We start from the raw sequence: 109,451 nt of genomic DNA, 5'->3' as shown, positions 1-109,451 counted from the left end.
TCGCGGTGGTGGCGCCCGAGACGGTCGGCCGGTCGCTGACCATGATCGTCGAGGTGTCGCTGGAGCGCGAGCACCCGCACATCATCGACGCCTTCAAGCGCTCGATGCGGGCGACGCCCGAGGTGATGCAGTGCTACTACGTCACCGGCGACGCCGATTTCATCATCATCCTGACCGCCCGCGACATGAAGAGCTACGAGCGCTTCACCCAGCGGTTCTTCTTCGACAACCCGCAGGTCCGGAAGTTCCGTACCTTCGTGGTGATGGACCGCACCAAGGTCGGGCTGGGGGTGCCGATGGACGACCGCGACGACTGAACCTGTTCAGGGCCGGCCGCACAGCCGCGACAGCAGCCCCGACCGCAGGACCAGCCGGTCGAGCGAGACCGGCCCACCGCCCCAGGCGACCAGCGCCAGCGCCATCGCCGCCCACGGCAGGTGGAAGTTGGCCCAGCCGTCCGGAATGGTGATCTGGATGATCGCCGTCATCGCCAGCAGCCCCAGGGCCGCGAACCGGGTGCCGAGGCCGAGGACCAGCAGGATCGGCAGCACGATCTCCGCGACTCCCGACAGGAACGCCATCAGCGTCGGCGCCGGATAGGAGACGAGCGCCCCGAACAGGTGCAGCTTGAACTCCTCCTCGAACAGGAACACCGCGCTGTCGGAGAGCTGCAGGAAGCCGTCCCACTTGGTCAGCCCCGAGCGGTAGAACGGCACCGCCAGCGCCAGCCGCAACGCAACCTGCGCGACCGGCGGCGCAACCGTCTCGACCTGGCTGCGCAGGCGGCACGCCCGCGCCATCAGCGACGGGGCGGCAGCCCCGGTATCGGTGGTCTCGGTCATCCTCTTGCCTCTTCCATGTCGCCGATCGCGCCCGCGTCGGCCAGCATCACCAGGGCCGTTCCGGCCTCGAATCCCTCGTCCTCGTCGAGCGCCGCGGCCCCGGCCTCGCCGACGCTCGCGCCAGCCAGCAGGGCGGCCGCGAACGCGCCGGCGGCCGGATCCAGCGCCCGGACCCTGACCTCGCCGGCCGGCCGCGTCACCAGCGCCGTCTCCGGCTGCCACGGGCCGCCGAACGCCGGCTCCGGGTCGTCGCCCTGGTGGACCGCCCAGACCGACCGGATCGGATACCGGCTCGCCACCACCCGGGTCGCCGGATGCGCCGTCACCCGGGCCGCCAGCAACGCCTCGCCGGACCAGCCGGCGACCCGCCGCGCCAGCACCGCCGCCGCCAACGCCGGTCCCTCGGCCGCGTGCCAGGCGGCGGTGCGCGCCGCCTCGAGCGCCGCCACGTCGGCCAGGTAGGGCACCGACGCCGCCGGGGCGAAGCCGGCGATGAAATCCGCGAACCCGGCGCCGTACTCGAACATCATCGGCGAGGACGGTCGGTTCCAGGCCACGAAGACCTGCGCCATCGCCCGGAAGAATTCCTCGCCGACCAGCCGCCCGGTCACCGGGAATCCGGCGGCCAGGGCATCGACCAGCCCGACGGTCACGTTGTTGCGGTACACCGCCAGCCGCCGGCCGAGATCCGCGCCCGGGCGCGCCGTCAGGCCGGCCGGAACCGGACGGCCCGGGTCGACGACCGCCGCCGCGAAGCCCGCCAGCGCCTCAGCCACGATCGGCTCCCGCCCGCCGCGGCCCGCCGACGAACCCGGCCAGGACCGCGTCGGCCGCCTGCGCCTCGGCATGCAGGACCGGCCAGTCCGGAACCGCATTGTCCCACTCGATGAGGGTCGGCACCGGACCGGCCAGGGCCAGCGCGTGGCGGAACAGCGGCCAGACATCGGGCCGCACCGGGCTGCCGTGCGCGTCGATCAGCAGCCGGCCTCCATCGGCCTCGACCTCCTCGTCGTAGCCGGCGAGGTGGATCTCCCCGATGTGCGCGACCGGGAAGGCGTCGAGATAGCCGACCGGGTCGTAGCCGAGGTTGGTGGCCGAGACCCGGACGTTGTTGACGTCGAGCAGCAGGCCGCAGCCGGTCCGCTCGGCCAGCCGGCCGAGGAACTCGGTCTCCGGGATCGTGCTCTCGGCGAACGCCAGGTAGCTCGACGGGTTCTCGACCAGGATCGCCCGGCCGAGCGCGTCCTGGACCTCGTCGACATGCGCCGCCACCCGGTCCAGGGTGGCTTCCGTCAGCGGCACCGGCAGCAGGTCGTTCAGGAACGCCCCGTCATGGCTCGACCACGCCAGGTGCTCGGACACCAGGCCGGGGCGGTAGCGGTCGACCACCGTCCGCAGCCGGGCGAGGTGGGCGCGGTCGAGCGGTCCGGGCCCGCCGATCGACATCCCGACCCCGTGCACCGACAGCGGATAGCGGTCGCGGACCCCCTCCAGCAGCCGGTGCGGCGGGCCGCCGGCCCCCATGTAGTTCTCGGCGTGGACCTCGAAGAAGCCGACATCCGGTCGGCCGCCGAGAACGGCCGCCGCATGCTGCGGCTTCAGGCCGACACCGGCCCGGGCCGGGACAGGGTCCGGCCCGAACCGGTCCGCGATGTCGGCTGCCGCCATCGCCTCAGCCCTTGGGGACGTCCCGTTCCAGCGCGGTCAGCGAGCCCTTGCGGCCGCCCGGCAGCTCCATGCCCTCGCAGGTGCCCTTCGGGACCAGCTTCCAGGCGTTGCCCTGGTAGTCGACCTTGGAGGTGCCGGCGCAGGTGGTGCCCGGCCCGGCGGCGCAGTCGTTCTGGCCGGCGAGCGAGACGCCGTAGCACTTCTCCTTGCCGGCGGCGAGGGCCGGGGCCTGGACCGCGGCGGCGGTCAGTGCGGTCACCAGCGAGCCCAGCAGAACGGCGTTCACGTCACGACGCTTCATCGGTTCCTCCTGTTGGCGTGTCGTTCGACTTCCAAAGATAGCCGGCGACAGGAAGGTTACCGCTCACAGCACCGTCAGCCCGATCACGGGCGTGTCACATCGTCGTGTGTCGCAGCGCGCATGGTCGCATTGGGGCGCGGCCGGCGGGCGCCGAACCCCTCACCCGCCGAGGAACAGCCGCCCGACCTCCGGGTTCTGCAGCAGCTCTTCGCCCCGGCCGGCGAGCGCGGTCTCGCCGGACACCAGCACGTAGCCGATGTCGGCGAACTCCAGCCCCTTCTTGGCGTTCTGCTCGACCATGACGATGGTCTTGCCCTCGCCGCGCTGCAGGTCGTCGAGGATCTCGAACACCATGTCGATGAAACGCGGCTCCAGCCCGATCGACGGCTCGTCGACCAGCAGCACCTCCGGGTCCATGACCAGCGCCCGGCTGATCTCCAGCAGCCGCCGCTCGCCGCCCGACAGCACGCCGGCCGGCTTGTTGCGGCGTTCGGCGAGCCGGTCGTACTTGGCGAACACCTTCTCGGCGGCCTCCCTGGCCTGGTCGACGCTGTCCTTGAGGAACCCGCCCATCAGCAGGTTCTCCTCGACCGTCATGCCCGGGAACACCGACTTGTCCTGCAGGATGTAGGCGACCCCGGCGGCCTTCAGCTTCTGCTGCGGGCTGAGCCGGGTCACGTCGCGGCCGCCGACGGTGACGGTGCCGGAGAAGATGTTGGTGAAGCCGAAGATCGAGTGCAGCACCGTCGACTTGCCGGCGCCGTTCGGGCCGATCAGGCACAGCGACTGGCCCTTGCCGACCCGCAGGTCGAAGTCGTGCAGGATCTCCATCTTGCCGTACCCGGCCCGCAGCGCCTCGATCGACAGGAAGGTCTCGCCCTCGACCATCGCCTGTAGGGCCTCGGCCGTCGGCCTGTCCTGGGCGATGGCCTGGGCCTGCCGGACCACGTCCTCGACCGAGATGACGGTCGAGACGTCGCCGCCGCCGTAGCCCCGGACACCGCGGTCGGCGGCCCCGGTTTGGGTCTGCTCGCTCATCAGTGCGCCCCCAGATAGGCGTCGATCACGCGCTGGTCGTTCTGGATCTCGTCCGGCGACCCGGTCGCCAGCAGCTGGCCGTGCGCCAGGCAGGAGATCTGCTCGGCCAGGTTCATGATCACCCGCATGTTGTGCTCGATGACGAACAAGGTGACCCCGAGCTCCTGGTTGGCCCGTTTCAGCCGGTCGATCAGCCCGTTGATCAGGGTCGGGTTGATGCCGGCGGTCGGCTCGTCGAGCAGCAGCACCTTGGGCTGGTTCATCAACGCCATCGCGAACTCCAGCAGCTTCTGCTGGCCGAAGCTGAGGTCGCCCGAGATCAGCCGTCGCTTGGCGTACAGGCCGACGAACTCCAGCAGCCGCTCGGCCCGGTCGATGATCTCGCCGCGGTCGCGCAGGGCGAACATGCTGCCCAGGCTCTCCTCGCGGTGGCTGACCGAGATCTGCATGTTGTCCAGGCAGTTCATCTTCGAATAGATGCGGGTCTGCTGGAACGTGCGCAGCATGCCGAGCCGGGCGATCTGCGGGACCCGCAGCCGGGATATCTCCCGCCCCTCGAACTTGATCGACCCGGTGTCGATCGGGTGATAGCCGACGATCGAGTTGAACAGCGTGGTCTTGCCCGACCCGTTCGGGCCGATCAGCCCGGTGATCTTGCCGGCCGGCACGTCGATCGAGATGTCGGTGTTGGCATGGACGCCACCATACGCCTTGGAGACGCCGCGGACCTCGATGATGTTGGTCATTCCGCAGCCTCCCGCGCGCCGGCCGGCGTCGCGTCGTCGCCACCCTCGTCGACCTTGAGGCCGAAGGCCGCCGGCCACCTGTCCTGCGCCCATCCCAGGATGCCCTGCTGGAAGTACACGATGTTGACGACGATGATCGCGCCGAGCGCCACCCACTGCCAGTCCAGCAGGTAGGTCCAGGTCAGCTCCTTCACGACGTGGAACAGGATCGCCCCCAGCACCGGTCCCCAGAGCGTTCCCTTGCCGCCCAGCAGCGCCATGGCGACCATGAAGATTCCGAAAGTGGTGGTCGGGAACGCCACCTCCAGCGGCTCGATGAAGCCGATCATGTTGCCGAACACGGCACCGGCGATCCCCATGAAGAACGCCGCGATCGCCCAGGCGATCAGCTTGTAGCGCAGGGTGTGCAGCCCCATCGCCTCGGCCTTGTCCTCGTCGTCGCGGATGGCGTTGAGGGCGAGCCCGAACTGCGTCGAGTACAGCCAGCGCAGGAACAGGTGGGCGACGATCGCCAGCACGAAGAACATGGCGTAGAACGCCAGGCTGGAGGCGCCGGCCTCGCCCGGGAACACCGGCATCGAGATGCCGCCGCCGCCGCCCACGTAGTTCCAGCCGCTGATCAGCTCGGCCATCGCCACCGCGACGCCGAGCGTGCCGATCGCGAAGTACGGCCCGCGCAGGCCGAACACGCACAACCCGACCAGCACCGAGACGATCGCCGCGATCACGCCCGCCAGCCCGAGGCCGAGCGCCAGGCCGGTGAAGTACTGGGCGTCGGTGAACTCGACCTTGATCGCCCCGAACGCCGCCGTGTACTCGCCGACATCGTAGAACAGCGCGATCTGGACGACCGCCGAAGCGTACATGCCGATCCCGAAGAACGCGATGTTGCCGAGCGAGTTGTAGCCGGTCTGGCCGCCCATGACGTCCCAGGTCGAGGCCATCAGGACCATCAGCCACATGATGGCGATCTGGTTGGTGTAGCCGGGGAACAGCAGCGGCCCGACGATGCCGAAGGCGATCAGCCCGGCGTAGATGACTCCGTCCGTCCGGGCGCTCGTCATCGAACCACCTGCCGCACGCGGTAGAGCTGGATCTGCCGGTAGATCAGCACGATCAGCAGCATCGAGACGACCGCCGCGACCGCGAACTCGGCGCCGAGCAGGAACGCCGACATGTTCTCGGCGACCCCGAGCCCGAAGCCGGCCAGGATCACGCCCGGCAGGTTGCCGAGCCCGGCTGCGGTCACGATCACGAACGCCCGGATCGAGTAGACGATCCCGAAATACGGCTGGATCACCCAGATCAGCGACACCAGCACCCCGGCGGCCCCGCAGATCGCGGCGTTCAGCGCATAGGTGAAGGCGTAGACCTGATCGGTGTTGACGCCCAGCACCCGGGCCGCCCGCGGGTCCTGGGCGGTCGCCCGGATCGCCCGGCCCATCCGGCTGTGCCGCATGAACAGCACGATCCCGAGCGCCAGCGCCCCGGCGAGGCCGAGGCTGATCAGCCGGACCCACTGGATCGCGATCAGGCCGTCGGCCATGAAGAACGTGCCGAAGCCGGCCTCGGCGGTCCGCACCTCCGGCCCGAAGATCAGGTTGAGGACCTGGGCGATCAGCAGCGCCAGCCCGAAGGTCGCCAGCAGCGAGGTGAACATGTCGCGGTCGACCACACGGCGGATGACCGCCAGGTAGACCACCCACCCGAACATGAACATCAGGACGAACGCGATCGGCAGCGCCAGGATCGGGTTGATCCCGGACTGCGCCATCAGGTAGGCGATGTAGCCGCCGACGATCACGTAGTCGCCCTGGCACAGGTTCTTCACGTTCATCACGCCCCAGACCAGGGCGAGCCCGTAGGCCACCAGCGCGAAGATCGCGCCGATGAAGACGCCCTGGATCAGCAGATCGGCGGCGAGGGCAGGCGCCGCGATCAGTATCTGGAGGTTGTCGAGCATCGACCTTCCGTTCTCGGCAGGGAATCAGAGGGGCGGCGACGCCGGCGCGCCGTCCAGCGGCCGGCGCCCCCCGTTCCAATGCGCGGCGACGGGAGGACCGCAGGTCCCCCCGCCTTCGCGCTCACGATCTCGGGCACCCGCCGATCAGTAGCTCGGCTTGCGCGGATACCGCACCTCGGAGGACGCCCACTTGGTCGGGGCGACCACCTTGAGCTCGCCGTCCTGGATCTGCCGCAGCACCATCGGCTTGGCGATGTTGTTGCCGGCCTCCGAGAACTTGATGTTGCCGTAGAAGGTCGACATGTCGGTCGCCGCCAGGGCGTCGCGCAGCTTCTCGGTATCGAACGAGTTGGCCCGCTCGAACGCGTCCTTCCAGACCATCACGGCGGCGGTCGCCTGGGCCGCCTGGTACGGCACGTTCTTGTAGCCGTCGTAGGTCTTCTTGAAGAGCGCGTCGTAGTCGGCCGCGGTCCCGAACAGGTCGTCCTTGTAGCTCAGCGTCTCGGACCACTGGGTCGGGCACAGGATGCCCTCGGTGGCGCCGGCGCCGAACTGCGAGATGATCTTCGCCGCCTCGCAGTGGGTCATGGCCACCATCGGCGTCTCGATCCGCAGCTCGGCGATCTGCCGGGCGGCGGTCGCGGCCCCCTTGGAGTGGCCGGACACCACCAGCAGGTCGGGCTTCAGCGCCTTGGTCTTGGTCAGGGTCGCGGTCATGTCGGACAGGTCGCGCGGCAGCTTGTCGTCGATGACGATCTTCATGCCGTACTTCTTGGCGTCGTCGACCACGCCGGCCCGCACGTCGAGCGAGAACGGATCGTTCTCGAACGCCATGGCGATCTTGACGTCGGACGGGTCCTTGCCGTTGCCCTTGGCGATCTCGGCGGCCAGGGCGATCGAGCTGGCGAGGTACTGTTCGGACGTCGACAGCACCGCGAACATGTAGCGGTAGCCCTGGGTGAACAGCGAGCGCGACGCGCCCTCGGCCTCGACCATCGGGATCTTGTACTTCTCGGTGACCGGCGCGATCGCCTTGGTCAGGCCCGAGCTGTACGGGCCGAGCATGTACTTGACGCCGTCCTGGTTGATCAGCCGCTCGGCGAGCTGGGCGCCGCGCGCCGGGGTCGACTCGTCGTCGTAGTAGACGACCTTCAGCTTGTAGGTCTTGCCGTCGACCTTCACGCCGCCGTTCTCGTTGATCATCTTCACGGCCAGCTCGTAGCCGTTCTGGGCGTGGATGCCGTTGGTCGAGTACTTGCCGGTCAGCGAGATCGCCGACCCGAGGATGATGGTGTCGCCGTCGACCTTGGCGCTGGCCGCACTCGCGAAACCGAGAGCCGCGAGGCCGGCGACCGCCGACGTCAGGACACGCGCGTCCTTGCGCGAAAAGAACATGAGAGCCTCCCTTCCCTTTGTTCCCTGTATCCGCCCGCACCGATCACCGGCAGGGCGGACGACGCCGCGTTTGCTGCGGTCTTGTCGGACAAGACGGTAGGTAATCCATCCGCCGAAGGGAAGGGATTTTTCCGATCTCCCCGTGTTGCAGCGCAATACTCGCGAGCTCGTGAGAGTCGCCGCATCGTCGCCGCAGTGTTGCGAATCAATCGAGGTCGAATCCTTTGGAGGTCAGGAACCGCGCGAGCTGCTTTCGCTGCGGCACGGCATACTGACGAGCCTTGTCTTCCGACCAGCCGTAGAACTCGGCGACTCCATATTCCTTGGTCATGCGCTGCTTTTCCGGCGGAGTGCTGAAGCGGGCGTCGCGCCGGCGGTCGTAGGCCTCGACCTCGGCCAGCAGGTCGCCGTCGTCGTAGCGGTCGGTGTGCACCGTCACCGACGGCGGCAGGCGCAGGCTGATCCAGCCCTCGGCGCGCGGCCAGCCGAGCCCCATGCCGGCCAGCGGGAACACGTGGTCCGGCAGGCCGAGCAGGTCCGCGACCTCCTCGATGCGGTCGCGGATCACGCTGATCGGGCAGCAGCCGAGGCCGACCGCCTCGGCCGCGCGGATGAAGGTCGCGAGCACGATGCCGGCGTCGACCGCGCAGTTCAGGAACGCGTCGAGATGGCCGTTCGGGTATGGCTTGCCGCGGGCCTGCGCGACCCGCCGGATGCGCCGGCTGTCGCCGCAGAACACCAGCAGCGACGGTGCCCCCGGTACCCAGTCCTGGCTGGCCACCAGCTCGTTCAGCCGGGCCCGGACCGCCGGATCCTTCACCACCACCACCGAGCACTGCTGCAGGTCGGATTTGGCCGGGGCGGAGAACGCCGCCGCCAGCACCACCCGCAGCAGCTCGTCCGGCACCGGGTCCGGTTTGTAGCGGCGGTGGCTGCGGTGCCGCAGGATCGCCGCCAGCTCGCCCGCCGCCGGCATGTCCCGGCCGTCCTCGGTGGGCAGGCCGAAGCGGTCCTCGATCAGGTCGGCAATCGTCTTTTCGGTCATCGGCTCCTCCGTTGTCGCCGACAATCCTGTCCGAAGCCCCCGGCCGATACCAGCCGCCGTTGCCGGCCGCTCAGACCTCTCCCGCCGCCTCGATGTCCTTGAGGTGCTGGCGGAACCCGTAGCCCGGCTCGCGCCCGCGCCGCTCCAGGTAGTCGCCGAAGCGGACCAGCCGGCGATAGGGCCGGCCGTCGCGCATCGCCCGGAGCTGGCGCGCCTCGGTCTCGCGATAGGCCGTGGCGGCCGTCACGATCTCGGACAGCCGGTCGACCGGCAGGAAGATCACGCCGTTGGCGTCGGCCACGACGACGTCCTCCCCCGAGACCGCGTGACCGCCGACGCCGGCCCGCACGAACATGTCGGCCGGCCGGCTGTGCAGGCGCTGCGGCCCGGTCGGCAGGGCGCCGAGGCTGAACACCGGGAAGCCGATCTCCATGAGTTCCGCGGCGTCGCGGTGCAGTCCCCAGATCACCATCCCGGCGATCCCGGCGTCGCGGACCTCCAGCGCCACGATGTCGCCGATGCACGCCTCGTCGGTCCGGCCGCCGTTGTCGACCACCATGACCTCCCCCGGGGCGGCGTGCTCGAGCGCCTCGAAATAGACGTCGATGCTGCCGACATGGCGCACCGGGCGCACCCGTCCGGCACACCGCATCGCCGCCGTCAGCGGCCGCAACGCCGACGGTCCGCACCGGACGGGTACGCCGCTGCGCAGGCAGCCATCGGCCAGATGCGGGGTGGTGAGGTCGTCCAGTTGCCGAATGAGGGTCTCTTCCAAGGTCGTTTCCTCCGGGCGGGGGCCAGCGGCCGGCGCAGCGGCGGCGGGATCGCCCCCGTCGCGGCCGGTGCAGGGTCACGCTAGCGCCCGAACATATTTTCGAATAACGAATATGTTTGAACTGATGATCCTGGAATTCGGAACGATGGCCACGAACTTCGACATGGATGCGCTGCGCACGATGGTCGCCGGCACCGAGCTCGGCAGCTTCGCCCGCGCGGCGGTCCAGCTCGGCCGGTCGCAGTCGGCCGTCAGCATGCAGATCCGGAAGCTGGAGGAGCAGGCCGGCCGGCCGCTGTTCGCCCGCAGCGGCCGGCACCTGGTCCCGACCGAGGCCGGCGACGCGCTGCTGGCCTATGCCCGCCGGATCATCGCCCTGAACGACGAGGCGGCGGTCTCGATCGGCGCGACCGCCGCCGCCGCAAGCGTCCGGATGGGGCTGCCGCAGGACTTGTTCGAGGACGTCATGCCGGATGCCCTCGACCGGTTCGCACGGGTCCGGCCCGGGGTGCACGTGGAGGTGCGGGCCGGCCGCAACCAAGTCCTGGAGGCCGAGGTCCGGGCCGGCCGGATCGATGTCGCGATGGCGTTCTTCCCGGCAGGCTCGGACGGGCACGGGACGCTGATCGCGTCCCTGCCGATGGTGTGGCTGGCGCCGCAGGCGGCTCAGGACGTCGCGGCGGCGACTCCGCTGCCGCTGATCCTGTTCGACCATCCGTGCCTGTTCCGCCAGGGCGCGCTCAAGGCGCTGGACCGGGCCGGGCACCGGTGGCGGCTGGCGTTGACGACCCCGAGCCTGCCCGGGGTGTGGGCAGCGCTGCGGCTGCGGCACGGCGTGACCGTCCGGACCCGCCATCGGGTGCCGCCGGACATCGTCGAGGTCGATCCCTCGGCCGGCCTGCCCGACCTGCCGAGGATCGAGCTGCGCCTGCTGACGGCCGACCGCATCCACCCGGCGGCGGCCGACCTGCGGGAGATCGTCGAGGCCTGCGCCCGCCGCCGGCTGGCATAGCCCCGGCCGGTTCAGCGCCCGCGGAACCGGCCGGGATGCCGGCTATTCCGCGGCCTGCAGCTTGTCGGCGGTGCGGGTGTCGAAGTCGCCGGCGTCGTGGCGTTCGTGCAGCTGGTCCTCCAGCGGGCCCGAGAACCGGTTGACCTTGCGGCCGCGCTGCACCGCCGGCCGGGCCAGGATCTCCTCGGCCCAGCGCACGACGTTCGCGTAGGACTTCACGTCCAGGAACTCGGCGGCGTTGTACAGCGCCCCCAGCACCAGGTTGCCGTACCACGGCCACACCGCCATGTCGGCGACCGTGTACTCGTCGCCGGCGAGATACCGGCTCTCCGCCAGCCGCCGGTCGAGCACGTCGAGCTGGCGCTTGGTCTCCATGGTGAAGCGGTCGATCGGGTACTGCATCTTCGACGGCGCGTAGGCGTAGAAGTGGCCGAAGCCGCCGCCGAGATAGGGCGCGGAGCCCATCTGCCAGAACAGCCAGGACAGGCATTCGGCCCGCTCGGCCGGCGCGGTCGGCAGGAACGCGCCGAACTTCTCGGCCAGGTACACCAGGATCGCACCGGACTCGAAGACCCGGATCGGCTTGGCGCCCGACCGGTCCACCAGGGCCGGGATCTTCGAGTTCGGGTTGACCGCGACGAAGCCGCTGCCGAACTGCTCGCCCTCGCCGATCTTGATCGGCCACGCGTCGTACTCGGCGCCGGCGTGCCCGAGGGCCAGCAGCTCCTCGAGCATGATCGTGACCTTCTGGCCGTTCGGCGTGCCGAGCGAGTACAGCTGCATCGGGTGCCTGCCGACCGGCAGGTCCTTGTCGTGGGTCGGCCCGGCGATCGGGCGGTTGATGTTGGCGAAACGGCCGCCGCTCGGGGCCTTCCATTCCCAGACCTTCGGCGGCGTGTACTCGGTATCGGTCGTCATCGGAGCCTTCCTGTTCCTGTTCGCACACCGGCGAACGACGCCGGTTGAACCCGGCTAATCGAGGTTGTGGGGATGCCCGCGTTTTCAACGCTGCGATTGGCGCCCGGATCGGGACGGTCGCGTTCCGAATCGGCACCGCCGGCCGGGCGCGGCGGCCCGGCCGGCCAGATCCGCGACCGCGGCCTCAGAGTTCCTCGACCATGCCCAGACGACGCTCCAGCGGCACCTGGCCCTTCTCGGTCAGCCAGAAGTACAGCAGCGCCATCTCCGGGAAGTTCTCGAAGTGGATCGAGTTCTGCCGCGCCATGTCGAACTTCTCGGCGGCCTCGGCCGGGCGGCCGGCCTTGCGCAGCATGCGGGCCCAGTAGACGTACACTTCGGACGACTTCGGATTCAGAGCGACCGCGTTCCGGAAACTCTCCCCGGCCGCGCGGTAGTCGCCCATCTCGGTCTCGGCCACGCCCTTGATGGTATAGCCGCTCGCCCGCAGGACCGGGTCCGTGGTGACCGGCCACATCTTCGGGTGGATGACCTTCTCCGCCAGCCTGATGGCCTCCTGGTAGTGATCCTCGTGCACCTCCAGGAACGCCAGGTTCAGAAACCCGACCGGCTGGTTGGGATCGGAAGCGATCGCCCGGCTGAAGTCCTGCCGCGCCAGGATTTGGTTCTGCTCCAACAGCGCGACGATGCCGCGCAGATTCTCCAGCAACGCCCGGTGCTTGTGAACGATCGCCCCCGGTTGCGCGGCGATGGCCTCGTCGATCAGCTTGCGCGCCGGCGCCAGGTCCTCGCCCGCCTCGGCCCGTTCGTTGACCCTGTAGAGCAGCGCCAGATAGGGCTCGAGCTTGAGCACCGCCTCGAACGCGGCGTCCTTGATGAGCTCGTCGACGTCCTCGTCGGCGGTTCGGCCCTCGACCGTCACGTAGAAATAGCCGGTCTGCGGATCGTAGCCGGTCAGCACCAGCTTCAGGTCGGCCTCTTCGCCGACGACGTGCTCGGACACGCCGCCATTCGACGACTGCACCACCTGGACCCGCTGCTTCTGGTCCTCGGCGATGATGCTGGCGACCATCTTCGGCGGTATGAAGCCCATCAGTCCCTGCAGCGCGACCAGCGCGCTCTCCAGTCCGGCCGCCTTGGCCAGCGCCGCGGACACCGGCACGGTCTTGCTGGACTGGATCTTCGGTGCGGCCACCAGGGACGGCGTGGAGGTGATCTTCTTGGCCTCCGCAACGAAGATGCCATCGACCACTTCCGGCTCGTAGCCCTCCTCCTTGACGCCCTCGGAGACCGTCGTCTCCAGGTACATGGTGTTGGCGTTGATGTAAGTGTCGGCCGCCACCAGCCCGAGGGTCCCAAGGGCCGTGTAGAACGCCGTGTAGAGCGCCGCCAGCGTCGCCGGATCCATTGCCCGTTCCCTTCCTTCGCGGCCCAAATCCTTGCGACCCATTGTATTCGCCAAGACGGCCGGCGAAAACGGGCTTGCGTGCCCCCGGCTGTATGCGGCAGTTCACCGCCGCCTCCCGTTGCACGCTCCCGCCGCCCGGGTCCATACTCCGGCCAACAATCAGAACCGAAAGGGAGGCCGTGATGTCGACCGCCTACGCCGAACTGGCCGCCGCCATGCAGCTGTATTTCGACGGCTTCTACGAGGGCGACGTCGGGACCCTGAAGCGGGTGTTCCACCCGTGCTGCCACCTGATCTCCGGCACCGGCGGCACGCTGGCCGACGAGGACATGGAGGCGGTCTATGCGCGCATCGCGGCGCGCACCAACCCGGCCCGGACCGGCCAGGCGCGCTACGACCGGATCTTGTCGATCCACCTGTCCGGCCCGGAGACCGCGCTGGTGACCTGCCGGATCGGGATCGAGCCGAAGCTGTTCACCGACTACCTGAACTTCGTGAAGCTGGACGGCCGCTGGCAGATCGTCTCCAAGGTATACAGCTGGGTCCTGATCGAGGACGCCGCGGGCGCCCTGCCCGCCGCAACCGCCCAGGCCGCCGAGTAGCGCCCCTCCATGACCGCCGCCCGGGACGAACGGGAGCGGCTGTCGGTCGAGGTCTGGCGCGGGCGCGACGAGGGCCGGTTCGAGACCTTCGCGGTGCCGCACCGCGCCAACCAGACCGTGCTCGACGTCGTGACCTGGATCCAGCGCCACGCCGCGCCGGCGCTGGCCTATCGCTTCGCCTGCCGGGTCGGGGTGTGCGGATCGTGCGCGATGACCGTCAACGGCCGGCCGCGCTGGACCTGCCGCACCCATGTCTCGAAGGTCGCCGGCGCCGACCGCCGGCTGCGGATCGAGCCGCTGCGCAACCTGCCCCGGATCAAGGACCTGGCGGTCGACCTGACGCCGTTCTTCGAGAAGTGGCAGCGCGCCCAGGGCCGGTTCACGCCGACCCGCAACCGGGCCGATCCGCTCGCCCCGGTCAGCCCGGAGAGCCCGGCCCGCAAGGCCGCCGACGCCGGCATCGAGTGCATCAACTGCGCGGTCTGCCATGCCGCCTGCGACGTGGTCGGCTGGGACCCGGACTACCTCGGCCCGGCCGCCCTGAACCGGGCCTGGACCCTGGTCAACGACGAGCGCGACGGCGACCGCCGCGGCGTGCTGCAGGCGGCTGCTGCCGGCGGCGGGTGCCACTCCTGCCACACCCACGGCAGCTGCGTCGAGCACTGCCCGGTCGGCCTGAACCCGACCGCCGGGATCGCCGGCCTCAAGCGCCGGTCGCTGCTCGACCTGGTCGGAAGCGGACTGCCTTGAGCCCGGCCCGGCTGTACCTGCTGCAGCGGGCGACCGCGCTGATCCTCGCACCCCTGGTGCTGGTGCATCTCGGGCTGATCCTGATCGCGGTCGAGGGCGGGCTGACCGCCGCCGAGATCCTCGGCCGGACCCGCGGCAGCGTCGGCTGGGCGGCGTTCTACGGGCTGTTCGTGCTGGCCGCCGCGATCCACGCGCCGATCGGGCTGCGCAACGTGATCCACGAGCACACTTCCTGGCGCGGCCGGTCTCTGGGGTTCGCCACGATCGCGCTCGGGCTGCTGCTGGCCGGACTCGGCGCCCGCGCGGTGATCGCCGTGGTGGCGGTGCCGTGATCCGGCCGTCGCGCAACCACCCCGGCTTCTGGGCGTTCGTGGCGCACCGGGTCTCGGGCGTGGCGCTGGCGCTGTTCCTGCCGCTGCACTTCCTGGCCCTCGGCCTGGCGCTGGAGTCCGATGCCGCCCTCGACCGGTTCCTCAGCGCGGCCGACAACCCGGTCTTCAAGATCGCCGAATGGGGGCTGGTGGTGCTGCTGACCGTGCATCTGTGCGCCGGCCTCAGGGTGATGGCGCTGGAGTTCCTGCCGTGGCGCGACAGCCGCAAGGGGCTGATCGGTCTGGGTGCCGTCACCGCCGTGGCGGTCGGCGCGATCTTCCTCCTGCGAGTGGGCTGAGCCGATGGAGCAATTGGACACCGACATCCTGATCCTCGGTGCCGGCGGCGCCGGGCTGTTCGCGGCGCTGCACGCCCTGCAGGCGAACCCCGAGCTCGACGTCACGGTCGCGGTCAAGGGGCTGATGGGCAAGTGCGGCTGCACCCGCATGGTGCAGGGCGGCTACAACGTCGCGCTCGACCCGCGCGACAGCCTCGAGCGGCACTTCATGGACACCATCGTCGGCGGCAAGTGGCTGCCGCGCCAGGACCTGGCGTGGCGGCTGGTCGAGGGCGCGGTCGAGCGGGTGCGCGAACTGGAGAACGAGCTCGGCTGCTTCTTCGACCGCAACCCGGACGGCTCGCTGCACCAGAAGGCGTTCGCCGGCCAGTCCTTCGACCGCACCGTCCACAAGGGCGACCTGACCGGCATCGAGATCATCAACCGGCTGATGGAGCAGGTCTGGGCCCGCAACGTGCGGCGGCTGGAGGAGCACCGGGCGATCGCCCTGGTGCCGGCGGCCGACGGCTCCGGCCTCGCCGGCGCGCTGCTGATCGACATGCGGACCGGCGGCTACCGGCTGGTGCGGGCCAGGGCGACCCTGCTGGCGACCGGCGGCGGCCCGACCATGTACCTGTACCACACGCCGTCCGGCGACAAGGCGTGCGACGGCATGGCGATGGCGCTGCGCCTCGGGCTGCCGCTGCGCGACATGGAGATGGTGCAGTTCCACCCGACCGGGCTGCTGGCCGGCACCGACACGAGGATGACCGGCACCGTGCTCGAGGAGGGGCTGCGCGGCGCCGGCGGCTGGCTGCTGAACGGCGACGGCAGGCGCTTCATGACCGACTACGACCGGGCCGGCGAGCGCGCCACCCGCGACGTCGTCAGCCGCGCCATCTACGCCGAGATGCGGGCCGGGCGCACCACGCCGATGGGCGGGGCGTGGATCGAGATGAGGCACCTCGGGCCGGAGAGCGTGGCCAAGCGCTTCAAGGGCATGGTCGAACGCTGCCGCGACTGCGGCTTCGACCTGGCCGGCGGCCGGGTCGAGGTGGTGCCGACCGCCCACTACATGATGGGCGGCGTCGAGTTCGAAATCGACACCTCGACCGCCATCCCCGGGCTGTTCGCCGCCGGCGAGGATTGCGGCGGGGTGCACGGCGCCAACCGGCTGGGCGGCAACGGGGTCGCCAACTCCACGGTGTTCGGCGGCATCGCCGGCGAGACCATGGCGGCGTTCGTCGGCCGCGACGCCCCGCGGCGCAACACCCCCTTGCGCGATCCCGACAGGGCCGCCGTCGACGCCGCCGTCGCCCGCGCCGAGGCGCCGTTCGCCCTGGTCGCCGGCGACCTCGGCGCCCTGCGCGAGCGGCTGTGGAAGCTGATGTGGGACGAGGTCGGGATCCTGCGCACCGACGCCGGCCTGCGCCGCGGCCTCGCCGGCCTCGCCGAGCTGCGCGCCGAGCTGCACCGCACCGGCCTGGCCGACGGCGACCGCGCCTTCAACCTGACCTGGCACGACTGGCTGAACCTGGAGAGCCAGATCGCGATCTCCGAGGTGATCGCCACCGCCGCCCTGGCCCGCCGGGACAGCCGCGGCGCCCACTTCCGCGAGGACTTCCCGGAGACCGGCGACCTGGAGACCACCGCCTACACAAGGGTGACCCTGGGCGGCGACGGCGCGCCGGCGCTGGCGATGGTGCCGGTCGAGTTCTCGGTGGTGAAGCCGGGCGAGAGCCTGATCGACGGCGACGTCGGCGCCCCGCCGGCGAGTGCCGCGGAGTAGCGGGTCGTCGCGCCTCCCGTGGTCACGGATCCAGATGCCGCAGGTCGGACGGCGTCGGGTATTCCGGGTGCACGGCCTGGCGGACCCCGTAGTGCGCCGGAACCGGCGGCTCCCACAGCGCCATGATGTGCTCCGCCTCCTCGGCCGGGCTCGCGAGGTCGGCGATCTCCGGGCAGTCCACCCCGACGCGATCCTCCGGCGCGCAGCGCTGCAGGACCATCGCCATCCAGCGTTCCCGCAGGCGCACCCACGCCTCGCTGTACGTGCCCTCCCGGCGGATCGCCGCAGCGGGGCGGTACTCGACGTAGATCGTGCGGCGCGGCCCGGGCGTGCGCTTCGGTGCCGAGCTGTGCAGGATCATCATGTCCTGGACCAGGATGTCGCCGGCCTTCGCCGGGGCCTCGACCACGCCCGGCGGGTTCCAGCCATGCGCCTCTTCCAGGGCGTTGATGTCGAGCAGTTCGTGCTGGGTTCCGGGGACATAGCGCAGGCAGCCGTCGCCGGCATCGGAATCGTCCAGGTAGATCCCGACGTTGAGGTAGGGGTGGGTCCGGGGGTGCACCGCGCCCTGGTGCCAGATGATGTGCGGGTAGGGGTAAGGGTGCTTGTAGACGATGTCGACGACCAGCGGCACCGTGCCGGGGCCGGAGCACTGCCGGGCGATCGCCATCAGCGCCGGGCAGGCGAGCAGCTCCAGCACCATCTCCGGCTCGCGCTCCAGGATGTCGTCGATGCGGTAGGCCCGGGCGTCGCCGCGTATGTCGATGACCGCCGCCTTGGCAGGCTGCCCGCCGGCCCTGTACTCGGCCACCACTTCGGCCTCGAACCGGTCCGCCAGGGCCTGCCAGCGGGCCAGCAGCTCCGGCGAGAGCGCATCGGCCAGACGGAAGTAGCCGGCATCGTTCAGCTGGTCGATCTGGGCCTGCGCGATCTCCACCACACCCTCCCCTGGCACACCCGGTCATCTCTGGAACCATGCCGGGCACTGACGGTCAAGGCCCCGGAGCGACCGGTCCCGCCGGCCCCGCCCGCATCGCCGGCGCACCCGGCCAGACCGCGCGGTTTTCCGCGACGTTACGCCCTCTGGCTGCAGGCCGGTGCGACGGGCACACTGCGCAGTCGACCGGGCGGGTGAGGCATGAAGTTCCATTCCGAGCGCGAGGCGCTGACCCTCGAACTGCACGACCGGCCGTTCCGGCCGATGACGGCGCCGCTGCGGGTCTCGCAGCTGGCGATCGCCACCGGCGAGCGCGGCGGCGAGCGCGATCACGCCCAGTTCGCCGCACTGTGCCGGCGCTACGGCAAGGCCGAGCCGGCCGCCGGCGCCAAGCACTTCACCGTCGACCTCGGCCCGTTCACCGTGAAGTGGGAGCGCCACACCGAGTTCTCGACCTACACCCTGCTGCGCGAGGAGCCGGTCGACCAGCCGTTCGACGAGACCGTGTTCGACCTGGTGCCGTCGGACTGGAAGGACGGGCTGTACGGCGAGGTCATGGTGGCCCTGCACCTGACCGTCACCGTCGACGCCGAGGAACCGGTGGATGGCAACCGGCTGTCGCGCTGGTTCGCCGGCAACCCGGTGTTCGGCTCGGCGCTGGCCGCCGGCTCGGCCCAGCTGTACGGCGACCTGCGGACCCACGACGACGGCTTCGAGCGGCTGCTGCTGCGCACGTCCGGGCCGGAACCGGTGCTGCTCGGCCAGCTGGTGCAGCGCATCCTGGAGCTGTTCACCTATGCCCGCTTCGCCATGCTGTCGCTACCGATCGCCCGGGCCGCCAGCCCGCGGCTGGAAGGCATCGAGCGCGGGCTGGCCGAGGTCGCCGAGACCCTGGCGGCGGCCGGCCGGCTGGAGAGCGACGAGGCGCTGCTGGAACGGCTGTCGGGGCTGTCGGCCGAGCTCGAGGACGTGGTCGCCGCCTCGAACTACCGCTACGGCGCCAGCACCGCCTATGCCGAGATCGTCGAGAACCGGCTGCGCGACCTGCAGCCGGTGGCGGCCGAGGGCTACATCAACCTGGTCGGCTACCTGATGCGGCGGCTGACGCCGGCGATGCGGACCTGCCTCTCGGTCGCCGCCCGCCAGGAGGCGCTGTCGCGCCGCGCCAACCGGCTGTCCAGCCTGCTGCGCACCGGCATCGAGGTCCGCCTGGAGGCGCAGAACCGCGACCTGCTGGAATCCATGAACCGCCGCTCGGCCCAGGCGCTGGCCCTGCAGCGCACGGTCGAGGGGCTGTCGGTGGTGGCGGTCAGCTACTACGCGATCGGGCTGGTGAAGATCGTGCTCGAGGGGCTATCGAAGGCCGGCAGGCTGGGCGACCTCAGCCCGACCGTCGGCGCGGCGCTGGCGCTGCCGCTGGTGGTCGCGGCGATCTGGCTCGGCCTGCGCCGCCTGACGCACCGGGTGCTGGAGAAGCCGCGGCCGGACGGCGGCGACTGAGCGCAGCAGCCTGGAACCGGGCCTGGGTCCCGGATCGTCCCGCGAGCGGGCCGTCCGGGATGAGGGTGTTTGCGAGGTCCCCCCTTCCTCCCCTCATCCCGGCCGCAGCGGCGCAGCCGCGGAGAGCCGGGACCCACACCAGCCGGCCGCAACCCGAAACCCACCTTCCTCAAGGCGCCTCCCACCGGCCGCTCTTCTCCGACCGGAACAGGGCGTCGAGGATCCGCATGTTGAGGATCGAGTCCTCGATGCCCCAGGGCAGCGTCTCCTCGCCACGGATCGCCCGGCCGAACGCCTCGGCCTGCAGGGTGTACTGGTCGCAGGGCGGAATCGTCTCGGCGACCGCGCCGGAGCCGTCGACCGCGCTGCCGTCGTCGAGCAGGAGCCGGGTCGCCTCGCCCTGCGGCGCGTTGACCGGCACGACGATCTCCAGCCGGGCGTCGGTGCCGAGCACCTGGAACCGCTGGAACCGCGCCGCCTGGGTCGACACCGCGAAGGTCAGGTGCCGGCCGCCGCCGAAATCCATGATCGCGCTGCTGAGCCGGTCGGTCCCGAACACCGGGTCGCGATCGATCAGCGCGATCACCCGGACCGGATCGGCCTCCAGCAGGGTACGAGCACCGACCATCGCGTAGCAGCCGATGTCCATCAGCGCGCCGCCGCCGGTTTCCAGCCGGTTGCGGATGTTGTCCGGGTCGGGGTTGTTGTAGGCGAACAGCATCTGCAGCGCCCGCACCTCGCCGAGCCGACCGGAGCGCACGATCTCGCGGGCCCGGATCCACTGCGGGTGGAAGCGCACCATGAACGCCTCCATGACCAGCCGGTCCGGCGGGCAGGCGCGCAGGGCCCGGGCGTCCTCGGCGTCCATCGCCATCGGCTTCTCGCACAGCACGTGCTTGCCGGCCCGGGCCGCCCGCAGGGTCCAGGCGACGTGCAGGTTGTTAGGCAGCGGGTTGTAGACCGCCTCGATCTCGGGATCGGCCAGCAGCTCCTCGTAGGAGCCGTAGGCCTTCGGGATGCCGAGCCGGGCGGCCGCCGCCTCCGCCTTCCCGAGCTCGCGCGAGGCGATCGCCGCCACCTCGACGTTCGACCCCTTCAGCATCCCGGGGATCACGCGCTCCAGGCCGATCTTCGCGGCCCCCAGGATTCCCCACTTCACCGGCGCCATGCTCGAACTCCCGTGTGCTGTCAAAGAAATGCGGGCGCCACGGCACCACGGCCATGGAACGCCCGCAAGGCAGGGCAGGTCCGCCCGGGTCGGCGGGCCCGTCAGGGATCGGTCAGTCGGTCACGTCCTCCGGTCGTCGTTCCCCAGGGGCGTCACTTCTTCAGGCAGGTGTCGGCGGTCTCGGCGGTGCAGGTGTCGAGCCCGGTGTAGACGGTCGGCGCAACCGTCTTGCCGCCGACCAGGTCGTTCATGACGAACATCGCCCGGTAGCCCATCTCGAACGGCCGCTGGCCGACCTGGACGTGGCTGCGGCCCTCCTTCAGCGCCTGGATCTGCGGCGGCAGGGTGTCGGCGACCATCATCGCCAGCTTGCCGCTCTTGATCCGGTCGAGATACTGGTCGGTGAGCTGGGCATAGGCCTGCGGCGCGAACTGCGGCCAGCCGCCCTCGGCGATGAAGGCGTCGAGGTCCGGGTTGGCGGTCAGGACGTCGGCCATCATCTGCACGCCGAGCGCGGCATCGTCGTTGGTGTACAGCGGGCAGCCGGCGATCTCGGTCCAGCCGCCTTCGCCGTTCAGCCGCTCGATGCCCTTCTTGCCGGACAGCGTGTCGCGCGAGCCCTGGGCCCGCTGGTTGATGTTGTCGGCCGCCGGCCCGCCCATGATCAGGCACAGCGTGCCGCCGCCGGGCTTGGCCTTCTTGAGCTGCTCGGCCAGCGCCACGCCCAGCTCGTAGTTGTCGGTGCCGACATAGGACGTCCGGACGTCGGCGTCCTTGGCCAGCACGTCGGCGTCGATCGTGATCACCGGGATCCCGGGCTTGCGCCGCTTCAGCAGGTTGGCGACCGCCGGTGCGTTCGACGGCGAGATCGCGATCGCGTCGACCCCCTTGGAGAGCAGGTCGTCGATGATCCGCAGCTGGTCCGCCTCGGTATGGCTGGACGGGCCGATGTACAGGCACTCGGCCCCGTCGATCTCCTTCGCGGCCTTCTGACAGCCGTCGCGGACCAGGTCGAAGAACGGGTTGTCCATCGCCTTGACCACGACCGCGTAGGTCTTTTCGGCCGCCCTCGCCGTCCCGCTCCCGAGCGGCAGCAGGACGCCGGCCGCCAGGGCAGCGCCAAGCGCCACAGCGCCAACGGATTTCCGCATGGCTTCCTCCCAGATAGGCTTTTTGATCATATGACCCTATCATGCTATGCATAGGATGCCGAATCTTATGATTGTATACATATAATTACTCGGCTCTCATATGGTGAATTCGACCGCGGGAGGAACCTCGCCATGTCGGTTCTGGAGCTGCAGGGCATCTCCAAGAGCTTCGGCGCCATCCGGGCCCTGTCGGAGGTGTCGCTGACGGTGCGGCCGGGCGAGGTGATCGGCCTGATGGGCGACAACGGCGCCGGCAAGTCGACCCTGGTGAAGATCATCGGCGGCAACTTCGCGCCGTCTGCCGGCAGCATCCGGATCGCCGACCGCACCGTGCAGTTCGCGCGGCCGGTCGAGGCGCGCGAGGCCGGCATCGAGGTCGTCTATCAGGACCTCGCGCTATGCGACAACCTGACGGCCGCCGCCAACGTGTTCCTTGGCCGCGAGCCGACCCGCGGGGTCGGGCCGTTCCGGGTGCTGGACTACGGCGCCATGTACCGGCGGGCCGCCGAGCTGTTCGCCGAGCTGAAGTCGGAAACCCGGCCGCGCGACCTGGTGCGCTCGATGTCGGGCGGCCAGCGCCAGGCGGTCGCGATCGCCCGCGCCCGGCTGTCGGACTCCCGGCTGGTGCTGATGGACGAGCCGACGGCGGCGATCAGCGTGCGCCAGGTGGCCGAGGTGCTGGACCTGATCCGCCGGCTGCGCGACCGCGGGGTGGCGGTGATCCTGGTCAGCCACCGCATGCCCGACGTGTTCGGGGTCGCCGACCGCGTGGTGGTGCTGCGGCGCGGCCGGCTGGTCGCCGACCGGCCGGCCGGCGACAGCTCGCCGGAGGAGGTCACCGGCCTGATCACCGGTGCCATCGAAGCGGTATGAAGCGGTATAGCGGAGGCGAAGCATGGCGGCGAACACCGCGAACGCGTCCCTGGACGACGCCATCAACCGGACCGGCGACGGCTTCCTCGGCCGGCTGCTCGGGCGCCACGTGTTCTGGGTGACGGTGGCGGCGATCCTCGCCTGCCTGATCATGAGCGTCGCCACCGACACCTTCGCGACCGAGCGCAACCTGTTCAACGTCACCCGCAACTTCGCGTTCGTCGGGATCGTGGCGCTCGGCATGACCGCGGTGATCATCACCGGCGGCATCGACCTGTCGGTCGGCTCGGTGATGGGGGTCTGCGGCATCCTGATCGGCGTGGTGATGAGTGCGGGGTACTCCTTCACGGTCGGCGCCGCGGCGGCGCTCGCCGGGGCCGGCGCGGTCGGGCTGATCAACGGCTGGCTGATCGCCTATGCCGGCATGCCGCCCTTCGTGGTCACGCTGGGCATGCTCAGCATCGCCCGCAGCCTCGCCATGGTGTTCTCGAACAACAAGATGATCTACGACTTCGGCCCCGACACCGACCTGCTGCTGGCGCTCGGCGGCGGCACCACCTTCGGGGTCGCCAACCCGGTGGTCGTCCTGGTGGTGCTGGCCCTGGCGTTCGGCTTCGTGCTGCGCTGGACGCGCTGGGGCACCTGGATCTACGCGATCGGCGGCAACGAGCAGGCCGCCAACCTGACCGGCGTGCCGGTGCGGGCACTCAAGCTGTCGGTCTACGTGCTGTGCTCGCTGACCGCCGGCATCGCCGCCATCCTGATGGTCGGCTGGCTCGGGGCGGTCACCACCGGGCTCGGTCAGACCGACGAGCTCAGGGTGATCGCCGCCAGCGTGATCGGCGGCGCCAACCTGATGGGCGGGGCCGGCACGGCGCTGGGTGCGGTGGTCGGCGCCGCGCTGATCGAGGTGATCCGCAACTCCCTGCTGCTGCTCGGCGTCGACGCGTTCTGGCAGGGCACCTTCGTCGGCGGCTTCATCATCCTGGCGGTCGCGTTCGAGCGGTTCCGCCGGCGCTGACCACGCCGGAACGGTTGCGCGACGCGCGCCGGGCCATGTTAGCTGTGAGGCGCGCAACCGTTCAGAGCCCGTCGATGACTGCCCCCTCGACTGCCGCCTTCGACTTCGAGCCCCGGGCCCGCGCCCTGATCGCGGACTACCCGGACCGCCTGCCGCTGCGGGCCGCGGCGTTCATCGTCACCCTGTACGGCGACGTGGTGGTGCCGCGCGGCGGCACGCTGTGGATCGGCAACGTCATCGAGGCCTGCGCCGAGGTCGGGATCAGCGAGACCCTGGTGCGCACCGCAGTGTCGCGGCTGGTGGCGGCCGGCCGGCTGTCCGGGTCGAAGGCCGGGCGCCGCAGCTTCTACAGCCTCACACCTGCCGCCCGCGACGAGTTCGAGCGCGCCGCCGAGATCCTGTACGCCGCTCCCGACGAGCCGACAGTCGATCACAAGGCGGCCGACGACTGGACCGTGGTGATGGCGGCCGGCGCCGACGGCCGGCCGGCGGTCGAGGCCCTGGCCAGGCAGGGCTTCGGGCTGGCCGCGCCGGGGGTGGCGCTCCGCCCGGGCGGCGCGGCGCCGGCGACGGCGGACGTCGCGCCGGGGCTGCTGGTCTTCCAGGCCCGGCTGACCGGCACCACATCGCAAGGGACGTTGAAGGATCTGGCCGCCGCCGCCTGGGACCTGCCGGCGCTGGCCGCCGAGTACGACGGGTTCGTGGCCCTGTTCAGCCCGATCGCGGCGGCGTTGGACGACGCCGGGCGCGGCCGGCTGAATGGCGCGCTGGCCCTGGCGGTCCGGCTGCTGCTGGTACACGCGTTCCGTCGGACCGCCCTGCGCGACCCACGGCTGCCGGCGACGGCGCTGCCCGCGGACTGGAGCGGCCGGACCGCCCGCCGGCTGTTCGGAGCCGTCTACCGGGCGCTGTCGCCGGATGCCGACGACCATGTCGCTCGGCGGTTCGTGGACGGCGACGGTCCGGTCGCGGTGGATGCCGAACGGCTGCGTCGACGGCTCCGGAACCTGTCCGAGACCGGCGACCGGCCGATCGGGCGGATGGCGTCGTAGGGACCGGTCGGGAGACGCCGGGCCGCGACCCGATCTGTCACGGAATTTTCGATTTTGACGATTGAGTTGTGACGCATTGGATTCTATAGTTCGACCAATCGGTCGGTGAATGCCGACCCGCAGGGGAGGATGCGATGTACGCCCAGATGGTGAAGACCGAGGCGGACCGGCCGCGGACCCTCGAGGAGATGGATCCGCAGGAGCGCGCCTTTCAGGAACGGATCGACGCCGGCATCAAGATCGAGCCCAAGGACTGGATGCCCGAGGGCTATCGCAAGACGCTGATCCGGCAGATCTCGCAGCACGCCCATTCCGAGATCGTCGGCCAGCTTCCCGAGGGCAACTGGATCACCCGGGCCCCGACCCTGGAACGCAAGGCGATCCTGCTGGCCAAGGTGCAGGACGAGGCCGGCCACGGCCTATACCTGTACTGCGCCGCCGAGACCCTGGGGGTCAGCCGCGACCAGCTGACCGAGCAGCTGCTCAGCGGCAAGGCCAAGTACTCGTCGATCTTCAACTACCCGACCCTGACCTGGGCCGACATCGGCGCCATCGGCTGGCTGGTCGACGGCGCTGCGATCATGAACCAGGTACCGCTGCAGCGCTGCTCGTTCGGGCCGTACAGCCGGGCGATGATCCGGGTGTGCAAGGAGGAGAGCTTCCACCAGCGCCAGGGCTACGACATCATGATGAAGCTCTGCCAGGGCACGCCCGAGCAGAAGGCGATGGCCCAGGACGCCCTGAACCGCTGGTGGTGGCCGTCGCTGATGATGTTCGGCCCGTCGGACGCCGAGTCCGTGCACTCCGCGCAGTCCATGGCCTGGAAGATCAAGCTGAACTCCAACGACGAGCTGCGCCAGAAGTTCGTCGACCAGACCGTGCCGCAGGCCGAATACCTCGGCCTGACCGTCCCCGACCCGGACCTGAAGTGGAACGAGGACAAGGGCGGCTACGACTACGGCGAGATCGACTGGGCCGAGTTCTTCGAGGTCATCAAGGGCAACGGCCCGTGCAACCGCGAGCGCATGGCCGCCCGGGTCAAGGCGCACGAGGACGGCGCCTGGTTCCGCGAGGGCCTGATGGCGCACGCCGAGAAGCAGGCTGAGCGCCGGCGCAACGCCGCCGCCTGAGGAGACGATCATGAGCAGCGAGTGGCCCCTCTGGGAGGTCTTCGTCCGCGGCCAGCACGGCCTGTCGCACCGCCACGTCGGCAGCCTGCACGCCCCGGACGCCGAGATGGCGATCAACAACGCCCGCGACGTCTACACCCGCCGCAACGAGGGGGTGAGCATCTGGGTGGTCAAGGCCGGCGACATCACCGCCAGTTCCCCGGGCGACAAGGGCCCGCTGTTCGAGCCGTCGAACAGCAAGGTCTACCGGCACCCGACCTTCTTCGACATCCCCGAGGAAGTGGGGCCGATGTGATGGCGCGCGCGGCAACCGACGACACGGCTCTGTTCGAGTATGCGCTGCGGCTCGGCGACAACTGCCTGATCCTCGGCCACCGGGTGTCGGAGTGGTGCGGCCACTCGCCGGTCCTGGAGGAGGACATCGCGCTGGCGAACGTGGCGCTCGACCTGATCGGCCAGACCCAGCTCTGGCTGGGCCTCGCCGGCGAGATCGAGGGCCAGTGGCGCGAGGGTGGGGGCCGCAGCGCCGACGACCTCGCCTTCCTGCGCGACGCCGGGGCGTTCCGCAACCTGCTGCTGGTCGAGCAGCCGAACGGCGACTTCGGCAAGACCCTGGCCCGGCAGTTCCTGTTCGACGCCTGGCACAACGCCATGCTGGGCGCCCTGCAGGGATCGGCCGACAAGCGGGCGGCGGAGATCGCCGAGAAGGCCGCCAAGGAGGTCGCCTACCACCTCAACCGCAGCCGCGACCTGGTGGTCCGGCTCGGCGACGGCACCGCCGAGAGCCATTCCCGCATGCAGCGGGCGCTCGACGATCTGTGGTTCTACACCGGCGAGCTGTTCCTGGCCGACGAGGTCGACGCCGCGATGCTGGCGGCCGGCATCGGCCCCGACCTCGACGACATCCGCGCACAGTGGGACGCCGAGATCGACCGGACCCTGAAGCAGGCGACCCTGCGCCGGCCCGATTCCGGCCACGTCCAGAAGGGCGGCAAGCGCGGCGTGCACAGCGAGCACCTGGGCTACGTGCTGGCCGAGATGCAGTTCCTGCAGCGCGCCTATCCGGGCGCCCGCTGGTAGGAGCCGGCAGATGCGTCCCGCGACCGATCAGATCCGGGCCTGGCTGGACGAGGTGCCGGACCCGGAGATCCCGGTGATCTCGCTGGTCGACCTCGGCATCATCCGCGACCTCGCCTGGGAGGACGACACCCTGGTGGTGACGGTGACGCCGACCTATTCCGGCTGCCCGGCGACCGCGGTGATCAACCTGGAGATCGAGACCGCGCTGCGGGCCCACGGCATCGAGCGGATCGAGCTGCGGCGCCGGCTGTCGCCGGCCTGGACCACCGACTGGATCAGCGACAAGGGCCGCCGGAAGCTGCAGGGCTACGGCATCGCCCCGCCGGTCGCCGGCACCGCCGGCTGCAACCTGGCCGGCGACGCGGCGCCGACGGTCGTCTGCCCGCACTGCGGCTCGACCGCCACCCGGGTGGTCAGCCAGTTCGGCTCGACCCCGTGCAAGGCGGCGTTCCGCTGCGACGACTGCCTGGAGCCGTTCGACTACTTCAAGTGCCACTGAGGGGTGAGGGATGGAAAAGAGCCCGTCGCCTCGTGGGTTCCGGCTCCCTCCCGCCACCGGCGGTCCGGTCCGGAATGACGAAGGAAAAGGTGGGACAGTCTCCTCCTGTCGTCATTCCGGACGACCGCGCGCCGGCGCGGACGAGCCGGAACCCACCAGCCGCCTCGCGGTATCCGTCAGCTAAGCGAGTGAAACCGACATGGCGCAGTTCTATCCGTTGAGCGTGGCCGACATCCGGCACGACACCCGCGACTCGGTCGTGGTGACCTTCGAGCCGCGGCCCGAGGACCGCGACCGCTTCGCCTATGTCCAGGGCCAGTACCTGACCTTCCGGCAGCGCTTCGACGGCGAGGAGCTGCGCCGCTCCTACTCGATCTGCGCCGGCCGCGGCGAGCGCACCTTGCGGGTCGGCATCCGCCGCATCGACGGCGGCTGCTTCTCGACCTGGGCCAACGAGGAGCTGAAGGTCGGCGACGTGCTCGAGGCAATGCCGCCGATGGGCAACTTCCACGCCCCGATCGAGGCTGCGAGCGGCCGCAGCTACCTCGGCTTCGCCGGCGGCAGCGGCATCACCCCGCTGCTCGGCATCGTCAAGACGGTGCTGGCCGAGGAGCCGAAGTCGAGCTTCACGCTGGTCTACGGCAACCGCTCGATCAACACGATCATGTTCCGCGAGGAGCTGGAGGACCTGAAGAACCAGCACCTCGGGCGCCTCAGCATCCTGCACGTGCTGGAGAGCGAGGACCCCGACGGCGGGCTGTTCAGCGGCCGGCTCGACCGCGACAAGTGCCGGGCCCTGTTCGGCCGCTGGATCGACGTCGCCCATGCCGACCTCGCCTTCATCTGCGGGCCCGAGCCGATGATGCTGGCGGTCGCCGAGACCCTGAAGGAGCACGGCCTGCGCGACGACCAGGTCAAGTTCGAGCTGTTCGCCAGCGGCCAGCCCGGCCGCGCCCGCCAGCCGGCCGGCGCGTCCAGGGCGGAGAGCGGCGAGGCGACCTGCACCGCGACCATCATCCTGGACGGGGCGGCGCAGACCGTGACCGTCGCGAAGGCCGGCCAGACCATCCTGGAGGCCGCCCAGGCGGCGAAGATCGACGTGCCCTACGCCTGCACCGCCGGGGTTTGCTCGACCTGCCGGGCCCTGGTGGTCGAGGGCGAAGTCGAGATGCAGGCGAACTACGCGCTCGAGGACTACGAGGTGCGGCGCGGCTACGTGCTGACTTGCCAGAGCCACCCGGTCAGCGACAAGGTCGTGATCGACTACGATCGGTAGAACGCCGCCCCGGAAGCGGCAGCCAGGGGGAACGTCGGGAATGAGCGACGAGATCGAACTGACCGACTACCTGAGCCGCGGCGGCAAGCTGTCGTCGCCGGCCAACGTGCCGCCGCGCTATCGCGGCGAGCTGATGCGCCTGATGGCGACCTTCGTCGATTCCGAGATGGCCGGTGCCGCCGGCTTCGCCGGCATCATCAACGACGGTCCGGGCATCAAGGAGCGGATCGCCGCCAGCCGCATCGTGTTCGAGAAGCTGGCCAACGCCGACCGGGTGCTGCGGATCATGGGCGAGTTCGGCGCCGACACCGCCCGCTACGCCGGCCACCACCCGTGGAGCGCGCGCCTGCCGCGGGATTCCGACATCGGCGCCAGCCGGCGGCAGGGCGACATGCGGCTCAGCGTGTTCCACTACCCGATCGAGGGCTGGACCGACGCGGTGGTGATGAACGTGCTGATGGGCCGGGCCACGGTGATCCAGCTCGACGAGTTCGCCGGCGGCTCCTACCAGCCGCTGGCCGAGGCGTTCCGGGCGATCCTGCCGACCGAGATCCGACACGCCGAGCTCGGCCTGGAGGGCCTGCGCATGCTGGCGCTCGACCCCGAGGAGCGCGCCCGGGCCCGCGCCAGCGCCGCCTACTGGCACCCGCGGGTGGCCGCCAGCTTCGGGTCCGCCGCCTCGCCGCGGTTCGACACCCTGAAGCGCTTCGGCCTGCGCCGCACACCGAACGAGACCCTGGCCGAGAACTGGCGCACCGAGGTGGCCGAGCTGTTCGACGAACTCGGCATCGGTCCCGCGGAAGGAGTTCCCGAATGAGCGGCGTATACGCCTTCGACGGCGTGATCCCGGTGATCCACCCGACCGCCTTCGTGCACCCGGCGGCGGTGCTGATCGGCGACGTGGTCGTCGGGCCGAACTGCTATGTCGGGCCGCTGGCCTGCCTGCGCGGCGACTTCGGGCGGATCGTCATGGAGACCGGCTCGAACCTGCAGGAGACCTGCGTCGTCCACTCGTTCCCGGACGTCGAGGTGGTGATCGAGCAGGAGGGCCACATCGGCCACGGCGCCGTGCTGCACGGCTGCCGGATCGGCCGCAACGCCCTGGTCGGGATGAACGCGGTGGTGATGGACGAGGCCGTGGTCGGCGAGAACAGCATCGTCGCCGCCATGGCGTTCGTGAAGGCCAAGGACCGGATCCCGCCGAACAGCCTGGCGGTCGGCAGCCCGGCCCGGGTGGTCCGCGAGCTGAGCGAGCAGGAGATCCAGTGGAAGCGCCAGGGCACCGGCGTCTACCGCAAGCTCGCCGCCGAGGCCGCCGGCAAGCTGGTGAAGTGCGAGCCGCTGGCGGCCGAGGAGCCCGACCGCAAGCGCGTCACCGCGCCGCGCTACGACCCGCTGTTCCTGGAGCGCCTGAAGTTCGGCGACGACTGACGGCCGAGCGGCGGGTGGGTTCCGGATGCGTCCCGCCTGCGGCGATTTCCCGAATTCGCGAATTCAATTCGGTGTCAATTCAATTCGGGGGAATTCGGTGACAGTGCACTTATCTCGGCGGGCGACGAGACAAGTGCGTGCAATTGAGTGCACTGTCACCGGAATTATTCCAGAGATCCGCGCCCGGCCCGGCTCCTGGACCCACGCAGCGTCGGGCGCCCTACTTCACCGCCCGCACGCCCTCGACGATCAGGGTGGTCGCGAGGTCGGCGTATTCCTCGCGGGTCAGGCCGCCCTCGGGGCGGAACCACATGAACACCCAGTTCAGCATGCCGAACAGCGACATGGTCACCGGCTTCAGCAGCGGCCGGCCGGCGTCGAGGTCCGGGTTGAGCTCCCGCAGCACCGCGCTGAACCGCCCGACGATGCTGCGCTCCAGGGCCTTCAGCTCCTCGGCCTTGTCGGCCGGCAGGGTCTTCATGCCGTCGATCTGGACCTTGTGATGGTGGTCGGCGTCCCGGTAGCTCTCCAGCACCTGGCCGATCAGCAGCCGCAGCCGCCGCTCCGGCGGCAGGGCCGGGTCGTCGACCGCGGCGATGGCGGCGTCGAGCTCCTCCAGGTGGCTGCGGATGATGTCCACCAGCAGCTCTTCCTTGCTGTCGTAGTAGTGGTACAGCAGGGCCTTGGAGACGCCGCAATGGGTCGCGACCTGCGCCATCGAGGCGCGGTCGACCCCGTGCTCGGCGAACACCGAGGCCGAGCGGTCGAGGATCGCCTGGCGCTTGTCGTCGTAGTCGGCCGCGCGGGTCCGCGCCATCAGCCATCCTCCTGCCGGCGGTGAAAGCGTCTTCTATGCGGCGGGAGCGGTGCCGCGCAACGGTCGACGCTCATCCCTTCGGCCGCTTGTCGACCACCCGGCGGGCCTTGCCTGCCGAGCGCTCGACCCCGCCCGGGTCGTTCACCACCACCGCCGCGCTGATGCCGATCACGCTCTTGATGTGATGCGCCAGCTCGCGCGCCGAGGCGTCGCGGGCCGCCGCATCCGCGCTGCCCTCGACCGCCTCGACCAGCACCGCCATGCGGTCCATCCGGCCGTCGCGGGTCAGCTCGATCTGGAAGTGCGGCGCCAGGCCCCGGCACTTCATGAGCTGTTCCTCGATCTGGGTCGGGAACACGTTGACGCCGCGGATGATCATCATGTCGTCGGAGCGCCCGGTGATCTTCTCGATCCGCCGCATCGAGCGCGCCGTGCCCGGCAGCAGCCGGGTCAGGTCGCGGGTGCGGTAGCGGATGATCGGCAGCGCCTCCTTGGTCAGCGTGGTGAACACCAGCTCGCCCTTCTCGCCGTCCGGCAGCACCGCGCCGGTCTCCGGGTCGATGATCTCCGGGTAGAAGTGGTCCTCCCAGATGTGCAGGCCGTCCTTGGTCTCGACGCATTCGTTGGCCACACCCGGCCCCATCACCTCGGACAGGCCGTAGATGTCGACCGCATGCATGTCGAAGGCCTGCTCGATCTCCTGGCGCATGGCGTTGGTCCACGGCTCGGCGCCGAAGATGCCGACCGCCAGCGAGGTCTCGCGCGGGTCCATGCCGAGGCGCCGGAACTCGTCCAGGATCGACAGCATGTAGGACGGCGTCACCATGATGATGCGCGGCCTGAAGTCGGTGATCAGGGTCACCTGCCGCTCGGTCATGCCGCCGGACACCGGCACCACCGTGCAGCCCAGCTTCTCGGCCCCGTAATGGGCGCCGAGGCCGCCGGTGAACAGCCCGTAACCGTAGGCGATGTGGGCGATGTCGCCGGCCCGGCCGCCGGAGGCGCGGATCGAACGGGCCATCAGGGACGCCCAGTTGTCGATGTCGGCGGCAGTGTAGCCGACCACCGTCGGCTTGCCGGTGGTGCCGGACGAGGCATGCACGCGCGCCACCTTCTCGCGCGGCACCGCGAACATGCCGAACGGATAGGTGTCGCGCAGGTCCTGCTTGCCGGTGAACGGGAACCTGGCGAGGTCGGCGAGGCTGTTCAGGTCATCGGGGTGCACGCCGGCCTGGTCGAAGCGCTGCCGGTAGAACGGCGAGTTCTCGTAGGCGTGGCCGAGCGACCACTTCATGCGCTGCAGCTGCAGGGCGGCGATCTCGTCGCGCGACGCGGTCTCGATCGGCTCCAGATCCCCGGGCTTCGGCGACAGGTCTTCCATGGCGTTCTCTCCCGAACGGCACCTTCCGGCGCCTTGTTCCTTACTCCGCGGGCACCAGGGTCCCGCCGATGGTCCGCGAGTGGCCGCGGAACTCGGCGATCGCCTCGCCCTTCTGGTTGGTGACGACGATGTCGTAGATGCCGCTGCGGCCATAGCGCTGCACCTCGCGGGCGGTCGCGGTCAGCCGGTCGCCCTCGAACGCCGGAGCGATGAAGGTGACCGAGCAGTGCTGCGCCACCGAGCGGGTGTTGTAGCTGTTGCAGGCGAACGCGAAGGCCGAGTCCGCCAGGGTGAAGATGAAGCCGCCGTGGCAGGTCCTGTGCCCGTTGGTCTTGCTGGCGTCGACCGTCATCGCCAGCACCGCGGTGCCGGGGCCGATCGACTCGATCGCCATGCCGAGGCGCTGCGACGCCTGGTCGTCGTCCCACATGGCGCGGGCACAGGCTTCGGCGAGATCCTGCGGCGAGAGGGCGGTGGGCGAATCCATCAGCGGCGTCCGGTGAAGTTGGCGGGGCGTTTCTCGGTGAAGGCGGCGACGCCCTCGGCGTAGTCCGGGGTCAGCCCGGCCTCGCGCTGCAGGTCGCGCTCCAGGTCGAGCTGGTCGTCCAGGCTGTTGGTCGACGCCGCCTGGATCGCCCGCTTGGTCAAACCGAGGCCGACGGTCGGCCCGGCGGCCAGCGAGGCGGCGAGCTTGCCGGCCTCCTCCATCAGGTGCTGGTCGTCGACCGCGTGCCAGATCAGCCCCCAGCCGGCGGCGGTCTCGGCGTCGAGCGGCCGGCCGGTCAGCGCCAGCCCCTTGGCCCGGGCCTCGCCGACCAGCCGGGTCAGCGCCCAGGTGGCGCCGGAATCCGGCACCAGGCCGATCTTGCAGAACGCCTGGATGAACTTGGCCGAGCGGCCGGCCAGCACCAGGTCGCAGGCCAGCGCGACGCTGGCGCCGGCACCGGCCGCCACGCCGTTGACCGCGCAGACGATCGGCTTGTCGATGCTGCGGATCAGCCGGATCAGCGGGTTGTACAGCCGCTCGATGGTCTCGCCGAGATCCGGCTCGCCGTCGGCCTTGTGGGGATCGACCTCAGCCAGGTCCTGGCCGGCGCAGAACGCGCGGCCGGCGCCGGTCAGCAGGATCGCCCGCACGTTCTCGTCCCACTTCGCCTCGTCGAGGGCCGCGTGCAGCGCGCGGTGCATCGCCTCGTTGAAGGCGTTGAGCTTGTCGGGTCGGTTCAGGGTCAGCCGGGCGATCCCGTCCGCCACCTCGACCAGCACCGTGTCGTTCGGCGCCATGCTTCGTCCTCCCTGGCTGCCTGCCGTTGCATCGTCGCGCAATTCTGCGTCAGCGGCCGGCAATTCTGAATTGGCATCTTGCATTGACCGGCCGGTCAGTCAATTGTAATTGTCGACCAACGAGAACCGGCGCGCGACGACGACGCGCATCTGCGGGAGGACCCATGGCCGATCTGTTCGAGACCCATCGCGCGCTGCTGACCCGGGCGGTCGAAGCCACGGCCGAGCGCGGCTTCTGGTCCGCCTACCCGGAGACGCCGAGCGGCAGGATCTACGGCGAGACCGCCAAGCAGGACGGCGAGGCGGCGTTCAACGCCCGCCTCGGCAAGCCGTTCGCCCTGCCCGGCCACCCGGCCGACCGGGGCACGGTCGGTGCGGAGACCTCGCCCTACGGCCCGGCACTCGACATCGCCTATCCGGCCGCTTCCGTCGACGCGCTGATCGCCGCCTCGGCCGCCGCCGGCAAGGGATGGGCGGCCGCGACCGTCGAGCAGCGGGTCGGCGTCTGCCTGGAGATCCTGGCGCGGCTTAACCGGCGCAGCTTCGAGATCGGCAACGCGGTGATGCACACCACCGGCCAGGCCTTCGTGATGGCGTTCCAGGCCGGCGGCCCGCACGCCCAGGACCGGGCGCTCGAGGCGGTCGCCTACGCCTGGGCCGAGATGACCCGCACCCCGGCGACGGTCGAGTGGAGCAAGCCGCAGGGCAAGGGCGACCCGCTGGTGCTGGAGAAGCGCTACCGGATCGTGCCGCGCGGCATCGCGCTCACCATCGGCTGCGCGACCTTCCCGACCTGGAACGGCTATCCCGGCATGTTCGCCAGCCTGGCGACCGGCAACACGGTGATCGTGAAGCCGCACCCGACGGCGATCCTGCCGCTGGCGATCACCGTCGAGATCGGTCGCGAGGTGCTGGCCGAGCAGGGCTTCGACCCGAACGTGCTGCTGCTGGCGGCCGACGCCCCCGGTGCCGAGAACACCAAGGAGCTGGCGACCCGGCCGGAGGTCGCGATCGTCGACTTCACCGGCTCCAACGCGTTCGCCGGCTGGCTGCGCGCCAACCTGAAGGACGCCGCGCTGTACACCGAGGAGGCCGGGGTCAACTCGATCGTGGTCGCCTCGACCGACGACTTCGCCGGCATGTGCGCCAACATCGCGTTCTCGCTGTCGCTGTACAGCGGGCAGATGTGCACCGCCCCGCAGGACGTGTTCGTGCCGCGCGGCGGGATCGAGACCGACCAGGGCCACAAGTCGTTCGACGAGGTCGCCCAGGGCATCGCGGCGGCGGTCGACAAGCTGCTGGCCGACCCGGCGCGGGCCATCGGCGTGTGCGGCGCGATCGCCAGCCCGGCGACCGTCGCGCGCGTCGAGGCGGCGGCCGGGCTCGGCCGGGTGGTGCGGCCGTCGCTGCCGATCCCCGGCTTCGACGAGGCCCGCACCGCGACCCCGCTGATCCTGGCGGTCGACGCGTCCGAGACCGACACCCACCTGGAGGAGCGGTTCGGCCCGATCGCCTTCGTGGTGGCGACCGACGACGTCGCCGACGCGATCGCCCGGGCTGCTGGCGCCGCCAGGGCCAGGGGCGCGATCACTGCGGCCGCCTACGCCACCGACGACACTACGCTGGACGCCGCCGCCGACGCCTTCGCGGCCGCCGGCGTGAACCTGTCCTGCAACCTGACCGGCGGCATCTTCGTCAACCAGAGTGCCGCCTTCAGCGACTACCACGTGACCGGCGCCAACCCGGCCGGCAACGCCTGCCTGACCGACGCCGCGTTCGTCGCCAACCGCTTCCGGGTGGCGACGGTGCGGCGCCCGAAGGCCGCCTGAGCGCCGCGAGGCGCGTGCCTGCGAACACCAACAACAACACGAACACGCAACGCCCCTAGGGAGGAGCACCCATGAAGAAGTCCATCCTGCTGTCCTGGACGGCCGCGGCGGCACTCGCTGTCGGCCTGGCCGGTCCCGCCGACGCCGAGATCAAGATCGGCTCGACCCTCGCGGTCACCGGCGGCGCCTCGTTCCTCGGCGATCCCGAGGCCAGGACCCTGAAGATGCTGGTCGACGAGGTGAACGCCGCCGGCGGCGTCAACGGCGAGAAGCTGGAGCTGGTCCAGTACGACGACGGCGGCGACCCGAACAAGGCCCGCACCTTCGCCACCCGCCTGGTCGAGGACGACGAGGTCGTCGCGGTGATCGGCGGCTCCACCACCGGCGCCACCATGGCGATGATCCCGGTGTTCGAGGAAGCCAAGATCCCGTTCATCTCGCTGGCCGGCGCCGTGGTCATCATCGACCCGGTCAAGAAGTGGGTGTTCAAGACCCCGCACACCGACCGGATGGCCTGCGGCAAGATCTTCGAGGACATCCGAAAGCGCGGCCTGTCGAAGGTCGGCCTGATCTCCGGCTCCGGCGGCTTCGGCAAGTCGATGCGCCAGCAGTGCCTGGACGTGGCAGGCTCGGCGGGCGTCGAGATCGTCGCCGACGAGACCTACGGGCCGGACGACGCCGACATGACCCCGCAGCTCACCAAGATCAAGAACGCGGCGGGCGTGCAGGCGATCCTGAACGCCGACTTCGGCCAGGGCCCGGCGATCGTCACCCGCAACGTGCGCCAGCTCGGCATCGCGCTGCCGCTGTACCAGTCGCACGGCGTCGCCTCGAAGAGCTTCATCGAGCTCGCCGGCGAGGCTGCCGAGGGCGTGCGGCTGCCGGCCTCGGCGCTGCTGGTCGCCGACAAGCTGCCGGACAGCGACCCGCAGAAGGCGGTCGTCGTCGGCTACAAGGCGGCCTACGAGAAGGCGACCGGCGAGCCGGTCTCGACCTTCGGCGGCCACGCCTACGACGCCTTCCAGATGCTGGTCGCGGCCATGAAGAAGGCCGGTTCGTCCGAGCCGGCCGCCGTACGCGACGCCATCGAGCAGACCAGGGGCTTCATGGGCACCGCCGGCGTCGTCAACATGTCGGCGACCGACCACCTCGGCCTCGACCTGACGGCGTTCCGCATGCTGGAGATCCGCAAGGGCGACTGGACCCTGGTGGAGTAAGCCGCCGCGACACGGCGGGGTGCGGCTCTGCACCCCGCCGTCGACGCGACCCGGACCGGCCGATGCGGAGGCGGGCACGCCGATGTCGGAACTGCTGCAGTTCACTTTCTCGGGGCTGACGGTCGGGGCGGTCTACGCCCTGGTCGCGCTCGGATTCACCATCATCTACAACGCCTCCGGCGTCGTGAACTTCGCCCAGGGCGAGTTCGTGATGCTGGGCGGCATGATCACGGTGTTCGCGCACGCCGCCGGCGCGCCACTGCCGGCCGCCGCCGCGCTCGCGGTGGTCGCCACCGCCGCAATCGGCATCCTGCTGAACAAGCTGGCGATCGAGCGGGCGCGCGGTGCCTCGGTGGTGACCCTGATCATCATCACCATCGGCGCCTCGATCTTCCTGCGCGGTGCCGCCCAGCTCGGCTTCGACAAGCAGCTCCACCGGTTCCCGAGCTTCAGCGGCGACGACCCGATCGCGATCGCCGGCGCCACCATCCTGCCGCAGAGCCTGTGGATGCTGTTCGGTGCCGCGGTGGTGTTCGCCGCCCTGTACCTGTTCTTCACCCGCTCGCTGACCGGCAAGGCGGTGCTGGCGACCGCCAACAACAAGCTGGCGGCCCAGCTCGTCGGCATCGACACCGACTTCGTGATGGCGCTCAGCTTCGGGCTGTCGGCGGCGATCGGGGCGCTCGCCGGGGTGCTGGCGACGCCGATCACCCTGACCAGCTACGACGCCGGCACCGCGCTCGCCCTCAAGGGCTTCGCCGCCGCCATGCTGGGCGGCATGGGCAACCCGTTCGGCGCCCTGGTCGGCGGCCTGCTGGTCGGGCTGATCGAGGCGACGACCGCCGGCTACCTCAGCTCCGACTACAAGGACGCTGCCGCCTTCGTTGTGATCCTGGCGGTGCTGTTCGCGATGCCGCAGGGCCTGTTCGGCAAGTCCGCCCAGGAGCGGGTCTGACCATGCGCCCGCTCTTCGCCAAGCCGATCTCCGCCAAGCAGGCAACCCTGCTCGTCCTGCTGCTGCTGATCGCGGTCGCACCGGCGTTCTTCCCCAGCAACTTCTACTACCGGGTCGGCACCCTGATCTTCATCAACGGCCTCGCCGTCACCGGGCTGGTGGTGCTGATCGGCTATGCCGGCCAGATCAGCCTCGGCCATGCCGGGTTCGCCGGACTCGGCGCCTACGCCTGCGCGCTCGGGCCGGTGCATCTCGGCCTGCCGCCGGCGCTCAGCCTGGTGCTGGGGGCGGTGCTGTCGGGCCTGCTGGCCTGGCTGGTCGGCCGGCCGATCCTGCGCCTGAAGGGCCATTACCTGGCGATCGCCACCCTCGGCTTCGGGGTGCTGGTGTCGATGGTGCTGGCCAACGAGGCCTGGCTGACCGGCGGGCCGGACGGCATGGCGGTCGCCGACCTCGGCCTGCGCGGCCTGCTCAAGAGCGCCGGGATCAAGGTCGGCAACGCCGAGCTCTGGTACTGGCTGGCCGGCCTGATCCTGCTGGCCGGCGCCTGGCTGGCCCTGAACCTGAAGGACAGCCCGAGCGGCCGGGCCCTGCGGTCGCTGCACGACTCCGAGGTCGCGGCCCGCACGGTCGGCGTCGACGTCGCCCGATACAAGCTGTCGGCGTTCGTGATCTCGGCGGTCTACGCCTCGGTGTCGGGCTCGCTGCTGGCGCTGACCAACCGGTTCGTGACCCCGGACATCGCCAACTTCCTGCACTCCATCGAGCTGGTGACGATGACCGTGCTGGGGGGGGCCGGCACGGTGATCGGGGCCGCCACCGGCGCGCTGCTGCTGACCGCGCTGCCGCAGGTGCTGACCGCGCTGCAGGAGTACGAGCACATCGTGTTCGGCCTGATCATGATGCTGGTGATGATCTTCCTGCCCGACGGCCTGCTGCCGAGCCTGCACCGCCTGCTGCGCCGGAGGGTGTCATGACTCTGTTGTCGGTCGAGGGCCTGGGCATCGACTTCGGCGGCGTCACCGCCGTCGACGGCGTCGGCTTCACCGCCGAGCCCGGCCGCATCGTCTCGGTGATCGGCCCGAACGGCGCCGGCAAGACCACGCTGTTCAACATGATCTCCGGGGTCTACCTGCCGCACCGCGGCAGGGTCCGGCTGGACGGCGAGGACGTCACCGGGCTGGCCCCGAACCGGCTGGCCGAGCGCGGGCTGTCGCGGACCTTCCAGAACCTGCAGGTGTTCCTGCGGATGAGCGTGCTGGACAACGTCATGGCCGGACGCCACCTGGCCGAGCGGGGCTCGACCCTGGCCGACCTGCTGGGCCTGCCGTCGACCCGCCGGCGCAGCCGCGAGACCGAGCGGGCGGCCCGCGCCCTGCTGGAGCGCGTCGGGCTGGAACGCGCCGCCGAGCGCGAGGCCTCTGCCCTATCCTACGGCGCGCTCAAGCGGCTGGAGATCGCCCGGGCGCTGGCGGCGCGGCCGCGGCTGCTGCTGCTCGACGAGCCGGCGGCCGGCTGCAACCCGGTCGAGACCGAGGAGATCGACGCCCTGATCGCGGCGATCGCCGCCGAGGGCGTGGCGGTGCTGCTGGTCGAGCACGACATGAAGCTGGTGATGAAGATCTCGCATCACGTGGTAGTGCTGGACCACGGCGAGAAGATCGCCGAGGGCGCGCCGGAGGCCGTAGCCCGCGATCCGAAGGTGGTCGAGGCCTATCTCGGCGCCCATGCCGGCCGGGAGGGCAGCCATGCTCTCGGTTGAGGGACTGCGCAGCCGCTACGGCCGCATCGAGGTGCTGCACGGCGTCGACCTCGAGGTGAAGGCCGGCGAGATCGTTACCGTGATCGGCGCCAACGGAGCCGGCAAGACCACTCTGCTGCGCTGCCTGTCGGGGGTGCAGCCGGTGGCCGCCGGCCGCATCGTGTTCCGCGGCGACGACGTCACCCGCACCGCCGGCCACCGCCGGCTCGGCGCCGGCCTGGCGCAGGTGCCGGAAGGCCGGCAGATCTTCACCAACCTGACGGTCGAGGAGAACCTGCGGCTCGGCGCCTACCTGTTCAGCGACGACCGGGTCGACTCCGATATGGCCGAGGCGTTCGCGATGTTCCCGGTGCTGCGCGAGAAGCGCAACCAGCGGGCCGGCGGGCTGTCGGGCGGCCAGCAGCAGATGCTGGCGATGGCGCGGGCGCTGATGGGCCGGCCGAACTGCCTGCTGCTGGACGAGCCGAGCATGGGGCTGGCGCCGATCCTGGTCGACCAGATCCTCGACGTGGTGCGCAACCTGAAGAGCCTGGACGTGACCGTGCTGCTGGTCGAGCAGAACGCCTATGCCGCCTTGGCGATCGCCGACCGCGGCTACGTCATGGAGACCGGCCGCGTCACCATGTCCGGCCCGGCCGCCGAGCTGATCGCCGACGCGCGGATCCGCGAGGCGTATCTGGGGGTGTAGCGCGCCCGTCGCATCGTGGGTCCCGGATCTCGCTGCGCTCGTCCGGGATGAGGGAACAACAAGACCCTCATCCCGGACGTCGCGTCAGCGGCGATCCGGGACCCACGCGGTTCCCAACCCCGGCCCGACCCGCTACGCTCCCCCCCGAGGAAACGCACCAGAGGGCAGGCCGCCATGCCCCATCCCCCGAAGATCGCCGCCGACGCGCTCGAGGACGCCGCCCGCACCGTGATGGCCAAGGCCGGAATCGAGATCCCGGACGACTATCTCGGCGGCATCAGGGAGATGGCGGACACCGAGCGCGGCGACCTGTCGGCCTTCGTGCTGCAGGCCATGCTGGAGAACTGGGAGGCCGCCAAGGCCGACCAGCGGCCGATGTGCGCCGACACCGGGGTGCCGCGCTGGTACGTGAAGTACGGCAACGAGGCCCGGGTCGAGGGCGGCCCGGTCGAGGTCGAGCGCCGACTGCGCCGCGCCACCGCCCGCGCCACCCACGACGTGCCCCTGCGCCCCAACCGGGTGCATCCGCTGAGCCGCCGCGACAACGACAACAACGTCGGCATCAACGCCCCGGAGATCGAGTACAGCTTCGAGCCGGACGCCGACTGGGTCGACATCACCACCGTCCACAAGGGCGGACTGTTCGGCACCGACTATCGCATGCTGTTCCCGGCCGACGGGATCGACGGCATCAAGCGCTTCTATCTCGATACCCTGGTGGCGTTCGGGAAGCGCGGCCTGGCCTGCCAGCCGGCGATCGTCGGCATCGGCCTCGGCGGCTCGAAGGACACCTGCATGGTGCTCGGCAAGCAGGCGGCCTGCCTGCGCACGGTCGGCGACCGCAACCCGGAGCCGGAGATCGCGGCGCTGGAGCTGGAGCTGAAGGAGCTCGGCAACTCGATCGGCATGGGGGCCATGGGCTTCGTCGGCTCGTCGATGGTCGTCGATTGCCACATCGAGGTCGGCTACACCCACACCGGCGGCATGCCGATGAGCGTGCACTGCTTCTGCCTGTCGTCGCGCCGCGCGACCGCAAGGCTGCACCCGGACGGGCGGGTCGAGTACCGCACCGACCCGCAATGGTTCACCCCCTACATGCGACGGGACACGGTCGAATGGCAGACAGCCGCGGAAAGCTTCGAGAAGTCCGCCTGACCACCCCGGTCAGCGACGCGGCCCTGCGCGGCCTGCAGCTCGGCGACGTGGTCTATCTCGACGGGCTGATCTACACCGGCCGCGAGAGCGTCTACAAACGCGTGCTGCAGGACGGCATGGCCCCGCCGGTCGACCTCAAGGCCCTGACCAACGTGAACTTCCACTGCTCGCCGGCGGCGGCCCGCAACGACGACGGGACCTTCAACGTCGGCGCCGTCACCGCCACCGCCAGCTTCCGGTTCTCCAAGTGGCTGCCGAAGTGGTTCGAGGTGTCGGGTGCGAAGGTGATCGTCGGCAAGGGCGGGATGAGCGAGCAGGACTACCGCGATGTCTTCGTGCCGGCCGGCGCGGTGTACCTGACCACCGTCGGCTACGGCACCGGCGCGCTGCTCGGGCGCGGCATCAGGCGCGTGCTCGACGCCCACTGGATCGACGACCTCGGCATCGCCCAGGCCATGTGGGTGCTGGAAGTCGAGAAGTTCGGCCCGCTGCTGGTCGAGAGCGACCTGGACGGCAACTCGCTGTTCGAGCGCCAGAACCGGATCGTCAACCAGGGCCTGGCGCGGGTCTACGAGGGGCTGAAGGCGCCCAGCCTGGCGCGCTACGGCGAGACCGACGACCGGCGCGACGAACTGATCGGGTAGAACGGCCCCTGGCCGGCGAACGGAGGATCTGATGCGGATGGTTCCCCTGATGCTGCTCGCCCTGGCGGCCTATGCGGTCGTCGCGGTGAGCGGCGAGACCCTGCTGTCGGCGGCGGTCGTCGCCGTCGCCCTGCCCTCGGGCTCGGTGTGGACCTTCGACGTCGCCGACCTGATCCTGGCGTTCGGGCTGGTGCTGCTGTTCGTCGAGATCCTGAAGGCGACCCGGACCAGCGTGGCGGCGGCACTGGACCACGGGCTCAGCATGCTGATCTGCGTGGCGGCGCTGCTCGGCTTCCTGCTGGTTCCCGCCCTCGGCACCAGCGACTTCTTCCTGCTGTTCCTGATGACCCTGATCGACGTGGTCGCCGGCTTCACGGTGTCGCTGATGGGCGCCCGCCGCGACATCGGCTACGGCGGCGGCTTCGGCGACAGCGTGAACCGCGACTGAGCGTCCGCGGCGGCGATCCCGGCCGCCCCCTCTCCCTGAAGACCTGACCTTCGCGACACCCGGATCGGCGAGTCCGCCCCGGCGTGTCGGCGCGCGCCCTTGACGAATTAGGACGTTTGTCCTACATGCTTGCTCACATCTAGGACAAACGTCCTATTCATGGTATACCCACCGCCGGAGACATTCATGACCGCCGATCTGTTCGACACGTTCCAGATGGGGGACCTGACCCTCGCCAACCGCATGGTCATGGCGCCGATGACCCGCAACCGCGCCGACGGCGACGGCGTGGTGCCGCCGCTGATGGTCCGCTACTACGCCCAGCGCGCCAGCGCCGGGCTGATCGTCACCGAGTCGGCGCCGGTGTCGCCCGGCGCCGTCGGCTACCCGTTCACCCCCGGCGCCTTCAGCGACGCCCAGGCGGCCGGCTGGCTGCGCCTGACCAATGCCGTACACTCCGCCGGCGGCCGGGTGTTCATCCAGCTCCAGCACTGCGGACGGATCTCGCACCCGAGCCTGCAGCCGGGCGGCGCCACCCCGGTGGCGCCCTCGGCGATCCGGCCCGACGGCCAGGCGGTGACCTATGCCGGCACGCAGGACTTCGTGACCCCGCGGGCACTGGAGACCGGCGAGATCCCGGCGATCGTCGAGGAGTTCCGGCACGCCGCCGAGATCGCCCGGCGAGCCGGCTTCGACGGGGTCGAGGTGCACGGCGCCAACGGCTACCTGATCGACCAGTTCCTGCGCGACGGCAGCAACCGGCGTACCGACGCCTACGGCGGCAGCCCGGCCAATCGGATGCGGCTGCTGAACGAGATCCTCGACGCGGTCGCCACGGTATGGCCGGCCGGGCGCATCGGCCTGCGCCTGACCCCGGAAAACGGGTTCAACTCGATGGCCGATTCCGACCCGCAGGCCCATTTCGGCTACTTCTTCGAGCGGCTCGGCGGGCGCGGCCTCGCCTACCTCCACGTGCTGGAAGGCGACATGACGACCAAGGCCAGCGCAGTCGACTACCGGGCACTGCGGGCCATGTTCGACGGCCCGTATATCGCCAACAACGGCTACGACCTGGCGCGTGCCCGGACCGCGATCGCAAGCGGCGCCGCCGACCTGGTGGCGTTCGGCATCCCGTTCCTGGCCAACCCGGACCTGGTGCGGCGCTACCGCGAGGACCTGCCGCTGAACCTGGCCGACCCGACCACCTTCTACGCCGGCAGCGAAACCGGCTACACCGACTACCCCGTCTACCACGGCGCGCACGGATAGCCGCGCCGCCGTCACCCCGCGTCCAGGAGAGCGATCCATGGCCGAGAAGTCGACCCGCGAGACCATCGTCGAAGCCGCCGACCGGCTGTTCTACGAGCACGGCTTCGAGCACACCTCGTTCGCCGACATCGCGACCGTGGTCGGAATCTCGCGCGGCAACTTCTACTACCACTTCAAGACCAAGGACGAGATCCTGGACGCGGTGATCGCGGCCCGCATGGCCAGGACCCGGATGATGTTGGACGGCTGGGAGGCCGGGGGCGACACCCCGGTCGCCCGGATCCGCAGCTTCATCGACATCCTGATCGTCAACCGGGCCGCCATCGAGCGCTACGGCTGCCCGGTCGGCACGCTGTCCACCGAGTTGGCCAAGCTCCGCCACGGCTCGCAGGCCGAGGCCGGCCGGCTGTTCGGCCTGTTCCGGAGCTGGCTGCGCCGGCAATTCGAGCAGCTCGGCCGCGGCGACGACGCCGACGACCTGGCGATGCACCTGCTGGCCCTGAGCCAGGGCGTCGCCACCCTGTCCAACGCCTTCCGCGACGAGGCGTTCGTTCGCCGGGAGGTCGAGCGGATGTACGCCTGGCTCGACCGCGAGACCCGGGGTGCCGCGGCCCGCCGACATTGATCCCCCCGAGAGCGAGGAAACCGATGTTCATCGTGATGCTGAGATTCGCCGAGAACCGGGCCGAGGCGGGCCGCCACATGGACGGCCACAAGGCCTGGATCGCCCGCGGTTTCGCGGACGGCGTGTTCCTGGTGGTCGGCAGCCTGGTCCCCGGCCTCGGCGGCGCCGTGGTCGCCCACGCCACCACCCGGGCCGACCTGCAGGCGCGCGTCGCGGCCGACCCGTTCGTGGCCGAGAACGTGGTCACGGCGGAGATCCTGGAGATCGAACCGGCGCGGGCCGACGAGCGCCTGGCCTTCCTGCTGAACGCGCCGGCCGCGGCGTGAGGGGCTTGCATCGATGAGCACCGTCTTCACCGGCCCCGACGGCCGGCCGCGCTGCCGCTGGTGCGGGGCGGCCCCGGAGTTCCTGGACTATCACGACCGCGAATGGGGCTTCCCGGTCGCCGACGACACCAGGCTGTTCGAGAAGCTGTGCCTGGAGGGCTTCCAGTCGGGACTGAGCTGGCGGACCATCCTGGCCAAGCGCGAAAACTTCCGGGCCGCCTTCCACGGCTTCGACTTCGACCGGGTCGCCGAGTTCGGCGAGACCGACGTCGAGCGGCTGCTGCAGGACCCGGGGATCGTGCGCCACCGCGGCAAGATCGAGGCGGTGATCAACAATGCCGCCCGGGCCCGCGAGATGGCGGCGCGCGAGGGTTCGCTGGCGGCGTTCTTCTGGCGCTACGAGCCGGCCCCGGCCGACCTCGCCGCCCCGCAGACCGCCTCGACCTCGGCAACGTCGGAGCGGCTGTCGAAGGACCTGAAGAAGCTGGGCTGGCGGTTCGTCGGCCCGACCACGGTGTACGCCTTCATGCAGGCCATGGGGCTGGTCAACGACCACGTCGGCGACTGCACGGTCCGCGCCGAGGTCGAGGCGGCGCGCCGGGCGTTCGTCCGGCCGGGGCGCTGACGGCGCGGATCAGGCAGCCAGCCCCGGTCGTCCCGGGTGCAGCGCCGCCACCACGTCGGCCGGCAGCGCCGGTACCCGGCCCAGCACCAGGTCGGCGGCCAGCCGCGACAGCGCCGGCGAGGTCTGGACCCCGTAGCCGCCCTGTCCGGCCAGCCAGAAGAAGCCGTCGGCATCGGGGGCGAACCCGACCACCGGGGTACGGTCGGCCACGAAGCTGCGCAGCCCGGCCCAGCTGCGCTCGACCCGGGTGACCTCGACCGTGGTCATGCGCTCGAACCGGTCGAGGCCTTCGGCCAGCACCATGTCGTCGGGCCAGGCGTCATGCGGCTCCACCGGATCCTCGTCGGCCGGCGACACCATCAGCTTGCCGGCCTCGGGCTTGGCGTACCAGCTCTCGGAAGCCGACACGAACAGCGGCCAGCGGTCGACCGCGTGACCCGGCGGCGCCGGCAGGATCGCCGCCGACCGGCGCATCGGCACCAGTCCGACCGGCGTCGCGCCGGCCAGGCCGGCGACCGTGTCGGCCCAGGCGCCGGCGGCGTTGACCAGCACCGGCGCCTCGAATGCCCCGGCCGCCGTCGCGACCCGCCAGACGCCATCCGCCCGCTCGATCCGCCCGGCCCCGGCGCCGGTCACGATCCGGCCGCCGTGGCGGCGCAGCAGGCGGGCGAAGCCCTGCAGCAGCCGGTCGACGTCGATGTCGCGGGCATCGCGCTCGATGGCGGCACCATGGATCAGCTCGCGGCGCAGCACCGGCACCAGGGCCACCGCCTCGTCCGGTGTCAGCCGCTCGACGCCGGTACCCTCGGCCAGGTGCCGTTCCAGGTCCGGCAGCTCCGCCTCGGTCGCCACCACCATCTCGCCGCGCGGCGACAGCACCGTGTCGTCCAGGAAGTCCGGCGCCTCCAGTTCCGGCCCGCTGACGGCGTTCAGGGACCTCAGGGTGGCGTTGCCGTAGTTGGCAATGAAGATCGCCGCCGAGCGCCCGGTGGCGTGGACGCCGATCGCGCCCTCGTGCTCCAGCACGGTCACCCGGGCGTCGGGCGCGATCCGGGCGGCCGCCGAGACGCCGGCGATGCCGCCGCCGATCACCAGGACGTCGGCCGTGCCGGTCACGTCGTCCCCGCGGCGCGTTCCACGGGCAGGGCGGTGCAGTCCTCGGGCCGCACGGCGACGGTGACGGTCGCCCCCTCGGGGAACGGCCGGCCGTCGATCATCTGGATCGCCTGGAGCCGGCTGTCGCCGATGCGCAGGAAGTAGCGCGCCAGCTGGCCCTGGTAGTCGACGGCCTCAACCGTGGCCGGAGCCCCGACCGTGCCCGCCGGCACCGCGTCGCCGGCGCTCAACGCCAGCTTCTCGGCCCGCACCACCAGGCGGGCGGCCGTGGCGTCGCCGAGCCACAGCGCCCGCTCGCGCGGCACCGCCAGCCGGCCGAACGCCGCGGTGTCGAGCTCGACCGACCCGGCGTCCGCCCCGGTCACCCGGGCGTCGAACAGGTTGGCCGCCCCCAGGAACCGCGCCACGAACTCGTTGGCCGGGGTGTTGTAGACCTCCTCCGGCACGCCCTCCTGCTGCACCTCGCCGGCGCTCATCACCACGATGCGGTCGGACATGGCGAGCGCCTCCGACTGGTCGTGGGTGACGAAGATCGAGGTCACGCCGATGCGGTGCTGGATCGCCTTCAGCTCGACCCGCATCTCCTCGCGCAGGTTGGCGTCCAGCGCCGACAGCGGCTCGTCCAGCAGCAGCACGTCCGGCTCGATGACGATCGCGCGGGCCAGCGCGATGCGCTGCTGCTGGCCGCCCGAGAGCTGGCTCGGGTAGCGGTCCTCGACGCCGGGCAGGCGGACGATCTCCAGCGCCTGGCGCACCTTGTCGCTCGCCTCGGCCTTCGGCACCCCGCGGTATTTCAGGCCGAACGCGATGTTCTGCGCGATGGTCTTGTGCGGGAACAGCGCGTAGTTCTGGAACACCAGCCCCAGGTTGCGCTTGTGGATCGGCACGTCGTTGACCCGGCGGCCGCCGACCAGGATGTCGCCGCCGGTCGGCGTCTCCAGCCCGGCCACCATGCGCAGGATCGTGGTCTTGCCGCAGCCCGACGGGCCCAGCAGCGTGGTGAACGAGCCTTCCTCGAACACCACGTCGGCCTTGCGGACCGCGGTGATCGGCCCGAACGACTTGCTCACACCCTTGAGTTCGACGCGTGCCACGGCAGCCCCGCCCGTTGTGGTTGTCCGGAGGTGCCGGGGCCGGCACTCGGCCGGCCCCGGCGACGCGCCGCCGTCAGGCGCCCTTCTTGATGCGGTTCCAGGCCTTGCGCTGCTGCTTCTCGACCGGGTTCCACTTGTCGGGGTCGCGGAACACCAGCCCGGCCAGCTTGCCGGTCGGATCGTAGGCCGGCAGCTTCTCGATGACCGGCGTCATCGCGACCTTCTGCGGGTCGAGGGACGGCGGGTACTTCTGGCCCTCGGCCACCGCGATCGCGGTCTGCGGGTCGAGCATGAAGTTCAGCAGCTCCTCGGCCTCGGCCATCGGCGAGCCCTTGAGCACGAACATGCTCTCCATCCAGGCGAGCCCGTTCTTCGGGTCGAGATAGCCGATCGGATGGCCCTGGGCCTGCAGGGCGGCGACCCGGCCGGACCACGCCTCGGTGACCCAGATCTCGCCCTTGGCCAGCAGGTCCATCAGCTCGGCGCCCGAGCTCCAGTACTTCAGCACCAGGGAGCGGTGCTCGCGCACCTTGTCCCAGACCGCGTCCCAGTCCTCGATGTCGTTCGGGTCCTGGCCGGACTGCAGGGCGCCGTACCAGGCCCGATTGGCCCAGTCGCCGCCCCAGCCGCCGATCTTGCCCTTCAGCTCCTTGGCCAGCAGCAGGTCGGCGCCGAGCTTCTCGGCCTGCTCCCTGGAGACGTGCTCGGTGTTGTAGGCGATGCCGGTGGTGCCGTAGTCGTAGGGCACGGCCGACAGGCTGTCCGGCGTGATCGCCCGGAACGGCGCCATGATCGAGTCCATGACGTTGTCGACGTTCGGGATGTTGGCCAGGTTGAGCTCGGTGCCGTAGCCGGCGTCGACCCAGCGCTTGTACCAGCTCACCCCCGAGGAATGCAGGATGTTGTGGCCGTCGGTGCTGCCGGCGGCCCGGACCTTGGTCAGCACCTCGGCCTCGCCGCCGAATGTGGCGTCGATCACGGTGTTGCCGGTCTTCTTCTCGTAGGGATCGAAGGCGTGCTTGCGCAGCGCCTCGCTGACCACGCCGCCCCAGCCCTCGAAGTGCAGCTCGGTACCGGCGGCGAGCGCCCGGCGCGACAGCCCGGTCATGACCCCGCCGGACACCCCGGCCGCCATCCCGGCGAAACCGAGCAGGCGGAAGAAGGTCCGGCGGTCGACGTCGCCGTTGCCGAGCCGCTCGCGCAGAACCTCGTAGCGTTTCGTGCTGTCGATCTTCATCTGTCGTCTCCCTGTTCTTGACGATTGGTTGGTTGTTGTCGGTCGGCACCGATGGAGCGGATGGGTCCCTGCTCGCCGCTTCGCGCCGGCCGGGATGAGGCAAGCGAACGGGAAGGCAGTACCCTCACACCCTCATCCCGGCCGCAGCGGCAACGCCGCGAAGAGCCGGGACCCACGGTGCGACGGGCGCCGGTTCGCGCCGCGCTCATTGCCGCCGCCGCGCGAAGTAGCGGGCCAGGGCGCCGGCGGCGAGCGGCACGCCGACGGTGACCACGATCATCACGAATCCGAGCGCGTTGATCTCCGGGCTCACCGAGTTGCGCAGCATGCCGAAGATCTGGGTCGGCACGGTCTCGGTGCCGGCCGGGCGCCAGAAGATGGTGGCGGTGATGTTGTCGAACGAGATCGTGAAGGCGAACAGCGCGCCCGCGAACACCGCCGGCATCAGCAGCGGCAGGGTGATCTGCCAGAAGGTCTCGAGCGGCGAGGCGCCGAGGCTGCGGGCCGCCTCCTCGTAGTCGCGCCGGATCCCGACCAGCCGGGCCTGCACCACCAGCACCACGAACGGCAGCGCGATCATGGTGTGGCCAAGCAGCAGCAGCAGGAACGACCGCGGCATCGACAGCCAGCGCAGGAAGATCAGCAGCCCGACCGCCAGCACCGTCTCCGGCACCAGCACCGGCGAGATCAGCAGCGCGGTGATCCAGTCCTTGCCCCGGAACCGGTAGCGGACCAGCGCCAGCGACGCCAGGATGCCCAGCGTGGTGGCGCAGGCCGCGGTCAGCAGACCGAGCGAGAACGAGGTCTCGAAGGCCCGCATGATCGCTTCGTTCTCGAACAGCCGGCGGAACCAGCGCAGGCTGAATCCCTCGATCGGGAAGCCGCTGAACTGCGAGCTGTTGAAGGCCAGCAGCAGGACCACCGCCACCGGTGCGAACATGAACACGTAGACCGCGACCGCATACGCCCTGATCCAACCCCATGCCCGCATCGCGCCGCCCCTACCCGAACGCCTTGGACAGCTGGTTCAGGCGCATGAACCGGCTGTACACCACGACCACCACGCCGAGCAGGACCAGCAGGGCGAAGGACAGGGTGGCGCCCATCGGCCAGTTCAGCTCCGACAGCACCGCGTCGTAGATCAGGTTGCCGAACAGGAAGTCGTCGGGGCCGCCGAGGATCAGCGGCGTCACGTAGCTGCCGGCGGTCAGCACGAACACCAGCAGGCAGCCGGCGGCGAGCCCGGGCAGCGACAGCGGCAGCGTGACCTCGAGGAACGCCTGCCAGGGGGTGCAGCCGAGGGTCCGGGCGGCCGGCTCCAGGTTGCGGTCGATCCCTTCCAGGCTGACGTACACGTTCAGGATCATGTACGGCAGGAACACGTGGATGAAGCCGACGATCACCGCGAACTCGTTGAACATCATGGGCAGCGGCTCGTCGATCACCCCCAGCCACAGCAGCAGGCCGTTGATCGCCCCCTGGTTGCCCATGATGTGGATCCAGGACAGCGTCCGGATGATGAAGCTGACCCAGAACGGCAGGATCAGCAGCAGCAGCAGCAGCCATTTGTGCCGGAACCGGGTGTTGGCGATGAAGTAGGCCGGGACGTAGCCCAGCACCGCCGCCAGGACGGTGACGATCGCCGACAGCCGGAAGGTCTTCCAGATCGCATCGTGATAGTAGCCGTCGGTCAGCAGTTCCCGCCAGTTGCCGAACTGGAAGGCCGGCGCGTCCAGGCCGAGGTCGATGTTCTCGTAGAACGAATAGACCAGGATGAACGACATCGGCACGACCACCAGCAGGGCGATCGCCAGCAGCGCCGGAGACAGCAGATACCAGGGCCGGGGGTCGATTTCACGCGCCTGCGCCATCGGGTTTCCGCAACTCCGCCTTTCGGGCGGCCCGCGCCTCGGACCGACGGCGGAGTATCGCAACGGCCAAATCTATAGTACAAATTGATATTCACTATCCGGAGCATTGATGGAGATTATGCAGCCCCCGCGTGCCGACCTGTCCGAGAAGTTCGTCGGCGAGCTCGACTGGAACCTGCTGCGGACCTTCGTGATCATCGTCCAGGAGGGCGGGATCACCGCCGCCGCGCACCGCCTGCTGCTGCGCCAGCCGACCGTCAGCCAGGCCCTGCAGCGCCTGGAAGGCCGGCTCGGCGCCCGGCTGATCGAGCGCGGCCGCGGGGTGTTCCGGGTGACCGCCGCCGGCCGCGAGCTGTACCGGGAATGCGTCGGGATCTACGGCAGCATCGCCCGGCTGGCCGATGTCGCGACGGCGGCGTCTCAGACGATCACCGGCAACGTGCACATCTCGCTGGCCAGCCACGTGATCACGCCGCTGCTCGACGACACCATCGCCGCGTTCCACGCCGCGCACCCGGGCGCCACCTACCGGATCAAGATCGAGACCAGCGCCGACGTCGCCCGCAGCGTGCAGGAAGGCACCGCCAGCCTGGGGATCTGCCTGGTGAACAAGCGGCTGCCGCAGCTCGACTACCAGATGATCTACCGCGAGTTCTTCGGCTTCTTCTGCGGCCCGGCGCATCCGCTGTTCGGCCGCAAGGGCCTGCGGCTGGACGATCTGCGCGGCCTGGCCGCGGTGTCGTTCGACACCGACTATGTCGGCGACGCGCTCAGGCCGGTCGCGCTGCTGCGCCGGCAGTACGAGCTCGGCCAGCCGGTGGTCGGCCAGTCGCCGCACCTCGAGGAGGTCCGGCGCATGGTATTGTGCGGCCTCGGCATCGGGCCGCTGCCGATCCACGTGATGGAACGCGACGTCAGAGACGGCCTGCTGTGGCGGCTGCCGCCGTACCGCGACCCGCCGGCGATCGACATCTACCTGGTGACCAACCCGAAGCGCGGGCGGAACCGGGCCGAAGCCGGCTTCATCGCGGCGCTGCGCCGGCGCATCGCCGACACCCCGGTCGCGCAGCGCACCTACAGCGGAACCGTTGACCCGCGGAACCCGACAAATCCCGCATAGGGTGAATCGACCGCCCGCTTCCGCTATGCCGACCGAAAGCCGCGGCCGGCTCAGCGGGGGAAGGGCGGCGAACCGATCCGTCGCCCCTCAGTCGCGGAAGTCCGGCAGGCCCGCCCCGATGTCGATGTAGGTGCGGCGCATCACGTTCATGACCTGCAGCTGGTCGACCTCCGGTCCCACGATCTCGCGCTCGCGGGCCGGGCTCGAGCAGAAGTAGACCAGGTTGGCGACGTCGCCGTCGCCGCGCATCGGGAACGCGATCGACTCGCGGGTCATGATCCGGCCGGCCCGGGTGACCGACCTCAGCTGCACCAGCATGCCGGCCGGCTGCTCGCAGATCACGTGGATCGCCCGCGATGCCTTCGGCCGCCGCGGCTCGTCGACGAAGTCCAGGTAGTTGCGGCCGGTGATCTCCTGGCCGTAGTCCTGGATCACCGCCGAGCCGACCAGCCGCAGCCGCAGCATCTCGGGCGAGACCAGCTCGTGAATCACCATGTTCGGCAGCAGGCGCGGGATCGCTTCCGGCCGGAACCGGTCGCGGTGCGGAATCAGCGCCGTCTTGGGCAGCGACCCCCAATACGCCGCGAACGCCCGCGAGCGTTCCTCGCTGGTCTCGATGCCGTCGAGCAGGTCTGCCACTTGCCGTGACCCCGTCCCCGGTTGATGTTGCACGTCCCGCCGGCAATCTAGCACGTCCGGACGGTGTGCAGGGGCGATCGTGTCGACGCCCGGCGACCGGTGCGCTAAGACTGCGCCGTCAATCGCCGCGGGAGGCGGCCCTGTCCACCACCGGATATCTCGACGACAGCCGCCGCGGAACCGGCATCCTGCTGATGGTGGCGGCGTTCCTGCTGTTCACCTTCCTCGACACCTCGGCCAAGCTGCTGGCGCAGGAGATGAACAGCCTGCAGATCGTGTGGGCACGGTTCGTCGGCCACGCGGTGCTGGTCGCCGCCGTGCTGCTGCCGCGCAAGGGCACCCGGGTGCTGGCGTCCTCGAACCTGAAGCTGCAGATCGTCCGCTCGATCTTCCTGTTCATGTCGACCATCCTGAACTTCTTCGCGCTGCGCTGGCTGCAGCTCGCCACCACCTCGTCGATCATGTTCACGGTGCCGCTGCTGGTCGCCGCCCTGTCGGTGCCGCTGCTGGGCGAGCGGGTCGGCTGGCGGCGCTGGACGGCGATCGCCGTCGGCTTCGTCGGGGTGCTGATCATCGTGCGGCCGGGCGGCGCCACCCTGCACTGGGCGATCGGCCTGTCGCTGTGCAACGCGGTGGCGGTGGCGCTGTACCAGATCACCACGCGCAAGCTGGCGGCGCGCGACCATTCCGACACCACCTCGCTGTACTCGCCGCTGTTCGGCACGGTCGTGCTGGTGCCGCTGCTGCCGTTCATCTGGGAGCCGCCGTCGGGGCCGCTGGCCTGGGCGCTGCTGTGCATGCTCGGGGTGTTCGGCGGGGTCGGCCACTGGCTGCTGATCATCGCCCACCGGTTCGCCCCGGCCTCGCTGCTCGCACCCTTCAGCTATACCGGCATCCTGTGGATGACGACCGCCGGCTTCCTGGTGTTCGGCCACCTGCCGGACGAATGGACCGTTGTCGGCGCCGCCGTGGTGGTGGCCAGCGGCCTGTACGTGTTCCACCGCGAGCAGGTGCGCAAGAGCACCTCCTGATCCCTGCCTGCTAGCGCCGTGCGGCGATCCAGCGCTCGTCCTCGCGCCCGGCCTTGGAGCCGGCGATCTCCGGCGGGTCGTTCGGCTTGGACGAGAAGTTCTCGGTCGCCCCGTCGGCCAGCTTCATCCCGGCCGCCTTGATGGCGTCGTCCTCGACCACGGCGATCGGCGAGTAGAACGGGTGGTGATGGGCGAGATACGGATCGTTGCCGCGGGCGTTGTAGCAGCAGATCAGGGTCCAGCGCCGATTGTCGCTCTCGTTGCGGTCGGACCGGTGCAGGGTGTTGCAGTGGAAGAACACCCCGTCGCCCGGCTCCATCTCGCAGTACACCCGCTCCAGCCGCTCGAGCGCCTTCCCGACCCGCACCGGATCGGCCCCGACCTGGCTGCCCTCCAGCATCTTGTGGTCGATCCGGCCCATGCGGTTGGAGCCGCGCAGCACCTGCAGGCAGCCGTTGTCGCGGTCGGTGCGGTCGAGCGCGATCTGCACGCTGGCCATGTCCGGGAACAGGCAGCCGTTGTTGTACCAGTAGCCGTAGTCCTGGTGCCATTCCCAGGCCCCGCCGACCCGCGGTTCCTTGGCCGTCAGCTTGGAGTGGTAGTGGTAGACCTCGTCGCCCAGCAGGTCGGCCATGGCGTCGACGATCCGGCGCGACCTCGCCGCCAGGCCGTAGACGCTGTCGCCGGGGTGGTTCCAGCTCACCATCTTCGTGGCCTTGCCGCCGGAATCGAAGCGGTCGTACAGGTTGCGCCTGACCTCGGGGTCGGTCTCCATGGCGGCCCGCAGCAGGGCGGTCTCCTCGGCGTCGAACAGGCTGCGGGCGATGAAGTAGCCGTCGCGGTGGAAGGCGGCGCGCGCCGCGTCGTCGAGGGCGAAGGCCATGGCGTCTCTCCCGGGGATCCTGTCGGTCGGTAACAACGCTAGGCCCGGCGGGACCTCCCGTCAAAGCGGGTTGTGGCCCGCCGGCACCGCCCATACCCTGCCGGTTCCCTTATCCCGCGGACGAGACGACCATGGCCATCGCGACCACGCTGTTCGACCTGACCGGACGCACCATCCTGATCACCGGCGCCTCGCGCGGGATCGGCTTCGCGATGGCCAAGGCCTGCGCCGAACACGGCGCGCGCGTCGTGCTGAACGGCCGCAACCCGGACACCCTGGCCGCCAAGGTCGACGAACTGGCGGCCGCCGGCCACGACGCCGAGGGCGAGGCGTTCGACGTCACCGACGAGGCGGCGGCGACCGCCGCGCTCGACCGCGTCGTCGCCCGCCACGGCGCGATCTGGGGGCTGATCGCCAATGCCGGCGTGCAGCACCGGGTGCCGGTGCTGGAGTTCCCGACCGAGGATTTCCGCCGGGTGGTCGAGACCAACCTGACCGCCTGCTTCGTGCTCGGGCGCGAGGCGGCGAAGCGGATGGTGCAGACCGGCGGCGGCTCGATCGTCAACACCGTGTCGATGCTGGGCCCGATCGCGCGGCCGACGGTGCCGGCCTACATCGCCGCCAAGGAGGGCCTGCGCGCCCTGACCCGCGCCATGGCGGTCGAGCTCGGCGGCCGCGGCGTCCGGGTCAACGCGGTCGCCCCCGGCTACGTCGCCACCGAGATGAACACCGCGCTGATCGAGAACGAGCAGTTCAACAGCTGGGTGGTCGGCCGCACCCCGATGGGCCGTTGGGCCCAGCCGGAGGAGCTCGGCGGCGCCGCGGTCTACCTGATGAGCCCGGCCGGCGCCTTCGTCAGCGGCCACGTGCTCAGCGTCGACGGCGCCATGAGCGTGGCGGTGTAGCTACCGCAGCACCGTGTACGCCACCGAGGCCAGCAGCAGGCCGGCGAGCGACCAGTTCAGCGCCCTTCCGGTGCGCGGGTTGCGCAGCACCGACGAGAACGCGGCGCCGATGCCGAGCCAGGCGGTGTTCACGGTGACGTTCACGCCGATCAGCACGGCGATCTTCAACGCGGTGTCCAGCACCGGGTCGCCGGGCACGATGCTGCCGCTGGCGTACACCGCGCCGATCGCGGCGTAGGCCTTGGGGTTGACCAGCGACAGCAGGTAGCCGCCGGCGGTCGTCGGCTCCCTCCCCGGCTCGGCCGCGGTGCGGACCACCGGGGCGGTGGCGATCTTCCAGGCCAGGTACAGCAGGTAGGCGAGGCCGATGCCGGTCAGGACGGGCACGGCGGCCGGCAATGCCAGCACCATGCCGGTGATGCCGGCCGCCACCATCAGCAGCACCGTCGAGTTGCCGAGCAGGATGCCGGCGAGATAGCGCAGGCCGGGCCGGAAGCCGAAGCTGGAGCCGGTGGCCGCCAGGCTGACGATCGCCGGGCCGGGGCTGCCCATCAGCGGCAGCGCCACCGTCAGCAGGGCGATGGTGTTCTCGAGCATCCGGGAGTTCCGACGGAAGTCACGCGGGCGGGAGGCGGCATGATAGGGCGGTTGCGGCCGCCCGGCCCAAGCTTTTGTCAGGCCTGCCCTTCGATCAGCCCCATCAGCTTGTCGAGCTGAGCCGCCCAGGTGAACCGCGCCATGTGCGCGGCGCCGGCCGCCCCGATCGCCCGCGCCGCCTCGCGGTCCTGCCACACCCGCTCCAGCGCCTCGACGATCTCGTCCACGTCGGATTCGCCCCAGCCCTCGGTGCCGAGCCCGGGCTCGTCGGCCGCCACCGGGCGCTGGCTGCGCAGCGGGATGCAGGCGCCGTCGGCGATGATGTCGAGATGCCCGGTGTTGGCCGACAGGATGGTGGGCACGCCGCAGGCCATCGCCTCCATCGCCACCAGGTTGGTGCCGCCCTCGGCCCGGTTCGGGAACAGCGCCACGTCGGCCTCGCGCATCAGCAGCGGCAGCCGGTCGTGGGTGAAGAACCCGAACATCGTGATGTCGTTCAGGGCGACGCCGAGCTCGCGCATCCAGGACAGCCAGTCGATGCCCTTCTCCGGCGACACCGGCGGCGGACCGGCGACGTGCGGCGAGTGCCGGAACTGCGCGATGCCGCGCGACTGCTTCCAGACATTGCCCCAGACCGTGACCAGCAGGGCCTCAGGGTGCCGCGAGCGGAACGCGCGAACCGCCGCCAGCACGATGTCCTGGCCCTTGCGGTACTCCAGCTTGCCGCCGCTGAAGATCACGAAGCGGTCCCGGAAGTCGCCGCGCCGGGGCGCCGGGTGGAACACCGACGGGTCGATGCCCTGGATGCAGGAGACCGGGTTCGCGGCACCGAGCCCGGCCAGCATGTCGCGGCACCAGTCCGAGCCTGCGACCACCAGCGGGAAGGACGCGAAGCGCCGCCGGGCGGCCTCGCTGCAGGCGGTGTTCTCGATGAAGGTCAGCGCGACCTCCCGGTCGGCGGCGACGGCGACCCGGTTCGGCGCGAACGCCGGCTCGGCGTTGTTGCCGAGCGCGTGCGCCACCACCAGGCCGTTGCCGGGCCGGTACAGGTCGAACCATTGCCGGTCGCCGGCGACCGCCTTGGCCGAGGAGCGCACCATGTAGTCGAGCCGCGCGAACTGCAGCTCGTCGGTGCGGAAATCGGCCGCGCCCTGCAGCAGCACGGTCCGCGGCCCGCCGCGCCGGAACAGGTGGAGCGCCAGCTCCATCCCGTAGGTGCCCCAGCCGTAATTGCTGCCGATCTGCCAGTTCAGCCCGAGAGCCTTCATGGACGCGTCCCGCCCGTCATGGCCCGCCGCCGTGCCGGGGGGCGCTTCGGGGGCTGAAGATAGCCAGCAGGCGGCGCCGGGCAAGAGGCGACGTGGGGGAGTGGCGGGTCCCGGCTCTCCGGGGCTACACCCCTGCGGCCGGGATGAGGGCGGGAAGGCAGACCATACCCCGCCCCTCATCCCGGACGGCGCGCAGCGACGATCCGGGACCCACAAAGCGACGGGCGTTCCCGAAGGGGGTCAGATCACCTCGTGGAACAGCGCCTTGGCGGCGTCCAGGGTGAGCTCGACCGGGTTGCCGCCGGCGGTCGGGTCGACGATCGCCATGGCGGCCAGCTCGTCGATCCGGTCGGTGCCGACCCCGAGGTCGCGCAGCTTCTCCGGGATGCCCATCTCGGCCCGCAGCCTCAGTGCCAGGTCGTAGAACGCGTCGAAGCTGCTGCCGACCCCGAGATAGGCCGCCGCCGCCGCCAGCCGGTCCTCGACCGCTTCCCGGTTGAAGCGCAGCACCGCCGGCATCACCACCGCGTTGGTGGTGCCGTGGTGGGTGTTGTAGACCGCGCCGACCGGGTGCGAGAGCGCGTGGATGCCGCCGAGCCCCTTCTGGAAGGCGACCGCGCCCATGGCGGCGGCACTCATCATGTGGGCGCGCGCCTCGATGTCGGAGCCGTCGGCATAGGCCCGCGGCAGGTATTCCTTGACCAGCCGCATGCCCTCGAGCGCGATGCCCTGGCTCATCGGGTGGTAGAACGGGCTGCAGTACGCCTCCAGGCAGTGCGCGAAGGCGTCGAGCCCGGTGCCGGCGGTGATCGGCTTCGGCATGCCGACCGTCAGCTCGGGATCGCAGATCACCACCGACGGCAGGATCTTCGGGTGGAAGATCACCTTCTTCACGTGGCTCTGCGAGTTGGTCACGACGCCGGCGCGGCCGACCTCGGAGCCGGTGCCGGCGGTGGTCGGCACCGCGATGTTCGGCGCGATCGCGCTTGCGTCGGCCCGGGTCCACCAGTCGCCGATGTCCTCGAAGTCCCACACCGGCCGGGTCTGGCCGGCCTGGAACGCCACCAGCTTGCCGAGGTCGAGGCCGGAGCCGCCGCCGAACGCGATCACCCCGTCATGGCCGCCGGCCCTGAAGGCGTCGACGCCGGCCGCGAGGTTGACGTCGGTCGGGTTCGGGTCGACTTGCGAGAACATCGCCCGGCCCAGGCCCGCGGCCTCCAGGATGTCCAGGGTCGCCGCCGTGATCGGCAGGGCGGCGAGGCCGCGGTCGGTCACCAGCAGCGGTCGCTCGATGCCGGCGGCGGCGCAGGCCTGCGGCAGTTCCTTGATCCGGCCGGCGCCGAAGCGGATCGCGGTCGGGTAGCTCCAGTTCGCGGTCGGGGACGACATGCCGGTCACGCCTTCTTCAGATGGTAGGACTTGGGACGGGTGAGATTCTGGAAGCCGATGATCGACAGCGCGCCGCCGCGGCCGGTGTCCTTGCAGCCGGTCCAGCACAGGCCGGGGTCCAGGTAGTCGGCGCGGTTCATGAACACGGTGCCGGTCTCGATGCGGGCGCCGATCGCCGCGGCGCGCCCGGCGTCGCGGGTCCACAGCGAGGCGGTCAGGCCGAACTCGCTGTCGTTCATCAGCCGGACCGCCTCGTCGTCGCCCGACACCTTCATGATGCCGACCACCGGGGCGAAGGTCTCGTCGCGCATGACGGCCATGTCGTGGGTCACGTCGACCAGGATCTGCGGCATCAGGTAGGTGCCGCCGTCGTCCTGCGGGAACAGCTTCGGGTCGATCAGCGGCCGGGCGCCAGCGGCGACCGCCTCGGCGACCTGGGCGCGGGCCTCCTTCGCGAACCGCACATTGGCCATCGGGCCGAGCGTGGTTTCGGGATCGAGCGGGTCGCCGAGCCTGTAGCCGCTGACCATCGCCACCGCCTTCTCGACGAACGCGTCGTACAGGCTGTCGACCACGTAGATCCGCTCGATGCCGCAGCAGCACTGGCCGGAGTTGAACATGGCGCCGTCGATCAGGGTGTCGGCGGCGGCGTCCAGGTCGGCGTCGTCCATCACATAGCCTGGGTCCTTGCCGCCGAGTTCCAGCCCGAGCCCGGTGAAGGTGCCGGCCGCCGCCTTCTCGATGGCCCGGCCGCCGCCGACCGAGCCGGTGAAGTTGACGAAGTCGAACGCCCGGCCGGCGATCAGCGCCTCGGTGGTGGCGTGGTCCAGGAACAGGTTGACGAACAGCCCCTTGGGCAGCCCCGCCTCCTCGAACGCCCGCACCATGCGCTCGCCGACCAGCAGGGTCTGCGAGGCGTGCTTGAGCGCCACCGCGTTACCGGCGATCAGCGCCGGGGCGACGGTGTTGATCGCGGTCATGTACGGATAGTTCCAGGGCGCCACCACGAACACCACGCCGTGCGGCTCGCGCAGGATGCGGCGCTCGAAGCGATCGGAGTCCTCGACCACGACCGGTGCCAGCGCCGTCTCCGCGATGTCGGCCATGTAGGAGGCGCGCTCGTTCACGCCCCGGAACTCGCCGCCGTAGCGCACCGGCCGACCCATCATGCGGGCCAGCTCCGGCACCACCTCGTCGTTCATCTCGCCGAGCCGGGCGACGCCGGCGCGGACCAGGGCGATGCGCTCGGCCAGCGGCCGGGCGGCCCATTCCGCCTGCAGGCGGCGGGCCCCGTCGACGGCGGCGCGGGCGGCCTCCAGGGACATCGCCGGACGCTCGGCGAACACCGAGCCGTCGATCGGCGAGATGCAGCGGATCATCGTGCTCATCGTTTCCTCGCTTTGCGGGTCAGGCCCGCTCGAAGCCGCGCGCCACTTCCCAGTCGGTGACCTTGCGGTCGTATTCCGACTGCTCCCAGCTGGCGGCGTGCAGGTAGTGGTCGACGACGTCGTCGCCGAACGCCCGGCGCATGGTCTCCGAGCCGTCGAGCGCAGCGATCGCCTCGCGCAGGGTGGTCGGCACCTCCGGCACGCCGGTGCCGCCATAGGCGTCGCCGACGAAGGCCGGCTCCAGGGCGCGCTCGTTCTCGATGCCGTCGATGCCGGCGGCCAGCAGGGCCGCCATCGCCAGGTACGGGTTCAGGTCGGCGCCGCCGACCCGGCACTCGACGCGGACCGCCTTGGTGCCGGCGCCGCACACCCGGAAACCGGCGGTCCGGTTGTCCAGCGACCACACCGCCTTGGTCGGCGCGAAGGTGCCCTTCACGAAGCGCTTGTAGGAGTTGACGTAGGGCGCCAGGAACAGGGTGACGTCGCGGGCGTTGTGCAGCAGCCCGGCCATGTAGTGCCGCATGGTGTCGGACATGCCGTTCTCGGCGTCCGGGTCGTGGAACAGCGGCCTGCCGTCCAGGCTCCACAGCGACTGGTGGATGTGCGAGGAGTTGCCGGCGGCGTCCGTGTTCCACTTCGCCATGAAGCTGATCGACCGGCCCTTGGCCCAGGCGATCTCCTTGCAGGCGTTCTTGGTGATGGCGTGGCGGTCGGCCATGGTCAGGGCGTCGGCGTAGCGCACGTTGATCTCGCACTGGCCGGCATCGGCCTCGCCCTTGGAGTTCTCGACCGGAACGTCGGCACCCTGCAGCCCGTTGCGGATCGCCCGGATCACGTCCTCCTCCTTGGTGGTCTGGAAGATGTGATAGTCGGCGTTGTAGTTGCTGAGGGTCGCGAGATTGCGGTACCCGGCGGCGTGCGCGGCGTCGTAGCTGTCGCGGAACAGGAAGAACTCCAGCTCCGTGGCCATCATCGCCTTCATGCCCATGGCCTCGAGCCGGGCGATCTGCTTCTTCAGGATGGCGCGCGGGCCGTGCGGCACCTCGGCGTGGCCGTGGTGGTCGAGCACGTCGCACAGCACCAGGGCGGTGCCCTCCAGCCACGGCACCCGGCGCAGGGTCGAGAGGTCGGGCCGCATGGTGTAGTCGCCGTAGCCGGCCTCCCAGCTGGTCGACTTGTAGCCCTCGACCGTGGTCATCTCCAGGTCGGTCGCCAGCAGGTAGTTGCAGGAGTGCACCTCCTTCCAGGCGCTCTCGACGAAGTACTCGCCCTGCATGCGCTTGCCCATCAGCCGGCCCTGCATGTCGACCTGGGCGACGATCACCGTGTCGATCGTGCCGTCGGCCACGGCCTGCTTGAGTTCGTCGAGGGTCAGTCTGCCAGCCATGTCGTCCGTCGCGATGAGGGTTGATCGGGCGCTGCTGTATCACGTCCGCCGGGAAGCGCCAGTCCCGGCGAGTGGTGGGCGTATGCGTCGAGGCGGCCGGTGGGTCCCGGCTCTCCGCGGCGTCGCCGCTACGGCCGGGATGAGGGGGGTGGAGAAGCGCCTCCCCCGCCCCTCATCCCGGAGCGGCCCGCCGGCAGGCGGGACGCATCCGGGACCCACACCCTTGCCGTCAGCTGTACCGGTACGGGCGACCGGCCTTCTGCATGTCGGCGTTGTACTTCTTGAAGATGTCCACGACCTTCTTCTTGGTCTCGGACTCGGCGGCGATCTCGTCCCAGAACTTGACGGCCGCCTTCTCGACCTGGTCCCACTCGGCGTCGGGGATGGTGGTCAGCTTCATCTTGGTGCCGTTGACCCGCAGCGACGCCTCGCCGCCCCAGTACCACCACTGGCGGTAGTAGTGGCTGCTGTCCATGGTCAGCTTCAGCAGCTCCTTGAGGTCGTCGGGCAGCTCGTTCCAGCGGTCCATGTTGGCGAAGAACGAGCCGGCCCAGGCGCCGGAGATGTTGTTGGTCAGGAAGTAGTCGGTCACGTCGGCCCAGCCGACGGTGTAGTCCTCGGTGATGCCCGACCAGGCGATGCCGTCGAGCTCGCCGGTCTGGACCGCGACCTCGATGTCCTCCCACGGCAGGGTGACCGGCACCACGCCGAACTGCGCCATGAACCGGCCGGCGGTCGGGAAGGTGAACACCCGCTTGCCCTTCAGGTCCTCGAGGCTGTTGATCGGCTCCTTGGTGGCGAAGTGGCAGGGGTCCCAGGCCCCGGCCGACAGATGCTTGACGCCGACCTTGGAGTACTCGGCGTCCCAGATCTCGTTCAGGCCGTACTGGTTGAACAGCACCGGCACGTCCAGGCTGTAGCGGCTGGCGAACGGGAAGTAGCCGCCGAACACCGTCACCTCGGTCGGCGACGCCATGGAGTCGTCGTCGGACTGCACCGCGTCGATGGTGCCGCGCTGCATGGCGCGGAACAGCTCGGCGGTCGGGACCAGCTGATCGGCGAAGTACAGCTCGATCTGCATGCGGTCGCCGGCGATCTTGTTGAAGCTGTCGATCGCCGGCTTGACCACGTGCTCGGCCAGCGCCGGGCCGGCATAGGTCTGCATGCGCCACTTGATGGTCTTCTGGGCGTGCACGGCCGGGGCGGCCAGGGCGGCGGCGCCGCCGACCAGGCCGGTCGTCAGGATCTTGCGTCGTGTCGTCATGTTGAAGTCCCCTGTTCGTTCCGGGTTTCCGGCCCCTTGGCCGGGGCTCTCTGCGGTTATTTCGAGTAGACGGCGTGCGGCAGCCACAGCGCGATCTGCGGGAACGCCATGACCAGCGCCAGCGCGATCACCATCACCGCCACGAACGGCACGATCGAGCGGTAGATGTCGTGGATGCTGATGCTCGGCGGCGCCATCGCCCGCATCAGGAACAGGTTGTAGCCGAACGGCGGCGTCATGTAGGCGATCTGGGTGGTGATCGTGTACAGCACCCCGTACCAGATCAGGTCGAAGCCGAGCGCCTGCACCAGCGGTACGTAGAGCGGGGCGACGATCACCAGCATCGCGGTGTCGTCCAGGAACGTGCCCATGACGATGAAGCTGAGCTGCATCAGGATCAGGATCATCCAGGGCGACAGGCCGAGCTGCTCGGTGAACAGGTCCTCGATCGCCCGCACCGCGCCGAGCCCGTCGAACACCGCCCCGAAGCCGAGCGCCGCCAGGATGATCCACATGAACATGCAGGAGATCGCCAGGGTCTGGCGCACCGAGGTCTCGAACACCTCGCGGGTCATCCGGCGCTTCAGCACCGCCGCCAGGAACGCCGTCATGGCGCCGATCGCCGAACTCTCGACCAGCGAGGTCCAGCCGTTGACGAACGGCACCATCATGGCCGCGAAGATGCCGAGCGGCAGCAGGCCGGCGCGCAGCAGGCTCAGCTTCTCGGACAACGGGATGTCGCGTTCCTCGGCCGGCAGCACCGGCCCCAGGCGCGGCTGGAAGTGACAGCGGATCGCGATGTAGAGCACGAACAGCCCGGCCATCATCAGCCCCGGCACCACGCCGGCGAGCCAGAGCTGGCCGACCGGCTGGCGGGCGATCATGGCGTACAGCACCAGCACCACGGACGGCGGCACCAGGATGCCAAGGCTCGACCCGGCCTGGATGACGCCGGTGACCATGGTCTTGTCGTAGCCGCGGCGCAGCAGCTCGGGCAGGGCGATGGTGGCGCCGATCGCCATGCCGGCGACCGACAGGCCGTTCATGGCCGAGATCAGCACCATCAGGCCGATGGTCCCGATCGCCAGGCCGCCGCGCACCGGCCCCATCCAGACGTGGAACATGCGGTACAGGTCGTCGGCGATCCGCGACTCCGACAGCACGTAGCCCATGAAGATGAACATCGGCAGGGTCAGAAGCGGGTACCACTTCATCAGCTTCATGGCCGCCGAGAACGGGATGTCGGACCCGCCGGTGCCCCACAGCAGCATGGCGGCGGCGGCGCCGACGAAGCCGATGGCCCCGAACACCCGCTGCCCGGTCATGAGCATGAGCATCATGGCCGAGAACATCAGGATCGCGATCAGCTCGTACGACATCAGAGCTGCTCCCCGCGGATCCGGCCGAGGTCCTTGAAGAACTCGGCGACCGCCTGGAGGATCATCAGGCCGATGCCGACGCACATCACGATCTTGATGGGCCAGAGATACGGTCGCCAGGCCGTCGGGCTGCGCTCGCCGTACTCCAGCGAGTAGATCGTCGAGTTCAGGCCGCCGTACAGCAGCACGCCCAGGAAGTAGATCAGGAACAGCACGCTGAACGCGTCGACCCAGGCCTTGGTGCGCGGCGACCAGCTGCCGTAGACCAGGTCCATCCGGACGTTGGCGTCGAGCTGGATCGAGTACGGACCGCCGAGGATGTAGTAGGCGACCATCATGAACTGGGCCATCTCCAGCGTCCAAAGCGACGGCAGGAAGAAGGTCTTGGAGATCGACGACCACAGCAGGATGCCGACCAGCACGAAGATCAGGTACATCGCGATCCGCCCGACCCGCCGGTTCACGGCCTCGACGTAGCGCACGTACAGTTCGATCGCTCTCGGCATCGCTCCCCCGGCCGCGTTCAGCCGACCCGCGGCGATTGGCGTGAAGGGACGGAGCCGGCGGCGAGCTCGGCCTGCGCCGCCAGCAGCCACCGCGACAGCCGCCCGGCCATCGCCCGCTGGCTGACGCCGTCCCGGATCAGGTCGTTGCGGACCTCGATCATGACATTTCCCAGCCCGCGCGGCAGCGCCTGCGTCCGCAACGTATGCGTCACGCCGTCCTCGGGACCGTACGGCTGGTTGCGCCGGACCACAACGTCGGCGTCGGCCTCGGCAAGCCGCAGCACGGCGTCGGCGACCCGGGTGTCGGTATCGTGCAGGATCCCGACGTCGAGCTCGCGCCGGACCCCTTTGTACACCGGCGTGAAGGAATGGACGGTAACGATCACCGGCGCCTCGCCGGCGGCGACACGGCCGTCGATGCAGGCCGCCAGGGTGTCCCGGAACGGGACGTAGATCGCGTCCACCCTGGCCCGGCGCGCCTTCGGCGTAAGCCCGGCATTGCCCGGCACCGGGTGGATCTCGCTGATCTCGGGGATCGCGCTCTCGGACTCGGGCGGGCGGTTGCAGTCGTACATCAGGCGGGACATGCGCTGGGCGACCAGCGGCGCGTCCAGGATCCGCGACATCTCGCGCGCGACCGGCAGCGCCCCCGGATCCCAGGCGATATGGCTGGTGGTCAACCCGGGCCCGAGACCGAGGTCGTGCAGCTCCGGCGGGATGAAGTTCCCGGCATGCTCGCAGACCAGCACGAAGCCGCCGCGGCCGGCCGGGTTCACCACGTCGACGGGTCCCGTGCGCGGCAGACCGGCAGCGACGTTGGGAATCTTCGCGCGCATCGTGGTGTCCCCCGATCCCACTCTGAAAATATAGTTTCAGATCGAAAGAGACAGTCAAGTATCTTTCTGAAACACTGGACGGGCCGCCCGTGGCCCGCAGGGGACCGACCGGCAGGGGGAGACGTTCGACGATGAGTTCGAGCCGCGACCAGACGGTCGCCGACGGCATCCGCGACCGCTTTCAAGACCTCACCCGGGCCGAACGCCAGCTCGCCAACGCGATCCTGGCCAACTACCCGGTCTCCGGGCTCGGCAGCATCACCGCGCTGGCCGAGGTGTCCGGGGTGTCGACGCCGACCGTGGTCCGGATGGCCAAGAAGCTCGGCTTCGGCGGGTTCCCCGAGCTGCAGGCGGCGCTGCGCGCGGAGCTGGAGGCGACGATCTCCAGCCCGATCGCCAAGCACGACCGCTGGGCCGAGAGCGCGCCAGACACCCACATCCTCAACCGCTTCGCCGAGGCGGTGACCGAGAACCTGCGGCAGACCCTGCGGCAGATCGGCATCGAGGAGTTCGACGGCGCCGCCGCCCTGCTGCGCGACCGCAGGCGCGACGTCTACGTGGTCGGCGGCCGGATCACCCGCTCGCTGGCCGACTACTTCTTCACCCACATGCAGGTGATCCGCAGCGGCCTGACCCTGATCGCCCCGAACTCCAACACCTGGCCGCACTACGTGCTGAACATGAAGGAGGGCGACGTGCTGGTCGCCTTCGACGTGCGGCGCTACGAGCACGACGTGCTGCGGCTGGCCGAGACCGTAACGGCCCGCGGCGTGAAGCTGATCCTGTTCACCGACCAGTGGGGGTCGCCGGCCGCCAAGCTGGCGACCCACAGCTTCCGGGTCCGCATCGAGGCGCCGTCGGCCTGGGATTCCTCCGTGGTCACGCTGTTCGTGGTCGAGGCCCTGATCGCCGCCGTGCAGACCGCGACCTGGAGCGAGACCAAGGAGCGCATGCGGATCCTGGAGGAGCTGTTCGACCAGACCAAGATCTTCCGGAAGTTCGTATAGACCGCGCCCGGCCGTTCAGCGCTCCGGAATCAGCCCCTTCGGCGCGAACCGCATGACCAGCAGCAGGATCGCCCCCATCAGCAGGTAGCGGGTGTAGGCCGCCCCGGCCAGCAGGTGCTGGGCGAGGAAGGAATCGCCCGGCAGCGGCGCCGTGACCGCGGTCATGAACCAGTTGCCCAGCGGCTCGGCCTCGACCCACAGCAGCCAGATCACGAAGCCGCCGAGCACCGCCCCCCAGTTGTTGCCGGAGCCGCCGAGGATCACCATCACCCAGATCAGGAAGGTGAAGCGCAGCGGGATGTAGCTGGTCGGCGTGAGCTGGCCGTCGAGGGTCGCCAGCATCGCCCCGGCGATGCCGCAGGTGGCGCAGCCGAGCACGAACACCTGGAGGTGACGCGCCTTGACGTTCTTGCCCATCGCGGCGGCGGCGTCCCGGTTGTCGCGGATCGCCCGCATCATCCGCCCCCACGGCGAGCGCAGGGCCCGCTCGGCGAACCACATGACGACCGCCAGCACGGCGGCGAACAGGACCAGGTAGCAGGCCTTGACGAACAGGCTCGCGGCCTCCGCCATGTCCGTCGCCCCGAGCCGGGTGGCCAGGTCGACGAACCAGCCGGCCTCGACCAGGTCGACCTCGTAGGGCACCGGGCGCGGGATGCCGGTGACGTTCTTCACGCCGCGCGACAGCCACTCCTCGTACTTGATGACGGCGATGATGATCTCGGAGATGCCGAGAGTGGCGATCGCGAGATAATCCGCCCGCAGCCCGAGCGCGATCTTGCCGATCAGCCAGCCGGCGCCCGCCGCCACCAGCCCGCCCAGCGGCCAGGCGATCAGCACCGGCAGCCCGAGGCCGCCGAGATACCCCGACAGCGCCGGGTCGATCGCCTCGATCCGCTCGGTGGCCGGCACGAAGAACCGGTTGATCAGGAAGTAGCCGGCGACGATCAGCAGGACGGTCACCGGCAGCCGGGCGATCGGCGGCACCGCGCGCCTGGCGAACACGATCGCGACCACCGTGGCGACCAGGCTGAGGAACGATAGGAACAGGTCGCCGCCGGCCACCGCCCAGGCCTCCTGCACCGGCGGCATGGAGACCAGCACCGCGGTCAGCCCGCCGAGCGCGGTGAACCCCATGATCCCGACGTTGAACAGCCCGGCATAGCCCCACTGCATGTTCACGCCGAGCGCCATGACCGCCGAGATCAGGCACAGGTTGGCGATGCCGAAGGCGACGTTCCAGCTCTGGAAGACGCCGACCCCGGCCAGCACCAGCCCCATCAGGCCGTAGTAGAGGGCGACCTTCCTGGTCATATGACCTTGCCTCGGATGATGCCGGTCGGCCGGACCAGCAGGACCGCCACCAGGATGACGAACGAGACCGCGAACTTGTAGTCGGTCGACAGCAGCTGGACCAGGCCGTCCGGCGCCCAGCCCTCGGGTCCGAGATAGGCCAGGAAGCGCTTGAAGGCGTAGGTCACCGTGACCTCCGAGAACGCGACGATGAAGCCCCCCAGGACGGCGCCGACCGGCTGCCCGATGCCGCCGAGGATGGTGGCGGCGAAGATCGGCAGCAGAATCTGCAGGAAGATGAACGGCTTGTAGGTCTTGTCGAGGCCGTACAGGGTGCCGGCGATGGCGGCCAGCGCGGCGGCGATGGTCCAGGCGATCAGCACCACCCGCTCCGGATCGATGCCCGACAGCAGCGCCAGGTCCTCGTCGTCGGAGTAGGCGCGCATGGCCTTGCCCCAGCGGGTCCGGCGCAGGAACCAGAACAGCAGCGCGACCACGACCAGCGTCACCATCACCGTGATCACCTGGGTCTGCTTGACCGCGATGCCCTGGTCGATCCCCATCGCCGCCTTGGAGTCCCGGTAGGTGACCAGGAACCGCGCGCCGTCGGCGAAGCTCTGGTCGTCGGGGCCGATCACGATGCGGATCACCCCGGCCAGCACGAACATCACGCCGACCGAGACGATCGCGAACACGATCGGGTTGGCCCGCCGGCGGCGGTAGAACCGGAACACGTAGCGGTCGGTCAGCACCGCGACGGCGACCGCCCCCAGGACGCCGACCGGCAGCGCCAGCAGGGCGGTCGGCAGCGGCGCGATGCCGATCCCCTGGGCCTGCAGGAACCAGGTCGCCAGGATCGCCACCATGGTGCCGAACGACATCAGCTCGCCGTGCGCGAAGTTCGCGAACCGCAGGATGCCGAAGATGATGGTGACCCCGAGCGCGCCGAGCGCGAGCTGCGCGCCGTAGGCGATCGCCGGGACGATCACGAAATTCGCCAGCAGGGCGAAGGCGTTGGCGAACTCCATGTCAGCCCCCCAGGAACGAGCGGCGAACCTCTTCGTTCGCCAGCAGCGCCTCGCCGGTGTCGGTGAAACGGTTGCGTCCCTGGACCAGGACGAAGCCGTGGTCGGCGATCTCCAGCGCCTGCCGCGCATTCTGCTCGACCATCAGGATGGCGATCCCGGTCCGGGCGATCTCGACGATGCGGTCGAACAGGTCGTCCATGACCACCGGCGACACGCCCGCCGTCGGCTCGTCGAGCATCAGCAGCTTGGGCTGGGTCATGAGCGCGCGGCCGACCGCGACCTGCTGGCGCTGCCCGCCCGACAGCTCGCCGGCCGGCTGGTTGCGCTTCTCCGCCAGCACCGGGAACAGCTCGAACACCTGCTCCTTGGTCGCGGAGATGTCGTCGTCGCGGATGAACGCCCCCATCTCGAGGTTCTCCTCGACCGTCAGGGACACGAAGACGTTGCGGTTCTGCGGCACGAACCCCATGCCCTGGCGGACCCGCTGCTGCGGGGCCAGCCGGGTGATGTCCCGGCCGTCGAACACCACGCTGCCGGCGCGCAGGGCCAGCATGCCGAACACCGCCTTCATCGCGGTCGACTTGCCGGCGCCGTTCGGCCCCACGACCACGGCGATCTCGCCGCGCTCCACGGTGATGTCGCAGCCGTGGATGATGTCGACGCCGCCGTATCCCCCGGTCATGCCGGTCGCCGAGAGGAAGCTCATGACTCCGAGACCCGCTTGTGTTTCCGGCCGGTGCCCAGATAGGCCTCGATCACCCTCTCGTCGTTCATGACGTCCTGGACCGAGCCCTGGGTGAGCAGCCGGCCCTCGGCCATCACGATGACCGGGTCGCAGAGCCGCGCGATGAAGTCCATGTCGTGCTCGATCAGGCAGAAGGTGTAGCCGCGCTCCCGGTTGAGGCGCTGGATCGAGCGGGCGATGGTCTGCAGCAGCGTGCGGTTCACCCCGGCGCCGACCTCGTCGAGGAACACGATCTTGGCGTCGACCATCATGGTACGGCCGAGCTCGAGCAGCTTCTTCTGGCCGCCCGACAGGTTGCCGGCCAGTTCGTTCTCCAGGTGCGGGATCTCGAGGAACTCGACGACCTCGCGGGCACGCTCGCGCACCCGCTCCTCGTTGGCGACCACCCGGCGGTAGTTGAACCAGGCGTGACGCAGGTCCTCGCCCGGCTGGTCGCCCGGGACCACCATCAGGTTCTCCAGCACGGTCAGGCTGGAGAACTCGTGGGCGATCTGGAAGGTTCGCAGCAGCCCCTTGTGGAACAGTTCGTGCGGCTGCAGCTCGGTGACGTCCTCGCCGTCGAGGTAGATCCGCCCCGACGACGGCGGGAAGTGCCCGGCGACGATGTTGAACAGCGTGGTCTTGCCGGCGCCGTTCGGGCCGATCAGCCCGGTGATCGAGCCCTTCTGGATTTCCAGCGAGACGCCGTCGACCGCCCGGATGCCCCCGAAGTTCTTGGTTACGTCTTCGACTTTGATCATTGAGCGAACCGGTGGACGAGAAACGGTCAGGCCGCGGCCCGACCGTTTCCCTGATTTCTGGACCTGTTCTCGGCAAGCGGACGGATCAGTGGTAGGCCACCGTCTTCCACTTGCCGTTCTCGACCACCGTCTCGCGGAAGCTGCCGGCGGACTCGCCCGGCTCGATCAGCTCGAGCGCGGTGCCGCCGACGTAGTCGATGTCGCCGCCCTTGGCCAGGATCTCCAGCCCCTTCTTCAGCTCGCCCGGGTAGATCTTCTCGCCGGGCGCGTTGGCGACCTTCACGACGTGGTCCTTGTAGACCGCGCTGTCGGTGCTGCCGGCGGACTGCATGGCCAGCAGCAGCAGCGCCGAGGCGTCGTAACACTCCGGCACGTACGGGTCGTCGCCCTTGAAGCCCTTGCCGCCGGCCAGCTTGGCCAGCATCGACGCCCCCGGGCTGTCGGTGCCCGGGTTGGTGCCGATCGAACCGTCGAGCGCCTTGCCGAAGTGGTCGGTCAGGGCCTCGCCGACCATGCCGTCGGGCAGCACGAAGCGCTCGAACGCCCCGGTGTCGAGGGCCGCCTGGATCATGCCCTTGCCGCCCTGGTCGAGATAGCCGGCCACGATCAGCACCTCGCCGCCGGCGGACGCCAGGGTGGCGACTTCGGCCGAGTAGTCGGCCTTGCCGTCCTCGTGGGCGGCGACCGCGGTGATCTTGCCGCCCTTGGCCTCATAGGCGGCCTGGATCGAGTCCGCCAGGCCCTTGCCGTAGTCGTTGTTGGTGTAGGTCAGGGCGGCGGTCTTGATCCCCTTGGCGACCAGGATCTCGCCGATGATCTGGCCCTGCCGCGCGTCCGACGGGGCGGTCCGGAAGAAGTAGCCGTCATCCTCGATGGTGCTGAGCGCCGGCGAGGTGGCGGACGGCGAGATCATGACGATGCCGTTCGGCCGCACGACGTTGTTGAGCACCGCGGTGGTCGCGCCCGAGCAGGTGGCGCCGTTGATGCCCTGAACGCCCTCGGAGGTGACCAGCCGGTCGGCGGCCGCGGTCGCGGCGGCGGCATCGATGCAGGTGCTGTCGCCGCGGACCGGGACGACCGTGCGGCCACCGAGGAAGACGCCGCTGTCGGAAACCTCCTTGATCGCCATCTCGCCGCCGAGAGCCATCGGCTTGACCAGCGACTCCGTGGGCCCGGTGAAGCCCTGGAGCATGCCGATCTTCACCGGCTCCTGGGCGTGGGCGGCGGTGGCGAAGACCGCTGCGCACAGCAAGGGCAGCACACGTTTCATGGTTGTTTCCCCCTGTGGGTGCCGTGTTGGGATCCCTCCCCCCTACACCCAAACCCGCCGGTTCGACAAGGAAAGCGGCCACGAAACCGCCGTTCCAGCCGACGAACCGCGGATCGCGATGCGCGGGTCCTGGAGTCCGCCTGTCTCGAACGGCCGACTCGTCTTCGGAATTCAGAACGCCACCGCGGCAATGCTCCGCAGCGCCCGGTTCCACTACTTGCCGGGACCGCCCGACAAGACCCCGCACCGGGCCGGGATCAGCCGATGGCCGGCGCGTCGGACCCGCCGGAGCGCTCCATGTAGGCGACCATGCTCAGGATCATGTCGACCCGCTCGCCGTCCTCGGCCAGCGGCAGGAACACCCGCTCGAGCGGCGCGAAGCCGAGCCGGAACGGTGTCGGCGACAGGCCGTAGCGGTAATTCGGCAGGCCGGTCTCCGCGACCTCGACCCGATGGCGCACGAGCAGCTGGTTCTGGGCATCGGGCCAGACCTCGTCGAGGTAGCGACCGGTGAAGTCCCGCTGCATCGCCGCCACCACCGCGGTCCCCATCAGGCGGATCCTGAACCGGTACGGGTCGCGCTCGACGTCGGTCAGCACGAGGTTGGGCAGGGCCTTCCGCACCTTGAGCGGGTCGAAGTCCCGCCGGGACGGCAGCCGGTCCCCGGGATGGATCGCGACCCAGTACTCCAGCAGCCCGCGAAGCTCGGGGTTCCGGGCGTTCCGCAGGATGCTCTCGACGGCGTCCAGGCCGGGGTGTCTGCTCATCGTCCGACGATACGGTATTCCGGTTCCGATCTGCACGCCCTGTCCGCCGCCGTCACCCCAAGGCGCTGCGGCAACCGCGGCGGGCCGCGGACGGCCGGCGCCCGGGATGGCTGGCCCGCCGGATCGCTGGCACCCGGGCGCCGATCATGAGACAGTGGTTCCGAGGCCGTCGTCCGCGCTATCGGGGGGTTCGATTTGGCGACCCAACGCTCTCGGTTCACATTCGTGATGATCAAACCGTCGCACTACGACGATGACGGCTACGTCATTCAGTGGGCCAAGTCGGCGATCCCCTCGAACACGCTGGCTGCCCTGTACGGCATCGCCGACGACTGCGCCGAGCGAAAGGTCCTCGGCGCCGACGTCGGCATCGACCTGGTGCCGATCGACGAGACCAACACCCGCGTGCACCCGGAACGGCTGGCGGCCCGCATCCAGCGGGACGGCGGAACCGGTCTCGTCGGGCTGGTCGGCGTGCAGTCCAACCAGTACCCGCGGGCCCTCGACCTGGCCCGCCGGTTCCGGGCGCTCGGCTGCCAGGTCTGCATCGGCGGCTTCCACGTCTCCGGCACCCTGGCGATGCTGCCGGGCGTCCAGCCGGAGCTGCAGGAGGCGATCGACATGGGCGTCTCGCTGTTCGCCGGCGAGGCCGAGGGACGGCTCGACGAGGTGCTGCTGGACGCCCAGGCCGGCGCCATGAAGCCGATCTACAACCACATGGACGACCTGCCCGGCATGGAGGGGACGCCGGTCCCGATCCTCCCGCGCGAGCGCATCGGCCGGACCGCCGGGCGCCACACCAGCTTCGATTCCGGCCGCGGCTGCCCGTTCCAGTGCAGCTTCTGCACCATCATCAACGTCCAGGGCCGCAAGTCGCGCTACCGGACCGCCGACGACATCGAGCGGATCGTGCGGGTCAACGTCGCCCAGGGCGTCAACCGGTTCTTCATCACCGACGACAACTTCGCGCGCAACCGCAACTGGGAGCAGATCTTCGACCGGCTGATCGCGCTGCGCGAGGGCGAGGGCTTCGACGTCAAGTACATCATCCAGGTGGACACGCTCTGCCACAAGATCCCGAACTTCATCGAGAAGGCCGGCCGGGCCGGGGTCAAGCGGGTGTTCATCGGCCTGGAGAACATCAACCCGGAGAACCTGGCGGCCGCCTCCAAGCGGCAGAACCGGATCACCGAGTACCGCCGAATGCTGCAGGCCTGGCGCTCGATCGGGGTGCTGACCTACGCCGGCTACATCCTCGGCTTCCCGGCCGACACGCCGGCGTCGATCCAGCGCGACATCGACATCATCAAGCGCGAGCTGCCGGTCGACCTGCTGGAGTTCTTCTACCTGACCCCGCTGCCGGGCTCGGCCGACCACAAGACGCTGTTCGAGAAGGGCGTCCCGATGGACGCCGACCTCAACCGCTACGACCTGAACCACTCGACGACCGGCCACCCGACCATGTCGCGGGCCGAGCTCGAGCAGGCCTACCGCGACGCCTGGGCGACCTACTACTCGCCGGAGCACGTCGAGACCATCCTGCGCCGGGCCCGGGCCAGCGGCATCAGCGTCGGCAACACGCTGTTCCTGTGCCTGTGGTTCTACGGCTGCGTGACGCTCGAGAAGATCCACCCGCTGGAAGGCGGCTGGTGGCGCAAGAAGGCCCGGACCGACCGCCGGCCCGGCCTGCCGATCGAGAACCCGGTGACGTTCTACGCCCGCTACTGGAGCGACCAGGTCGTCAAGCACTGGAAGATGCTGCAGCTGGTGGTCCGCTACGGCCGCCTGCGCCGGCAGATCAAGGCCGACCCGAACGCCCGCGCGTACAGCGACCTGTCGCTGGAGCCGGTGAAGGACGACGAGTTGGACGAGCTCGAGATGTTCACGCTAAGCCAGTCGGCCCAGAACGCGGTCAGCAAGGCCCGCCGCGACGCCGCCGCCTCGGCCGCCGCCAAGGCCCGCGCCGCGGCGGGCTGACCCGACCGGGGCCTCACTCCTCCGGGGCCTCACTCCTCCGGCGCCAGCAGCAGCGTCGCCATCAGCCGGTCGACCGGGGCGAAGTCGTCGGTCAGGACCGGAACGTCGTCGCCGGCGACGCGCAGCACCCCGTCCACCGGCAGCCGCAGCCAGAACCGCGCGATCCCGCGGGACGCCGGCAGGCGGTCGATCCCGCTGTCCCGGTGGCCCGCGACCACGACGTAGGTGATCCGGGTCTCGGTGCCGGCGGTCGCGGCCGACAGCGCCTCCACCTCGGCCCACACCTCGACCGCCGCGAAGTCGGTGGCGAGGGTGCGGGCCAGCGCCGCCACGAACCGCGGCCGGCGGCCGTCGTCCACCGCGTTGGCGACGTAGAAGCCCCGGTCGGTCAGCCGGCGGGCGATCTCGCGGTGGAACTCGCGGGTGACCAGGTGGGCCGGCACCGAGATGTCGTGGAAGGCGTCGCCGAACACCACGTCGAAGGCCGGCACCGCCGGCAACGACTGCAGCAGCACCCGCGCGTCGCGGTGATGGATCTCCAGGGCCGGCAGATCGGGGTCCAGCCACAGGTGCCGGCGCGCCGCCGCGGTCACCGCCGGGTCGATCTCGGCCACCACCAGCCGGGCCGCCGGCATCTCGGCCGCCCAGGCCCGCGGCAGGGTGTAGCCGCCGCCGCCCACGAAGAACGCGCCGACCGGCCGGCCGGGGCCGTAGGCGAGGCGCCGGCGCGCGTACTCGTCGACGAAGTGGATGTAGGGGTTGAACAGCAGCGTCGGGTCGTCGCGGTCGTTGATGCTGTGCGCCAGGTGGTCGAGCGCGATCAGCGCGCTCGGCCGGCCGCTGACCGCCGAGAAGTCGTCGATGCGGATGCAGAAGTAGTCGCTCTCGCGTTCGCAGGGCGACAGGAACGCCCCGGTCGCCTGGGTCCAGGCGCCGATGGCGCCGAGCAGCAGCACGATGCCGAGCCCGGTGCGGCCCGCGAAGCCGCGGCCGGTCTGCAGGGCGCACGACAGGGCGAGCACGGCGTAGACGGTGGCGACCGCGACGATCGTGCCGGTCGAGCCGATCCAGGCGATGAACAGGTATCCGGCGGCCAGCGTCCCCGCGATGCTGCCGAGCGTCCCGATCGCGTACATCCGGCCGATCACCGGGCCGGGGTCCTCCGGCCGCAGGCCGACCGCCAGCCGGGTGACGATCGGTGCCACGATGCCGACGAACAGGCTGGGCAGCAGGAACAGCGCCGTGCTGAGCAGGATCACGACCGGGACCGTGCCGAGCCCGCTGCCCAGCAGCGGGCCGGACAGGACGCGGAGCAGGCCGAGCGAGGCGAAGCTGCTGACGCTGGCGAGCGCGAGCGCGAGCGCCAGCCGCCGCATCGCGCCGACGTCGCTGACCCGGGCGGCGGCCATCCTGCCGCCGATCCAGTGCCCGGCCGACAGCCCGGCCAGCACCACCGCGATGATCGCCGTCCAGGTGTACAGCGACATGCCGACATAGGGTGCGATCAGCCGGCCGGCGACGATCTCGACCACCAGCCCGCCGGCCGAGCCGAGCAGCAGCGTCACACCCAGGAAGATCTGCCGCAGCACCGGTCCGCACCTCGCCAGAGAGACGGCCGATGGTAGGGCCAGCCCGCCACCGTTCCAAGCGCTTGCGCTCGCCGTCGACCCGCCGGCTAAGGGAATGCCGCAATGGTTCTCAGGAGACGGGTGCGACACTATGGTGAACGGAAGGGCTCCTCGAGAACCGGGAACCGGCGGGGCCGAGTGCGGGAACAGCGAGACTGCCGTCATGACCGCCCGGGACGTTCTCGACCTGGCCCACGAACGCTGCCACTACCGGCAGAGCGTCGACGTGCTCGAGTTCTGGACGGGCCGCCAGGCCGACGGCGATCGTCCGGAGCCGCCCGAGTTCGATCCGCTGGACGTCCCGGCGCTGCTGCCGCACCTCTACCTGCTGGAGCGCCACGACGGCCGGCTGCGCTACCGGGTCTCCGGCGAAGCGGTGAACAGCCTGTTCGGCAGCCAGCACACCGGCCGGTACCTGGACCAGGTGGTGCCGCCGGCGATCTACGCGATCGTCTCGCCGTATTTCGAGCGGGTATTCGACGGCACGATCTGCCTGTTCAAGGGAAACGTGGTGCTGCCGACCCGCGATTTCCTCAGCTTCGAGCGCGTGCTCATGCCGGTGATCCGCCAGGACCGCCTGCTGCTGCTCGGCTGCCTGTCGCTGAGCAGCACCGCGCAGCTGCGCGACGACCCGCCCGGACCGCTGCCCGACGGCTTCCACTTCTTCGTCCACGACATCGCCCGCGGCACCACCGAGAACCGCTACGTTCCGGTCACCGCGGAGGCATTCCGCCGACCCGATGCGGGACACTGCGCCTGAGCGCCCGGCCTGCGGCCGGGGGATGCCGCGCCAGATACACCGCCATCGCCAGGATCATGTCGACCCGCTCGCCGTCGCTCGCGAACGGCAGGTAGACCCGCTCGAGCGGCGCGAAGTCCAGCTTGAACGACATCCGGGCGTCGCCGTGGCGGTAGTTCGGCATGCCGGTCTCCACGACCTCCACCCGATGCAGGTAACTGTAGTCGCTTTCGAAATCCGGAAGCACCTCGTCCAGGTAGCGCCCGGTGAAATCGGCACCGAACGCCGTCACGATCGCCGTGCCCATCACCCGGACCCTGAACCGGTACGGGTCGCGCTCGACCTCCGTCAGCACCAGGCGCGGCAGCGCCATCGGCACCGCGAGCGGGTCGAACGCAGCCCGCTCCGGCAGCCGGGCCGCCGGATGCAGGGCCAGCCAGTAGCGCAGCAGTTCCCGCAGATCGTCATCCTGCGCGACGGCCAGGATCTCCCTGGTCCGCGCGATGCTCGGATGCTCGCTCAAAGCTCCCCCCGGAGTTCGGCCGACTGCCCCCGTCCGTCGACCTACCGGGTGCGTACACCAGAATGCGGCGGCGATCCAGCCGACCGCCCCGGTCACGAGACGGCGGGCGGGGGCCCGGAGCGTCCGGCGAACGGCGACAGGGTCGCCCGGTCGGCCAGGAACGTCGTCATGGTCAGCATCATGTCGACACCGGCCCCGTCGCTCGAGAACGGCAGGTAGAGCCGCTCCGACGCCGCGAAGTCGATCCTGAACGGGACCGCCGGGATCTCCGCGCAATGGCCCGGCAGGCCGGTCATCGCGACCTCGACCCGATGGGCGCAGGTGTAGCTGGCTTCGAACTCCGGTATCGCCTCGTGCAGATACCGCCCGGTCAGGTCGCGCCCGAAGGCGGCTGTGAGCCCGGTCCCCATCACCCTCACCCGGAAGCGGATCGGGTCGTACTCGACATCGGTGAGCGCCATGCGGCCGAGCAGGTGGGGAACGGCGGCCGGATCGAAGTCCCGGCGTGACGGCAGGCACCGCCCGGGGTGGATCGACAGCCAGTATTCGAGCATCCGCCGCAGTTCGTCGTCCCCGACGACATCCAGCAGTTCGCGAGCCCGTGCCACGCTCGGATGTGGATCCATTTGCCCCCCAACGGGGCGGCCTTCGGCACGCCCCTGCCGACCTTCGGACCGGGGCAATAGTAGCTGCCCCGAACCGCCGGGCCGCTTCCGTAGAGATACGTACGGCGGCCGGCCCGCCGACGGTGCCCCCTGCCGGCGACGGGCCCTACACGGTTCCGTGCGCCCCTCTCGACAGCCACCGCCGCTGTCCCACATCTTGCGGGACGTCGCCTGCCGCGACCGGGAGGTGCCGCCCGATGTTCCGCCCGATGTTCCGATGGCTATTTGGAGGAAGGTCCATGACCCCGTCGTCGTTCCCCGACCCCGCGGTCGACCTGCCGGCCGGCGACCCGGCCGAGCGCACCGCGGTGCTGGCCGGCGGCTGCTTCTGGTGCACCGAGGCGGTGTTCAAGGAACTGGCCGGAGTCCGCGACGTCCGGCCGGGCTATGCCGGCGGTACCGCCGACACCGCCGACTACCGCACGGTGTGCTCCGGCACCACCGGCCACGCCGAGGCGATCGCGATCACCTACGACCCGGCGCGCACGAGCTTCGGCATGCTGCTGAAGGTGTTCTTCTCGGTCGCCCACGACCCGACCCAGCTGAACCGCCAGGGCAACGACCGCGGGCCGCAATACCGCTCGGCGGTGTTCTACGCCGACGAGGACGAGAGGCGGGTGGCCGAGGCCTATATCGGCCAGCTCGACGCCGCCGGCGTGTTCGACGCCCCGATCGCCACGACGCTCGAGCCGCTCGAGGCGTTCTACGAGGCCGAGGACTATCATTTCGACTATGCGGCGCGGAATCCGTTCCAGCCCTATATCGTGCATATTTCCGCCCCGAAGGTGGACAAGCTGCGTCGGGCCTACCCCGAGCGGCTGAAGTCCGGATCGGACGCCTGACCGCCAACAGTTCCAGCCAGGGAGACCCAGCCATGAACGACGCCGCCACCGGTCACACCTCGGCCGCCGGCTACGATCTGCGCCACCCGAGCGACGCCGAGATGAAGGCGCTCACCGCCGGCCTCGACCGGGAGGAGATCCGGGTGCTGCTGCACCACGGCACCGAGCGGCCGTTCTGCGGCACCCTGCTCGACAACAAGAAGACCGGGACCTACGTGTGCCGGGTGTGCGGCCTGCCGCTGTTCTCGTCGCGCCACAAGTTCGACTCCGGGACCGGCTGGCCGAGCTTCTTCGCGCCGTTCGACCCGGCCCACGTCGCCAACCTGCGCGACACCAGCCACGGCATGATCCGCGTGGAGAACCGCTGCGCGCGCTGCGACAGCCATCTCGGCCACGTGTTCCCCGACGGCCCGCCGCCGACCGGAACCCGGTTCTGCATGAACTCGGTGTCGCTGGAGTTCGTCGAGGCCGGCAGCCCGCTGCCGGACCGGCTCGGGCGCGGCGACCCGACGGATCACTGAGACCAGGCACCGGGACCGGGCGGCGGCCGGCGGAACCGCCGGTGCCGCCGCCGCGTTCCGGAACCAAAGTCCCCGTCCCGCCTGCACACCGGATCGCCGCACGATGCTGAACCGCCTCGCCCTGCTCCATCCCATCGCCGCCGCCGTCGCCCTGGCGGTGACGGTCGCCGCCTGCACCAACGCCCCGGTCACCGGCCGACGCCAGCTCATCCTGCTGCCGGACGCGCAGGCCGAGCAGATGGGGGTCGAGGCCTACCGGCAGATCAGGAGCGAGAAGGGCGTCTCGAGCGACCCGCGCTTTACCGGGCCGGTCAACGAGATCGGCCGGCGCATCGCCGATGTCAGCGGCCAGCCGGGGATGGCGTGGGAGTTCACGGTGTTCGAGGACGACGAACCCAACGCCTTCGCGCTGCCCGGCGGCAAGGTCGGCGTGAACACCGGGCTGTTCAGGGTCGCGAAGACCGATGCGCAGCTGGCCGCGGTGATGGCGCACGAGGTCGGCCACGCGATCGCCAAGCACAGCGCCGAACGGGTGTCGCGCCAGGCAGTCGTGCAGATCGGCCAGCAGGCGCTGGGCGCCCAGTTCCCGGCGATGACCGAGCTGTTCGCCCAGGCGGCGACGCTCGGCCTGATCCTGCCGTTCACCCGCGACCAGGAAGCCGAGGCCGACCAGATCGGCCTGCTGCTGATGGCGCGGGCCGGCTACGACCCGCGGGCCGCCGTCGAACTCTGGCGCAACTTCGAGGCGGCGGGCGGCAACCGCCCGCCCGAGTTCCTGTCGACGCACCCGTCGCCGGGCTCCCGGATCGAGAACCTGCAGGCCGCAATGCCGCGGGCCCTGGCGGAGTACGAACGCAGCCGGTACCGGTAACCGCGGGCCGTGACGGCTGCCGCGACGCCACCGGAGATAGCCGACCCGGCCATTAAGATCGCCTTAAAGGTATCGTGGTAAGGCCAGGGTGAGTCGCACGGGAGGTACGAGAGCTTGGCGATGACGGCCACATCGACGGCCGACGCGGACAAGGTCGACGGCATCGAGATGGCGCCGTTGCTGGCCGCCGAGGACTGCACGAAGGAGGATGCGCGCGCCCTGCTCGCCTGGTGGCGGGCGCTGCCCCGCAGCGACCACAGGCTTCCCGATTGGGACGCGGTCGATCCTGTGTCCCTGCTGCCCTGGATGGGATGGATCTCGCTGTACGACGTGATCGACGGCGGGCGAGACATCCGCTACCGGCTGGTCGGGTCCCACATCGCCGAGCAGGCCGGTGTCGACCTGACCGGCCGCCTGGTCTCTCAAGGGGTGTACGTCGCTACCCCGCGCCTGCTGCTGGAGCACTTCCGCCGGCTGTGCGCACGGGCCGCTCCGACCTGGACCAACCGGGTCATGGAGACGCAGCACGGGCTGACCATCACCCACGACCGCATCTGGCTGCCGTTCCGGCGCGGGACCGCGGACGCGGTGGCCCTGTGGCTGCTCTATCTGTGCCGCCTCGAGGCCGGCGCCGACCGGCTCGACATCGCCCGCCTCGCCGGACTGGCGCATCGCGACCCGGGCACCGGGCTGATCCCCGTGACGCTCAACCCGGCCGGCATTCTCCGGACCTGAGATCAGAACCCGGCGGGTGCGCGGACTCCGAGATCCTCGAGATCGACCCGGATCCCCTGACCCGGTTCCGGGCGGACCAGCCGAGTCATCCGGCCATAGCCGCCCTGCGAGCGGCAACCAGGCCGGGAGGACGAGCCAGTGCGGCGGTTTTCACCAACGAAAACGATGCCTTGGCTTGGTTGTCGAATACGGTGAAAAATTTTCGTTAACGAAAGCGTCACTTCGTTGTCACATTGCTGACGCAAGCGGCAAGCTATGCCGCTGCCGGTCAGCGCGGCTGCCCCGTCGGGGGCGGGTCCGCCCTCCGAACCGTCAGTCATCAACGAGGGTCAAGATCATGACGAAGATCACCCGCCGTACCGTTCTCCGCGGCTCGGCCGCCGTCGCCGCATCGGCGCTGGCCGCCCCCGTGGTCCTGCGTGCCCACGACGCTCTCGCCTCCTCCGGAACCGTCAACGTGTTCGCCTGGGGCGACTACGTGCAGCCGAACATGATCGAGAAGTTCCAGAAGGACACCGGCATTACGATCAACCTGTCGACCTACGGCTCGAACGACGAGGCCGAGCAGAAGCTGAAGGCCGCCGGCGGCAAGGGCTTCGACGTGATCTTCCCGTCGGTCACCAACGTCCCGAACTACCGGGCCGACGGCAGCATGCTGCTGCAGCCGATCGACGAGTCCAAGGTCATGATGGACAACATCATTCCGTCGATGGTGCGCGACTCGATCGCGCTCGGCGGCGTGCAGGACGGCAAGCGGGTGGCGCTGCCGTTCAACTGGGGCACCGAGGCGGTGACCTTCGACAGCTCGGTCCACAAGATGTCCGACGCCGAGGTGTCGTTCGGCTCGCTGTGGGCCGACGGCCTCGACAAGAAGGCCGCGTTCCGCCAGAAGTCGGTGATCATGGGCACCGGCCTGTACCTCGACGCCATCGGCAAGGTGAAGTCGAACCGGATGCTGGACGTCTACAAGTCCGAGGACGACGCCAAGCGGGTCTGGGACGCGGTCGCGACCTTCGTGATCGAGCACAAGAAGAACGTCGGCGCGTTCTGGAACAACGCCACCGAGGCGACCAACGCGTTCACCCAGGCCGGCTGCACCATCGGCCAGACCTGGGACACCACCGGCATCAAGCTCGGCTGGGACGTCGACAAGAAGTGGAAGTACCGGATGCCGAAGGAAGGCGGCATCACCTGGATGGACTCGGTCGCGATCCCGTCCGGCGCCGCCAATGTCGAGCAGGCCTACGCCTTCATCAACGCCCTGTACGACGGCGCGATGGCCGGCCTGCACGTGCAGAACACCGGCTACAACTCGGCCGCCACCAAGGCCGCCGACTTCGCCGGCGAGCAATATGCCAAGACGTTCGGCGAGATCTACACGGCCGAGACCCTGTCGAACCTGTGGTGGTGGCAGGCCGACACGCCCTGGTTCGCGCCGATGCGGCAGGTCTACGTCGACAAGATCACCAACGCCTGATCGGTCGGCCGGGTATCACGGCCGGGCGGATCCGCCGCCCGGCCGAACCGGTTTCCGAGAACCTTCCGCGGGGGAGTGGAAGCATGCAGGGCAACGAGGTCGCGCTGCAGGACGTGTCGATGCGGTTCGGCGATTTCGTCGCCGTCCATCCGACCGACCTGACGATCCGCGGCGGCGAGTTCTTCTCGATCCTCGGCCCGTCGGGCTGCGGCAAGACGACCATCCTGCGGATGATCTCGGGCTTCCTGCGGCCCAGCACCGGGCGCATCCGGATCGGCGACGGCGACGTCACCGACCTCGGCCCGAACCGCCGGCCGACCGCCCTGATCTTCCAGAACCTGGCGCTGTTCCCGCTGATGACGGTCTGGGAGAACGTCGCCTTCGGGCTGGAGGCGCGCGGCGTGCCGAAAGCGGAGCGGCGGCGCCGGGCCGAGGAGCTGCTGGAGCTGGTGGCGCTGCCCGGCCAGGCCGACAAGATGCCGGCGGCCCTGTCCGGCGGCCAGCGCCAGCGCGTCGCGGTGGCCCGGGCGCTCGCCGTCGAGCCGGCGGTGCTGCTGCTGGACGAACCGCTGTCGGCGCTCGACCTCAAGCTGCGCCAGCACATGCGCGCCGAGCTGAAGGCGATCCAGCGCAAGACCGGCATCACCTTCGTCTACATCACCCACGACCAGGGCGAGGCGCTGACCATGTCGGACCGCGTCGCCGTGATGAACCAGGGCCGCATCGAGCAGGTCGCGGCCACAGAGGCGATCTACAACCGCCCGGCGACGCCGTTCGTCGCGACCTTCGTGGGCGAGCACAACGTGTTCCGCGGCCGGGTGGTCGGGGTGGCGAACGGCCATGCCCGGGTCGAGACCCCGGCCGGCCGGTTCGTCGGGGTCAACGCCGATGGGCTGGCCGAGCACGACGAGGCCATGCTGTTCGTGCGTCCCGAGCGGATCGCGCTTGCCGAAGGGCACCCCGAAATCGACAACCAGCTCGACGCCGAGGTCGAGCGGCGCGATCTCGAGGGTCCGTTCGTCAACGTGTTCCTGCGGGCCGGCGGCCGGCCGGTGGTGATGCACCTGACCAATGTCGGCGACGCCGCCGGACGGCTGGACGGCCGGCAGCGCATCGGGTTCGCGGCGGAGGACGCGCTGGTGCTGCGCGCCGGGCAGCTCGCCAGTGAGTAACCTGACCCGCACCTACGGCCCGTTCCTGACCGGTCTGGTCCTGCTGCTGACCGGGGTCTGGATCATCGCCCTGATCATCCTGCCGCAGGTGAACCTGATCGACCGCGCCTTCGTGTACGTGCCGCGCGGCGGCGAGGCCCAGCAGGCCGCGCTCGAGCTGGAGCGCGCCCAGCAGCGCATCGCCACCATCGACTTCGACATCCGCGCGACCGAGAAGGAGATCGCCCAGGCCGCGTCCGGGGGAGGCTCGGCGGGCGCCGGCGGCGCCCCGAGCCCGAGCAACCCGTTCGCCCCGGGCGCCAAGATCGGTTCCAGCAACGTCGTGCGGCCCGGCATGCCGACGCCGGGGCTCGCCCCGCCGGCGGCCCCGCCGGAACAGCGCCTGAAGACCCTGGAGACCGAACGGGCCGAGCTGCAGGGTCAACTCGGCGGGCTGAAGGAACGCGCCGACCGCCTCAAGGCCGAGCAGCAGGCGGCGACCGGCTACTCGCTGCGCAACTTCACCACCATGAGCGGGCTGCACTGGCGGATCTTCGGGATGACGCTGGTGTACTCGTTCTCGGTGACCGTGCTGTGCTTCCTCGTGTGCTACCCGATCGCCTACGCGGTGGCGCAGACCCGCAGCCCGGAACGCGTCGCGCTGCTGATGCTCGGGCTGGTGATCCCCTACGCCATCAACGAACTGCTGCGGATCTTCGCCTGGGTGATGATCCTGGCGAACCGGGGAATCCTGAACCAGCTCCTGGACACGCTGGGGATCCTCGACCTCGCCCAGGGCGAGGCGGTGCACTGGGTCGCCTCGAACGGCGCGGTGTTCTGCGTGATGATCTACGCGTACATCCTGTTCATGGTGTTCCCGATCTACAACACGATCGAGACCCTGGACCGCAACCAGATCGAGGCGGCCCGCGACCTCGGCGCCTCGACCTGGCGGATCCACTGGCGGGTGGTGCTGCCGCACGCCAAGCCGGGCATCGCGGTCGGCTCGATCATGACCTTCATGCTGTCGGCCGGCTCGATCTCGGTGCCCGGGCTGGTCGGGCCGGGGCTGCACCCCGACTGGTTCAGCCAGATCATCTACCGGAACTACTTCGAGGCCGGGAACTGGAACATCGGCTCGGCCCAGGCGCTGCTGCTGCTGGTCGCCTGCACCCTGTTCATCCTGGCCGTGATGTCGCTGTTCCGCGTCAGCGTCCGGGAGATCGCGCGATGACGACGGCTACCGCCGACCGGCTCCGGCCCGCCAGGCCCAGACTCACCGTCGACTGGAGCGACGTGGCCCTGAACGTCTACATCGGGGTGTTCTTCCTGTACCTGTTCCTGCCGCTGCTGATCATGGTGCTGGCGGCGTTCAACGCCAACGACACCCCGTCGGTGACCGACTGGCGCGGCTTCACCCTGGACTGGTTCACCGGCCGCACCGACGCCGCCGGCAACCTGGTGGTCAAGGGCCTGCCGCAGGAGGACCGGTTCATCCAGGGCCTCGGGCACTCGCTGGCGATCGCCGCCGGGGTGATCGTCATCTCGATCCCGCTCGGCCTGTCCGGCGCGCTGGTGCTGACCCGGCTCGAGACCCGCGCCACCACCCTGCTCTACACCCTGCTGGTGTCGCCGATCCTGACCCCCGGCATCGTGCTCGGCGTCTCGACCATGATCTTCTGGCGCGACTACTTCGCGCTGGAGGCCGGGCTGCTGACCACCATGATCGCCCAGGGCACCTTCATCGCCTCGTACTGCATGCTGATGTTCATGGCCCGGCTGCAGCGCCAGGACCGGGTGCTGGAGGAGGCCGCACTCGACCTCGGCGCCTCCAGCTTCATGGTGTTCCGGCGCATCACCCTGCCGTTCCTGATGCCGACCATCGCGACCAGCGCGGTGATCGCGTTCCTGCAGTCGATCGAGAACTACAACACCACCTTCTTCGCGATCGGCGGGTCCTGGACGCTGGTGACCGAGATCGGCTCGCGCATGCGCTTCGGGCTGTCGCCGGTGATCAACGCCATCGGCGTGGTGTTCGTGGTGTTCACCGTGACCGCCGCGGTGATCTGGACGCTGGCCCGCCGCCGCGAGCTGGCACGCAAGGCCGCCGCCTGACGGCGCCGGTTGACCGTTCCGGCGCCGGCTGCTCCAGTGCCGCCCATGCGGTTCGTGGTGCGCTGCCTGCCGGGATTCTCGTCGCGCGTGCCGGCCCCGGTGCCGGCGCGCACCGCCCTGCCCGACTGGCTGAAGACCATGCCCTCGACGGTCGCCAGCGCAGCGCTGGCCGGGGCCGAGGTGCGCACCCTCAAGCACTGCCCGCCGCTGATCGACGCGCTCGGCGCCGGCGTGCTGTTCCCGCTGGCCGCCGACCTGACGGTGCGGGGCGGCGAGCTGTCCTGGGACTGGGACGCGCCGCGCCACCCGGAGCTCGGGCACACCCGCTCGCCGATCGGCCTGCACCTGCCCGAGCAGGCGGAAGGCGTGCCGCTGCGCCTGCCCGAGGGGCAGTTCGCGGTGAAGTTCAGCAATTTCTGGACGGTCGAGGTGCCGGACGGCTGGTCGGTGCTGTTCACCCACCCGCTGAACCGCGAGGACCTGCCGTTCCGCACCCTGTCGGGGCTGGTCGACTGCGACCGCTGGCGCGACGGGCTGGTGCACTTCCCGGCACTGTGGACCGACCCGGAGTTCGAGGGCGTGCTGACGGCCGGCACCCCGGTCGCCCAGGCCATCCCGGTGCGCCGCGAGGCGCTGGAGCTGGTGGTCGAGGAGATGGACGATGAGCGGGTCGCGGCGCATCGGGCGGTCGAGGAGGCGCTGGGCGCCGATCCCGGGGTGTATCGGAAGGATTTCCGCGAGGGGCCGGGGTAGCCCCATCGTACCGGCCAATCGCCTCCCCCTCCATTGACGTCATCCCGGTCGGAGCGGCAACGCCGCGGAGAGCCGGGATCCACCTGCTACCATCAGCATTCGCAGCCGCCAGCGCTCGTCACGGCGTGGGTCCCGGATCCGTTTCGCCTGCGGCGACCCGGTCCGGGATGACGTCAAGAATGGGAGTGACGGGCTACAGCACCCAGGAAGTCGGTCGCAGCCGCACCTTGCCCGCCGCCCCCTGGGTCGTCACCTTGAGGGCCGCGGCCCGCAGCTCCGGCCCGTCGCCCGGCCGTGGCGCCAGCAGCGCTTCCGCCTCGTCGAGCCGGCGCAGGTCGCGCAGGGCCTCGGCGCGGGCCAGGCGCACCGCGGGATCGGTTTCGTCGAGGCCGTCCAGGTCGGCCAGCGCGTCATCGGGTCGGCCTAGCCGCAGGCGGGCCTGCGCCCGGTTCAGGCGGGCGTCGGCGTCGTCCGGCTGGCGCTCCAGATAGGCGCCGAACCCGGCCTCGGCCTCGCCCGGCCGGCCGAGCTCCAGCAGGCAGGAGGCGCGCTCGAACATCGCGTTGACGTGCTCCGGCGCCCGGGCCAGCGCGGCGTCGTGGGCGGCGACGGCGTCCGCGAGGCGCCCGAGCCGGCGCAGTACCAGGCCGCGGTTGTACAGCACGGCGGGGTTGCCGGGATCGGTTCCCAACAGCACCCCGAGCGCCCGCTCGGCGGCCGGCCAGTTCCCGGCCTGGACGGCCCGGGCGAAGGCGGCAGCCGGGTCCATGCTCAGAACACCCCGGCGTCGAGGCCGGCGGCCATCAGCATGCCGAGCTCCCGGCACTTGTCCTCGAAGCCGTCCTGCCACGCGCCGCGGCACAGCACCGGCTCGCACACCGGCTTCCAGCGCAGGCCGGTGACGATGGTCTCGACCCCGCGCCTCGTCCCGGTGCCGTCGTGGCCGGCGCGGATGTACAGCGCGTAGGGCAGGCCCTGGGTCCCCTCCAGCACCGGGTAGTAGGTGCGGTCGAAGAAGTCCTTCAGGGCGCCGCTCATGTAGCCGAGGTTCTCGGTCGTGCCGAGGATGACGGCGCTGGCGGCCAGGACGTCGTCCGGCCCGGCCTCCAGCGGCGCCACCGCACGCACGTCGATGCCGTCGGCCCCGGCCTCGCCGGCCCCCGCCACCACCGCATCGCGCAGCCGCCTCGTATTCGGCGACGGCGCGTGCGCCACGATCAGCAGGGTCCGGGTACGGCTTTCGCCAAGCACGGGGCCGTCGGTCATCGCCGCCCCCGGTCAGTCCACCGGCTTCAGCGACCGCATCCAGGCGACCAGCGCGTCCAGGTCGGCGTCGGTCATCCTGGCGTAGAAGCCGAAGCCCATCGGCGGCATCAGGCGCGTGCCGTCGCGGCTGACCCCTTGGGTGATCGCCCGCTTGATCTCGGCATCGGTCCAGTCGCCGAGCGCCGCCGGGGTGATGTTGCGCGAGATCGAAGTGCCCCACGGTCCCGGGAACTCGCGGGTGCCGGCCCCCTCGCGGGCCATGTCCAGCCCACCCTTGTCGGTCATCGGGGTGTGGCACTCCACGCAGTGCCCGACCGGCCCGGCCAGGTAGCCGCCATAGGCGACCTTGTCGGAGCGCGGCGGCGCCTCGACGCCGGACACCGCCGGCCCCCAGCTCGGCGGCAGCGGCATCCGGTAGACGCTCGCCGGCACCTTGTTCTTCACCGGCTTGACGGTCCGCAGGTAGGCGACCATTGCCTTCGCGTCGTCGTCTGCGATGCCGCGGTACAGCCAGAACGGCATCGGCGGGCCCATGACGCGCCCGTCGCGGGTGACGCCCTCGCGGATCGCCCGGACGATCTCGTCATCGGTCCAGGAACCGATCCCGGTCTCCTCGTCCGGGGTGATGTTGGCCGGCCAGGCGTCGAACGCCGCATCCTGGATCGGCGGGCCGCCGGCATACTCCTTGCCGGGGATCGGTCCGTTCGCGTCCTGCAGCGAGTGGCAGTTGCCGCATCCGGCGATCGACTCGACCAGGTAGCGCCCCCGTTCGACCGGGGTCTCGGCGTCCGCCGGCAGGCTCCAGCCCGCCGCCAGGACACCGGCCATCATGGCTATTCTCAGAAACATTTCTTGTTGCCTCCACGCCTCTCCCCACGGGCGATACAGGCCATAAATTCCACGTCCGGTGCAATCGCGATCCGTCGACCCGCGCGAGGGCGGTCGTCGAGAGCCGACTGCGCGTGCTATCCGGTGCCGCCCCTGCTTCCGCTGCGGAGACCGTATGACGACCCCCGCCTCGCCCACGGCCCCGGGCCGGTCGCTGATCGTGCTGCTCGGCTCGCTGGTGATGGTCGGGCCGCTGGCGGTCGACATGTACCTGCCGAGCCTGCCGGACATCGCCGCGAGCCTCGCCGCCCCGGCCGCCGAGGTGCAGCAGACCATCACCGTGTTCCTGCTCGGCTTCGCGCTCGGCATGCTGGTCTACGGACCGATCTCCGACCGGTTCGGGCGGCGGCCGGTGATCGCGGCCGGGCTGGCGTTGTTCCTGCTCGCCTCGATCCTGTGCGCGGCGGCCGACGGCATCGGCACCCTGACCGTGGGCCGGCTGCTGCAGGCGATCGGCGGCGGGGCGGCCTCGGCGCTGGCGCGGGCGGTCGCCAAGGACCTGTTCTCGACCGAGGGCGCCGCCCGGGCACTGTCGCTGATGGCGATGGTGATGGCGGTCGCGCCGCTGGCCGCGCCCACGATCGGCGGCCAGATCCTGCTGGTCGCCGACTGGCGCACGATCTTCCATGTGCTGGCGGCGTTCGGGGCGGCCGGGTTGCTGGCGACCCTGACCCTGCTGCCGGAATCCCTGCCGCCCTCGGCCCGGGCCGGGATCCGGCTGCTCGGCGCGTTCGGGGCGTACGGCCGGCTCCTGGCCGACCGGCACGCGCTCGCCGACCTGGCATCCGGCGCCTTCACCAGCGCCGCCATGTTCGCCTACATCACCGGCACGCCGTTCGTTTACATCGAGTATTTCGGCGTACCGCCGCAGTGGTACGGGGCGCTGTTCGGCGCCAACGTCGCCGCACTGCTGATCGCCTCCGGCCTGAACGCCCGATACGTCGGGCAGGCCGGGCTGCGGCGCATCACCCGGCTGTCGATCGTCCTGGCGGCGATCGGCGGCACGGCGCTGCTGGCGGCCGGCGCGACCGGCTTCGGCGGGCTGTGGGGGGTAGCGGTGCCACTGCTGCTGGTGGTCGGGGTGCAGACCCCGGTCGCCGCCAACTGCACCGCCCGGCTGATGGGCCGGTTCCCGGCCAGCGCCGGCGCCGCCTCGGCGCTGTTCGGCGCGGTCCGGTTCGGCCTGGGCGCCGGCGCCAGCGCCCTGGTCGGCCTGCTGCACGACGGCACCCCGCTGGCGATGTGCGCGGTGGTGGCGGCGTGCTGCGTCCTGGCCTTCGTCGCCCGCTTCGGCCTGGACCGCCTGAACCGCGCCGCGGACTAGAACCGGGTCAGGGGCGGCAGCGGGCCGCGACCGGCCGGCCGTCGAGGGTCGAGCCGTCGCCGCACACCACCGTGCAGGAACCGACACCCCGGCAGGCGCTGCGGGCGAGATCGGCAAGCGCCCGGCGTGTCGGCACGGTGTCGCTGCAGGCGGCCGCAAGCAGACCGACGGCCAGCACGGCCAAGGCACGCAGCGCGGTCATGGCTCCTCCGATCCCGGCCCCGGCTCGACGTCCAGCAGATCGCCCGGCCGGCAGTCCAGCGCCTCGCACAGCCTCTCGAGGGTGGCGAACCGGATGCCCTTCACCTTGCCGGACTTCAGCAGCGACAGGTTGGTCTCGCTGATCCCGATCCGCTCGGCCAGATCCTTCGAGCGCATCTTGCGACGCGCCAGCATGACGTCGAGCCTGACGACGATCCGCATGCCCCGGGCCGCCGGTCAGATCATCAACGCGTTCTCGTCGGCGATCCGCCGGCCCTCGCGCAGGACCCAGGCGACCGCCAGGAACACCAGCCCGATCAGCACCGCGGCGACGTCGTCGGAGCCGAGCGCGATCGCCAGTTGCCGCTGGCCCGGCGGGTTCGCGATGGTCAGCACCAGCACCGACAGGGTATGGGCCACCGGCTTCAGCGCCGCCTGCACCAGCACCGCCAGCGCAAAGTCGCGCAGGGCCCGGGCGCCGGCCTCCGAGAACACCTCGCCCCGGGCGATCCGCTCGAACAGCGTGGCCAGCCGCACCATCCCCCAGACGACCACCAGGCCCGGCACCACCCCGACCACGAACGCCGCCCGCAGCCGCCACGGCTCTGCCAGCGCCCGCTCCACCGGCAACCCGGCCATGCCCGCCTGGTTCAGCACCCAGTCCGGCGCCAGCGCCGCCACCAGGGCGACGGCCAGCGGAATTGCGGCGGCGGCGGCCAGCAGCAGCCAGCGCAGCACGCCGGCAAACCGGACCAGCCGGCGGCGGGTCGCTTCGGGATCGTCGGAGACGGGGTCGATGATGCTCATGAGTTTATGCAATACATAAATTTAATGATGCGAGTCAACAATCGTCGAGCGCAGGCATAGGTCGTCGCCGCAGCGACGCCGGGGCGCGGCCGCTCACCGGCGTGCCGGATCTAGCTGCGGTCGTTGACGCAGCGGACCGGGCGGTCGAAGTAACTGACGTCGGAACAGGAGCGTCCGAAGGTCCGGTCGATCCAGTAGAAGCTGTTGCGGCCGGTCACCGCCTGCGGCGCGTTGAAGGCGGCAGCGCCGACTCCCATGGCGACGGGCGTGCAGCCGGCGGCAGCGGCGAGCGCGATCGCCGCGGCGACGATGCGGATCAGGCGGACGGATGCGGATCGGGTCATGGCGGATCTCCGAAATTCTTTCGGGGGCCTCGGTTTCGGGGCCGTGTCGTGCCGTCGTTTTGACGGGTGCGAACAGTTTACCCGAGACGCCGGAACTCCGCCACGATCTCGTCGACCGTGGCGATCGCGGCCAGCAGCTTCAGGGTCTCCAGGGTGGCCTCATGCTGGCGCAGGGTAGCGGTCGAGCAGGCGTCGGCCGCGACCGTCACGTCGTAGCCGAGATCGGCGGCGTGCCGCACCGCGTGGTCGACCGCGTAGGCCGTCGACACCCCGCAGATCACCAGCCGGCGCGGCCGCAGGGGAAACAGCACCTCGTCCAGGATCGAGTTGTGGAAAACGTTGTTGCGGGTGTGGGTCACCACCGCCTCGCCGTCCTCCGGCCCGAGCCCGTCGAGGAATTCCGCCCCCCAGCTGCCCTCGAGCCAGGCGCCGATCTCGACGAACCGGCGGAACACCGGGGTGTTGGCGATCACCGTGCGCATGTCGGCCGGAAACGCCAGGCGGGTGTGGACGATCGGCACCCCGGCGCCCCGGGCCGCCGCGAACAGCCGCTTCGCCGCCGCCAGGCGCTGCTCGCTCCAGGCCCGGTCCTCGCCGATGCCGATCCCGACCTTGCCGTCGGGGTGGCAGTTCTCGTTCTGATAGTGAATCGCCAGGACGACGGTATCGGACTCGGCAGTTCCGGGCATGCAGACCCCCTTTTCGGATTTCGCCGGCTTTGACGCGGCGGCACGAGCCCCTATGTTCGCCCGGAACCCGACGGAGATCACGCCCCATGGACACCATCGACCTGCTCCTCACCCGCCGCTCTGTCGTCGCCAAGGACATGGGTGAGCCGGGGCCGGACGACGCCACCCTGGACAAGATCCTGGGCGCCGGCATCCGGGTGCCCGACCACGGCAAGCTCGGCCCCTGGCGCATCCAGGTGCTGCGCAAGGCCGGCCAGAAGGCGCTCGGCGAGGTGCTGGCGAAGATCTACGCGGCCGACAACCCGGGCGCCGAGGAGCGGCTGGTCGAGGCCGAGCGCCTGCGCCCGCAGCGCGCGCCGATCCTGCTGGCGGTGACCGCGCGGATCGACCCGCACCACCCGAAGATCCCGGTGATGGAGCAGCAGCTGTCGGGCGGCGCGCTGTGCCAGAACATCCTCGTAGCGGCCCACGCCAGCGGCTTCGTCGCCCAGTGGCTGACCGAGTGGCCGGCCTTCCACCCCGAGGTCCGCAAGGCGTTGGGCCACGCGCCGGAGACCGAGATCATCGGCTTCATCTACATCGGCACGCCGATGACCCCGCCGAACGAGCGCCCGCGCCCGACCCTGGAGCAGGTGGTCAGCGAGTGGACCGGGCCGGCCGCATGAGCGGCGGCGGCACGGGGCACGGCGGCACGGGCCGGGGCGGCCGGGAGATCTCGCCGATGGCGAAGATCGTCGCCCTGGCGGCGGGCAAGCTGGTGCTGCTGGCGATCGTCGTTCTCGGGGTACTGTATTACCTGAATTAGCCCGAAGGCTGTTTTCAAGACCGACAATCATCCCTTATGGTTGCATTCACCGCCACAAGGGAGGGTCAGTCGATGCGGATCACCGCCATCGTCGCGAGCGCGGTCCTGCTGGGGCTGCTGGCCGGCTGCACCACCACCGCCGCGACCGACCGGGCGTCGCCCGCGCCGACCCTGGACGAGGTCGCCTTCGAGGCGGCGATCAGCGACGCCAGCAGCCAGTCGGCGGCCAACGTCTACGACCGGCTGTTCGCGCTCAGCGACGGCAACCCGAAGCTGGTCTGGCGGGACCCTGCCGCCAGGCGACAGGTCAAGGTCGTGTCGCTGATGTCGCAGGCTGCCTACGACAAGTACTACAGGGACACGCCGGGCGGCGTGACCGGCGGGGTCTACGCCTGGGTCACCCTGGCGCCGCAGATCCAGGAGTTCTGCCGCGCGACCGGCCTGTCAGGCGACGCCCTGAAGGGCCGGCTGCGCGAGCATCTCGGCCTGGTGCCGGATCGTCCGTACGACATGTTCGTCGAGCTCTGGGTAGACCGTGGCGACCTGTTCCGGCCGTGCCCGGATCCGGAGACCGACGACACCGCCTGCGACGTCGCCTTCCCGGTCGAGAACAGCCTGCCGGTGGCGCCGGCGGTCAAGGGCGTCGACGACTACCTCGCCTGGTTCAACGCCACCTATGCCTGGGCCTACGCGCCGGGCGGCGCCCCCTGGACCCGGCTCGGCTACACCTACGACTGGAACCCCGATACCCCGAAATTCGGCGCCAGCGAGTACCTGATCACCGAGGGGGCCGTGTGGGAGGTCGCCGGGGCGCAACCGGTCGACGCGTATTGCCGGCAATGAACGATCTCCGGCGAACCCTGTCGAGGCGCCCCCTGTGGAGGGTCGTCCTCGTCATCGCCGGGGGCTACGTCGCCTTCCTCGCCGTCGCCGTCGCGGTGCTCGAATACACCACCCGGCAGGACGACGCGCTGTGCCAGTCATACGAAATCAAGTACCACCAGATCAGCGCGACCGGCGAAGCCGTCGACCGCCACGGCGCGCTTTGCGAGGCCATCGTGAGCCGGTGCGAGAAGCCGGTCAGCGAGCGTCTGTGCCGACCCTAGAGGGTTCCGGGACCGGGAGCCCGTGACCCCGGCGGACAGTTCCCGGGTCCGACCGACGGCGCGAGACCCGCGGCTGCGCTCCCCCGGAAAGGGTGCTACTAACGCCCTTCCCAGACACGATGCCGGGTCCCCGGGTGGACGATCTCGACCTTCTCATCGACCTGCATCGCGAGGCCGCGCGCCAAGGTCCCGGCGGCGACGAGGAGACGCGGCTTTCGATCGCGCTGTCGGGCCTGCGCGGCGCGCAGGGCCTGAGGATCGCGGACATCGGCTGCGGAACCGGCGCATCGACGCTCGTCCTCGCCCGCGAGCTCGACGCCACCGTCACGGCAGTGGACTTCGTCCTGGCGTTCCTCGACCGGCTCGCCGAAGCGGCGCAACGGGCGGGGCTCGACGACCGGATCGAAACGCTGGCCGCGTCGATGGACGCGCTGCCTTTCGAGGACCGGTCGCTCGACGCGATCTGGTCCGAGGGCGCGATCTACAACATGGGCTTCGAGGCCGGGGTGCGGGCGTGGCGCCGGTTCCTCGAGCCCGGCGGCATCCTGGCGGTCTCCGACCTGACCTGGCTGACCGGCGACCGGCCCGCCGAGCTGGAACGGCACTGGACGCGGGAGTACCCGGGGGTCGCCACCGCGTCGACGAAGATGGCGATCCTGGAAGCCAACGGCTATTCGCCGATCGGCTATTTCCCGCTTCCCGAACGGTGCTGGCTGGCCAACTACTATCGTCCGATGCAGGAGCGGTTCGCCGGGTTCCTGTCGCGCAACGGCCACTCGCGGGCGGCGCGGGCGGTCGTCGAGGCGGAGCAGGCGGAGATCGCGCTCTACGAGCGGTTCTCGGCGTTCTACGGCTACGGCTACTACGTGGCGCGGCGCACCCCGGGCTGAGTCGCCGCCTCGGCCTCGGTCAGCGGTCCTCCGCGTCCCCGAGGTACAGCCGCCGGGCCGCCGCGAACGCCAGCATCCGGTCCTCGACCAGACGGTTGACGCTGCCCTCGGGGAACAGCCCGTCGGCGCCGCGCTCGCCGGCCGGCACGCCGGTCAGCAGCGTGATGCCCCGGTCGATCGTGTCGACCGGCCAGATCCGGAAGGCGCCGCGCCTGCAGGCCTCGACCACCTCGGGCTTCAGCATCAGGTGCTCGACGTTGGCGCGCGGGATCATCACGCCCTGCTCGCCGGTCAGGCCACGCTCGTTGCAGACGTCGAAGAAGCCCTCGATCTTCTCGTTCACCCCGCCGATCGCCTGCACCCGGCCCATCTGGTCGACCGAGCCGGTGACCGCCACGCCCTGGCGGATCGGCAGACCGGACAGCGCCGACAGCAGGGCGTACAGCTCGGTCGACGACGCGCTGTCGCCGTCGACCCCGCCATAGGACTGCTCGAACACCACGCTGGCCTGCAGCGCCACCGGCACCTCCGGTGCGTAGGTCGCGGCGAGGTAGCCCTGCAGGATCAGCATGCCCTTGGAGTGCAGCGGCCCGCCGAGCTCGACCTCGCGCTCGATGTCGATGACGCGCCCGCGTCCCACCCGGACCCGCGCCGAGATCCGGGTCGGCCGGCCGAAGGCGAGCTGCCCGGCCTGCATGACCGTCAGCCCGTTGACCTGGCCGACCGCCCGGCCGTCGGTGGCGATCCGCACGGTCTCGCGCAGGATCTGCTCGCGCAGCCGCCGCTCGACCCGGTCGGTGCGGTAGCGCTGGGCGTCCAGCGCGTCCTCGACGTCGGCCGCCCGGATCACCTTGTGGCGGCGGTCGCGCCCGACATAGTCGGCCTCGCGCATGACGTCGGCGATCGCCCCGACCCGGGCGGTGACCTTGCGGGCGTCCGACACCATCCGCGAGCAGTGCTCGATCACCCGCTCCACCGCCCGGCGGTCGAACGGCCGCAGCCCCGAGCGCCGCTGGATGGTGGCGATCAGCCGGGCGTACAGCATGTCGTGGGCGGCGTCGCGGTCCATGACGTCGTCGAAATCGGCCGCCACCTTGAACAGGTCGGCGAAGTCCGGGTCCATCGCCGACAGCGCGGCGTACACCCGCTGGTCGCCGAACAGCACGATCTTGACCGCGAGCGGCACCGGGCAGGGTTGGATCGACACCGCCAGCGCCGTCGTCGCCGACTCCGCCGGCCCCTCGATCACCACCCGCTCGGCGTACAGGGCGCGCTTGAGCGCATCCCAGGCGTGCTGGTTGCGCAGCAGCTTCTGGGCGTTCAGCAGCAGGTAGCCGCCGTTCGCCTGGTGCAGCGCGCCCGGCCGGATCAGGGTGAAATCGGTCAGCATCGCGCCCATGTGCGCACGGTGCTCGATGCGCCCGACCAGCCGGCCGAGGGTCGGGTGGTCCTCCGAGACCACCGGTGCCCCGGCATCCGGGTCGTTGCTGACCAGGACGTTCGCCTCCCAGCGCCGGAACCGGCCGCCGGGAGGACCGGCATCGCCGGCCTCGTCAGCCGGGGCGAACGCGGAGACGTTGTCGATCAGGTCGTCGCGCAGCCGGTCCATCCAGGCGGCGGCCGCCGGCGGCAGGTCCAGGCCGCTCCGGGCCTCGGCGATCTCGATGTCGACCAGGGCGGCGGCCTCGCTCCGGTCGAGCTCGCGCACCGCCGCCTGGCGCTCGCGCTCGACGATCGGGGCCTTGTGGACCGCGGCCCGCAGGTGGCCCTGGACCTCCTCGATCGCCGCCTGCAGCTCGGCCCGCCTGGGCTCGGGCAGGGCGTCGAACGCCTCCTGCGGCATCGGCTTGCCGTCCGCGACCGGCGCCACCACCAGCCCCTGCTGGGTGCGCAGCAGCGCCAGCCCACGCTTCCCCGCCTCCTGCGCCACGTCCTTGAAGCGCGCCTCCGACTGCTCGGCGAACCGCTTGTCGAGAGCCTCGCGCTTGAGCCGGTAGTCCTCGCCCTCGAACAGGCTCGGCACGCTGTCGCGCAGATCGGCGACCAGGGCGGCCAGCCGCCGGGCGAACGCCGGGCCGGTTCCGGCCGGCAGCGGCAGGCAACGCGGCCGGTGGGCGTCGTCGAAGTCGTTGACGTACACCCAGTCGTCCGGCGACGGCAGCGCCACGGCCCGCTCGGTCAGGTAGCGGCGGACCGCCGCGTGCTTTCCCGAGCCTTTCGGGCCGACCACGAACAGGTTGTAGCCGCGCGACCGCATGCGGGCGGCGAACCGCACGGCCTCCAACGCCCGGTCCTGGCCGACCAGGGTCTCGACGTCGGCAAGTTCCTTGGTGGTCCGGAAGTCGAGCCCCGAGAGATTCGTGCGGCGATACAGCGCCTCGGCGGGCAGCGGCTCGGCGGAATACGGTTCGGCGGAAAGCTGTTCGGGCGCCATGGGGGTCTCCGGCCAGTCACGCGGCGGGCGCCATTCGACCCGAGGTACCGGCCGCTGTCGAGGCTCGGCCTTGCGGACCGGCCGGCGCTGCGTTCGAATGCCGCCAGACCGATTCCGGGAGGACCCCCATGCCCCACGCTACCGTCAACGGTATCCGCCTGTTCTACCGAGTCTCCGGCAAGGAGGACGCGCCGCCCCTGCTGCTGTCGAACTCGCTGGCGTCCAACATGCACATGTGGGACCCGCAGATGGAGGCGTTCGACCGGCATTTCCGGGTCATCCGCTACGACAGCCGCGGGCACGGCCAGTCGCAGGTTCCGGACGGAGCCTACACCATCGACATGCTGACCGAGGACGCGGTCGGGCTGCTCGACCATCTCGGGATCGCCAGGGCGCATTTCTGCGGGCTGTCCAAGGGCGGCATGGTCGGCCAGCGACTCGCCACCCTGCATCCCGAGCGGGTCGACCGGCTGGTGCTCGCCGACACCTCCGCCTACATGGGGCCGGCGGATCTCTGGGAAGGCCGGATCCAGATCGCCGAAGGCCAGGGCATGGCCGGGCTCGTCGATTCGACCATCAACCGCTGGTTCACCGCGCCGTTCCAGGCCAAGGATCCCGGGGCGGTCGCCAAGATCCGCGCCATGATCCTGGCGACCGAGGTCAAGGGCTTCGTCGGCTGCTGCCGGGCGATCCAGGCGATGGACCAGCGCGAGACCATCGCGGCGATCGCCGCCCCGACCCTGATCATCGTCGGCGCCGACGATTCCGGCACTACCCCGGACATGGCGCGCGACATCCAGGAGCGCATCCCGCACTCGCACCTGACCATCCTGCCGGAGGCGGCCCACCTGTCGAACATCGAGCAGGCGGCGCTGTTCGACAACGCGGTGCTGGAGTTCCTGGAGGCGAAGTAAGGCTCAGCCGCCCGTCGCACCGTGGGTTCCGGCTCGGCCGCGCCGGGGGCGGCGCGGCCGTCCGGAATGACGACAAGGAATGAACGGCGGCCAATACTGTTTCTCTGTCGTCATTCCGGACCGGATTGCCGGAGGCGAGACGGAGCCGGAACCCACGCAGCGACCGGCGATCGACGGTTGCGAACGCGAGGCCGCCCCTAGAACCGGTACCCTACGCTGAACGCGCCGAACAGGCTCGGGCCTTCCTGGCCGTCGAACTCCTTGGTGCGCAGGGCCTGGACGTAGGACACCCGGACGTCGCCGAACGTCAGGACCAGGCCGGCCGAGAGGTCGGCGACCAGCGGCTCCTTGTCGACGCTGCGGCTGTCCCGGAAGGTGTTGCCGTCCAGGAAGATGTTGCGGGCGACCGCCCGGCCCTCGGCGCCGGCGAACACGTACCAGCCGAACCCGTCGCCGGCCTCGCGCGGCGCGAAGTACTCCGATCCCGGGGTGTGCGGCTGCAGGCGGGGGGGCCCGTAGTCGTAGCGCGGCGGCTCGCCGAACCGCAGCGTCAGGCCGGCGGCGGCGTGGGTGAACACGTTGCCGAGCGCCAGCCCGACATGCGGCGAGGCGTCGGCCCTGAGATCGCCGATCACCGGCTCCGACGGCACCACCCAGCGGCGTTCCAGGTTCAGCAGCACCGCCGGCTCGTCGTGCAGCTGGTGGTGCCAGCCCTGCGGCTCCGGCGAGTTGATGATGCTGTGGACGAACTTCTGCGCCTGCTCGCCGAGCGCCGACGGCCCGACCACGCCGAGCGACAGCTGGACGCTGGTCTGGGTGCGACGGCCCGCGCCGGTGGCCAGGTCGTTCAGCACCCCGACCGTACCGTACAGCCAGCCGGCATAGGGCTGGTCGTCGGGGTCCGGGTCCGTCACCGTGATGTCCGACGGCGTGTACATGTTCTGCCCGACCCCGACGGTCCAGCGGACCGAGCCGAGGGTGCCGATCAGCGGACGGGCGGCATCGACCACCGCCTCCGGGACGTCGCCGACCCGGCTGGTCCGGCTGAGCCGGATGCCGTTGGTGAAGTACCGGTCGGTGTCGTTGGTCAGGTCGTTCTCGAGCGTGAACGTCCAGACCGGGCGCTCGTCCTCGGCGGGGCGGCCCGGCGCCGGTGCCTCGGCCTGGCCGGGGCCGGCGCCGAGCAGTACGAGCGACAGGAACGCCGGGAGAATGATCGGTGTGCGTTGCAGCATGGCCGCACTATGGCGCGCCGCCGCCGGCGCCGCCATCGCCAATGCCGCAACCCGGCCCGCACCGCGGGGGGTTGACCCGGCGGCCGGCTTGTGGCTCAACTCTGCGCCATGATGTTCGGACCCTGGACGCTCGCCCTTCGACTTACGGACCCGGCTCTCTGACGAGAGACCGGGCACTATCCGTTCGCCGTTCGCGTCCATCCCGAGGGTTCCAACGCCGATGACTGTCGGCATACCTTTCATCCCCGCCGCCGCAAGCTGCCGCTTTCCACGGATTGTGGAATGCGTTCGCGTGGCTCCGGTTCCGGGCGATCGGACGGCCCCTGCACGCCGCACCTCCCAATTCGCACGACGACGCGCGCCCGCCCGGTGAGCCGCGGGGCGCGCCACAGGAGACCACGATGAACGTTCAAGCGATCCACAAGTACCGGTCCTACCCGCCGGTCGGCCTGGTCGACCGGACCTGGCCGAACAAGGTCATCGAGCGCGCCCCGATCTGGTGCTCGGTCGACCTGCGCGACGGCAACCAGGCGCTGGTCGACCCGATGGACGGCCCGCGCAAGCGGCGCCTGTTCGACACCCTGGTGAAGATGGGCTTCAAGGAGATCGAGGTCGGCTTCCCCTCGGCCTCCGACACCGACTTCAACTTCGTGCGCGAGCTGATCGAGAAGAACCTGATCCCCGACGACGTGACGATCCAGGTCCTGACCCAGGCCCGCGAGCACCTGATCGACCGCACCTTCGAGGCCGTGCAGGGCGCGAAGAACGTCATCATCCACCTGTACAACTCGACCTCCGAGCTGCAGCGCCGCGTGGTGTTCCAGCAGGACCAGGCCGGCGTCAAGCAGATCGCCGTCGAAGGCGCCGAGATGATCAAGGCGCGGCTCGACCGGCTGAAAGGCACCAACGTCACCCTGCAGTACTCGCCCGAGAGCTTCACCGGCACCGAGCTGGAATACGCGCTCGAGGTCTGCGAGGCGGTGATGGACGTCTGGTTCCCGGTCACCCGGAACAAGATCATCATCAACCTGCCGTCGACCGTCGAGATGTCGACCCCTAATATCTACGCCGACCAGATCGAGTGGATGCACCGCCGCTTCAGCCGGCGCGACCGGGTCATCCTGTCGGTGCACCCGCACAACGACCGCGGCACCGGCGTGGCGGCGACCGAGCTGGCGATCATGGCCGGCGCCGACCGGGTCGAGGGCACGCTGTTCGGCAACGGCGAGCGCACCGGCAACGTCGACATCGTCACCCTGGGCCTGAACCTGCTGACCCAGGGCGTCGACCCGAAGCTGGACTTCTCCGACATCAACGGCCTGATGGAGACGGCGGAGTACTGCACCCAGCTGCCCATCCACCCGCGCCACCCCTATGCCGGCGAGCTGGTGCACACCGCGTTCTCGGGCTCGCACCAGGACGCCATCAACAAGGGCATGAAGGCGATCCAGGCCTCGAACTCGGGGATCTGGGAGGTGCCGTACCTGCCGATCGACCCGCACGACATCGGCCGCACCTACGAGGCGGTGATCCGGGTCAACTCGCAGTCCGGCAAGGGCGGCATCGCCTACATCCTGGAGACCGACCACCACATCAAGCTGCCCAAGGAATGGCAGGCCCAGTTCAGCCAGGTTATCCAGCGCCTGACCGACGCCACCTCGCGGGAGATCTCCAGCCAGGAGATCTGGGACGCCTTCGACAAGGAGTACGTCACTCAGCCGAACGGCCGCTTCGACCTGGTGTCGTTCGAGGCCAGCCGGGTACCGGGCTCCAACCAGGTGGTCCGGATCAAGGCCGAGGTGAGCTGCGACGGCGAGGTCCGGACGATCGAGGCCGAGGGCAACGGCCCGGTCAACGCGTTCTCCAAGGCGATGCGGGAGGCGTTCGGCCTGAAGTTCCGGCTCAAGGACTACGCCGAGCACACCCGGTCGGTCGGTTCGGACGCCGAGGCGGCCGCCTATATCGAGCTGAAGGCACCGGACGAACAGGGCCGAAGCGTGTTCGGCGTCGGCATCGCGACCGACATCACCATGGCGCCGATCAGGGCGGTGGTCAGCGCCTGCAACCGGCTCTGAGCCCCGGGGTCGGGCCGCTTCGGCGGCCCGGCCGCCCGAGGTCGACACGGCCCATCACGAGACTGTGTCCATTCTGCAACAGTCACCCCCTGGAACCGGCGCCACCGGGCCCCCACTTATCCACAACACCCGGACCGACGTGGCGGCGCATCCTGCCCCGCGCCGCGCGGTTCCTAGACTCCTCTCGGCGGTCCGGGACGCCGGGTAGAGGCGAGAGCCTCTTCCGTCGCGACCGGGCCGACCCACCCCATGCCCCCGGGGCCGGGTCGGCCCGACGCGCCCTGCCCTGCGGCTCAGCGGTGAGCGACGAAGATCCCCCGTATCGGCGCCGGGTCGCCGACGAACGCCGTCGGGTGCGGGGCGAAGTCGACACGCCGGAACCCCAGCGCCGACAGCATGCCCATGACGCAGCGCGGGTTCGGCGACCACCAGTTGGTCGGGTCGCCGTCGAGTTCCGATCCCGGGAAGAACTGCATCGCGGCCTCCTCGACATGGTGCAGGTGGAGCGTGGTCTCCACAACCAGGGTCCCGTCGCAGACGCCGGCCGCCGCCCGCAAACCTTCGAACGGGTTGCGCAGGTGGTACAGCACCCCCAGGAACAGCACGACGTCGTGGCGGCCGACGGTGGCCTCCGCGATCTCGAGCGCGTCGATATCCATGTCTTCGACCCGGCTGCCGAGCAGCTCGCGCGCCAGGCGGAACCCGTCGGCGGTACCCCAACCCTCGCCGCTCCAGGAGAAGTGGTCGGTCGCCAGCACCGACCGCGCGCCCCGCAGCTCGGCCTGGAACGAGAAGAAGCCGTCCCAGGCGCCGATGTCGAGGCATCGCTTGCCGGCGATGTCCGCGGGAAGGGCGGCCGCCGCCTCCAGTTCCAGCGTCCGGCGGTCCTTCTGGCCCCTCGCCACCACGCCGTCGCCGAAGTCGAACGAGTGGAACCACTGGACGCCCGCAACCCGCCGCGCCGGATCGCCGCCGCCGGCCGCTGCCGCCGGCAGGCGCCGGTAGTTGTCGACCCGGAACACGATCCCGTCCTGCTGTCCCTCCAGGGGCTGGCCGGTCGCCGCCGCCACCACCTCGATGCGGTGCGGCTCGCCGTCGTACAGTGCGTCCGGGAAGGCCCACTCGAACGCGCAGCCGCCATCGCCGAGGCCGTGCGCCCGCAGGTCCTCGCGCCGTATCGCGGGGGTCAGTTCGGCCTCGGGCACCCCGTCGACCAGGATCCTCACCGGGGCCGACGCGCGCCTGTCCGTGTCCCACGCCCAGCCGCCCAACGACAGCTGCGACCGCCCCTCGACGTGCCCGATCACCGCCATTGCGACGGTCCTCCCGCAAATCCGGTCATGTCCCTCGGCCCCACCCGCCCGTGCCCGTGGCGCAGGATACCCGGATTGCCGGCCGACGGGTACGCGCCTGCCCTTGCACGGCCTGGAAAACTGCGGTCTCGTGACGGGATGGTGACGATCGAACGCGGGGAGTGGCAGCACGCCCCGAAACCGCTGCACACCGACCACCTGATCTGCGCGATCGGCGACGTCCACGGTCGCGCCGACCTGCTGGACCCGCTGCTGGCGGCCCTGGCCGACGACGCCCGGGTACCGGGCGTCGCGCACGCCACCTGCATCTTCCTCGGCGACCTGATCGACCGCGGCGAACAGTCGTTCCAGACGCTCGGCCTGGCCGCCGGCGGGCTGGCCGCCTATCTGGGCGACCGCATGCCGGTCGAGGACGTGCTGCTGCTCGGCAACCACGACGCCTGGCTGAAGGCGGCGTTCGAGGACCGGCTGACCGCCGAGCTGGCCGAGCTGTGGGCCGCCAACGGCGGGCAGCGGACCTGGCGGTCCCTGAAGGTGCCGCCGCTGACCCCGCTGCAGGGGCTGGGCCCGGCCCTGCGCGCCGGCGTCCCGCAGTTCGTCCAGGACGCGATCCGCGGCATGCGCCCGTCGCGCCGGATCGGCGACTACCTGTTCGTCCACGCGGGGGTGGACCCGCGCCGCCCGCTCGACGACCAGCCGGAGGAGGTCGTCACCTGGATCCGCGACCCGTTCCTGCACCCGGAGGATCATCACTGGCCGTTCGAGGTGTTCGTGATCCACGGCCACACGCCGGAGGAGCCGTTCGAGCGGCCGACCGTCGAGAAGCACCGCATCAACCTGGACACCGCCGCGGTGTTCACCGGCGTGCTGACCGCCATCGAGATGCGCAACGACCGCTACCGCTTCGTGCAGGCCAAGGGGTAGCCACCTGATCGCATTCCGATGCGTGGGTCCCGGGTTGCGCTACGCGCCCCCGGGATGAGGTCGGGTGGGCGGATGAACTCCCTCATCCCGGACGACGCGCCAGCGGCGGTCCGGGACCCACGCCGCAACTGCCCTTACAGCCCGACCATCGCCCGCACGTCCCCAGGCGTCCGGCCGGCCTCGCGCAGCGCCCGCAGCGTCAGCGCCCGGTCGCGCTTGGCGTAGCGCCGTCCCTCGGGATCGGTCAGCAGCCCGTGGTGCCGGTAGCGCGGGGTCGGCAGGTCCAGCAGGGCCTGCAGCAGCCGGTGCACGTGGGTCGCCTGGAACAGGTCCTCGCCGCGCACCACCAGGCTGACGCCCTGCAGCGCGTCGTCGACCGTCACCGACAGGTGGTAGCTGGTCGGCGTGTCCTTGCGCGCCAGCACCACGTCGCCGAACGCCGCCGGATCCGCCGTCTGCACGCCGTGCGTCTCGTCCGCCCACGTCAGCGGGCCGGCCCGCTCCAGCGCCGCCGCCATCCGCAGCCGCAGGGCATAGGGCTCGCCGGCCGCCAGCCGGGCTTGCCGCTCGGCCGCCGGCAGCAGCCGGTCGGCGTCGACCACCACCGGCCCTTCCGGCCCCTGCATGGCCTGGAAGTGCGGTGCCGACAGCGCGGCGTCCAGCTCCTTGCGGCTGAGGAAGCAGGGGTAGAGCAGGCCCATCGCCTCGAGCCGGTCGAGGGCGGCACGGTAGTCGGCCATGTGCTCGGACTGCCGGCGCACCGGCCGCTCCCACTCCAGGCCGAGCCAGGCGAGGTCCTCCTCGATCGCCGCCACGAACTCCTCGCGGCAGCGGCCGGCGTCGATGTCCTCGATGCGCAGCAGGAAGCGGCCGCCGACCTTACGCGCGGCATCGTGCGCCAGCATCGCCGAGTAGGCGTGGCCGAGATGCAGCAGTCCGGTCGGGCTTGGGGCGAAACGGGTGACGGTCACGGGACGGGCGATCGGGGTCATGCCGGCATGATGACAGAGACGGGTCGCCCGGCTAGGGTCCGCCGACGCGAACGGAGGAACACGCTTCATGATCGAACTCGACGGCCCGCGTTTCGGCCCGGCAGCGGGCGGCAGGCCCGAGGCCCTGGTGGTGATGCTGCACGGCGTCGGCGCCGACGGCAACGACCTGATCGGCATCGCGCCGATGTGGGCGCCGCTGATGCCGACCGTCGCCTTCGTGGCGCCGAACGGGCCGGAGCCCTGCGACATGGCGCCGTACGGCTATCAGTGGTTCAGCCTGCAGGACCGCTCGGCGGCCTCGATGCTGGCCGGGGTACAGGCGGCGGCGCCGGTCGTGAACGCGTTTCTCGACCGCGAGCTGGAGCGCCACGGCCTCGGGCCGGACAAGCTGGCCCTGGTCGGGTTCAGCCAGGGCACCATGACCTCGCTGTACACCGTGCCGCGCCGGCCGACGCCGGTGGCCGGCGTCCTCGGCTACTCCGGCGCGCTGATCGGCGCCGACACCCTGGCCGCCGAGGCGACCGCCAAGCCGCCGGTCATGCTGGTGCACGGCACCGCCGACCCGGTGGTGCCGTTCCAGGCGATGGCGGCCGCCGAGCAGGTGCTGACCTCGGCCGGGATTCCGGTCGAGACCTTCGCGTGCCGCGGGCTGGCCCACGGAATCGACCAGGACGGGCTGCGCCTGGGTGTCGGTTTCCTCAAGCACGTCCTATCTGTATGACTCGGGGACCGTCGCCGCGAGGTCTTGCGGCGGGCATAAATCTGTAACAACATCTAGTTATACAGACGAGGCGACTGGGCTGGAAACTCCCGAACAGGGGCCGATCGACGCGATGAGCAGGAGGCAGACAGTCAAGATGTTGTGGCGGCATCGGCCGCAACACTCGACGACTCGCCCTAGTCGCAGCCGCCGCTCGTCTCTCCCGACCGGGAGGACGGCGCGGTGACGGGGCCGGACAACGCCCCTGCGCTTGTCCTCAACGCCGACTTCCGGCCGCTCTCGTATTTTCCGCTGTCGCTCTGGTCCTGGCAGGACGCCGTCAAGGCGGTGTTCCTGGACCGGGTCAACATCGTCTCGCACTACGACACGGTGGTCCGCAGCCCCAGCTTCGAGATGAAGCTGCCGAGCGTGATCGCGCTCAAGGAATACGTCCACCAGTCGCGCAAGCCGGCGTTCACCCGGTTCAACGTGTTCCTGCGCGACCGCTTCGCCTGCCAGTACTGCGGCGACCGGTTCCCGACCCACGAGCTGACCTTCGACCACGTCGTGCCGCGCTCGCGCGGCGGCCGGACCAGCTGGGAGAACGTCGTCACCGCCTGCGGCGCCTGCAACCTGCGCAAGGGCAACCACATGCCGCGCGCCATCGGCATGGTCCCGCAGGTCACGCCGCGCCAGCCGACCGCCTACGACCTGCAGGACGCCGGCCGCGGCTTCCCGCCGAACTACCTGCACGAGAGCTGGCGCGACTACCTGTACTGGGACATCGAGCTGGAGCAGGACGACGACGGCGGCCGCCCGGCGGCCTCCACGCTGCCGGCGTTCTAGGCCACCGTTTTCCGCCCGTCGCTTCGTGGGTTCCGGCTCCGTCCCGCCGCTGGCGGTCCGGTCCGGAATGACGTCGGGAAGGGAGCGCCCCTTCCTCTGCCGTCATTCCGGACGGACGCGCCGCTCCGGCGCGGTCGAGCCGGAACCCACGAAGCGACGGGCGCAACCATGGCCCGGTCTGGCGATTGCCATCCACCGCCGGCGAAACGTATAACTTGATATAGATATCATTGCCGCCGGACGCTGCGATGCACCACGCGACCGACAGGACCGACCCGCTGCGGCTCGACGACATCCCGGATGCCGCCAGCCTGGTGCACGTCACCGCCGAGCGGCTGTTCCGGATGCTGAAGGCGCAGATGGCGGCCGCGCTCGAGGCCCGGGGCTCGTCGATCGTCGAGTGGCGGATCCTGCTGATGCTGCGGATCCACGGCCGGATGCCGCAGAAGCGCCTGGTGCACGAGGTGGCGATGGCGCAGGCCCAGGTCAGCCGAACGCTGTCGGCCATGCAGGGGCGCGGGCTGGTCGAGGCCGAGCGCTCGAGCGACGACCGGCGGGTCTGGCTGTTCGCCCTGACCCCGGCCGGCCGCGAGTTGTACGGCCGGATCGCCCCGACCATGGCGGCCCGCAAGGAACTGCTCGACGGCAGCCTGACCGGCGAGAGCCTGGCCGCCTTCCTGGACGGCGCCCGCACGGTCGCGCACGCCGCCGCGATAGAGATCAGGGACCACGAAGCGAGCGCCGACCCGGGAGCCTCTCCCGCGATTCCGGCGCCAGGACAGGGGAGCACGACATGAGACTGGCAACGTTGACTTTCGGGCTGCTGGCCGCGCTGGCGATCGCCGTCCCGGCCCACGCCGAGTGGAAGCCCTCGGGCCCGGTGAAGCTGGAGATCGGCTTCGGACCCGGCGGCGAGACCGACACCATGGGCCGCGCCATCGCCGCCGAGATGAAGAAGCAGACCGGCTGGGACGTGATCGCCGCGAACAAGCCGGGCGGCGGCGGGGTCGCCATGTTCACCGGCGTCGGCGCCGCCAAGCCGGACGGGATGACCGTCGGCATGGGGGTCAGCATGCCGGTCCTGATCAACCTGGTGCTGCGCGGCGACAAGCTGCCGTTCAAGCTCGACAGCTTCGACTACCTGGCGACCGTCACCCGCGCCCAGGTGGCGATCGTCGCCAAGGCCGACGCCCCGTTCGACGACGTCGCCGGGCTGGTGGCGTACTCCAAGGCCAACGGCGGCGCCCCGGTGGCGTTCGACGCCAAGCCGCAGGAGCTGATCCTGCGCGGCATCAACAAGCAGGACGACGCCGGCATCCGCCCGGTCTCGTCCAAGAGCTCGGCCGAGATGATCCAGAACGTGCTGGGCGGCCACGTGGTCGCGTCGTTCGCCGCCGGCGCCCACATCGAGTACCTGAAGAGCGGCGACCTCAAGATGCTGGCCAGCGCCACCGCCGATCGCCACGGCTACGCCCCCGACACCAGGACCCTGCGCGAGCAGGGCTACGACCTGGCGGTCGACCCGTGGTTCTACTTCGCCGCGCCGGCCGGGCTGCCGGCCGACGCCAGGGCCGGGCTGGCCAAGGCTCTCGACGCCGCCATCGCCTCCGACGCGGTGCGCAAGCTGGTCGCCAACGCGTTCCACAGCGAGGTCGAGAACCGCGGGCCGGACGGCACGGCCAAGATGATGACCGACGGCATCGCCAGCGTGAAGGTGCTGTTCGGACAGTAGCGGGGGTCGCGAAGCACCGGCCGCAACCTCGGGGAGCACCCGCGTGACCCTCGATCGACTCTCCGGCCTGGCGGTCGCCGGCTTCGGCGCCGTGCTCCTGCTGTGGGTCATTCCCGGCCAGGTCGAGCCGGTCGACTACGGCTGGATCCGGCCTGAGACCCTGCCGAACCTGACCGCCGGCGCCCTGCTGCTGCTCGGCCTGCTGCAGGCCGCCGCCGGCGGCGGCGTCGCGCGCCTGCCCCTGCGGCCGACCGCCCGGGCCCTGCTGTATCTCGGCTACACAGCCGTGGCGGTCTGGGCGATGGGCCGGCTCGGTTTCGTGTGGGTGGCGCCGCTCATGGTGCTGCTGCTGATGCTGTGGATCGGCGAGCGCCGGCCGCTGTGGCTCGGGCTCGGTGCCGCGGTGGTGCCGGCGGTGGTGTGGGGCGTCGTGGTCGGCCTGCTCGGCCGCACCCTGCCGGGCGGCTGAAGCGATGCCGGAGCTCGACACCGTGCTCGCCGGCCTCGGCGACGCCCTGACCCTCGGCAACCTGCTGTACGTGGTCGCCGGCGTGGCGGTCGGCCAGTTCGTCGGTGCGGTCCCGGGGATCGGCCCGGTCATGGCGATGGCGATCGCCGTGCCGTTCACCTTCGTGATGAGCCCGCTGGCCGCCATCGCGTTCCTGATGGGGGTCAACAAGGGCGGGCTGTTCGGCGGCGCGATCCCGGCGGTGCTGATCAACACGCCGGGCACCCCGGACGCCGCGGCGACCGCCCTCGACGGCTTCCCGCTGACCCGCCGGGGCAAGCCGCTGAAGGCCACCAAGATGGCGCTGTACGCCTCGGTCACCGGCGACACCTTCAGCGACCTGGTGCTGATCACCGTGTCGGCGCCGCTGGCGGCGGTGGCGCTGTACATGGGGCCGGTCGAGGTGTTCTGCCTGATCGTGTTCGCGTTCTCGGTGATCGCCGGGCTGGTCGGCGAGTCGATGGTCAAGGGCCTGGCGGCGGCCGCCTTCGGCCTGCTGTGCGCGACCGTCGGCCTGGACCCGGACCAGGGCACGCCGCGGCTGATCTTCGGCTGGTTCGAGCTGTACGACGGCCTGCCGCTGGCGCCGGTGGCGATCGGCACCCTGGCGGTCGCCGAGATCCTGCGCCGGCTGGTGGCGATGCGCGGCGGCGGACGGCCGGCGGTGACGATCCCCGAAGCCCAGGACCCGGCCGACGCGCGGGTGTCGTGGGCCGAGTACTGGGGCTGCCGCTACACCATGCTGCGGGGTGCTGTGATCGGCACGGTGCTGGGCGCGATGCCGGGGATCGGCTCGACCGCCGCGGCGTTCATGAGCTACGCCTCGGCCAGGCAGGCCTCGCGCGATCCCGACAGCTTCGGCAAGGGCAACCTGCACGGCATCGCCGCCACCGAGAGCGCCAACTCCGCCGTGGTCGGCGCCAACCTGATCCCGCTGCTCAGCCTCGGCATTCCCGGCAGCATCGGCGCCGCGCTGGTGATCAGCGCGCTGATGATCCAGGGCATCCAGCCCGGCCCGCTGCTGTTCGAGAGCCAGGGCCGGCTGATCTACGGGCTGTTCGGCGCCATGCTGATGGCGAATGTCGTGAACTTCTGGATGGGCCAGCTGGGCCTTCGGCTGTGGGCCCGGGTGGTGTCGGCGCCGGAGTCGATCGTGTTCGCCACCGCGCTGCTGCTGTGCACGGTCGGGGTGTACCTGTCGACCGGCGACCTGGTCGGGGTCTACGTGATGCTGATCTTCGCCGGCGTCGGCACCCTGATGACGGCCACCGGCTACTCGGTGGTGGTGTTCGTCATCGCCTTCTTCCTCGGGCCCCGCTTCGAGCTGTCGCTCAGCCAGACCCTCGGCATCCTCGGCGACGACCCGGTCCGCATGCTCGACCATCCGGTCGGCCTCGGGTTGCTGGCGCTGGCGGTGGCGGCGGCCTGGTGGATGGGAGTGCGACAGCGGGGCTCTAGAACCGCTCGCTGAGCCAGATCGCCGCCCGCGAGCCCGCCCGGATCGCCGCCCGCAGCACCGGGTAGCCGACGGTCTCCTCGCCGCCGTGCTCGCGGCCGATATGGGCGTGCTCGGCCTCCTCGGCTCGGAACTCCTCGATGGTCGCCTTCAGCTCGGCCTCGTCCTCGCCGAGCGCGTCGTGCTGGCGGCGGTAGTGGT

General features: G+C 70.5%; 119 protein-coding genes (2 of these 119 running past the window's edge). 61 read left to right on the top strand and 58 right to left on the bottom strand.

Annotated elements, in window-relative coordinates:
- Nucleotides 1–317, top strand: partial view of an Lrp/AsnC family transcriptional regulator gene (locus tag IE246_RS22805; protein WP_229837446.1) — the 3' portion only. It extends 175 nt beyond the left edge of the window; the window shows 317 of its 492 coding nt (coding positions 176–492); its start codon lies beyond the left edge, outside the window; it ends in the stop codon at nt 315–317.
- A gap of 6 nt (nt 318–323) precedes the next feature.
- Here the strand turns inward: IE246_RS22805 and IE246_RS22800 are convergent, their stop codons facing one another.
- The 11 genes from IE246_RS22800 to IE246_RS22750 all read right to left on the bottom strand — a co-directional run bounded on the left by IE246_RS22800 (nt 324) and on the right by IE246_RS22750 (nt 9,773).
- Entirely contained in the window at nt 324–842 is a 519-nt protein-coding gene (locus IE246_RS22800) for a DoxX family protein (protein WP_189994014.1), read from the bottom strand.
- The gene (locus IE246_RS22795) at nt 839–1,618 is read right to left on the bottom strand and encodes an HvfC/BufC N-terminal domain-containing protein (RefSeq protein WP_229837445.1); all 780 of its coding nucleotides are present in this window, start codon (nt 1,616–1,618) and stop codon (nt 839–841) included. The genes IE246_RS22800 and IE246_RS22795 overlap by 4 nt, the downstream gene beginning before the upstream one ends.
- Nucleotides 1,611–2,510: an MNIO family bufferin maturase gene (bufB, locus tag IE246_RS22790; RefSeq protein ID WP_189994010.1), complete on the bottom strand. Its 900-nt coding sequence runs from the start codon at nt 2,508–2,510 to the stop codon at nt 1,611–1,613. The genes IE246_RS22795 and bufB overlap by 8 nt, the downstream gene beginning before the upstream one ends.
- Nucleotides 2,511–2,514: 4 nt before the next feature.
- On the bottom strand, nt 2,515–2,811 hold the full coding sequence (locus IE246_RS22785) for a BufA1 family periplasmic bufferin-type metallophore (protein WP_189994008.1): 297 nt from the start codon (nt 2,809–2,811) through the stop codon (nt 2,515–2,517).
- Nucleotides 2,812–2,970: 159 nt separating this feature from the next.
- Entirely contained in the window at nt 2,971–3,849 is an 879-nt protein-coding gene (locus IE246_RS22780; protein WP_189994006.1) for an ABC transporter ATP-binding protein, read from the bottom strand.
- Nucleotides 3,849–4,595, bottom strand: coding sequence for an ABC transporter ATP-binding protein (locus IE246_RS22775; RefSeq protein WP_189994004.1), 747 nt, complete (start codon nt 4,593–4,595; stop codon nt 3,849–3,851). Before IE246_RS22775 ends, IE246_RS22780 begins: the two co-directional genes overlap by 1 nt.
- Complete coding sequence (locus IE246_RS22770; RefSeq protein WP_189994001.1) at nt 4,592–5,659, bottom strand: branched-chain amino acid ABC transporter permease; 1,068 nt, start codon at nt 5,657–5,659, stop codon at nt 4,592–4,594. Before IE246_RS22770 ends, IE246_RS22775 begins: the two co-directional genes overlap by 4 nt.
- Nucleotides 5,656–6,558, bottom strand: coding sequence for a branched-chain amino acid ABC transporter permease (locus tag IE246_RS22765; protein ID WP_189993999.1), 903 nt, complete (start codon nt 6,556–6,558; stop codon nt 5,656–5,658). Before IE246_RS22765 ends, IE246_RS22770 begins: the two co-directional genes overlap by 4 nt.
- A gap of 144 nt (nt 6,559–6,702) precedes the next feature.
- Nucleotides 6,703–7,953: an amino acid ABC transporter substrate-binding protein gene (locus IE246_RS22760; RefSeq protein WP_189993997.1), complete on the bottom strand. Its 1,251-nt coding sequence runs from the start codon at nt 7,951–7,953 to the stop codon at nt 6,703–6,705.
- A 205-nt stretch (nt 7,954–8,158) separates the two neighbouring features.
- The gene (locus tag IE246_RS22755; protein WP_189993995.1) at nt 8,159–8,998 is read right to left on the bottom strand and encodes a nitroreductase family protein; all 840 of its coding nucleotides are present in this window, start codon (nt 8,996–8,998) and stop codon (nt 8,159–8,161) included.
- A gap of 70 nt (nt 8,999–9,068) precedes the next feature.
- Nucleotides 9,069–9,773 carry an RraA family protein gene (locus IE246_RS22750; protein ID WP_189993992.1) on the bottom strand — a complete coding sequence of 235 codons (705 nt, stop codon included), beginning with the start codon at nt 9,771–9,773 and terminating at the stop codon, nt 9,069–9,071.
- A 145-nt stretch (nt 9,774–9,918) separates the two neighbouring features.
- Here IE246_RS22750 and IE246_RS22745 point away from each other — a divergent pair, with 145 nt between their 5' ends.
- Nucleotides 9,919–10,785 (top strand): LysR family transcriptional regulator, encoded by an 867-nt coding sequence (locus IE246_RS22745; protein ID WP_229837444.1) that lies wholly within the window; start codon nt 9,919–9,921, stop codon nt 10,783–10,785.
- Between the two features lie 42 nt (nt 10,786–10,827).
- Here IE246_RS22745 and yghU read toward each other — a convergent pair whose 3' ends face one another.
- Both yghU and IE246_RS22735 read right to left on the bottom strand, forming a co-directional pair.
- Nucleotides 10,828–11,703, bottom strand: a complete 876-nt coding sequence (gene yghU / locus IE246_RS22740) for a glutathione-dependent disulfide-bond oxidoreductase (protein ID WP_189993990.1) — start codon at nt 11,701–11,703, stop codon at nt 10,828–10,830.
- Between the two features lie 184 nt (nt 11,704–11,887).
- Nucleotides 11,888–13,111, bottom strand: a complete 1,224-nt coding sequence (locus IE246_RS22735) for a tetratricopeptide repeat protein (protein WP_189993988.1) — start codon at nt 13,109–13,111, stop codon at nt 11,888–11,890.
- A 182-nt stretch (nt 13,112–13,293) separates the two neighbouring features.
- On the opposite strand from IE246_RS22735, the gene IE246_RS22730 reads away from it, so the two are divergent.
- The 5 genes from IE246_RS22730 to IE246_RS22710 are packed head-to-tail and all read left to right on the top strand — an operon-like array spanning nt 13,294 to nt 16,901.
- On the top strand, nt 13,294–13,713 hold the full coding sequence (locus IE246_RS22730) for a nuclear transport factor 2 family protein (RefSeq protein ID WP_189993986.1): 420 nt from the start codon (nt 13,294–13,296) through the stop codon (nt 13,711–13,713).
- Between the two features lie 9 nt (nt 13,714–13,722).
- Nucleotides 13,723–14,463, top strand: coding sequence for a succinate dehydrogenase/fumarate reductase iron-sulfur subunit (locus IE246_RS22725; RefSeq protein WP_189993983.1), 741 nt, complete (start codon nt 13,723–13,725; stop codon nt 14,461–14,463).
- A complete protein-coding gene (locus IE246_RS22720; protein ID WP_189993981.1) occupies nt 14,460–14,795 on the top strand; it encodes a succinate dehydrogenase in 336 nt (111 codons plus the stop codon). The genes IE246_RS22725 and IE246_RS22720 overlap by 4 nt, the downstream gene beginning before the upstream one ends.
- Entirely contained in the window at nt 14,792–15,133 is a 342-nt protein-coding gene (gene sdhC / locus IE246_RS22715; protein ID WP_229837443.1) for a succinate dehydrogenase, cytochrome b556 subunit, read from the top strand. Before IE246_RS22720 ends, sdhC begins: the two co-directional genes overlap by 4 nt.
- A gap of 13 nt (nt 15,134–15,146) precedes the next feature.
- A complete protein-coding gene (locus IE246_RS22710; RefSeq protein WP_444545911.1) occupies nt 15,147–16,901 on the top strand; it encodes an L-aspartate oxidase in 1,755 nt (584 codons plus the stop codon).
- 22 nt (nt 16,902–16,923) lie between these two features.
- Here IE246_RS22710 and IE246_RS22705 read toward each other — a convergent pair whose 3' ends face one another.
- On the bottom strand, nt 16,924–17,838 hold the full coding sequence (locus tag IE246_RS22705) for a phytanoyl-CoA dioxygenase family protein (protein WP_189993977.1): 915 nt from the start codon (nt 17,836–17,838) through the stop codon (nt 16,924–16,926).
- Between the two features lie 201 nt (nt 17,839–18,039).
- On the opposite strand from IE246_RS22705, the gene IE246_RS22700 reads away from it, so the two are divergent.
- The gene (locus tag IE246_RS22700) at nt 18,040–19,338 is read left to right on the top strand and encodes a DUF3422 family protein (protein WP_189993974.1); all 1,299 of its coding nucleotides are present in this window, start codon (nt 18,040–18,042) and stop codon (nt 19,336–19,338) included.
- A gap of 169 nt (nt 19,339–19,507) precedes the next feature.
- On the opposite strand, the gene IE246_RS22695 is transcribed toward IE246_RS22700, so the two are convergent.
- Both IE246_RS22695 and IE246_RS22690 read right to left on the bottom strand, forming a co-directional pair.
- A complete protein-coding gene (locus IE246_RS22695; protein ID WP_189993972.1) occupies nt 19,508–20,506 on the bottom strand; it encodes a Gfo/Idh/MocA family protein in 999 nt (332 codons plus the stop codon).
- Nucleotides 20,507–20,658: 152 nt separating this feature from the next.
- A complete protein-coding gene (locus IE246_RS22690) occupies nt 20,659–21,657 on the bottom strand; it encodes a sugar-binding protein (protein ID WP_189993970.1) in 999 nt (332 codons plus the stop codon).
- Between the two features lie 132 nt (nt 21,658–21,789).
- Here IE246_RS22690 and IE246_RS22685 point away from each other — a divergent pair, with 132 nt between their 5' ends.
- From IE246_RS22685 to IE246_RS28200, 10 genes are all read left to right on the top strand, one after another.
- Nucleotides 21,790–22,530, top strand: coding sequence for an ATP-binding cassette domain-containing protein (locus IE246_RS22685; RefSeq protein ID WP_189993968.1), 741 nt, complete (start codon nt 21,790–21,792; stop codon nt 22,528–22,530).
- 22 nt (nt 22,531–22,552) lie between these two features.
- On the top strand, nt 22,553–23,551 hold the full coding sequence (locus IE246_RS22680) for an ABC transporter permease (RefSeq protein ID WP_189993966.1): 999 nt from the start codon (nt 22,553–22,555) through the stop codon (nt 23,549–23,551).
- 74 nt (nt 23,552–23,625) lie between these two features.
- Complete coding sequence (locus tag IE246_RS22675) at nt 23,626–24,603, top strand: PaaX family transcriptional regulator C-terminal domain-containing protein (RefSeq protein ID WP_189993964.1); 978 nt, start codon at nt 23,626–23,628, stop codon at nt 24,601–24,603.
- Nucleotides 24,604–24,737: 134 nt separating this feature from the next.
- The gene (gene paaA, locus IE246_RS22670; RefSeq protein ID WP_189993962.1) at nt 24,738–25,733 is read left to right on the top strand and encodes a 1,2-phenylacetyl-CoA epoxidase subunit PaaA; all 996 of its coding nucleotides are present in this window, start codon (nt 24,738–24,740) and stop codon (nt 25,731–25,733) included.
- A 10-nt stretch (nt 25,734–25,743) separates the two neighbouring features.
- Nucleotides 25,744–26,028 (top strand): 1,2-phenylacetyl-CoA epoxidase subunit PaaB, encoded by a 285-nt coding sequence (gene paaB, locus IE246_RS22665; protein ID WP_189993960.1) that lies wholly within the window; start codon nt 25,744–25,746, stop codon nt 26,026–26,028.
- Nucleotides 26,028–26,813, top strand: a complete 786-nt coding sequence (gene paaC / locus IE246_RS22660) for a 1,2-phenylacetyl-CoA epoxidase subunit PaaC (protein ID WP_189993958.1) — start codon at nt 26,028–26,030, stop codon at nt 26,811–26,813. The genes paaB and paaC overlap by 1 nt, the downstream gene beginning before the upstream one ends.
- Before the next feature lie 10 nt (nt 26,814–26,823).
- Nucleotides 26,824–27,312: a 1,2-phenylacetyl-CoA epoxidase subunit PaaD gene (gene paaD, locus IE246_RS22655; protein WP_189993956.1), complete on the top strand. Its 489-nt coding sequence runs from the start codon at nt 26,824–26,826 to the stop codon at nt 27,310–27,312.
- A gap of 199 nt (nt 27,313–27,511) precedes the next feature.
- Nucleotides 27,512–28,588 carry a 2Fe-2S iron-sulfur cluster-binding protein gene (locus IE246_RS22650; RefSeq protein WP_189993954.1) on the top strand — a complete coding sequence of 359 codons (1,077 nt, stop codon included), beginning with the start codon at nt 27,512–27,514 and terminating at the stop codon, nt 28,586–28,588.
- A gap of 40 nt (nt 28,589–28,628) precedes the next feature.
- Nucleotides 28,629–29,405 carry a Phenylacetic acid catabolic protein gene (locus IE246_RS22645; RefSeq protein WP_189993952.1) on the top strand — a complete coding sequence of 259 codons (777 nt, stop codon included), beginning with the start codon at nt 28,629–28,631 and terminating at the stop codon, nt 29,403–29,405.
- Nucleotides 29,402–30,019 carry a transferase hexapeptide repeat family protein gene (locus IE246_RS28200; RefSeq protein ID WP_189993949.1) on the top strand — a complete coding sequence of 206 codons (618 nt, stop codon included), beginning with the start codon at nt 29,402–29,404 and terminating at the stop codon, nt 30,017–30,019. The genes IE246_RS22645 and IE246_RS28200 overlap by 4 nt, the downstream gene beginning before the upstream one ends.
- A 220-nt stretch (nt 30,020–30,239) precedes the next feature.
- Here IE246_RS28200 and IE246_RS22635 read toward each other — a convergent pair whose 3' ends face one another.
- From IE246_RS22635 to paaG, 4 genes are all read right to left on the bottom strand, one after another.
- Nucleotides 30,240–30,836: a TetR/AcrR family transcriptional regulator gene (locus tag IE246_RS22635; RefSeq protein ID WP_189993947.1), complete on the bottom strand. Its 597-nt coding sequence runs from the start codon at nt 30,834–30,836 to the stop codon at nt 30,240–30,242.
- 70 nt (nt 30,837–30,906) lie between these two features.
- The gene (gene paaK / locus IE246_RS22630; protein ID WP_189993945.1) at nt 30,907–32,217 is read right to left on the bottom strand and encodes a phenylacetate--CoA ligase PaaK; all 1,311 of its coding nucleotides are present in this window, start codon (nt 32,215–32,217) and stop codon (nt 30,907–30,909) included.
- Between the two features lie 40 nt (nt 32,218–32,257).
- Nucleotides 32,258–32,704 carry a hydroxyphenylacetyl-CoA thioesterase PaaI gene (gene paaI / locus IE246_RS22625; RefSeq protein ID WP_189993942.1) on the bottom strand — a complete coding sequence of 149 codons (447 nt, stop codon included), beginning with the start codon at nt 32,702–32,704 and terminating at the stop codon, nt 32,258–32,260.
- The gene (gene paaG, locus IE246_RS22620; RefSeq protein ID WP_189993940.1) at nt 32,704–33,501 is read right to left on the bottom strand and encodes a 2-(1,2-epoxy-1,2-dihydrophenyl)acetyl-CoA isomerase PaaG; all 798 of its coding nucleotides are present in this window, start codon (nt 33,499–33,501) and stop codon (nt 32,704–32,706) included. The genes paaI and paaG overlap by 1 nt, the downstream gene beginning before the upstream one ends.
- Nucleotides 33,502–33,665: 164 nt before the next feature.
- Between paaG and paaN the strand changes: the two genes are divergently transcribed.
- The 13 genes from paaN (at nt 33,666) to IE246_RS22555 (ending at nt 45,044) form a co-directional block, all read left to right on the top strand.
- Nucleotides 33,666–35,330: a phenylacetic acid degradation protein PaaN gene (gene paaN, locus IE246_RS22615; protein ID WP_189993938.1), complete on the top strand. Its 1,665-nt coding sequence runs from the start codon at nt 33,666–33,668 to the stop codon at nt 35,328–35,330.
- A gap of 71 nt (nt 35,331–35,401) precedes the next feature.
- Nucleotides 35,402–36,547 (top strand): ABC transporter substrate-binding protein, encoded by a 1,146-nt coding sequence (locus IE246_RS22610; RefSeq protein ID WP_189993936.1) that lies wholly within the window; start codon nt 35,402–35,404, stop codon nt 36,545–36,547.
- An 82-nt stretch (nt 36,548–36,629) separates the two neighbouring features.
- Nucleotides 36,630–37,502, top strand: a complete 873-nt coding sequence (locus IE246_RS22605) for a branched-chain amino acid ABC transporter permease (RefSeq protein WP_189993934.1) — start codon at nt 36,630–36,632, stop codon at nt 37,500–37,502.
- 2 nt (nt 37,503–37,504) lie between these two features.
- Nucleotides 37,505–38,479: a branched-chain amino acid ABC transporter permease gene (locus tag IE246_RS22600; protein ID WP_189993933.1), complete on the top strand. Its 975-nt coding sequence runs from the start codon at nt 37,505–37,507 to the stop codon at nt 38,477–38,479.
- Nucleotides 38,476–39,264, top strand: coding sequence for an ABC transporter ATP-binding protein (locus IE246_RS22595; protein ID WP_189993931.1), 789 nt, complete (start codon nt 38,476–38,478; stop codon nt 39,262–39,264). The genes IE246_RS22600 and IE246_RS22595 overlap by 4 nt, the downstream gene beginning before the upstream one ends.
- Nucleotides 39,251–39,952 carry an ABC transporter ATP-binding protein gene (locus IE246_RS22590; RefSeq protein WP_189993929.1) on the top strand — a complete coding sequence of 234 codons (702 nt, stop codon included), beginning with the start codon at nt 39,251–39,253 and terminating at the stop codon, nt 39,950–39,952. Before IE246_RS22595 ends, IE246_RS22590 begins: the two co-directional genes overlap by 14 nt.
- Before the next feature lie 174 nt (nt 39,953–40,126).
- On the top strand, nt 40,127–41,107 hold the full coding sequence (locus tag IE246_RS22585; RefSeq protein WP_189993927.1) for a fumarate hydratase: 981 nt from the start codon (nt 40,127–40,129) through the stop codon (nt 41,105–41,107).
- Nucleotides 41,068–41,751: a fumarate hydratase C-terminal domain-containing protein gene (locus tag IE246_RS22580; protein WP_189993925.1), complete on the top strand. Its 684-nt coding sequence runs from the start codon at nt 41,068–41,070 to the stop codon at nt 41,749–41,751. Before IE246_RS22585 ends, IE246_RS22580 begins: the two co-directional genes overlap by 40 nt.
- Before the next feature lie 31 nt (nt 41,752–41,782).
- Nucleotides 41,783–42,199: a hypothetical protein gene (locus tag IE246_RS22575; RefSeq protein WP_229837442.1), complete on the top strand. Its 417-nt coding sequence runs from the start codon at nt 41,783–41,785 to the stop codon at nt 42,197–42,199.
- Nucleotides 42,200–42,385: 186 nt separating this feature from the next.
- On the top strand, nt 42,386–43,468 hold the full coding sequence (locus IE246_RS22570) for an alkene reductase (RefSeq protein ID WP_189993923.1): 1,083 nt from the start codon (nt 42,386–42,388) through the stop codon (nt 43,466–43,468).
- A gap of 37 nt (nt 43,469–43,505) precedes the next feature.
- Entirely contained in the window at nt 43,506–44,093 is a 588-nt protein-coding gene (locus IE246_RS22565; protein ID WP_189993921.1) for a TetR/AcrR family transcriptional regulator, read from the top strand.
- Between the two features lie 23 nt (nt 44,094–44,116).
- Nucleotides 44,117–44,419, top strand: coding sequence for a YciI family protein (locus tag IE246_RS22560; RefSeq protein ID WP_189993919.1), 303 nt, complete (start codon nt 44,117–44,119; stop codon nt 44,417–44,419).
- A gap of 13 nt (nt 44,420–44,432) precedes the next feature.
- The gene (locus IE246_RS22555) at nt 44,433–45,044 is read left to right on the top strand and encodes a DNA-3-methyladenine glycosylase I (protein WP_189993917.1); all 612 of its coding nucleotides are present in this window, start codon (nt 44,433–44,435) and stop codon (nt 45,042–45,044) included.
- 9 nt (nt 45,045–45,053) lie between these two features.
- Here IE246_RS22555 and IE246_RS22550 read toward each other — a convergent pair whose 3' ends face one another.
- The 5 genes from IE246_RS22550 to IE246_RS22530 form a co-directional block, all read right to left on the bottom strand.
- On the bottom strand, nt 45,054–46,160 hold the full coding sequence (locus IE246_RS22550; protein ID WP_189993915.1) for an NAD(P)/FAD-dependent oxidoreductase: 1,107 nt from the start codon (nt 46,158–46,160) through the stop codon (nt 45,054–45,056).
- Nucleotides 46,157–47,254: an ABC transporter ATP-binding protein gene (locus IE246_RS22545; protein ID WP_189993913.1), complete on the bottom strand. Its 1,098-nt coding sequence runs from the start codon at nt 47,252–47,254 to the stop codon at nt 46,157–46,159. The genes IE246_RS22550 and IE246_RS22545 overlap by 4 nt, the downstream gene beginning before the upstream one ends.
- Nucleotides 47,255–47,327: 73 nt before the next feature.
- Complete coding sequence (locus IE246_RS22540) at nt 47,328–48,491, bottom strand: ABC transporter substrate-binding protein (RefSeq protein WP_189993911.1); 1,164 nt, start codon at nt 48,489–48,491, stop codon at nt 47,328–47,330.
- Between the two features lie 205 nt (nt 48,492–48,696).
- Entirely contained in the window at nt 48,697–49,482 is a 786-nt protein-coding gene (locus tag IE246_RS22535; RefSeq protein ID WP_189993909.1) for an ABC transporter permease, read from the bottom strand.
- 10 nt (nt 49,483–49,492) lie between these two features.
- Nucleotides 49,493–50,362, bottom strand: a complete 870-nt coding sequence (locus IE246_RS22530) for an ABC transporter permease (RefSeq protein WP_189993907.1) — start codon at nt 50,360–50,362, stop codon at nt 49,493–49,495.
- Between the two features lie 109 nt (nt 50,363–50,471).
- Between IE246_RS22530 and IE246_RS22525 the strand changes: the two genes are divergently transcribed.
- A complete protein-coding gene (locus tag IE246_RS22525; protein WP_229837441.1) occupies nt 50,472–51,482 on the top strand; it encodes a LysR family transcriptional regulator in 1,011 nt (336 codons plus the stop codon).
- An 87-nt stretch (nt 51,483–51,569) separates the two neighbouring features.
- Here the strand turns inward: IE246_RS22525 and IE246_RS22520 are convergent, their stop codons facing one another.
- Nucleotides 51,570–52,121, bottom strand: coding sequence for a PAS domain-containing protein (locus tag IE246_RS22520; protein WP_189993905.1), 552 nt, complete (start codon nt 52,119–52,121; stop codon nt 51,570–51,572).
- A gap of 65 nt (nt 52,122–52,186) precedes the next feature.
- Between IE246_RS22520 and IE246_RS22515 the strand changes: the two genes are divergently transcribed.
- Nucleotides 52,187–53,152: a DMT family transporter gene (locus tag IE246_RS22515; RefSeq protein ID WP_229837440.1), complete on the top strand. Its 966-nt coding sequence runs from the start codon at nt 52,187–52,189 to the stop codon at nt 53,150–53,152.
- Between the two features lie 10 nt (nt 53,153–53,162).
- Here the strand turns inward: IE246_RS22515 and IE246_RS22510 are convergent, their stop codons facing one another.
- Entirely contained in the window at nt 53,163–54,035 is an 873-nt protein-coding gene (locus IE246_RS22510) for a phytanoyl-CoA dioxygenase family protein (protein WP_189993903.1), read from the bottom strand.
- Between the two features lie 131 nt (nt 54,036–54,166).
- On the opposite strand from IE246_RS22510, the gene IE246_RS22505 reads away from it, so the two are divergent.
- The gene (locus tag IE246_RS22505; protein WP_189993901.1) at nt 54,167–54,940 is read left to right on the top strand and encodes an SDR family NAD(P)-dependent oxidoreductase; all 774 of its coding nucleotides are present in this window, start codon (nt 54,167–54,169) and stop codon (nt 54,938–54,940) included.
- Here IE246_RS22505 and IE246_RS22500 read toward each other — a convergent pair whose 3' ends face one another.
- From IE246_RS22500 to IE246_RS22460, 9 genes are all read right to left on the bottom strand, one after another.
- Nucleotides 54,941–55,537, bottom strand: coding sequence for a LysE family translocator (locus tag IE246_RS22500; protein ID WP_189993899.1), 597 nt, complete (start codon nt 55,535–55,537; stop codon nt 54,941–54,943).
- Nucleotides 55,538–55,614: 77 nt separating this feature from the next.
- Entirely contained in the window at nt 55,615–56,805 is a 1,191-nt protein-coding gene (locus IE246_RS22495; protein WP_189993897.1) for a glycosyltransferase family 4 protein, read from the bottom strand.
- A gap of 240 nt (nt 56,806–57,045) precedes the next feature.
- Entirely contained in the window at nt 57,046–58,194 is a 1,149-nt protein-coding gene (locus IE246_RS22490) for an iron-containing alcohol dehydrogenase (protein WP_189993895.1), read from the bottom strand.
- A 5-nt stretch (nt 58,195–58,199) separates the two neighbouring features.
- A complete protein-coding gene (locus IE246_RS22485; protein ID WP_189993893.1) occupies nt 58,200–59,582 on the bottom strand; it encodes an aldehyde dehydrogenase family protein in 1,383 nt (460 codons plus the stop codon).
- A gap of 19 nt (nt 59,583–59,601) precedes the next feature.
- On the bottom strand, nt 59,602–60,969 hold the full coding sequence (locus IE246_RS22480) for a glutamine synthetase family protein (protein ID WP_189993891.1): 1,368 nt from the start codon (nt 60,967–60,969) through the stop codon (nt 59,602–59,604).
- A gap of 229 nt (nt 60,970–61,198) precedes the next feature.
- The gene (locus IE246_RS22475) at nt 61,199–62,233 is read right to left on the bottom strand and encodes a TRAP transporter substrate-binding protein (protein ID WP_189993889.1); all 1,035 of its coding nucleotides are present in this window, start codon (nt 62,231–62,233) and stop codon (nt 61,199–61,201) included.
- A gap of 56 nt (nt 62,234–62,289) precedes the next feature.
- On the bottom strand, nt 62,290–63,612 hold the full coding sequence (locus IE246_RS22470; RefSeq protein WP_189993887.1) for a TRAP transporter large permease: 1,323 nt from the start codon (nt 63,610–63,612) through the stop codon (nt 62,290–62,292).
- On the bottom strand, nt 63,612–64,118 hold the full coding sequence (locus tag IE246_RS22465) for a TRAP transporter small permease subunit (RefSeq protein WP_189993885.1): 507 nt from the start codon (nt 64,116–64,118) through the stop codon (nt 63,612–63,614). Before IE246_RS22465 ends, IE246_RS22470 begins: the two co-directional genes overlap by 1 nt.
- 17 nt (nt 64,119–64,135) lie before the next feature.
- Nucleotides 64,136–64,954 (bottom strand): N-formylglutamate amidohydrolase, encoded by an 819-nt coding sequence (locus IE246_RS22460; RefSeq protein ID WP_189993883.1) that lies wholly within the window; start codon nt 64,952–64,954, stop codon nt 64,136–64,138.
- Nucleotides 64,955–65,085: 131 nt separating this feature from the next.
- Here IE246_RS22460 and IE246_RS22455 point away from each other — a divergent pair, with 131 nt between their 5' ends.
- The gene (locus IE246_RS22455) at nt 65,086–65,961 is read left to right on the top strand and encodes a MurR/RpiR family transcriptional regulator (protein ID WP_189993882.1); all 876 of its coding nucleotides are present in this window, start codon (nt 65,086–65,088) and stop codon (nt 65,959–65,961) included.
- 15 nt (nt 65,962–65,976) lie between these two features.
- On the opposite strand, the gene IE246_RS22450 is transcribed toward IE246_RS22455, so the two are convergent.
- From IE246_RS22450 to IE246_RS22425, 6 genes are all read right to left on the bottom strand, one after another.
- A complete protein-coding gene (locus IE246_RS22450) occupies nt 65,977–67,275 on the bottom strand; it encodes a branched-chain amino acid ABC transporter permease (RefSeq protein ID WP_189993880.1) in 1,299 nt (432 codons plus the stop codon).
- Nucleotides 67,272–68,282: a branched-chain amino acid ABC transporter permease gene (locus IE246_RS22445; RefSeq protein ID WP_189993878.1), complete on the bottom strand. Its 1,011-nt coding sequence runs from the start codon at nt 68,280–68,282 to the stop codon at nt 67,272–67,274. The genes IE246_RS22450 and IE246_RS22445 overlap by 4 nt, the downstream gene beginning before the upstream one ends.
- 1 nt (nt 68,283) lies before the next feature.
- Nucleotides 68,284–68,988 (bottom strand): ABC transporter ATP-binding protein, encoded by a 705-nt coding sequence (locus IE246_RS22440; protein ID WP_189993876.1) that lies wholly within the window; start codon nt 68,986–68,988, stop codon nt 68,284–68,286.
- Nucleotides 68,985–69,767, bottom strand: a complete 783-nt coding sequence (locus IE246_RS22435; protein WP_189993874.1) for an ABC transporter ATP-binding protein — start codon at nt 69,765–69,767, stop codon at nt 68,985–68,987. The genes IE246_RS22440 and IE246_RS22435 overlap by 4 nt, the downstream gene beginning before the upstream one ends.
- An 85-nt stretch (nt 69,768–69,852) precedes the next feature.
- On the bottom strand, nt 69,853–71,037 hold the full coding sequence (locus IE246_RS22430) for an ABC transporter substrate-binding protein (RefSeq protein ID WP_189993872.1): 1,185 nt from the start codon (nt 71,035–71,037) through the stop codon (nt 69,853–69,855).
- Between the two features lie 257 nt (nt 71,038–71,294).
- Nucleotides 71,295–71,804, bottom strand: a complete 510-nt coding sequence (locus IE246_RS22425; RefSeq protein ID WP_189993870.1) for a PAS domain-containing protein — start codon at nt 71,802–71,804, stop codon at nt 71,295–71,297.
- 228 nt (nt 71,805–72,032) lie between these two features.
- On the opposite strand from IE246_RS22425, the gene IE246_RS22420 reads away from it, so the two are divergent.
- On the top strand, nt 72,033–73,781 hold the full coding sequence (locus tag IE246_RS22420) for a B12-binding domain-containing radical SAM protein (RefSeq protein WP_189994064.1): 1,749 nt from the start codon (nt 72,033–72,035) through the stop codon (nt 73,779–73,781).
- A 29-nt stretch (nt 73,782–73,810) separates the two neighbouring features.
- Here IE246_RS22420 and IE246_RS22415 read toward each other — a convergent pair whose 3' ends face one another.
- Entirely contained in the window at nt 73,811–75,370 is a 1,560-nt protein-coding gene (locus IE246_RS22415; protein ID WP_189993868.1) for a fused MFS/spermidine synthase, read from the bottom strand.
- Between the two features lie 202 nt (nt 75,371–75,572).
- Between IE246_RS22415 and IE246_RS22410 the strand changes: the two genes are divergently transcribed.
- On the top strand, nt 75,573–76,169 hold the full coding sequence (locus IE246_RS22410) for a PAS domain-containing protein (RefSeq protein WP_189993866.1): 597 nt from the start codon (nt 75,573–75,575) through the stop codon (nt 76,167–76,169).
- On the opposite strand, the gene IE246_RS22405 is transcribed toward IE246_RS22410, so the two are convergent.
- Nucleotides 76,123–76,671, bottom strand: coding sequence for a PAS domain-containing protein (locus tag IE246_RS22405; protein WP_189993864.1), 549 nt, complete (start codon nt 76,669–76,671; stop codon nt 76,123–76,125). The genes IE246_RS22410 and IE246_RS22405 overlap by 47 nt on opposite strands.
- Before the next feature lie 92 nt (nt 76,672–76,763).
- Nucleotides 76,764–77,279, bottom strand: a complete 516-nt coding sequence (locus IE246_RS22400; protein WP_189993862.1) for a PAS domain-containing protein — start codon at nt 77,277–77,279, stop codon at nt 76,764–76,766.
- Between the two features lie 296 nt (nt 77,280–77,575).
- Between IE246_RS22400 and msrA the strand changes: the two genes are divergently transcribed.
- From msrA to IE246_RS22355, 9 genes are all read left to right on the top strand, one after another.
- On the top strand, nt 77,576–78,178 hold the full coding sequence (msrA, locus tag IE246_RS22395) for a peptide-methionine (S)-S-oxide reductase MsrA (RefSeq protein ID WP_229837439.1): 603 nt from the start codon (nt 77,576–77,578) through the stop codon (nt 78,176–78,178).
- A gap of 32 nt (nt 78,179–78,210) precedes the next feature.
- Complete coding sequence (gene msrB / locus IE246_RS22390; protein WP_189993860.1) at nt 78,211–78,699, top strand: peptide-methionine (R)-S-oxide reductase MsrB; 489 nt, start codon at nt 78,211–78,213, stop codon at nt 78,697–78,699.
- 103 nt (nt 78,700–78,802) lie between these two features.
- Nucleotides 78,803–79,570 carry a M48 family metallopeptidase gene (locus IE246_RS22385; RefSeq protein WP_189993858.1) on the top strand — a complete coding sequence of 256 codons (768 nt, stop codon included), beginning with the start codon at nt 78,803–78,805 and terminating at the stop codon, nt 79,568–79,570.
- Nucleotides 79,571–79,690: 120 nt separating this feature from the next.
- Complete coding sequence (locus IE246_RS22380; protein ID WP_189993856.1) at nt 79,691–80,305, top strand: PAS domain-containing protein; 615 nt, start codon at nt 79,691–79,693, stop codon at nt 80,303–80,305.
- A 337-nt stretch (nt 80,306–80,642) separates the two neighbouring features.
- A complete protein-coding gene (locus IE246_RS22375) occupies nt 80,643–81,782 on the top strand; it encodes an extracellular solute-binding protein (RefSeq protein WP_189993854.1) in 1,140 nt (379 codons plus the stop codon).
- An 83-nt stretch (nt 81,783–81,865) separates the two neighbouring features.
- On the top strand, nt 81,866–82,954 hold the full coding sequence (locus IE246_RS22370) for an ABC transporter ATP-binding protein (protein ID WP_189993852.1): 1,089 nt from the start codon (nt 81,866–81,868) through the stop codon (nt 82,952–82,954).
- Nucleotides 82,947–84,167, top strand: coding sequence for an ABC transporter permease (locus IE246_RS22365; RefSeq protein WP_189993850.1), 1,221 nt, complete (start codon nt 82,947–82,949; stop codon nt 84,165–84,167). Before IE246_RS22370 ends, IE246_RS22365 begins: the two co-directional genes overlap by 8 nt.
- Nucleotides 84,164–85,048: an ABC transporter permease gene (locus IE246_RS22360; protein ID WP_189993848.1), complete on the top strand. Its 885-nt coding sequence runs from the start codon at nt 84,164–84,166 to the stop codon at nt 85,046–85,048. Before IE246_RS22365 ends, IE246_RS22360 begins: the two co-directional genes overlap by 4 nt.
- Before the next feature lie 45 nt (nt 85,049–85,093).
- Complete coding sequence (locus tag IE246_RS22355) at nt 85,094–85,801, top strand: hypothetical protein (RefSeq protein WP_189993846.1); 708 nt, start codon at nt 85,094–85,096, stop codon at nt 85,799–85,801.
- 193 nt (nt 85,802–85,994) lie between these two features.
- On the opposite strand, the gene IE246_RS22350 is transcribed toward IE246_RS22355, so the two are convergent.
- The 3 genes from IE246_RS22350 to IE246_RS22340 are packed head-to-tail and all read right to left on the bottom strand — an operon-like array spanning nt 85,995 to nt 87,916.
- On the bottom strand, nt 85,995–86,570 hold the full coding sequence (locus tag IE246_RS22350; protein WP_189993844.1) for a tetratricopeptide repeat protein: 576 nt from the start codon (nt 86,568–86,570) through the stop codon (nt 85,995–85,997).
- Between the two features lie 2 nt (nt 86,571–86,572).
- A complete protein-coding gene (locus IE246_RS22345; RefSeq protein WP_189993842.1) occupies nt 86,573–87,067 on the bottom strand; it encodes a flavodoxin family protein in 495 nt (164 codons plus the stop codon).
- 12 nt (nt 87,068–87,079) lie between these two features.
- Complete coding sequence (locus IE246_RS22340; RefSeq protein WP_189993840.1) at nt 87,080–87,916, bottom strand: cytochrome c; 837 nt, start codon at nt 87,914–87,916, stop codon at nt 87,080–87,082.
- A 154-nt stretch (nt 87,917–88,070) separates the two neighbouring features.
- Between IE246_RS22340 and IE246_RS22335 the strand changes: the two genes are divergently transcribed.
- Nucleotides 88,071–89,279: a Bcr/CflA family multidrug efflux MFS transporter gene (locus tag IE246_RS22335; protein ID WP_189993838.1), complete on the top strand. Its 1,209-nt coding sequence runs from the start codon at nt 88,071–88,073 to the stop codon at nt 89,277–89,279.
- 7 nt (nt 89,280–89,286) lie between these two features.
- On the opposite strand, the gene IE246_RS22330 is transcribed toward IE246_RS22335, so the two are convergent.
- From IE246_RS22330 to IE246_RS22310, 5 genes are all read right to left on the bottom strand, one after another.
- Complete coding sequence (locus IE246_RS22330) at nt 89,287–89,481, bottom strand: hypothetical protein (RefSeq protein ID WP_189993836.1); 195 nt, start codon at nt 89,479–89,481, stop codon at nt 89,287–89,289.
- A complete protein-coding gene (locus tag IE246_RS22325; protein ID WP_189993834.1) occupies nt 89,478–89,702 on the bottom strand; it encodes a helix-turn-helix domain-containing protein in 225 nt (74 codons plus the stop codon). Before IE246_RS22325 ends, IE246_RS22330 begins: the two co-directional genes overlap by 4 nt.
- A gap of 15 nt (nt 89,703–89,717) precedes the next feature.
- Nucleotides 89,718–90,287: a DUF2975 domain-containing protein gene (locus IE246_RS22320; RefSeq protein ID WP_189993832.1), complete on the bottom strand. Its 570-nt coding sequence runs from the start codon at nt 90,285–90,287 to the stop codon at nt 89,718–89,720.
- 110 nt (nt 90,288–90,397) lie between these two features.
- Nucleotides 90,398–90,631 (bottom strand): hypothetical protein, encoded by a 234-nt coding sequence (locus tag IE246_RS22315; protein WP_189993830.1) that lies wholly within the window; start codon nt 90,629–90,631, stop codon nt 90,398–90,400.
- Between the two features lie 77 nt (nt 90,632–90,708).
- The gene (locus IE246_RS22310) at nt 90,709–91,320 is read right to left on the bottom strand and encodes a cysteine hydrolase family protein (protein WP_189993828.1); all 612 of its coding nucleotides are present in this window, start codon (nt 91,318–91,320) and stop codon (nt 90,709–90,711) included.
- A gap of 86 nt (nt 91,321–91,406) precedes the next feature.
- Here IE246_RS22310 and IE246_RS22305 point away from each other — a divergent pair, with 86 nt between their 5' ends.
- From IE246_RS22305 to IE246_RS22285, 5 genes are all read left to right on the top strand, one after another.
- On the top strand, nt 91,407–91,985 hold the full coding sequence (locus tag IE246_RS22305) for a nitroreductase family protein (RefSeq protein ID WP_189993826.1): 579 nt from the start codon (nt 91,407–91,409) through the stop codon (nt 91,983–91,985).
- On the top strand, nt 91,982–92,125 hold the full coding sequence (locus IE246_RS22300) for a hypothetical protein (protein WP_189993824.1): 144 nt from the start codon (nt 91,982–91,984) through the stop codon (nt 92,123–92,125). Before IE246_RS22305 ends, IE246_RS22300 begins: the two co-directional genes overlap by 4 nt.
- A gap of 72 nt (nt 92,126–92,197) precedes the next feature.
- Nucleotides 92,198–92,968, top strand: coding sequence for a hypothetical protein (locus IE246_RS22295; protein WP_189993822.1), 771 nt, complete (start codon nt 92,198–92,200; stop codon nt 92,966–92,968).
- Nucleotides 92,965–93,231 carry a hypothetical protein gene (locus IE246_RS22290; protein ID WP_189993819.1) on the top strand — a complete coding sequence of 89 codons (267 nt, stop codon included), beginning with the start codon at nt 92,965–92,967 and terminating at the stop codon, nt 93,229–93,231. Before IE246_RS22295 ends, IE246_RS22290 begins: the two co-directional genes overlap by 4 nt.
- Before the next feature lie 134 nt (nt 93,232–93,365).
- Nucleotides 93,366–94,121, top strand: a complete 756-nt coding sequence (locus IE246_RS22285) for a class I SAM-dependent methyltransferase (RefSeq protein ID WP_189993817.1) — start codon at nt 93,366–93,368, stop codon at nt 94,119–94,121.
- 19 nt (nt 94,122–94,140) lie between these two features.
- On the opposite strand, the gene IE246_RS22280 is transcribed toward IE246_RS22285, so the two are convergent.
- A complete protein-coding gene (locus IE246_RS22280; protein WP_189993815.1) occupies nt 94,141–96,555 on the bottom strand; it encodes a Lon protease family protein in 2,415 nt (804 codons plus the stop codon).
- A gap of 128 nt (nt 96,556–96,683) precedes the next feature.
- Between IE246_RS22280 and pcaD the strand changes: the two genes are divergently transcribed.
- Complete coding sequence (gene pcaD / locus IE246_RS22275) at nt 96,684–97,469, top strand: 3-oxoadipate enol-lactonase (RefSeq protein WP_189993813.1); 786 nt, start codon at nt 96,684–96,686, stop codon at nt 97,467–97,469.
- 197 nt (nt 97,470–97,666) lie between these two features.
- Here the strand turns inward: pcaD and IE246_RS22270 are convergent, their stop codons facing one another.
- Nucleotides 97,667–98,704: a lipid A deacylase LpxR family protein gene (locus tag IE246_RS22270; RefSeq protein ID WP_189993811.1), complete on the bottom strand. Its 1,038-nt coding sequence runs from the start codon at nt 98,702–98,704 to the stop codon at nt 97,667–97,669.
- A 401-nt stretch (nt 98,705–99,105) separates the two neighbouring features.
- Here IE246_RS22270 and leuA point away from each other — a divergent pair, with 401 nt between their 5' ends.
- Nucleotides 99,106–100,779 (top strand): 2-isopropylmalate synthase, encoded by a 1,674-nt coding sequence (gene leuA / locus IE246_RS22265; RefSeq protein WP_189993809.1) that lies wholly within the window; start codon nt 99,106–99,108, stop codon nt 100,777–100,779.
- 293 nt (nt 100,780–101,072) lie between these two features.
- Here the strand turns inward: leuA and IE246_RS22260 are convergent, their stop codons facing one another.
- The gene (locus tag IE246_RS22260) at nt 101,073–102,092 is read right to left on the bottom strand and encodes a class I SAM-dependent methyltransferase (RefSeq protein ID WP_189993807.1); all 1,020 of its coding nucleotides are present in this window, start codon (nt 102,090–102,092) and stop codon (nt 101,073–101,075) included.
- 141 nt (nt 102,093–102,233) lie between these two features.
- Here IE246_RS22260 and IE246_RS22255 point away from each other — a divergent pair, with 141 nt between their 5' ends.
- Nucleotides 102,234–103,016, top strand: coding sequence for a metallophosphoesterase (locus tag IE246_RS22255; RefSeq protein ID WP_189993805.1), 783 nt, complete (start codon nt 102,234–102,236; stop codon nt 103,014–103,016).
- A gap of 134 nt (nt 103,017–103,150) precedes the next feature.
- Here the strand turns inward: IE246_RS22255 and gluQRS are convergent, their stop codons facing one another.
- Nucleotides 103,151–103,987, bottom strand: a complete 837-nt coding sequence (gene gluQRS, locus IE246_RS22250) for a tRNA glutamyl-Q(34) synthetase GluQRS (protein WP_189993803.1) — start codon at nt 103,985–103,987, stop codon at nt 103,151–103,153.
- An 88-nt stretch (nt 103,988–104,075) separates the two neighbouring features.
- On the opposite strand from gluQRS, the gene IE246_RS22245 reads away from it, so the two are divergent.
- The 6 genes from IE246_RS22245 to IE246_RS22220 all read left to right on the top strand — a co-directional run bounded on the left by IE246_RS22245 (nt 104,076) and on the right by IE246_RS22220 (nt 109,265).
- Nucleotides 104,076–104,729, top strand: a complete 654-nt coding sequence (locus tag IE246_RS22245; protein ID WP_189993801.1) for an alpha/beta hydrolase — start codon at nt 104,076–104,078, stop codon at nt 104,727–104,729.
- A gap of 222 nt (nt 104,730–104,951) precedes the next feature.
- On the top strand, nt 104,952–105,554 hold the full coding sequence (locus IE246_RS22240; RefSeq protein ID WP_189993799.1) for an HNH endonuclease: 603 nt from the start codon (nt 104,952–104,954) through the stop codon (nt 105,552–105,554).
- A gap of 248 nt (nt 105,555–105,802) precedes the next feature.
- Nucleotides 105,803–106,351 carry a MarR family winged helix-turn-helix transcriptional regulator gene (locus IE246_RS22235; protein WP_189993797.1) on the top strand — a complete coding sequence of 183 codons (549 nt, stop codon included), beginning with the start codon at nt 105,803–105,805 and terminating at the stop codon, nt 106,349–106,351.
- Complete coding sequence (locus IE246_RS22230; RefSeq protein WP_189993795.1) at nt 106,348–107,286, top strand: tripartite tricarboxylate transporter substrate binding protein; 939 nt, start codon at nt 106,348–106,350, stop codon at nt 107,284–107,286. Before IE246_RS22235 ends, IE246_RS22230 begins: the two co-directional genes overlap by 4 nt.
- Before the next feature lie 43 nt (nt 107,287–107,329).
- Entirely contained in the window at nt 107,330–107,755 is a 426-nt protein-coding gene (locus IE246_RS22225) for a tripartite tricarboxylate transporter TctB family protein (protein WP_189993793.1), read from the top strand.
- A 4-nt stretch (nt 107,756–107,759) separates the two neighbouring features.
- Entirely contained in the window at nt 107,760–109,265 is a 1,506-nt protein-coding gene (locus IE246_RS22220) for a tripartite tricarboxylate transporter permease (RefSeq protein ID WP_189993790.1), read from the top strand.
- On the opposite strand, the gene IE246_RS22215 is transcribed toward IE246_RS22220, so the two are convergent.
- On the bottom strand, nt 109,249–109,451 hold the 3' portion of the coding sequence (locus IE246_RS22215) for a demethoxyubiquinone hydroxylase family protein (protein WP_189993788.1). 379 nt of this gene lie beyond the right edge of the window; only the last 203 of its 582 coding nucleotides appear in the window; its start codon lies off the right edge, out of view — the gene reads right to left on this strand; its stop codon occupies nt 109,249–109,251. The genes IE246_RS22220 and IE246_RS22215 overlap by 17 nt on opposite strands.

It is taken from the genome of Thalassobaculum fulvum (assembly GCF_014652915.1).
Taxonomy (GTDB): Bacteria; Pseudomonadota; Alphaproteobacteria; order Thalassobaculales; family Thalassobaculaceae; genus Thalassobaculum_A; species Thalassobaculum_A fulvum.
This window is presented reverse-complemented; position numbering and strand designations above follow the sequence as displayed.

Coding starts and splice junctions, on each gene's coding strand:
- IE246_RS22800 (WP_189994014.1), bottom strand. CDS start 842: ATGACCGAGACCACCGATACCGGGGCTGCCGCCCCGTCGCTGATGGCG.
- bufB (WP_189994010.1), bottom strand. CDS start 2,510: ATGGCGGCAGCCGACATCGCGGACCGGTTCGGGCCGGACCCTGTCCCG.
- IE246_RS22785 (WP_189994008.1), bottom strand. CDS start 2,811: ATGAAGCGTCGTGACGTGAACGCCGTTCTGCTGGGCTCGCTGGTGACC.
- IE246_RS22780 (WP_189994006.1), bottom strand. CDS start 3,849: ATGAGCGAGCAGACCCAAACCGGGGCCGCCGACCGCGGTGTCCGGGGC.
- IE246_RS22775 (WP_189994004.1), bottom strand. CDS start 4,595: ATGACCAACATCATCGAGGTCCGCGGCGTCTCCAAGGCGTATGGTGGC.
- IE246_RS22770 (WP_189994001.1), bottom strand. CDS start 5,659: ATGACGAGCGCCCGGACGGACGGAGTCATCTACGCCGGGCTGATCGCC.
- IE246_RS22765 (WP_189993999.1), bottom strand. CDS start 6,558: ATGCTCGACAACCTCCAGATACTGATCGCGGCGCCTGCCCTCGCCGCC.
- IE246_RS22760 (WP_189993997.1), bottom strand. CDS start 7,953: ATGTTCTTTTCGCGCAAGGACGCGCGTGTCCTGACGTCGGCGGTCGCC.
- IE246_RS22755 (WP_189993995.1), bottom strand. CDS start 8,998: ATGACCGAAAAGACGATTGCCGACCTGATCGAGGACCGCTTCGGCCTG.
- IE246_RS22745 (WP_229837444.1), top strand. CDS start 9,919: ATGGCCACGAACTTCGACATGGATGCGCTGCGCACGATGGTCGCCGGC.
- yghU (WP_189993990.1), bottom strand. CDS start 11,703: ATGACGACCGATACCGAGTACACGCCGCCGAAGGTCTGGGAATGGAAG.
- IE246_RS22735 (WP_189993988.1), bottom strand. CDS start 13,111: ATGGATCCGGCGACGCTGGCGGCGCTCTACACGGCGTTCTACACGGCC.
- IE246_RS22730 (WP_189993986.1), top strand. CDS start 13,294: ATGTCGACCGCCTACGCCGAACTGGCCGCCGCCATGCAGCTGTATTTC.
- IE246_RS22725 (WP_189993983.1), top strand. CDS start 13,723: ATGACCGCCGCCCGGGACGAACGGGAGCGGCTGTCGGTCGAGGTCTGG.
- IE246_RS22700 (WP_189993974.1), top strand. CDS start 18,040: ATGAAGTTCCATTCCGAGCGCGAGGCGCTGACCCTCGAACTGCACGAC.
- IE246_RS22695 (WP_189993972.1), bottom strand. CDS start 20,506: ATGGCGCCGGTGAAGTGGGGAATCCTGGGGGCCGCGAAGATCGGCCTG.
- IE246_RS22690 (WP_189993970.1), bottom strand. CDS start 21,657: ATGCGGAAATCCGTTGGCGCTGTGGCGCTTGGCGCTGCCCTGGCGGCC.
- IE246_RS22685 (WP_189993968.1), top strand. CDS start 21,790: ATGTCGGTTCTGGAGCTGCAGGGCATCTCCAAGAGCTTCGGCGCCATC.
- IE246_RS22680 (WP_189993966.1), top strand. CDS start 22,553: ATGGCGGCGAACACCGCGAACGCGTCCCTGGACGACGCCATCAACCGG.
- IE246_RS22675 (WP_189993964.1), top strand. CDS start 23,626: ATGACTGCCCCCTCGACTGCCGCCTTCGACTTCGAGCCCCGGGCCCGC.
- paaA (WP_189993962.1), top strand. CDS start 24,738: ATGTACGCCCAGATGGTGAAGACCGAGGCGGACCGGCCGCGGACCCTC.
- paaB (WP_189993960.1), top strand. CDS start 25,744: ATGAGCAGCGAGTGGCCCCTCTGGGAGGTCTTCGTCCGCGGCCAGCAC.
- paaC (WP_189993958.1), top strand. CDS start 26,028: ATGGCGCGCGCGGCAACCGACGACACGGCTCTGTTCGAGTATGCGCTG.
- paaD (WP_189993956.1), top strand. CDS start 26,824: ATGCGTCCCGCGACCGATCAGATCCGGGCCTGGCTGGACGAGGTGCCG.
- IE246_RS22650 (WP_189993954.1), top strand. CDS start 27,512: ATGGCGCAGTTCTATCCGTTGAGCGTGGCCGACATCCGGCACGACACC.
- IE246_RS22645 (WP_189993952.1), top strand. CDS start 28,629: ATGAGCGACGAGATCGAACTGACCGACTACCTGAGCCGCGGCGGCAAG.
- IE246_RS28200 (WP_189993949.1), top strand. CDS start 29,402: ATGAGCGGCGTATACGCCTTCGACGGCGTGATCCCGGTGATCCACCCG.
- IE246_RS22635 (WP_189993947.1), bottom strand. CDS start 30,836: ATGGCGCGGACCCGCGCGGCCGACTACGACGACAAGCGCCAGGCGATC.
- paaK (WP_189993945.1), bottom strand. CDS start 32,217: ATGGAAGACCTGTCGCCGAAGCCCGGGGATCTGGAGCCGATCGAGACC.
- paaI (WP_189993942.1), bottom strand. CDS start 32,704: ATGGATTCGCCCACCGCCCTCTCGCCGCAGGATCTCGCCGAAGCCTGT.
- paaG (WP_189993940.1), bottom strand. CDS start 33,501: ATGGCGCCGAACGACACGGTGCTGGTCGAGGTGGCGGACGGGATCGCC.
- paaN (WP_189993938.1), top strand. CDS start 33,666: ATGGCCGATCTGTTCGAGACCCATCGCGCGCTGCTGACCCGGGCGGTC.
- IE246_RS22610 (WP_189993936.1), top strand. CDS start 35,402: ATGAAGAAGTCCATCCTGCTGTCCTGGACGGCCGCGGCGGCACTCGCT.
- IE246_RS22605 (WP_189993934.1), top strand. CDS start 36,630: ATGTCGGAACTGCTGCAGTTCACTTTCTCGGGGCTGACGGTCGGGGCG.
- IE246_RS22600 (WP_189993933.1), top strand. CDS start 37,505: ATGCGCCCGCTCTTCGCCAAGCCGATCTCCGCCAAGCAGGCAACCCTG.
- IE246_RS22595 (WP_189993931.1), top strand. CDS start 38,476: ATGACTCTGTTGTCGGTCGAGGGCCTGGGCATCGACTTCGGCGGCGTC.
- IE246_RS22590 (WP_189993929.1), top strand. CDS start 39,251: ATGCTCTCGGTTGAGGGACTGCGCAGCCGCTACGGCCGCATCGAGGTG.
- IE246_RS22585 (WP_189993927.1), top strand. CDS start 40,127: ATGCCCCATCCCCCGAAGATCGCCGCCGACGCGCTCGAGGACGCCGCC.
- IE246_RS22580 (WP_189993925.1), top strand. CDS start 41,068: ATGGCAGACAGCCGCGGAAAGCTTCGAGAAGTCCGCCTGACCACCCCG.
- IE246_RS22575 (WP_229837442.1), top strand. CDS start 41,783: ATGCGGATGGTTCCCCTGATGCTGCTCGCCCTGGCGGCCTATGCGGTC.
- IE246_RS22570 (WP_189993923.1), top strand. CDS start 42,386: ATGACCGCCGATCTGTTCGACACGTTCCAGATGGGGGACCTGACCCTC.
- IE246_RS22565 (WP_189993921.1), top strand. CDS start 43,506: ATGGCCGAGAAGTCGACCCGCGAGACCATCGTCGAAGCCGCCGACCGG.
- IE246_RS22560 (WP_189993919.1), top strand. CDS start 44,117: ATGTTCATCGTGATGCTGAGATTCGCCGAGAACCGGGCCGAGGCGGGC.
- IE246_RS22555 (WP_189993917.1), top strand. CDS start 44,433: ATGAGCACCGTCTTCACCGGCCCCGACGGCCGGCCGCGCTGCCGCTGG.
- IE246_RS22540 (WP_189993911.1), bottom strand. CDS start 48,491: ATGAAGATCGACAGCACGAAACGCTACGAGGTTCTGCGCGAGCGGCTC.
- IE246_RS22535 (WP_189993909.1), bottom strand. CDS start 49,482: ATGCGGGCATGGGGTTGGATCAGGGCGTATGCGGTCGCGGTCTACGTG.
- IE246_RS22530 (WP_189993907.1), bottom strand. CDS start 50,362: ATGGCGCAGGCGCGTGAAATCGACCCCCGGCCCTGGTATCTGCTGTCT.
- IE246_RS22525 (WP_229837441.1), top strand. CDS start 50,472: ATGGAGATTATGCAGCCCCCGCGTGCCGACCTGTCCGAGAAGTTCGTC.
- IE246_RS22510 (WP_189993903.1), bottom strand. CDS start 54,035: ATGGCCTTCGCCCTCGACGACGCGGCGCGCGCCGCCTTCCACCGCGAC.
- IE246_RS22505 (WP_189993901.1), top strand. CDS start 54,167: ATGGCCATCGCGACCACGCTGTTCGACCTGACCGGACGCACCATCCTG.
- IE246_RS22500 (WP_189993899.1), bottom strand. CDS start 55,537: ATGCTCGAGAACACCATCGCCCTGCTGACGGTGGCGCTGCCGCTGATG.
- IE246_RS22495 (WP_189993897.1), bottom strand. CDS start 56,805: ATGAAGGCTCTCGGGCTGAACTGGCAGATCGGCAGCAATTACGGCTGG.
- IE246_RS22490 (WP_189993895.1), bottom strand. CDS start 58,194: ATGTCGTCCCCGACCGCGAACTGGAGCTACCCGACCGCGATCCGCTTC.
- IE246_RS22485 (WP_189993893.1), bottom strand. CDS start 59,582: ATGAGCACGATGATCCGCTGCATCTCGCCGATCGACGGCTCGGTGTTC.
- IE246_RS22480 (WP_189993891.1), bottom strand. CDS start 60,969: ATGGCTGGCAGACTGACCCTCGACGAACTCAAGCAGGCCGTGGCCGAC.
- IE246_RS22475 (WP_189993889.1), bottom strand. CDS start 62,233: ATGACGACACGACGCAAGATCCTGACGACCGGCCTGGTCGGCGGCGCC.
- IE246_RS22470 (WP_189993887.1), bottom strand. CDS start 63,612: ATGTCGTACGAGCTGATCGCGATCCTGATGTTCTCGGCCATGATGCTC.
- IE246_RS22465 (WP_189993885.1), bottom strand. CDS start 64,118: ATGCCGAGAGCGATCGAACTGTACGTGCGCTACGTCGAGGCCGTGAAC.
- IE246_RS22460 (WP_189993883.1), bottom strand. CDS start 64,954: ATGCGCGCGAAGATTCCCAACGTCGCTGCCGGTCTGCCGCGCACGGGA.
- IE246_RS22455 (WP_189993882.1), top strand. CDS start 65,086: ATGAGTTCGAGCCGCGACCAGACGGTCGCCGACGGCATCCGCGACCGC.
- IE246_RS22450 (WP_189993880.1), bottom strand. CDS start 67,275: ATGACCAGGAAGGTCGCCCTCTACTACGGCCTGATGGGGCTGGTGCTG.
- IE246_RS22445 (WP_189993878.1), bottom strand. CDS start 68,282: ATGGAGTTCGCCAACGCCTTCGCCCTGCTGGCGAATTTCGTGATCGTC.
- IE246_RS22440 (WP_189993876.1), bottom strand. CDS start 68,988: ATGAGCTTCCTCTCGGCGACCGGCATGACCGGGGGATACGGCGGCGTC.
- IE246_RS22435 (WP_189993874.1), bottom strand. CDS start 69,767: ATGATCAAAGTCGAAGACGTAACCAAGAACTTCGGGGGCATCCGGGCG.
- IE246_RS22430 (WP_189993872.1), bottom strand. CDS start 71,037: ATGAAACGTGTGCTGCCCTTGCTGTGCGCAGCGGTCTTCGCCACCGCC.
- IE246_RS22425 (WP_189993870.1), bottom strand. CDS start 71,804: ATGAGCAGACACCCCGGCCTGGACGCCGTCGAGAGCATCCTGCGGAAC.
- IE246_RS22420 (WP_189994064.1), top strand. CDS start 72,033: ATGATCAAACCGTCGCACTACGACGATGACGGCTACGTCATTCAGTGG.
- IE246_RS22410 (WP_189993866.1), top strand. CDS start 75,573: ATGACCGCCCGGGACGTTCTCGACCTGGCCCACGAACGCTGCCACTAC.
- msrA (WP_229837439.1), top strand. CDS start 77,576: ATGACCCCGTCGTCGTTCCCCGACCCCGCGGTCGACCTGCCGGCCGGC.
- msrB (WP_189993860.1), top strand. CDS start 78,211: ATGAACGACGCCGCCACCGGTCACACCTCGGCCGCCGGCTACGATCTG.
- IE246_RS22385 (WP_189993858.1), top strand. CDS start 78,803: ATGCTGAACCGCCTCGCCCTGCTCCATCCCATCGCCGCCGCCGTCGCC.
- IE246_RS22380 (WP_189993856.1), top strand. CDS start 79,691: ATGACGGCCACATCGACGGCCGACGCGGACAAGGTCGACGGCATCGAG.
- IE246_RS22375 (WP_189993854.1), top strand. CDS start 80,643: ATGACGAAGATCACCCGCCGTACCGTTCTCCGCGGCTCGGCCGCCGTC.
- IE246_RS22370 (WP_189993852.1), top strand. CDS start 81,866: ATGCAGGGCAACGAGGTCGCGCTGCAGGACGTGTCGATGCGGTTCGGC.
- IE246_RS22360 (WP_189993848.1), top strand. CDS start 84,164: ATGACGACGGCTACCGCCGACCGGCTCCGGCCCGCCAGGCCCAGACTC.
- IE246_RS22355 (WP_189993846.1), top strand. CDS start 85,094: ATGCGGTTCGTGGTGCGCTGCCTGCCGGGATTCTCGTCGCGCGTGCCG.
- IE246_RS22350 (WP_189993844.1), bottom strand. CDS start 86,570: ATGGACCCGGCTGCCGCCTTCGCCCGGGCCGTCCAGGCCGGGAACTGG.
- IE246_RS22345 (WP_189993842.1), bottom strand. CDS start 87,067: ATGACCGACGGCCCCGTGCTTGGCGAAAGCCGTACCCGGACCCTGCTG.
- IE246_RS22340 (WP_189993840.1), bottom strand. CDS start 87,916: ATGTTTCTGAGAATAGCCATGATGGCCGGTGTCCTGGCGGCGGGCTGG.
- IE246_RS22335 (WP_189993838.1), top strand. CDS start 88,071: ATGACGACCCCCGCCTCGCCCACGGCCCCGGGCCGGTCGCTGATCGTG.
- IE246_RS22330 (WP_189993836.1), bottom strand. CDS start 89,481: ATGACCGCGCTGCGTGCCTTGGCCGTGCTGGCCGTCGGTCTGCTTGCG.
- IE246_RS22325 (WP_189993834.1), bottom strand. CDS start 89,702: ATGCGGATCGTCGTCAGGCTCGACGTCATGCTGGCGCGTCGCAAGATG.
- IE246_RS22320 (WP_189993832.1), bottom strand. CDS start 90,287: ATGAGCATCATCGACCCCGTCTCCGACGATCCCGAAGCGACCCGCCGC.
- IE246_RS22315 (WP_189993830.1), bottom strand. CDS start 90,631: ATGACCCGATCCGCATCCGTCCGCCTGATCCGCATCGTCGCCGCGGCG.
- IE246_RS22310 (WP_189993828.1), bottom strand. CDS start 91,320: ATGCCCGGAACTGCCGAGTCCGATACCGTCGTCCTGGCGATTCACTAT.
- IE246_RS22305 (WP_189993826.1), top strand. CDS start 91,407: ATGGACACCATCGACCTGCTCCTCACCCGCCGCTCTGTCGTCGCCAAG.
- IE246_RS22300 (WP_189993824.1), top strand. CDS start 91,982: ATGAGCGGCGGCGGCACGGGGCACGGCGGCACGGGCCGGGGCGGCCGG.
- IE246_RS22295 (WP_189993822.1), top strand. CDS start 92,198: ATGCGGATCACCGCCATCGTCGCGAGCGCGGTCCTGCTGGGGCTGCTG.
- IE246_RS22290 (WP_189993819.1), top strand. CDS start 92,965: ATGAACGATCTCCGGCGAACCCTGTCGAGGCGCCCCCTGTGGAGGGTC.
- IE246_RS22280 (WP_189993815.1), bottom strand. CDS start 96,555: ATGGCGCCCGAACAGCTTTCCGCCGAACCGTATTCCGCCGAGCCGCTG.
- pcaD (WP_189993813.1), top strand. CDS start 96,684: ATGCCCCACGCTACCGTCAACGGTATCCGCCTGTTCTACCGAGTCTCC.
- IE246_RS22270 (WP_189993811.1), bottom strand. CDS start 98,704: ATGCTGCAACGCACACCGATCATTCTCCCGGCGTTCCTGTCGCTCGTA.
- leuA (WP_189993809.1), top strand. CDS start 99,106: ATGAACGTTCAAGCGATCCACAAGTACCGGTCCTACCCGCCGGTCGGC.
- IE246_RS22260 (WP_189993807.1), bottom strand. CDS start 102,092: ATGGCGGTGATCGGGCACGTCGAGGGGCGGTCGCAGCTGTCGTTGGGC.
- IE246_RS22245 (WP_189993801.1), top strand. CDS start 104,076: ATGATCGAACTCGACGGCCCGCGTTTCGGCCCGGCAGCGGGCGGCAGG.
- IE246_RS22235 (WP_189993797.1), top strand. CDS start 105,803: ATGCACCACGCGACCGACAGGACCGACCCGCTGCGGCTCGACGACATC.
- IE246_RS22230 (WP_189993795.1), top strand. CDS start 106,348: ATGAGACTGGCAACGTTGACTTTCGGGCTGCTGGCCGCGCTGGCGATC.
- IE246_RS22220 (WP_189993790.1), top strand. CDS start 107,760: ATGCCGGAGCTCGACACCGTGCTCGCCGGCCTCGGCGACGCCCTGACC.